Genomic DNA, 115,343 nt, shown 5'->3' on the forward strand with positions numbered 1-115,343 from the left:
CGGCCACGGTTCCTACAGGTCGCACCGCTCGTCGAGGCCGAAGAGGGGAGGCAACGTCGCGACGTGTGGCGCCCCATCCACATTGTGTGGCCAGTGTCACGGAGAGCGATGGGGCAGCAATACACAAGCCCTTGCGCGCATACTCCAGTATGCTTGCTATATGTCCTCAACGACTCGCATCACCGTCACGCTCCCCAGCGATCAGGTGGCGGAGCTCCGCAAGCTCACGGACAACGTCTCCAGCTATGTAGCGGAAGCCGTGGCCCGCCAGATCCGGCACCAGCTTCTGGGCGACGACCTTCGCCGGCACGAGGAAGAGCATGGAGACTTCAGCGACGAGGAGCTCGCCGAGGCCCACGCGAAGATCTTTGGCGCCGTCGGTTCCTCCAAGGGCGCGGACGCCGCGTGAGCGAGCGCATCGAAACCGTTGTCCTGGACTCGGAAGGACTCTCCGCCTGGATCACGCAGGATCGCAAGTTCCTCGCGATGTTGCAGGTCTTCCACGACATGGGAGCTGACCTCGTGATCGGGGCGAACACCATCGTGGAAGTCAGCCATTCCCGTACCAATATCCCCCGCCTGAACTGGGCCCTGTCCCGTATCAAGGTAGAACCGGTCACCGAGCGAGCAGCCAAAGCGGCAGCGGAGCTCCTCAAAGGCGCCGGGCTGCACGGACACAAGTACGCCATCGACGCAACGGTCGCCGAGGTAGCGCTCCGTCAGCCGAAACCCGTCGCCCTGCTGACGTCCGACAGCGACGACATGGCCAAGCTCTGCGGCAGCCAGGTCCGCATCATCCCTCTCTGACCCTCCAGCCCACCCGGAGCATGCACCTCGGCAGGTTCTGTTGCACTGCCGCCACCCGTGCCCCATCCGTGCCCAGCGGAGCGGACAACAGCGGTCATGTACGGCGCCCGGAGACCACTCCAACCTCGCACGTCTCGACCAAACATGCAGGTCAGTCCCCCTGATCCCTTTCGGGTACGCCTTGCTGGCGTGAAAACATGATCGCGGTGCCTGCCCGCCGACCCCGATGTCTCGTTGGGACGTTGAGCCCGTAGGTCAGTCTGGCGCCGGGACCGCAGAGGGGCCACGCACTGTTGCCTTCGAGCACGCCGGTCAGATTCTCGCTCCCCCAGCGGTCCCACGGGCAGGCGCCGTTCTGTTCGCGGACACGAGGACTGAGGGGAGCTGTCCATGGCCGAGGCCGAGGACCGTGAGGACGTCGAGGAGATCGAGCAGGCCGCCGAGCTGGTGGAACGCGTCGCCGCGATCGATATCGCCAAGGCGTCCGGGATGGTCTGCGTGCGGGTGCCGCACGAGGACAAGCCGGGCAAGCGCGTCCAGCGGGTCTTCAACACCGTCGCGACATCCGGCGCGATCCTGGAGCTGGCCGACCACCTGATCTGCCAGGGCGTCACCCGGGTGGTGATGGAAGCGACCTCGACATACTGGAAGCCGTACTTCTTCCTCCTCGAATCCCGAGGACTGGAGTGCTGGCTGGTCAACGCCCGGGACGTCAAGAACGTCCCCGGCCGGCCCAAGACCGACCGCCTGGACGCGGTCTGGCTGGCCAAGCTCACCGAACGCGGCATGCTCAGGCCCTCCTTCGTACCCCCGAAACCCATCCGTGAACTCCGCGATCTCACCCGGGCCCGGGCGGTGATGACGCACGAGCGCACCCGTCACAAGCAGCGAACCGAGAAGCTCCTCGAAGACGCCCAGATCAAGCTCTCCACCGTGATCGCCGACATCTTCGGCGTCTCCGGCCGGGCAATGCTCGAAGCACTCATCGCCGGGGAACGCAGCCCCAAGGCCCTCGCGGACCTGGCCCACGGCACCATCAAGGCCAGCCACGCCACCCTGGCCGAATCACTGACCGGCCGTTTCGAAGAACACCACGCCTTCATGTGCCGGATGCTGCTGGACACCGTCGACTACCTCACCGTGCAGATCGACAAGCTCACCGCCCGCATCACCCTGCGCCTGGCCGGACTGTCCACCACCGAGGACGACGAGGGCCCCGGACAGGGCACCCTCATACCGATCACCGACACCGAACGCCTCGACGAAATCCCCGGCATCGGACCGGGCACCGCGCAGGTGATCCTCGCCGAGACCGGCCTGGACATGAGCGTCTTCCCCACCGCCGGGCACCTGGTCTCCTGGGCGAAACTCTCCCCACGCACCATCCAGTCCGGCGGCAAGAACACCTCCGGACCCACCGGCAAGGGCAACCCCTGGCTCCGCGGGGCCCTCGGCGAAGCAGCGATCTCCGCCGCCCGCACCGACACCTTCCTCGGCGCCCGCTACCGCCGCATCGCCAAACGCCGCGGCCACATGAAAGCCCTGGTCGCCGTCGCCCGCTCCATCCTGGTCTCCGTCTGGCACCTCATGAGCGACCCCACCGCCCGCTACCGCGACCTCGGAGCCCACTTCCACACCCGCAACCTCGACCCCACCCGCAAGACCCGCGACCTCGTCCGCCAGCTCGCCGCCCTCGGCCACGACGTCACACTCACCCCGGCCGCCGCCTGACCGAACCCGCCGAAGCCCCCGCAAGCAGCCCCTCGACGTCACCGACCAGGGGCTACCTCGCCGTACCCGTCTCACCGTGGAGTTTTCCGGTCAGAGCCAATACGGCCGTTCAAGAACCGTTGATTCCCAAGCTCAGAGCGCGAGTTCGATTCTCGTCACCCGCTCTTCGGAAAAGGCCCAGGTCAACGACCGGGGTCTTTCTTGTTGTCTAGACCGGTCTTAAGCGTCGCGCACCACCTCCGCACCACCTTGACCGTCTTTCGGCTGCTCAGCGCCCTTCACCCGAGCGGCCCGGACCATGCGCTGCGGTGTAGAAACTGCACGCTCCGGGCGGCATCGCTCAACAATCTCGCGAGCAGTGCTCAGACTTCGCGTAGAGACGTCGGGCGAACGAGCCTAGGGCTGTTCCGTAACTGAAGGTCTCGTCGCCACTGATGTTCACCGCGACGACACTGCCGGCCTCGGCCGCGTCGAGGTCGACGATGTAGGGGCCCCCGCTCGACCCGACGCCCATGACGCAGGGGATCCGCAGCAGGGCACTACCGCGGTATTCGCGCGAATTTCCGCCTTCGCAGTGCAGGAGCCGGTTCGTGTACGGGTAGCCGAAGAAGTGGGTGCGAGTACCCGAATCAGCCGTGAACGAGATCCGCTGGACGCCGGTCACCTCGGAAATACTCCGTCCGTCGTCGCCGGAGTTCATCTCCAGCACGGCGACGTCCAGGCCCTCGTCCTGCCACTCCTCGGCCATCCGCACTCGGCGCACAGTGAAGCCGCCGTAGGGGCTCTTGCCGTCGTGGTAGCCAGGCACGAAGTAGAGCTGCTGGTCCCAGGTCGCCGACCGGGAGGGCTCTCCGGCATCCGACGTTCTGACACAGTGCGCGGCGGTTATCACCGTGTTCGTGCCGACCACAGTCGCCGTGCAGGCACCCAAGCCGCCCCCTGTGCCCTGGGCGTACAGGCGACCGACAGTACGGGCGATGACACCGCCCTCCGTCCATTCGGGCTGCACAGGGTCGCCAATGGCGTCCCCGCGGGCCACGTCCGCGATGCCCGTGCCGGTCCAGTACGTCTCTACCCGACTGCGATCCTGTTTCGTGATCGCTGCGTCATGAACAACGATCTCCGGCCCGGCCGTCGACACACCACCACCCCTGTGACTGCAGCCGACCGTTCCCAGCGTGATCAGCACGGCCGCGACCGCACTAGCCCACGCGCGTCTGTTCCCCATGCTCCTGCCCAGCAGGTTCATCGGTCTGTCCGCACCAGCCATAACAACCCCACAGGCCAAGCCCCTGATCCCCGTGACCTGGCGGCTGACGGATCTTGCACCACCAGCCCGTCCCCAGGCAAGGAATTCACAAGCTCACCCACCGTCGCCCCGCCACAAGAGGACGGTGTCTATGAACCCAGCACGACGAACAGCACGACTACGGGTGTCCCAGCTGTCCGACTGTCCGGTTAGCCTCGGGCTTTCACGTGGGTGGGTGTCCGAGGTGTGATCGGAAAAGCGAAGAGTGCTCCTGACCGGAAAACTCCACGGTGAGACGGGTACGGCGAGGTAGCCCCTGGTCGGTGAGGCCGGCGGTCGCTCGGCAACGATTGACGGACAAGACCGTACGCGGCTGACAGCGGTGTTACGGACCCCCGGGGTGCTGCGAGAGCCAATCCGGGTGGCACGCGCAGTGCATCCCGTTCGGCAGCGGTCGCGGCGATGACGTCGACCCCGCCGTCGTATGGGTGGAAAAGCCGTCCGAGACCCCTCGGCGCGGCTCCGCGCTCCCCAACGAACAGCAGCCCGGCCGGCGACACCGCGCCGCAGCGCTTTGTCAGGTGATGGTGACGACGCGCGCCCAGGGTGGCGGGGTGTCCGGGACGTAGTCGGGGTTCTCCTCTTCCGCAATGCGGACGGGACGGGGGAAGAGACCGACAACGGTGCGGCAGGGCGGCTGCGCGGCGGGCCACGGTGTCTGACCGTCAGTCAGAGCGACGATCACGTCCGGGCGGGGCCGGGAGCGGAGAGCCCGGGCGAAGCCGGAGCACAGATCCGTTCCCCCACCGCCGACCAGTTCGATGTTCTCGGCGCGGCAGAGCGGGACGGCGACCCCGGCCGCCGCGTCGCACGAGATCACCGAGACCAGGTCACGCCGCCCGCCCACCGCCCGCGAGATCGCCGCCACCTCCAGCAGCGCGCTGCCCAGCTCGGCGTCGCTCACCGACCCGGAGGTGTCGATCACGACGCAGACCCGGGGCGGCGTATGGCGCAGGCTCGGCAGCAGCACTCCGGGGACACTGGCCGAGCGCCGGGACGGACGCCGGTAGCTATGGTCCTCGCCCACCCCCGGGGCGCTTGCCGCGGAGCGGATCGCCGCCCCCAGCAACCGCCGCCACGGCTGCGGTGGATGGAACGCCTCGTCGGCTCACCGGCGCCATCCCTCCGGAGCGTCGCCCGGCCGGCCCCTGATCCCCTCGGCGACCCGGAAGCGGACCGCGTCCCGCTGCAGCTTGCTCAGCCCGTGTGCCCCGTCGGGCCCCAGCTCCCACGGTCGGCCCTGCCCGTCGGCACCACTGCCGCAGTCCAGCCAGGCCAGGTCCCCAGTGAGCCCTGACATCGACGCCGTCCGCAGGTACTCCTCCATCAACAGCCCGTCGGGCAGCCGCAGCAGAGAGGGCAGCACCGCCCCAGCAGGCAGGGGCAGACCGTCACCGTAGATGTCGTCGTTGATCTCGAAGTCGGCGGCGATGTTCCGCCGCAGCCGCGCGCCCGGCCCGTACTCCTCGTGCTCCCGCGCATACCGCTCGCCCCGCCCGTGGTGGTCCCGGAGCAGATGGGAGACCTCGTGCACCCAGACGCCCGCCAGTTCCTCCACCGGGGTGCGCGCCACGAAACCGGGGGAGACGTAGCAGCGCCAGTGTGCGTCCACCGCCATCGTCGGCACCGACCGGTCCTCCACCACGTGCAACGCGAAGAGTGCGCTTGCCAGGTAGGGACGGACCTTCACCGCGTGCAGCCGGGCGGCCAGCAGTTTCTCCCTGTCCAGCGCCAGTCCGGGCGGGCCGTACGGCGTGCCGGAGCCGGCCGGTGGCGTCGGCACGGCGGCCCGCACCGGGCGCGGCGGCGCGGGCCGGGCCATCGGGCGCGGCAGAGGGTGCTTCGCGCCCCCCGTCATCGGCGTACCCTCGTCGCACGCCGGGCCTCGGCCGCCGCTGCGACCCGCCCCACCGACCGGTCCGCCTGTCGGGCGAGACCGATCACCCCGGCCAGCCGCTCCACCGCCGCCGGCACCTCCCAGTCGTCGCGCCGCAGCGAGGCCAGCGCCGTCGCGGGGGCGACCAGCAGGTCCGGGGCGCCGGTCTCCAGCGCCCGGACCAGCACCGCCCAGCCCGCCTCCCATCGCGCCCGCTCGGGCCGCGCCCCGACGGCGGCCACCACCGCCTCCAGCGCAGCCTGACGCAGATCGCCCCGCACCGGCAGCTCGGCGGAGGCCGGATCGGCAAGCAGCGACTCCGGGTCCGGCAGGTCCATCCGGTCCAGATGGGCGAGGAGTTCGAGCCCCGGCCCGTCCCCCACGGTGCCCCGCACCAGCAGCGCCAGCACCTCCCGGGAGACGGAGGCCGCCGTGCCGAAGGCGAGCAGGGCCAACGCGGCCTCCCAACTCCGGGGCGAGGGCCAGGCACCGCCGCGCCGTACCTCCGTGCTCGGCAGCCGGTGGATCAGCGTCGGCCGGGCTTCCAGGAATCCGCAGACTGCGCGCCGGGCGAAAGCCACCGCCTCCGGCAACCGCTCCGGCACCAGCCGGGGCAGCTCCGCCCGGGGCCAGACCCCACCCAGCCCGCGCACCACCACCTCCCGGTCGTGCACCCAGTACAGATGCACGAACCGGTTGGCCAGCGGCGGGCTCAGCTCCCACCCGTCCGCCGCCGACGCACTCGGATTGGCCGCAGCCACGATCCGTACCTCCGGCGGCAGTTGCAGTGCACCGACCCTCCGCTCCAGGACGACCCGGAGCAGCGCGGCCTGGACGGCTGGTGTGGCGGTGGAGAGTTCGTCCAGGAAGAGCAGCCCCCGCCCGGCCCGCACCAGTTCCACGGCCCACTGCGGCGGCGCCATCGGCACCCCCTGCACCGCCGGGTCGTCGCCGACGATGGGCAGCCCTGAGAAGTCGGTCGGCTCGTGGACGCTGGCGATCACGGTCGTCAGCGGCAAGTTGAGGGACGCGGCGAGCTGCGTCAGGGCCGCGGTCTTGCCGATGCCCGGCTCACCCCAGAGCAGCACGGGCAGGTCGGCCGCGACGGCCAGGGTGAGGGCTTCGAGCTGCTCGTCGGGGCGCGGCTCGGTGGTGGTCGTGCGCAGGAGGGCCAGGAGGTCGTCGGCGACGGCGAGTTGGGTGCCGGTTCCGGATGCGCCGGCGGGGGCGGGCGCGGGCACACCGACAGGGGCAGGGGCGGGCACACCGACGGCCTGGACCGAGGCGGGCAGGAGGGTACTGGAGGTCATGGGCATCACCTTGGGTGGGATAAGGGAACGGGACGACCCGTCCCGGATGTCGTGGGCGTGCCGCGCGCAATGCGCAGTGCGAGCACGGGACTCGGGTAAAGCAGCCGGTCAGCTGGTACTCAGGTTCAAACCGGTACGGGGCCGGGCCCGGCTGCTCTGCTTGAGGCGCATCGCGGGAGGCGTACGGCGGTCGAGTCGGGGGCGGTGGCCCGCCTCCGCGTGCCTCAGGTCCGAGGCCTTTCCGCCCGCTACCGAACCGGCACCGGGGTGCACGGCGACCAACCCCGAGCGGAAGAGCCCGTGGTCGATGCGGCGGGCCGCAGCCGACTCCAGCTCCTCCCGCAGCGGCCCATCGCGCAGGACCGCACCGGGACCGAGCAGCCTCTCGACCACGGCCAGGGCCCCAGCGACGTCGCCATGGCCCAGCCGCTCCCGGACCGCAGGCAGTGCCTCCGGGTCACGGTGCACCTCGTCGATGGCACGCAGGCAGGGCAGCGCGGGCCCGCCGAGCGCCACCAGCAGCTCCTCCCGGCGCAGTTGTGCCGGGTCGTGATCGATCGCCGTAAGTGTCCCGTCCCGCAGCTCTATCCGGTGGACCTCACCCCGGCACTCCACCCGGTGTGGATCACCGGGCCGGGGGACGGGGCCGGTCGCCGGTCCCGAGCTGGACGACGCCTCTGAGCCGAACGCCGCCAGTGCTGTGGCGACGAGCGGATGCAGCCGATCGGTCGCGACCAGCCCGGCCCGCAGCAGCTCCAGATCCGGAAGGACCCGGGCCGCCACCTCCGGCAGCACCGGAAGCGCCGCAACCTCCTGCGGCGGCAGCACCTCCCGCAGCGGCCGGAACGTCGGGGCATGGCTGTCGTCGGGGGCGACGAGTTCGAGCACGGCGCGGCTCCGCGTACCGAGCCGCACGGTGAAGGCTCCGCGAGGGCAACCCTCGGCCTGCAACAGCAACTCCGCCTCGGCAGCCCAACTTGCCCACTCCCACGAGGAATCGTGGACGGCGGGCCGATCCGGCAAGTCCGGCACGTCTGGCCGAGCGGGTGCGTGGGGCCGGTCGGGCGGCACCAGGGATGGTGCCGCGCCCGCACCGCTCCGCACCGCCAGTTCGCCGCTCCGCTCGGAGTCCCAGAGATGCCGGTGCAGGTCGAGCCGGAAACGCGGGTTGGGATGCGGATGCGGATGCGGAAGGCGTCCTGGGCCGTTCCCGGACTCCTCCCACAGAGCCAGGGATATCCTCTGCCCGGCGTCCGCCCAGGCCGGCGGTGTCCGCACCACCAGCTGCAGCGGCGTGGCGCCGGAACTCCGGTAACGGGCCAGGGAGATGGTGAGGCCGGCGCGGAGCCGCCCGTCGGGGGCGATCCGGGGCATGTGCCAGCGGAGCAGATCCGGAGCCAGGCGGCGCAAATCTGCACGAAGGTGGGTGACAAGATCGGTGCCGTGGCGGTCACGCACGGCGCGCAGATCGATATCGATGTCGACCCGGGCGGCGGCGCATGCCCCGGCCCAGTCGCCAACCGCACGCCGTGCGGTCGCAGTCTCGATCATGGACGGTGGCACGGCGTACTCGCGCACGCGATGCCACATCAACAGGTGGGCCGGAATCGGATTCGCGAAGTGATGTGCCATCAGCACTCACCTTGCGCGAACGATTCCCCCGATCCGTACGAGGAGTAGTTCTTCATCCCCGGCATCATAAGCACCACGATGAGGATCTGTCAGTCCCGCTCGACCGCCCGTCGACCTTCCTCGACGCATGCCGCAACTCCCGGAGTCGCGTGGCGAGTACCGCCCTCGCCGCCCGTTACGGACAGCGCGGACCGGCATGGAGGGAAAGAGCAGCGGCCGAGCCCGAGCCCTGCACGGTGGCGGACCGGACGCGCACAACGCACATTTTCCCGGCCCCGCGGTGCGGGCCATTTGTCGTCCGCGGCAAACAACCCGACCGGGCCATGACGTGCAGTCGGAGCGGTAAACAGCGGTCACCAGCAGCACCTACAAGGCAACCCAAACTACTCTTGGATCGACTGTTTCAGCAGCTCAGAGGCCTTACGGCAGCCCAGTGCCGGTTGATTCCCAAGCTCAGAGCGCGAGTTCGATTCTCGTCACCCGCTCCATGGTTTGAAACTCAAAGCCCCAGGCCAACGGCCGGGGGCTTCTTTGTTGTCCGGGCCATATCCGGCACCCCGCACCGGACCCGCATCTGGATGGCGCACCCTTGGCCTCGGCTCGGGCAGCGAACGGCGACAGCCTCCAGCGGGCCACCTCGACCAGGGGGCGTCCTCGCAGTCACTCACGGAGGGTGCGGGCTGCCATACGCCCCCACCTCGAAGGCGAGAACCACAGCGTCAAGACGTCAACGCCTTCACGCCGCGGCTGCCAGCCTGTCAGCGCCCGCCGGCCCCGAAAGATCTTGGTAACGCTGCCCAGGAATGAGAACCTGTTCGCATCTGCATTTAGTGAACGCAGTTATGTACGGGGGGACTTCACGCTGTGGCCGTAACTGTGCCCGATTGGGCCGACACCCTGCTTGACGTCATCGGCGTCAATTGGCCGAACGTCGATGAAGACGCGTATCGAGACATGGCCGATGCCCTCCGGGAGTTCGCCGAGGACGTAGAAGACGACGGTCACCTTGCCAACCAGCACGTGCAACGTTTGCTGTCATCCGGCCACGGCGAAGCCCTCGATGCGCTCAGCGGCCACTGGGGCAAGGTCAAGAACAAGCATGTTCAGGACCTGGCCGGCGGCGCTCGCACGATCGCCGGTGCCCTGGACAACGCAGCCACGGCGATCGAGGCCATGAAGTACGCGGCACTTGTCCATCTGGGCGTGCTGGCCGGCAAGGCGGGCATCTCCATGGCCCTGATACCGGTGACCGGCGGGCTGTCCATGCTCATCGGCGGAGGAGCGATCGCGGTCGCCCAGCAGGCCATCCGCCGGGTCATCAAGGAGTGTTTGGAGGAGGTCGTCGGCTACATCGTCTCCGCTCTGACCGAACCGGCCGTCGCCGCGCTGGAGAGCATGGCCGCGGATCTGGCGGTACAGGTCGGCGCCAGCATGCTCGGTCTGCAGGACGGCGTCGACATGAACCAGGTCGGCCAGTCGGGCAAGGAGGGCTTCAACGAAGGAGTGGCGGGGGCCAAGGAGTCCTTCCAGCTCGCTTCGGCCAACGGCCCCGGGTCCGCCCCCGGCAAGGGCGTGCACATTGAGCACTCGGAGCACGACCGAGCCGGCACCAGCCTGAAACTGGTCAGTGTCGACGTCCACGGCAAAACCGCGGGCAGGCTGGCCAAGGCCGGCACGCACCATGGCCGAACCCGGGGCAAGGACGATATCGCCGGCGCCCTGGACCCCGTGATCGACAAGGCGATGAAAGCCCTCGGCAAAGCCAACAAGGCGATGGGCAACCACCTCGGCGAGGAGCTGCCGAAGGCGGTCAAGGAGATATCCGAGGCTCAGAAGAAGATTGATCTGGATATCAAGGACGGGCTCACCAAAGTGCGCAAGGGCGACGGAGAAACCGTCCCTCGCCCTGGAACACGTCGGGACTCCGCTCGCACCAAGGCGGACTCTCTGAAGGGCGCCAAGGACGAGCCGCGCCGTAACAGCATCTCACTGGACAAGAAGATCTGTGAGAACGACCCGGTGGACGTCGCCACCGGTGAGATGACCCTGCCGCAGACCGATGTGGCACTGCCCGGAGTCCTTCCTCTCGTCCTCCGCCGGACACATCTCTCCGGCTACCGCTACGGCCAGTGGTTCGGCCGCAGCTGGGCATCCACGCTGGACGAACGGATCGAGCTCGACCCACTCGGCGTCGGCGCGGTGTGGTCACGGGAGGACGGTTCGCTCCTCATCTATCCGCGACTGCCGCTGCCCGGGGACGACGATGGCGTCCTGCCCCTTGAGGGTGCCCGTCTTCCTCTGGTGTACGGCGGACAGGACAACGGGGAGACCACCTATCGCGTCACCGACCCGTACACGGGCCTGACACGCTCATTCCGTGGCGGTCCGTACAACACGTCGCCGGCCTACTGGCTCAGAGAGATCGAGGACCGCAACCTCAACCGGATCTCCTTCGCACGCGTCAGCGACGGCAGTCCGACAACGGTCGCTCACTCCGGCGGCTACCGGATCAATCTGGCCGTCGAAGACGCCCGGGTGCGAGAGATATCCCTGCGTACGCCGGACGGTCCGGTCACCGTCATGCGCTACGACTACGACCCTCTGGGCAACCTCGACGGCGTCGTCAACTCCTCGGGACTGCCGCTGCGTTTCACGTACGACGCGGACGCCCGGATCACGTCCTGGACCGACCGCAACGACTCCACGTTCCGCTATGTGTACGACGACGCCGGCCGGGTGGTCCGCACGATCGGTCCGGACGGCTACCTGTCCTCCACGTTCGCGTACGACACCCACCCGGAGACGGGCGACCGCGTCACCCGGTACACGAACTCCCTCGGCGCGACCAAGGTTCACCACTTCAACGACCGGCTCCAGGCGGTCGCGGAGACCGATCCGCTGGGCGGCGTCACCCGCCGCACCTTCGACCGCTACGACCGGCCCCTCTCCCGGACCGACCCGCTCGGCCGGACCACCACCTACACCTACGACGATCACGGAAACCTCACCCGGGTCGAGCACCCCGACGGCAGCTCCGCCGAGATCGAGTACAACGAGCTGAACCAGCTCGCCGCCGTCACGGGCCCGGACGGCACCACGTCGCGGCAGGAGTACGACGACCGAGGCAATCCGACGCTCTTCACCCGGCCGGACGGGTCCACAACCCGACTCACCCACGGCCCGAAGGGCCAGCTCACCGGTGTCGATGACTCACTGGGCGCGCTGGACCGGGTGCGCTGCGACGCAGCCGGCCTCCCCCTGGCCATCCGCGGCCCGCTCGGCACAGTCACCCGGTACACCCGCGACGCCTTCGGGCGCGCGGTGAGGATCACCGATCCGCAGGGCCACGTCACCGAGCTGGAATGGACCGTCGAGGGCAGGCTTGCCCGGCGTACGGGGCCGGACGGAGCGCAGCAGTCCTGGGCCTACGACGGCGAGGGCAACTGTCTCGTCCACACCGACGCGGCGGGCGGCGAGACCCGCTTCGAGTACACGCACTTTGATCTGGTCTCCGCACGCACCACACCCGACGGCGTGCGCCAGGAGTTCACGCACGACTCCGAACTACGCATTTCCCGTGTCACCAATCCCCAGGGCCTGACCTGGGACTACACCTACGATTCGGCGGGACGCCTCAGCTCGGAGACCGACTTCGACGGCCGCTCTCTCAGCTATGCGCACGACGCCTGCGGGCATCTCACCTCCCGCACGAACGCTCTGGGCCAGACGATCCGCTACACGCGCGACACGGCGGGCCGAGTCACCGCCAAGGACGCCGACGGCACGGTCACGCGCTTCACCTACGACGTCCACGGCCGTCTCGCCTCGGCGACGAACCCGGACACCGAGCTGTCGTACGTACGCGACAGCTCGGGCAGGGTCCTCCGCGAGATCTGCGACGGCCGCGAACTGAGTAACACCTATGACGAGGCCGGCCGCCGCACTCGCCGGGTCACCCCTTCCGGGGCTGTCAGCACCTGGTCCTTCCCCGTCGGACTGCGGGCCGAGCTGAACGCTTCGGGGCAGCAAGTGGTCTTCGCGTTCGACGAGACGGGTCGCGAGACGACCCGCCGGATCGGTGACGCGCTGACCGTAGAGCACGCCTACGACCCTGCGGGCCGCCTGACCGACCAGCGTGTCCGCGCGCCCGGCGACCGGATACTCCAGCACCGCTCGTACACGTACCGCGCCGACGGCCATCTCACCTCGGTCGATGAACTGACCAGCGGGCACAAGCGGCTGGAGCTGACCCGAGACGGCCGGGTCACGGGTGTCGCCGCGGAGAGTTGGTCGGAGCGGTACGCGTACGACGAGGCCGGGAACCAGACCATGGCAACCTGGCCGGGCGCGGACGACGTCACCGGCTCACGTGAATACGCCGGGACCCGCATCAGCCGGGCGGGCAGCATCCGTTACGAACACGACGCCCAGGGCCGCGTGGTCCTACGCCAGAAGGCCCGCCTCTCCCGCAAGCCCGACACCTGGCGCTACGGCTGGGACGCCGAGGACCGCCTGGTCTCGGTCACCACACCGGACGGCACGCGCTGGCGTTACCTCTACGACGCCCTGGGGCGCCGCACCGCCAAACAGCGCCTGTCTGCGGACGGCACGACGGTCGCCGAGGAGGTGACCTTCACCTGGGACAACGGCACCCTCTGCGAACAGACCACCTCCATAGCGGGCTCCCCGGACTCCGTCGCCCTCACCTGGGACCACGACGGCGTGAAGCCGGTCACCCAGGTGGAACGACGGCTCGTGGACCAGTCGGAGGTCGACCGCCGGTTCTTCGCGATCACCACCGACCTCATCGGTACGCCCCGTGAACTCGTCGACGAGCAGGGCCAGGTGGCGTGGCACACCCGCGCCACCCTGTGGGGCACCACCTCGTGGAACCGCGACGCCGGCGCCTACACCCCACTGCGTTTCCCTGGCCAGTACTTCGACCCGGAATCGGGTCTCCACTACAACCGCCACCGCCACTACGACCCGGAATCAGGCCGCTACCTCTCAACAGACCCTCTCGGCCTGATCCCGGCCCCGAACGCGGTCACGTACGTCGACAACCCGACGCGGTGGATCGATCCGCTGGGGCTGGCAGGCTGTCCCCACCGGGCTGGGGAGCACCGGCACAGTGTGGTGTTGGGGGTGGACATAGCACCGGACCGGGCATCGGAATCGCTGGCACGGTACCTTCGCAACGACCCCTCGGACTCCGAGTACGACCGGACCCGCGGCAGTGACCTGGGAGCACACACCTACAACGGACCGGACTACGCCGGTCGGGAACCCGGTGGCCCGGTATGGATGACGAACGTGATGGGGGCCGTGGGGGATCGCGGTACCACTCTGTCGATCACGCTCGACGGAATGCCCAACAGTGACGGCAAGATAGGGAACTGGAGCTCGCCTGAGGACATTGTGGATGCGTTCCAGACAGCGGCGCAGCATGGAGCTCAGTTCAACAGCAGGCATGAGGACAACTACCCGGGCCGAGGCGACGGCACCGCCTGGGAAATGAGCGAAGTCGCCTACGCAGTACGCAACTACGACGGGGCCACCGCTTGGGGAGACCCCGATGACGAACGTCCTGGTCGATCGTGGGAAGAGATCCACTGGTACACCCGCAATGAAGAGGGAGGCTACACGGAAGTCAGCGTGCCCAAACCAGACATTCCAGAGATAAAACCGGACCTGTCGAATCTACCGGAACACTTGAGGTAACGAAATTTCATGGCGAGCAATGAAGAAGCCCGGAGCGCGGCTGAGATCGTGGCTGCGGAGTGGTCCGCTGTGCTGTCTTACGGACCCGATCGCATCGATCTGGCCGTACCCCGAACTGCTTACGCCCACCCGCCCTTGCGACAGCTCTACCCCATGGTCGGCCACGGCGTTCTGTACCTGAGCCGGTGCACCCAGTGGCCGTGGACACGTGACGTCGGTACGGCCTATCCGCTGGTCAAGGGTGGTTACCGAGTGCGTCGAGAGTCCGACAAAACTCTCCTCGGCGAGGTCGACACCGTTGAAGAGGCATACGAGTTGATCGCCGCCAATCTTCCTGACGGCTGCGGGCCGGCAATCGACGGAACCCCGGACGATCTGTGATCGTGGCCCACTTTCGCAAACCTCGAATATGCGCGCATTCGCGACGTGACTCCAAAGCGTAAAGCCTTGGACCACCGGATGGCGAACATCGGTAAGGACACGCGAGCACATCGATGCCTGAGGGCCAGATGATTACCAAGCTCAGAGCACGAGTTGCATTCTCGTAACCCGCTCCGCGACGAAGGCTCAGGTCATTGACCCGGGCCTTGCCTGGTGTCCTGCCCGGCATTCGACGGGATGGCGTGATCGCGCCATGACGAGTGAACGGCTTCCCGCAGGCTGGACCCTTGCAACGATGCGCGATGTCTCTGGAGACCGAGAGGCAGTGTTGCTCGACGCAGATCGTGCGGCAGCATGGCGGGGCGATCCACCGGACGGCGAGAAGTTGCGACCGGAGATCGTGATCGGGTTCCACGGGCTCTGCTTGCTGAAGCCGATCGACAGCGAGGACTGGTGTATGGGCAGCCTCAACGATGACGGGACCGTCGACTGCTGGTCTGCCTACGCGAACTTCCACGAGGCGTTGAGGGGCCTGTAGCCCGGGACGCCGCACCAGACCATCTGGTTCCCACGTCCGCACACGTGTCGAAGAACCGTGGCGACCGGCTTCCACCTCGAAACCGCCGCCGTGCCCCATCCGTGCCCTTCGGAGCGGACAACAGCGGTCACGTACGGGTCCCAGGGACCACAGCCAACCACCCCGTCCCAGGAAAACACGCAGGCCAAAGCAACTTCGGCCTGCCAAGAACCGCTGATTCCCAAGCTCAGAGCGCGAGTTCGATTCTCGTCACCCGCTCTTCCACGAGGCCCCAGGTCAGCGATCTGGGGCCTCGTCGTTGCCCAGACTTCTCTAGGCGTCGCGGACCAGCGCACCACCTGGCCCCTTGTTCTCGTAGGCTCGGGCGAGTATCCCCACGGTGGCGGCCATGGCCTGGCGGAGTTCGGCCGGTGCAACGACCTCGACGTCCCCACCGAGCCTCAGCAGCTCGCCGCAGGCGTGCTCGGTGCCCTCGACCGGGATGACCGCCTCGACCCATCCGTCGTCGCCGATGGCCGTCGCGGTGGAGTCGACTGCCCGCACCACCTCCGGGGGGACGTTGTCGGGCAGGCGCCGGCGTCCCCGTGGAGACAGGCGAACGGTGGCTGTGCCGGTGTAGCGGCGCGCCTGGAAGTCATCGAGGTAGGAGACCCAGTACGCGCCCAGGTCGAAGTCCTGCGGCCGGTCGAACCGCTCGCCGCCCAGCACCGCGTCGAGGACTTGGGCGACGCGGTAGATCGCGGTCCCCTTGTCGGCGGCGGCCACGAGGTACCAGGTACCGGACTTGAGTACCAGGCCGTAGGGGTGGAGGTGGCGATTCACCTCCTGCGGGGCGCGCCAGCGGCGGTAGCGCACATCCACCGCTCGCCGGGTGAGAACCGCGTCGACGAACAAGGGGAGATGCGGTATCTGTTCGGGTTCCCGGTACCAGCCGGGGGCGTCCAGGTGGAACACGGCCGCGGCCCGTGCCGCCTCCTCGCGCAGTCCTGCCGGCAGCGCAGCGAGAAGCTTCAGCCGGGCCGCCGACATCTCGGCCGCGAATCCCAAGTCGGCGGCGGGCCCGGGCAGTCAGGCAAAGAACAGTGTCCGCGCCTCGCCCTCGCTCATCCCGGTGAGACGGGTGCGGTAGCCGTCGAGCAGCTGGTAGCCGCCCCCGCGGTGCGTGAGGCCATGACGTCGGACGGAAGCAATCTCAGCGACTGGGGCAAATACACAACCAGGACGCACCAGTCACCGTACGGGGACTTCCAGGTGCACTATTATTATAATCCCGAAACGGGGCGGGTTTTGAATTACGACTACAAGATAATCATGAACAGAAGGTAATTCACATGCGCGTCCGCGTGAACACCAGCAGCATCACGGACCCCAAAATTACGCAAGGGATCACCGCCCTCACCAATGGTCATGAGTACGCGGTGCTCGAAATTTCCGCTCCTTTCAAAATGGCCACCTCTTTCCGTGTCGAATTCATTGAGGGCGGGTTGAGGCAGTCCGCACTTTTCGACACACGAGTTTTCACCGTCATTTCCCACTCCCTACCACCGACCTGGCGATACTTTCAGCTCGAATCCGGCTCCTTCTCCCTGTGTCCAGAATCTTGGAACAAGTCCGTTTTTGGGAGGCCTACTACGACGGGGACCCGCAAGCAATCGCGGTGTACGAGCACGAGCGGGCGGCGATCCTGTCTCATTCATAGAAGTGCGATCGCGGGGCGGACGAGACCGGGACCCCGGGCATGTCGGCCGGTGATGACGGCAGGCCCGCACGCTCACCGGACGCACCGGGTAACCCGAACAGAGCGAATCTGCAAAGATTCGAAGAGAGCGTGCACGCGCCCATCAGTGCCGACGAGTCCAAGATTTACCGGTTCGACTACAGAGGGCAAGAGTAATCATTCGGATTCATCGACCCGATAAGCTAGGAAATGACCATACTGCATGCAGATGACGAAAGATTCCGGCCAGGCCGCCAACTCGGCGACAAGAAATTCCAAGGCATCATCGACAAGGGATTTCTGTGGTGACTGACAAGGGTGCCCCGCGCGGAGACCATGCTGTAGGCCCAGAGATCCTCTCCGGCGTCGGGGATTACAACGGGGCTTGGTTGTCCGACGGCCCCAAGCTCGTCGTTCCGGTGCCTGCCGGCTCTCACGTGGACGACGCTCTTGTCCGGCGCATCACCAAAGGCTGCCGAGCGGGGGGGAGCAGACGGTGTACTGGCGATGATGGTCGAACCAGACGCTTCGAGCCGTGCCTGGCGTCCGATTGCGCCGGGCATCGCGGCATCGGATCTGGTCGGGGTCGATCCTCCCGTACTCCTTACTTCCTCGCACCGGCAGGGTGCGATCTTGTTCTCCCGCCCCGGCTACGCGTTGGTGGCGGGCACCTCGCAGTTCCTCAGGGGAGCCGTCCCGGAGGGGGTGGACGGAGGGCGAGCCCGCTTCGCGCGGTACGCCCGTGCCGTAGCCAAGCGATGGCCGGAACTCCAGGGAATTTCGCGGTCTTTGCCTCCCCGCCACATCTCCTGGGCCCGGGCGCGGGACATTCCCGCCGGAACGAGTGCTGCTCGCCAGGTGCATCTGATGCGGGCCTTCACCACGGGGTCCATCGACGGAGCAGAGTTCGCTCGCGGCTGGCTGGAAGCCCGCCGCGCATCCCAGGACAACGGCGAGAGGCTCCGCGACCCACTCCTCACGGCCTTCCGTCAGGTCTTCTCACTGTTGGAGGACTATTCCATCGACCCGGATCTCAACGAGCCTGATGACCTGTCGGATCAAGAGCTGAAGGATGCGGTACGGGAGACCATGGAGCGCACCGAGGGATTTTGATCCGGTCCGGCACCTGGGGGTTCCGAGGTGCTGGCCGACTTGGCGAACGGAAGCATCAGCGCAGGGTTTGCGACCGCCGTCCTCTCAGGGGACGACCGCAACCGTTGGTTTGACCCTCACGCTCCTGACCGTCGCAGGCTTGGTGGCCCGTCTGGCCCCTGCGCGCGACGGGCCTGTTCCTCTGCGACACCGGGTGACGGCCCACCGTTGCCAAGCCGACGACATCACCGTGGGAGTCATCTCCGCCATCGCCCCACTCGCCCTGGCCGGAGCCGTCCACTTCTATCTCCTCGTCGCCCGACGCCCCACTACCCATGACCGCCACAACACCGACGACCGCCACGAACCCGCCGCGGAACACACGATCGGCGAGCTCGCGCCGCCACCCGCCACGGGCACCGACGACGACGTGACGGACGCAGCGGTCGCGGAGTTCTCCGCGGAGGACTGCTCCCGCTGGTCCTGAGCTCGCACCGGCGTCCTCCCACTGAGATGGCCATCGGTGCGCACCGTAGTGGACATCCGCAGCGCCCCCGCCGCTCGTGCCCCATCCGTGCCCAGCCGAACGGTCAACAGCGGTGAACAAGGGCACCGCGAGACCACGCCGGGTGCGCCCCCAGAGCGGCGTACCACCAGGTCAGCGCGCATCTGTCCCCCGTAAGCACCGTTGATTTCCAAGCTCAGAGCGCGAGTTCGATTCTCGTCACCCGCTCCATGACGAAGGCCCAGGTCAGTGACCTGGGCCTTGTTTGTTGTCTAGACCTCTTCGACCTCTCCGTGCCCTCCGCGTGCCCCAACTCGCCGGAATTCCCTGCTCGGAGGGGGCGCGACGCACCATTGCACCACCTGCCCGCCGGACCTTCTCAAATCACGAGACCCATTTCACGTGACCTGCGACACACGCCAGTCACGTCGCGCGAATTCGCTCCTCCAAAACCGCCGTCGAATGGGCCCCGCTGGGCGCGGCCCACAATCGACCGCTCGGCGAGTGAGTCCGCGAGAAGCGGCGCATCCTGTGGTGGTGGCGCTCGTTGCTCCGGGACATGAAGAAGATCATCATGCTCGCTGCCCTGCCGCTCGCGATCGTCGGCATGGCGGCCCCGGCGCACGCCGACAACGACAGCAACTTCGGCAGCGGCGTCAACGCCGCCAACAACTGGAACTTCACCGAGTCCGTGGCGTGCCTGCAGGAAGTCGCCGCCGTGCCTGTTATCGGTGATTGGGTCGGTGACCACACCAACAAACTGCGGGTGCCCCGCGCAGTCAGCGACGGCGGGGGGCCTGCACGAGACACCTGCCACGTCTGGGCGGAGACTTGCCGGAGGCGGTATCTGGGGACACCGACCCCTGCCCATGCCAGATGCATGCTCATGACTCCCCTGGTCGGAGGTCATCATGCTCATCGGCCACACCGCGGACACCGGCGCCCTTCGGGCCGGGGCGCCACCGTCGGCACCGCAGCTATTCGGCGCCGACACCGCGAACCCCTGTACCGGCCGACCGCAGCCAGGTCGCGGGAGGAGGCCCCGTTTGAGCAGGGGACTGTGCATGCCAACTGTTCTGACCGGGTGGGACATGCCGCCTCTGGCGTAATCGGCTCGTTGGGCCGGTTGGCGGTGTCAGGCTGTACGGGTTGATCACTGTCGTGCGAGGAGCCCTGTGCGTATGGGGCATGTGAACGTTCTTTCGAGCGGATCGCCGTTGACTGCCCGCTGAATCCGAGTATGTCGGGGTGTGCGTCGGGTCGGGGGCACCGTGAGCCGGAATATGTGGCTGGGGTGCTGAAGGCGTCGGCGCCTAGAGGGAGGGAGAAGCTGCTCCCCATCCGGGGTGGCACCGGCTTCGTACCGGCTCCACACAACCGACCGCCCACTGAATTCCCATGCCGCGACACGAAGGGACGCAAGCACCGATGTCCGAAGGCGGGCGAAAGCCGAGCAAGTTCGGGGTGGACCGGTCGGAGGGGTTTGGTGAGCGGTTGCTGGGTGTGCTGCTTGACCGGACTCACGAGATGCCGCCGCAGTTGATCGCCCCGCTCGTTGCGGAAGAGGTGGCCAGGGTCGGTGGCCGGGACCTCTCGATCCTCTTGCAGGACTACGAACAAATGCTGCTGGTGCCGCTGCCGGGTCGGCGGCTGACGGTCGGTGACCCCGAACCGGTCGAGGGCTCACCCGCCGGCAAGGCGTTCCTGAGCCGCAAAACGGTAGAGGTACCGCAGGACGGCACCGTGCGGATGTATCTGCCACTGCTGGACGGCAGTGACCAGGTCGGGGCGATGGCCGTCACCCTGGACAGCGTCGATGACGACGACCGACGGTTGCTGCGCAGACTCGCCGGTTTGGTCGCCGACATGATCGTCACCAAGGACGCCTACACCGACCTGTTCTTCCAGGCCCGACGCAGCGCCCCGATGAGCGTGGCCGCGGAGATCCAGTGGTCGTTGCTGCCCCCGCTGTCGATGACTGTTCCGCAGGTTGAGGTGGCCGGAATCCTGGAGCCCGCGTACGACGTGGCCGGCGACAGTTTCGACTACGCCCTCAACGGCGACATCCTTCATGTGGCCATGATCGACGCGATGGGCCACGGCCTGGACGCGGCGACCATGGCGACGGTAGCCATCGGCGCCTATCGCCACACGCGAAGGGCCAACACCGATCTGTCTCACGTGTACGCGTTCATGGACAAGGCCATCAATGAGCAGTTCGGCCCCGACCACTTTGTCACCGCACAGATGATGTGTCTGAACATCGCCACGGGCCGGCTGCAATGGGTCAACGCCGGCCACCCGGCACCGCTGCTGATCCGTGACCGCGCCGTGGTGGACAGGCTGGAGAGCCCAACCACCTTGCCGGTCGGCTTCGGCGGTGACCAGCCGGAAGTCAGCGAGCGGATGCTGCAACCCGGGGACCGGTTGCTGTGCTTCACCGACGGCCTGATCGAGGAGCACCAAGCCGGCGGGGAACAGTTCGGTGAGGCGCAACTCATCGAGTGGACTAACCGGATCCTCCGTGACCACACCGCGGTGCGGCCGGTGGTGCGCGCGCTCTCCCACGCTCTGAAACAGGAACGAGGCGACATCACCAGCGACGACGCGACCATCTTCCTCATCGAGTGGCGCGGCGGCAACGCCGATCATCTCGCCACCCTCGATTGAGCCGACAGCCATCGCCGCTACGGAGCCGACGGAGCCGAAGCCCCCGCGGCCCATCCGCCGTTCGCCAAGGCGCCCTCGGCCCGGAGGGCGAAGGCAGCCGTCAGGTCGCCGGACAGCACGGCCTGGGCACCTCTCCGGCCCGCAAGTGGGCCTGGCCCGCCACCCTCGACGCCTTCATCGTCGCCGGAGAACTGCTCATGCTCCGCGCGGGTCTGCGCCGCAGGCCGGACGGCTGGGCCATCGCTCTGACCGCCACCGGGTCGCTCGGCTCCATCGCCCTCAACGTCGCCGGGGTCACCGGCACGCGGAGCCCGGCCACGGCCCCACTGGCTCCTCTGCGACACGCATCCGCTGATCGGGGAGGTCTCCCTGCTCCCGTGTGGCCCCGGCTTATGGCACGCCGGGGACTCGTCGGCTTAGGTTCGAGGTGCGGCGGCTGATGGCGCCACGGCAGCCCAGCTCGGACGGAAGTGATCGCATGGAAAGCGGTCCTGACAACATCCCCATCTTCTGAAGTGCTGAGGGCCGGACGGCAGCGATCGTTCGCTGCCATCTTGGACACGTGGCCGCACGAGAGACCTTCGAGGATGTCGGCGGCTGCCCCTACTGCATGTACACACCGGGTGAGGGCGTGGCTGCACTACCGGCGAAGCATGCCGTGGAGCGCGGAAGGAGAAGCTTGCCGGGGACTGCGGACCGAGAGAATCCGGCGGGAGTGGGCAATCTGCACCGCCATGAGTCCTCACGCCTCGTGGGTCACCGCCGAGCAGCGCGGCGCCCACAGGGCTTGGCACCCACCCCGGGCTGGGACCTGATCATCCCCACCGGCCGCCGCAAGGGCCAGAGCCCCAGCCTCTACCGGGCGCTGTCCGAGCACGAGAAGACCCAGGCGTGCTCGGAGGCCGTCGGGGGGCGCACGCCGACTTCGCCGCCCTCGTTGATCCAGACCTGGCCGGGTATCTCGGGTGGCTTCGGTCGGCGGGCGAAGCGTTCGGGGTGGCGTTCGTATGCCTCGGCGAGTGCGACGGCCCGCTGGTCGCGGACCTCCTCTGCAGTGCCGAAGTGGACGGAGGCGGGGGTGTGCAGGCCGATCCCGGAGTGTCTGTGGTCGTGGTTGTAGTAGGTGGTGAAGGCGTCCATCCACTCCCGGGCATGGGTCAGCGAATCGAACCGTTCCGGGTAGTCGGCGGCGTACTTCGTGGTCCTGAACTGGCTTTCCGAGTAGGGATTGTCGTTGCTGACCCTGGGGCGCGAGTGACTCCTGGTGATGCCGAGGTCGATCAGCAGTTGGGAGACCTTCTTGCTGGTCATCGAGGTGCCGCGGTCCGCGTGCACCGTCTCGGGCACGATGCCGTTGCGCTCGATCGTCTCGCGGATCAACTCCTCCGCCCGCTCAGCCGTTTCGGCCCGCTCGACGGTGTGGCCGACGATGTAGCGGCTGAAGATGTCGATGACGACGTAGGCGTGGTACCAGATGCCCTTGTCCGGGCCGGGCAGCTTGGTGATGTCCCAGGTGAAGACCTGCGACGGGCCGGTCGCCACCAGCTCGGGAATCGTCCTGGCCGGGTGGGTGGCCTGGCGGCGGCGTTCGCCGTTCTGCCCGGCGGCGGACAGGATCCGGTACATCGTGCGCTCCGAGCACCAGTAGTTTCCCGCGTCCAGCTCACGCGCCCAGACCTGCGCGGGCGGCAGGTCGGCGTACTCCGGCCGGTTCAACAGTGCCAGGATCCCCGCCCGTTCGGCCGGTGAGAGGGCCGAGGCGGGCGCGGGTCTCGGGGACGGTGCGGGCTTCGGCCTGGGGTTGATGCGGCGGTAGTGGGTGGCGCATGAGCGCCCGGTCAGCCGGCAGGCCGCGGCGGTCCCCAACTGTCCCTGGACACCCGCGAACGCCTCATCGATCACGGGCGCGGTGGCATGCTTCAGTCCGCGCTCTCGGAGAGCAGTTCCAAGACCGCGTCGGCTTTTCCCATGACTTCCAGGGCCGCGTCCCGGCGGGCCAGATCCTTCTCCAGCCGTGCGACCTTCTTGCGCAGCCGCTCCAGCTCGGCCTGCTCAGCCGCCTTCTTCGGTCGCACCGCCGAGGTCCGCCGGTCGACCAGGGCATCCAGCGCGCCGGCCTCCCGGGCCTGGCGCCACTCGATGACGTGCGAGTGATACAGCCGTTCACGCCGCAGGATCGCACCCTTCTCCCCGGCCGGGGCGGCGTCGTACTCGGCAACGATCCGCAGCTTGTACTCCGCGGAAAACGTCCGCCGCTTCGGCTTCGGCGCCGGATCGTCACCGGCGGCGGGTATCGGGGTGGTGCTGGCCATGCTGAAGGGATCTCCTGTCTCGCTCATCCAGACTAACCCGACAAACCGGGTGTCTCAGCCGAGACTGTCAGGGAGGGCCTTCAGTGCCGGTATGGCCGGTTGCCGGCCGGTGATGCCGAGGTCAGCAACGTGATCATCACTGAGCTCAGCGACGCGCTCACGACCCTCGGCGCGGTCGTCTGTACCGTCGGCGCGCGGTCCGATGCGGCGGTCGTGGTCAGCGTTGGCAGGGGTGGTGTACCCAAGTGCCCTCACCGACACCCCCGCAGCGCTGGAGGACCTCTTCTCACGCCCCGACCGCCGAGGACGATAGGGCACGGGCCGCCCCCACGAACGCCTGGTCTCGTGTGGGTTCGGTGGACCGTCGGCCGGAGTACGGTGAACCCATCGGGATATTTCGAGCGCTCCCACCGCTTGCCGGTATCCCTCTCGGGGAAAGCGAGAGGAACGCAAGCTTTCACAGCAGCGATGCCTTGCCGGAGCAGGAAGACCGGCGGTGGGTCCGGCCGGTTCATCCCTCTGTCCATCGGCAACTCGCCGCGGACAGCACGATAAGGGCGGTGAGGACGCCAACCGTTCCATGACTGGCGGCGGTAGGTGTGGCCCTTCGCCTCACCCCGTGGGCACCTCACCCGCCTGGCAAAGAGGCTGGCATGAGACCTGTAGAACCGATGCCTTCGGCAGGGATGGCCGAGGTCCGTATCGTCGCCGCATCCCCCGAGGCCGCCCGCCGCGTCACAGAAGTCCTGCGGCACTGCTTCCCTGCCACCGAACAGCGCAGCTACCCCGCCGGCCACGATGGCGGGACCCGGCTCCACATCACTGTGGACACCACGCACACGCCCGAGCCCAATGCGACGGCCCCGCCGTGGCTGGTGACCAGCAAGTCAGCCGCGCGTGACCGCCCGCATCCGGACGAGGTCTGAGGGAGCCGGGCCTCAGATAAGCAGCTGCGACAGAGTCGGCTCCTCGCCGGGCATCCCGGCACCCCTCCGCCGCGATAAGCACGGCGCCTTTTCCCCCAGAGGTGGCAGTCATGGCATCGCTAGCCGACCGGAAGGCGTACCGCGAGAAGATCATGCGGGCTCTGTACGAGGCCACTGAAGGCAACCGCCTGCTGGGGATCACCGGGGCGAAGCTGCTCCAGGAACTCGCGATCCTCCAAGAGGATCTGGCGGCCGCCTGCACCTATCTGGTCGGCGAGGGCCTGATCACGGTCGACTGGGCCGCGGGCAATACGCCGCTCATGATCACGCTGACGCACCAAGGCATTCGACGTATGGAGTCTGAAGAGGAAGAGCACGGTTGACGCGGAGCCCGGGCGACGTCCGAGCTGCCCGGACTACGCGGTGCCAGGTACTCCAGGTGCCGTTGGCCGGGGGCTGGGCGCTGGGCGCTGGACGCAAAGGGATGCGTCTGGGGCCGGGCAGGCGAGGAAGTCGCCGTCCAGGTCTCGCTTGCGGGACTCGGATGAGACGGCATGAGGACCTGTCCAGGTACGGGAGCGCGTGCCCTTACCGGCGGAGTCCCGGAGGAACAACCCATCCGGCCGTCAGTGCTCGGGCTCCACAATGGGTATCGGTGAACCATGGCTGGCACCTTCACCACCCGCACGATCAACATCACAACCGGCTCCACGGAGACCCTGCACGACCTCACGAACGCATGCTCCGCGTTCCTCCGAGAGGTCGCTCACGGGCGAAACGGACTGCTGAACATCTTCACCCTCCACGCGACGTCCGGCCTGGCCATCATCGAGACCGGCGCGGGCAGTGACGATGACCTGTTGGCGGCCCTCCGCGACATTCTTCCCGCGGACGACCGCTGGCAAGACCGCCACGGCAGTCCTGGCCACGGCAGGGCCCACATGCTCCCGGCTCTGGTCCCACCACACGCCACATTGCCCGTAGTCGACGGTGAGCTGGAGCTGGGGACCTCGCAGTCCGTCGTACTGGTGAACACCGACCGGGACAGCCCCGAACGCCAAGTCCGGCTGTCTTTCCTCAGCTGACCCACACGACCCACGCGGCCCTGCGGCTGACAGTCCCCTGCTGGCAGCCGGTGCCGTACGAGACCGTCCAGTTTCCCGCACGGGAGGCTCCGTATCGGTCCGGCGGGTCTTACCGCGAGTAAGATGGAAATACCGAGAGCACTTCGTACACCAGTCTCCGTGCTCGTGTCGCTTTCGGCGATTCACGACACCGGGCGGGTTGCGATCGGCCCGGGGCAGGGTCCGCGCCATGACCACGACCATTCGGTATACGCATGCGGTCGAAGGCCGGACCTCTTCGCTGCCCCTCCGACTCATGCTGGCGCCGGCCGGTACCGCTCCGGCTCTGCTCGACGGTGCGTGGTGGCCCCGCTCCCGTGACCTCACGGCAGAACTTCCCGCACTGACGGCCGTCCTCGATCCGCTGTGGGGGCGGATCACCCATGTCACGGTAAACCCCACGTTCTGGCCGGTCATCCCACGGAAGGTGCCCGTCGACGGGCATGTGGTGGGTGTCGGCTGGTTCAAGGCCGAGCAAGATCCCCACAAGCTGCTGCTGCTCTCCTACAACACCGGCCGTTGGGACCTGCTGGTGATTCCACCGGAGACCGTCCCCGCCACAGCCGCCCGGCTCATGACGGAGGCCGCCTATCCGCTGGGCACCCTCACCGCGAGCGCCCTGATGGAGGAAGCGGAGCAACGCCGGATCGCGGAGGAGATGGAGCTGTCCCTGGTTTCGGTCTGGGATTCCGAAGGCGGCCATGGAGCAAGACTGCCGACATCACGTTCCCCCGCCCAAGCAATCGTTGCTCAGGTACCAGATGCGGTGGAAAGTATCTGAGTATCGTGGATACCTTCGAGAGCGCGGCGTCGATTCCCGTCCCGCGCCGGAAGAAAGCTCCGGGCCAACAGCCACCTTCGGTACTCATGCCCCATCCGTACGCTTCAGAGCGGTCAGCACCGGTCAATAGCGGTACTGAGGCGCCCCCGGATGGCGCCCTCTCAAGGGCATTCCTACAGTTCAGAGCGGTTTATGGGGGCTGAGCGCCAGTGATTCCCAAGCTCAGAGCGCGAGTTCGATTCTCGTCACCCGCTCCATGAGAAAGCCCCAGGCCAACGGCCAGGGGCTTCTTTTCCGTCTGGTCCGCATCAGGGGTTCGGCACCACCTTCGCACCACCAGCCCTCGCGTCACCTCATTCGGTGCCCGAGGTGTCCTGTCAGCAGGTCAGCGAAGACGGGTAGGCCGGCCTTCGCGAGACGGGCGACGGCATCAACGAGGGTGACTGGCGGGTTGCGCTTCTCTCCGACAAGTCTGACTACCGTCTCCGCGACCTCGTGCGGCAACTCCTTGTACAGCCCGCACAGGTACGAATCCGGGTCGATCACTCGCACTCCGCGCTCGGCCAAATCACCGGCAGGGAAGTCGGCAACGTTCCACGTGATCAGGGCGTCGGCACCGGCCACCACCGCTGCCGCCGAGTGATGCCGGTCGTCGGGGTCATCACCCGGCATTTCATCCACGAGGTGCCCGTATACCGCGGTCTCGATCTCGCAGTCGGGGAAGAAACGCCGGACGGCTTAGGCAACTGCGGCAGCCGACTTCGCCGAACGCTTTCCCTCCCGGACTATTCCGACCGGCTCACGGAGGAGACCAGCGTCAACGGCCGCGGAATGACGGACAGCTCGCGGGCAGCAGGTCTGCATAACGTGGATGCGCGCGTACGACACCCAAGCCGAGGCCGGCACGTTCAACTCGCCTGGAGGGGCGCGATGTTCGATGCCGAAGACGTGGGCGTGCTCCTCGGCCTGGACGCCGGCAAGAGTGCTCATCACGGCCATGGGCTCACCCCGGCCGGGAAGAAGGTCTTCGACAAGCAACTGCCCACAGCGAGCCGAAGCTGCGGGCCGTCTTCGACAAACTGACCGCGAAATTCGGCACCGTCCTGGTGACCGTGGACCAGCCCGCCTCCATCGGCGCTCTCCCGCTGGCCGTGGCACGGGACGCGGGCTGCAAGGTCGCCTACCTGCCCGGCCTGGCGATGCGCCGGATCACCTGTATCCGGGCGAGGCCAAGACCGACGCGCGTGACGCGGCGGTGATCGCGGACGCCGCCCGCACCCTGCCCCACGCCCTGCGCTCTCTGGAACTGACCGACGAGATCACCGCCGAACTGACCTTCCTGACAGGCTTCGACCAGGACCTCGCCGCCGAGGCCACCTGTACGTCCAACCGGATACGTGACACAGGCCACCTGAAGTGGATCTCGGACGCCCCGTGGCTTCCCCACTGCCTGCGGCATCGGCCACGCCCACCGCCACGACTCGGCCCCGGCGGAGGTGATCACGACTGGGCGGCCACCCTGGGGGTAAGCAGGTCGAGCGCTTCCTCCCATTGGAAGCGGTCCGCGCCACCGCCGGCCTTGGGGCGGTGGGGTTCGTAAGAACCGATCAGGATGCCCATCGCGCGCAGCTTCCCCAGGCTCTCGGCGTATGCGGGGTGGGCGGCCTGGGCAGAGTTCACGTACGGCAGGGCGGCGGTGGGGGTGCCGAATCCGTACGACTCGCACAGGATGCCCAGGGCCAGGGTGTCCGAGATACCGGCCGCCCACTTGTTGATCGTGTTGAACGAGGCCGGGGCGACGGCGATCGCATCCGGGGCCGGGAGTGGACGAGGGTCGCCAGGAGACCGCCAGGCCGAACGAATCGGGTACCCGGTCCGGGCTTCGACGGCTTCCGCGTCGATGAAGCCCAGACCCTGCGGCGTGGCAACGACGCCCACGTCCCAGCCGGTGCCCTGCGCCGCCGCGATCAGCCGTCCGACGTCACCGGCGATGCCCGATCCACACACGACGACGTACAGAAACGGCTTCTTGGTCCGCTGGTCGGACTGCTCACTCACGCGGGAACTCCCAGTTGACAGCTGAACAGGTGTAGTTCAGGCAGCGTACGACGACGGTCGCGGGCAGCCATGTCCGCGACCAGCTCCCGGATGGCCGGGCGCCGGATGTCCTGCGCCGCGCAGCTCTCGGCGATACGGAGCGCCTGGTATCCGTCGGCGAGCCGGCCCTGCTGGCTATAGGCGCGGGCCGTCTCGACCCACAGGGCCGCGCGCTGCTCGGGGACGGGAATGTGCCGTCGTGTGCGGGCGAGCCCTGCTCACCGCACGGGGAAGCCGAAGGAGTACCCCTGCTGCTTCAGCCAGGGCAGGATCTCGCGCAGAGCGGCCAAGGTCTGGGAGCGATCCCCTCCCGCGTCGTGGAAGAGGACGGTCGGCCCGTTGGAGATCTCTCTCTTGACGGTGGCGACCATGGTGTCCACACCGGGACGCTCGAAGTCTTTGGAGTCGACGTTCCAGCCCAGCGGCCGCATCCCCCGGGACGCGGCGAGCTGTCGGCTGTACGGGGTGAAAGCACCGCCCGGAGCCCGGTAATACTGCGGCCGGACGCCTCCGGACGCCTTGGTGATCATGCGTTCGGCATCCAGGATCTGCTGGGACTGGTACGCCTCGGACTTGGTGTCCATGGTGGTGTCGTGCGAGATCGTGTGGTCGCACAGCCGGTGCCCGTCTGCCACGACCTCCTTGACCAGGTTCGGGTACGCCTGGGCCTGCGTGCCCACCATGCAGAACGTAGCCTTCACACCGCTGTCCTTCAGCAGTTGCAACACCTGCGGCGTCCAGACCGGGTCCGGTCCGTCGTCGATGGTGATGTTGACGCCCCGGGCGCCGCGGTCCGAGGCATGCGCGATGTCCGCCGACACCTTGGTCACCTGGTTCTGGCGCTGGGCGTCCGGCGCTGAGACACGCGCTTGAGGACCCCCTCCGACGGGGCCGGCCTGTGCGGTCCACACCGAGGTGGCAGCGGCGACCGCTGTCACCCCGAGCGCCGTCGCGAGAAGCCGACCGTGCCATCCCCTTCCCTTATGCCTTGCCATGTCCGCCCGCCCCTTTGCTGTCTCCGCCGATGCCGTGCCCACATGAAGGCATACGAACGCCCTTAAAAGATCCCTCTGTTACCGATCGCTGACGAATTCGCAGGGGGCCGACGACAAACGCAGGAGCTCCGCGACAGATGAACACCAGCACCAAGGACATCCAGATCGCGCAGCCGGCACTTCGGCACCGACAGCGCCGTGTCGAGGACCGCATCAGCAATGCGCGCGCCACCGACCCACGCAACCTCCCCTCCCCTCCCCTGCGCGGCACGGCCCAGAACCAGACCTGGCTGGAGATCGCCCAGCTCGCACTCGACCTGCCGGCCTGGATGCCGTCGGGCCGGCGGCCTGCGCACACGCCCCAACAGACGAAGAAGAGCCCGTCAGTAAGCTGACGGGCTCTTCGCGAAAGATCGAGGCTAACCTGCCATCAGGTCAGATCGTCGGTGTGTCATCGACGATCTCCTTGTGCGGTTCGACAATGAACCTCCAGCCATCGCTGGGCTCCAGGAACCGCACTCGGGTCGGGTAGATGTCCAGGGCACGGCGGTCGCGGTTTTGGCTGTTCGTGTTCTTCCGCCCCCGGGCCGGCTCCTCGTACAGGTCGACCTTGACGTCCGGCACCGCGACGGATTCCTCGCTCCAGCGCTGAACGATCCCCGCGCCGAACGCGTCCCGCGCAGCGGAGTAGAGCGAATCCAGGGATTCCTTGTTCCCGTCGGGCACGAAGAGGGCGAGGTTCAGAAGGATGCCGGCACTCTGGAGAACCTCGATTTCTTCCCCTGCTTTGTCGGCAATCCAGATCCCACGCTCTTCGACATTGTCCGGGAGGACATGAATTTCCTCACCGAAGATCGTCCTCGCGATGAAGGACCCTCCCTCGAAATTCTTACCCGGCTTCGTAAGGAAAGCCGGAGCGTAGCAGTCGAGAGGAAGGCCATCCATCTCCGCCGAGACGAAGATGTCGTCCTGGAGGCCCAATTCTGAAACCTCTCCGGCCGTAAGACGTCGAGCCGTAACCTTCTCGGTATTCACGCCATTCCCCTTTTTTCGCGGCGTCCTGTAAATCCATTAGGACTATATCATGAAAGCGAACAGTCGGTCCCTTTACACACGCCTTCGCGCTCACGATAGTACAGGCAACCCTCCGAGTAATTCCTTCCGACGGAACAGCAGACAAACCCCCTTCGAACCGCCGACGAAACGCAGCCCCGTAGAGAAATACGGTGAGGCCCAAGAGGTGGCTCACCGCTTCGGCGGAGTCTTCGGAATCAAGTCGGCCGCCAAGTGAAATGCGAGCGGTCTTGGTCGAATGGCAACCCGGCGACCCGATCGCGCGAACCACGGCGGTCGCCTCTCCGACAGGGCACTTCACGCCTCGCCCCTACGGCCGCCTTCGCGTGGCCGCCGTCTCTTCACCCACGGCCCATGCGGATCGATTGGAGTAGTACCGGCGCTCCCAATCCAATCGATCCGCACCAGCACATTACGCGAGTTCGGTTCTCGTCACCCGCTCCACCATGGAGGCCCTGGTCAGACACCGGGGCCTATTTGTTGCCGGCCGGCCGACGGCCGCTCCGCAATGATTGACGGACGAGAGCGTACGCGGCTGACAGCCGTGTTACAGGCCCCCGGGGTGCTGCGAGAGCCCATCCGGGGGCGCGCGCTCTGCATCCCGTTCCGCAGGGATCGCGGTGATGACGTCGATCCCACCGTCGCATGGACGGAAAAGCCATCCGCGATTCCTCGGCGCGAGGATGACGCCTGCCGTATCGAAGTCCGCGACCTTGCGCAGCAAGGGATCGAAAGTCGTGGGCCGGTTCGCGGGAGTCCCCATATATGGGAGTCCCCATATAGAGGTGCGTGTACGTGCGGAAATCGGGCACCTCGGTCTCGTCCGCCAAAACGGTCCGCCAGTGGTCGCCTGGGCCGACCCGCTCCAATTTCGGTTTCCGCGCGGAGATGGATCGCCGCTCCACCGGACGGGCACATGGCTCTATTCGCGAGTGAGTCGTGAAGCAAGTGGAGAGGCATGACTCGTCTTGGGCGCGAGGGCGGTGTGCCGCAGGCGGCCGGCGCCTCGGTGCGGGAGTGCAGCAGACGCCGGGCGGGCTGCGGAAAAGGTCTGGACTGCCTGCTACGGGCCCTGCCGCCGCGCTCCGGACTCCGGGCCCGTAGGCGTTGGCCCGCAGGTGGCTACGCGCCGGGACGGCCATGTCACCGCAGCGGGCCCGACACCTCTCGGTGTCGGGCCCGCTGGGCGGTCGGCGCGTGGGCCGGGGTGCCTGGTCGGCACCCCGGCTCATGCGTCAGGCGTGGGAGCCGGCCTTGCGACGGCGTACGACGAACACCGCACCCGCGCCGATCGCCAGGGCCGCGCCGCTCGCGAGGGCGAGCTGCGACGTCGGGGAGGACGAGCCCGTGGCGGCGAGGCTGCCGCTCACGGGACTGGCCGACGCGCCGCTCTGCGGCTTGAGGTCCGAGGTGTTCGGCTTGGTCTTGCCGGGCTTGGCGTCGTCGACCTTGCCGGGCTTGGCGTCGTCAACCTTGCCGGGCTTGCTTCCCGCGGCGGCGATCAGGAACTCGTAGCCCTCAAAGTCCGCGCTGCCGCAGATGCGACCGTCGTCGTTGAAGTAGTCACCGCCGACGAAGGTGACGCCGTTGCCCGCGGGGGCCGAGGCGTCGATCGTGAGGCGCATCTTGACGTCGGCGTGGGCACCCGCCTTCAGCGGACTGATGGCGTCCATGTAGTTCCTGTTGTCGACGGTCTTCCACGTCGAGGACGAGGCGGACAACCACTGCAGGTGCACCAGGTCGTCGATGCCCTTGAGCCCGCTCCGGTCGGTCGCCTCGATGTGGGCGAACGGAAGCACCCTTTCCATCGTCTCGTCGGTGCCGTTGGTCACCCGGAGATTGAAGTTGACCTTCGTGCCGGCGGCGACTGTGGACGGCAGACCCGTGAGGACCATGGTGAGCTTGGCCTCGGCGAAGCAGCCCGAGCCGTCCCACTCCCTCGCCTCGGACAGTGCCTTGTTGGCGGCGGTCTTGGCAGCGAGTGCCGCCTTGGTGGCCTTCTGCGCCTGGCCCAGCGTCCGGGCTGCGGCGACCCGCTCGTCGTCACGCGCGTCCAGGGCCTCCACGACCTTGGCATCGGCGGCGGCCTTGGCCTCACCGGCGGCTACGGCGGCGGCTTCTGCCGTGGTGAGAGTCGTCGCCGCGGCGGCCTTCTCCTCCTCGGTGGCCGTCTCCGGGAGGGCGTCGACCGCTGCCTTGGCGTCGACGACCGCCTGATCGGCGTCGGTCTTCGCGGAGGCGGCGTCGGCCGCCGCGGCCTGGGCGGCCTTGGCCGCCACGGCCAGCGGAGCGGTGTCGGACATGGCCGCTTCCAGAGCCGCGCGGGCGGCGCTCTCGGCCGCTACGGCGTCGTCGTACGCCGCCTCCGCTGCTGCGACGGCCTTTTCCAGCTCCGTGATGGACGGCAGGTGCTGCGTCTGCGCTGCCGGCTTGTCGTCGGCGAACGCGGGGGTGACCGACAGCAGGAGGGCAGGCGTGGTCACTGCGGCGGCAACAGCTGTGGCAAGAATCCGGCGAATCTTCACAAGAGCCCTTCGGGGTCCGAAAAGAGAAGAAAGGGTCGCAGCGGAATGGGACACGCAGATGCGACTTGAGGTGATCGTATGGCCGGGGCAACGGCCGACCGTCACAATTTTTTCACCTGTTCCGGCCGACACCACAACACCGGGACAGACAGAAGAGACGAAAGGGTGCAGTTGCTTTCACTGCCTGTGCTTTCACTGTGAGGAACGCCACATGAACCTGGATGCGTCGCTCTACGCCTCCCCCGGCGCCGCCCCACCCGGCGAGCGCCCGCACCTCCGCGCACGCGACCCTGCTGCCGGAACGCATCCCATCCGGGCAGATGCCGCCTGTGACGTCGACCGTCCCGAAGACCTGGAGGCACTGGTCCACTGCGCTCACCACCTGGGCGGCCGGGAGAAGAGCCGGGGCGTTTCCGTCAAGGAACTCCACAGGGAAGCGATCGAGGCCGCGAAGCAACTCGCACGCCGCACCGCGCCCCATCCGTACGCCTCAGAGCGGTGACCAGCGGTGGATACGGGGCCTTCGCCCACCTCGGCAGTGAGCCACCGGGACCGCCGTTTCCGCAAGTCAGGGGCTACTTCGACACTCAGCGTGCCATGGATTCCCAAGCTCAGAACGCGGGTTCGAAGATTCACGGCGCAGCGGACTTCACCGCCGACTACGTCATACGGCGGCAATAGATATGTCCCGACTTGCCTAAGTTGCCGGATCTGGTCAAGGTTGCCTGAAAGGTGAGACACGTCACGACCACACTTGCATGCCTCACCTGCCCTACAGAGGGAGAGCGACCATGACTGGCAGTTCCCATGCGCATGGCTCAGGGGACACGCAGGTGCGGCACCCCGTCCAGGAGACGCTGGCGCACCCCGTGCAGATGGTGACGACGGCAGTGGAGAAGGTCCCTGGCGCCGAGAAGGTCAAGGTGGTCTTCGACGGTGTTCTGGACTCCGTCGGAATCGTCTCGCCCCATGCACGGCGTGTCGCGGCGTACACCGGTGCCGGGCTGCTCGGCGTGGCCGGTGTGGTCGAGTGGCCAGTGGTCGCGGCGGGCGCTGCCGTGGTGTGGCTCACGCAGCCGCGTCCCAAGGATGCCGCGGCGGTCCAGGCAGCAGGCGAGGCCCGCGCCGAAGGACTGCAGGCGAAGCACGCCGCCAAGTCGGCCAAGGCGTCGACCGCCGCCGGGAAGGCAAAGACCCGTCCGGGCAAGGCCACGTCGGGGACGGCGAAAACCCGCGCGCCCAAGTCGACGAGCACCTCGGGCACGGCAAAGGCCCGCTCGACCAAGCGCGCCACCACGAGCGCCACGAACACCTCGCGCACCAAGGCAGGTGGGCGGAAGAAGCCTTAGACGCCGGCCTTCCACCCGCTCCGACGACCGTTCCGTCCCCGGCCCGTGCGGTAAGCCCGCGAAGGTGAGACATGCTGCTCCGCTTGCTGACCGGGCTGCCCGCCGTGGCCCTCCAGAACGCCTTGGCTGCCCCCGTCGAGGCCACCCGCCGGATCGCCCCGCCGGCCACCGACACGGCGCGGATGGTAGCTGAGCTTGTGAGCGCCGGTGCGCGTGGCGTTGCAAGCGGCGCGGCGGCGGTGTCGGCGACCGCACTGCGGGTCGGCAGGGTCGCTCGCAACGCCGTGACCCCTCAGGTCGGTTACTGGCGTGCCGGGTCCCGCATGCACCTCGCACTGCGGCAACATCCGGACGCGCAGGAGTCCACCGTGGAGCGCCTCGAAGCCGCCTGCGAGAAGGTGGCCGTCGAGCTGGCCGAGCACCCCGATGTGCTGATCGCCTACTGGGACGGCGGCCTGGAGCGTCTGGTCATGGAGACCACCGAGGGCGCGGTCGACGAGCAGTTGGTGGACCGGGTGTCCGAACTTGCCGCCGAACACGGGCTGGTGCACGTCGCCGACCAGACGCTGGAACACACGCACCCGGGTGCAGCCGGCGGCGTGCGCGCCAATGCTGTCGCCGTGGCGTGCGACGCGGCGGGCATCGCCACCGCCCTCGCGGCAAGAACGGCCTTTCTGAAGCCCGTGCCGGAGGTCGTCGTGGCCGCGGTCGTCGTGATGCGCGAGGACTCCCGGGTACGGACGGTGCTGAGCCGCGCGCTGGGCTCGGACCTGGCCGATCTGGTGCTCGCCGCGGCCCATGCGGCTGTCTGCGGGATCGGGCAGTCGCCGAGTCCGCTCCTGCTCGACGCGGCATTGCGGACCGCCCAGTTGGTGGAGTCGGTTGCCCAGCTCGCGACGTTCGACGCCCTGCACGACACGCTGTGCGCCCCGGACAGGCCGACCGTGGCCGGAGACGATGTCGTACGTCCGCCGCTGCGTTCGTGCCCCGGTGAGCAGTACGCCGACGCCGCGATCAACGGGATGCTGGGCGGCGCCGTCACCACGCTCCTGTTCACCCGCAGCCTCGATGGGGCGGCCGAGACCGCACTGGCCGGTTCGCCCAAGGCTGCGCGCTACGGTCCGGCGGCCTTCACCGCGGCGCTCGGCAGTGCCCTGGCGCGCGAGGACGTGCTGGTCCGCAACCCGGAGCGGCTGCGGAGGCTGGAGCTCGTGGACACCGTGGTCCTGCATCCCGAAGCGCTGCGCAGCACCCGGCGCACCGTGCTCGAGGTCCATCCCAGCATGACCGGCTGGGATCACCGCCGGCTGTGGCGGGCGTCCACCGCAGCCCTGAGTGCGCCCGGGGACGGGGCGATGCCGTCCGGGGAGCCGAGGCTCCGCCTGCGACCGGTGCCCGACGAGATGGCGTCGAGCACGGGTCTTTCGGACACGGGACTGCCGGACACGGGACTGATGATCGCGTCGGCGCGCGGCACAGATGTCGGTACGGTCCTGGTCGGCCGGGAGGTCGACCCGATGGCCGAGGCCGTGTTGGACGCGGCACGCCGGGCGGGCCTGCACGTTGTCGTACTGGACGACCACTCACTCGGTGAGTTCGGGACCCTGGCCGACCAACTCGCCTCCGCCGAACTCCCGTTGGCCGACGTAGTGGCCGGCCTGCAGAGCGACGGGCGGACGGTCCTCACGGTGGCGCGCGTGCCGGTCGACCGAGCGGCGCCGCAAAGGGCGTTGACCGCTGCCGCCCGCGACGTACTCAACGGGCTGCTCCGCAGCGACATCGCCGTCGCCGTCGCCGACGAGCGCAGCGCTGTCGTCTGGGACGCGGACATTCTGCCCCTGCGCGGGCTGGAGGGTGCGTGGCGGTTGCTGTCCGCCGTGCCCGCGGCACGGACGGTCAGCCGACGGGCCAAGTTCCTCGCCGAGGCGGGCGCCACGCTCTCCGAGCTCCTGGTGCTCACCCGCGGGGCCCGGACGCAACGGGTCCCCTTCCCCCTCGAACTGCGGATCAGCCCGGTCAACATCGCCACCGCCGCGGCTCTGGTGTCGGGCTGGTGCACCGCACTGGGTACTGCCACCGGTACGCCCCCGCACCCCAGGCCGCGGGTGCCTTGGCACGCTCTGCATCCGGAGGAGGTCATGGCCCGGCTGGCGAGGGCGCCGCGGGCCGCGCCCACCGCATGGGCGACGGTGCGGGCCCGGGCCGACCACGTCGTGGGCGCCGCAGCCACCCACCCGGCCTTCGCGCCGGCGCGGCTCGGCGCACGTCTGGCAGGCGCCACGTGGGCCGAACTCGACGATCCGTTCACCCCCATCCTGCTGATCGGTGCCACCGCGTCCGCACTGCTGGGATCCGCCGTGGACGCGTTCCTCGTCGTCGGCGCCGTCGCGGGGAACGCCGTGGTCGGCGGAGTACAGCGGCTGCGCGCGGAGCAGGCGCTGTCCGAGCTCGTCACAGGGCAACGGCGAACAGCCCGGCTCCTGCCCGACGTGTCAGCAGATGAGGCGTCCCTTGTCGAGGCCGAACGACTGGCGCCCGGCGAAGTGATCGAGTTGCGCACCAACGACGTCGTGCCGGCCGACGCGCGCCTGCTGGAGGTCAGCGGCTTCGAGGTCGACGAGTCCTCGCTGACCGGCGAGTCACTGCCCACTCGCAAACAAGTGGCCGCCGTACCGGAGGCGTCCGTCGCCGACCGCAGTTCCATGGCCTTCGAGGGCACCACTGTGGTGGCCGGCCGTGCCCGCGCCGTGGTGGTGGGCACCGGCGACCAGACCGAAGCCGGCCGCGCGGCGTCCCTCGCCGCCCGGGTCCCCACCTCGGCAGGGGTCCAGGCACGACTGCACCAGCTGACCCGCCGGGTCCTGCCCCTCACCCTCGCCGGCGGCGCCACGGTGGCCGGGCTGTCCATGCTGCGCGGCCGCCCGGTGCGCACCGCGCTCCAGGGTGGGCTTGCAGTCGCGGTGGCCGCCGTCCCCGAGGGCATGCCCTTGGTGGCGACGGTGGCACAGATGGCCGCGGCACGGCGGCTCAGCAGGCTGGGTGTCCTGGTACGCACGCCGCGCAGCCTGGAGGCCCTGGGGCGCGTGGACACCATGTGCTTCGACAAGACCGGGACCCTCACAGAGAACCGGTTGCGGGTGGTCCGTCTGGTCACTGCCGACGGCGCCGAGCACCCGGCGTCCGGCCCCGAAGCGGAACAGATCCTTCGCGTCGCCGCCCGAGCCTGCCCCCGCGTCGCCGAGCAGCCGGGCGTCCACGCTCACGCCACCGACGAGGCCATCCTGGTGGCCGCCCCGCGCGAGACCGGGTGGACCAGCGTGCGGGCCCAGCCCTTCGAGGCGAGCCGGGGCTACGCGGCCACCATCGGACGGGACGCCGACGGCGACGACATGTTGGTCGTCAAGGGGGCGCCTGAAGTCATGCTGCCGTGCTGCCCCGATGCGGATCCGACAGCCGTCGAGACGGCACATGCTCTTGCCGCCCAGGGCCTGCGGCTGCTGGCCGTCGCCCAGCGCCGCCTCGCCGCGGACGAGGCGGCGGAGGCCCTGGACAAGCCTCTTGAACTGCTGGAACTCATCGGCTTCGTGGCACTTGCCGACAGCCCTCGCGCCAGTTCGGCCCCGCTCGTGGCCGGTCTCGGCGAGATCGGCGTACGACCCGTCATGCTCACCGGCGACCACCCTCAGACCGCCCGTTCCGTGGCGGTGGCTCTGGGCTGGCCATCGGATGTCACGGTCGTCACCGGCGACGAGCTGGCCGCACTCGACCGGGCGGGGCGGGCGGGCCTGCTCCGGGACTGCGGCGTCGTGGCCCGCGTCGCACCCGAGCAGAAGCTGCAGGTGGTCGAGGCGCTCCGGGAGGCGGGACGCGTCGTGGGCATGGTCGGGGACGGCGCCAACGACGCCGCCGCCATCCGCGCCGCCGATGTCGGGATCGGCATCGCGGCACGCGGATCGGCCGCCGCGCGCAACGCCGCAGACCTCGTGATCACCAACGACGAACTGTCGGTTCTCATCGATGCCATCGGCGAGGGCCGTGCCCTGTGGCGCAGCGTGGCCGACGGGATCAGCATTCTGCTCGGAGGGAACGCCGGCGAGGTCGGCTTCTCCGTACTCGGCACCTTGCTGTCCGGTACATCGCCACTGTCGACGCGTCAGCTGCTGCTGGTCAACCTGCTCACCGACATGTTCCCGGCGATGGCGGTCGCGGTCACTCCCCACGATCCGGAACCCACCGGTGAGCCCGGCGCAGCCGACGGCGCACCCGTGGGTCTCGCCGTCCTCGGCCCGCCACTGACCCGCCAGATCCGCCACCGTGGCGTGATCACCGGAATCGGCGCGGCCATCGCATGGCTGCTCGGCAGGCTCACTCCGGGCTCGGCGCGGCGCACCAGCACGATGGCCCTGTGCGGTGTGGTCGGCGCCCAGCTCACCCAGACCGTCGTCGGACGCCGCCACAGCCCATTGGTCCTGGGCACCGTCCTCGGCACCGCCGCCGTGCTCATCGCCCTCGTCCAGACGCCGGTCGTCAGCCACTTCTTCGGGTGCACGCCGCTGGGCCCTCTGGCGTGGGCCGGCGTGGCCGTCGCCGTCGGCGCCGCCGCCCTCGGGCCCCGCGTACTGCCGCAGGCCGAGCGGCTGCTGGCCGACCTCACCTCGCGAGTGCCTCCCGTGGTGCGGCTCGTCCACTGACGAGCTCCGGACCGCCGGTGCCGTAGTTGCCCGGGACAGCGCCACAACGGCTTCGGGCGGGGGTGCACATCGCCGACGACGCTGCGGGCCCCCGGGCTCAGTCGGGCCCTTGGCCCCCCAGTGTGCGCCGCTGGATCAGCCGTGAAATGTCCTTCGCGGTGACGATCCCCACCAGATGGTTCCCGTCCACGACGAGAATGCGCATGCCAGTACCCGGGCGGAGCTTGTCGAGAGCCTCATTCAGAAGATCACCCGGGGCGGCAACCGCGCACTGTGACAACGGGATCGCCACGTCGCGCACGCGCAGCGCCTCCTGGCGCGCTCCCGGTATCCGGGCAAGCCTGCGTATCTGAACGATCCCGCTGGGACGACCTTCGAAATCGAGCAGCGGCACGACGGAATGGCGGGATTTCACTGCCACCTCGTCGATGAAATGCCGGATGGTCAGCCAGTCGGCGCCGGTGGTCACCGGGCTGGACATGACATCGGCGACCTTGACGCCCCGCAGTTCTGTGTGGATCACGGCACGCTGCCGTTCCGCGCCGGCGACGACTGTGATGAAGAGACCGACGAAGACGAGCCACAGCCCGCCCGGCGCCCCGCGCAGGAAGGAGATCCAGCCGAAGGCCATCATCAGGCCGCCCACGACCTGACCGCTTCGGGAGGCCACCCGATCCGCACGTTCCCGGTCTCCGGTACGCCACCACAACAGCGCCTGCACCACCCTTCCGCCGTCGAGCGGCGCAGCGGGAAGGAGGTTGAATGCGCCCAGGAACAGGTTCGCCCAGCCGAGCCACACCAGAACGGCGGCGGGCACCGCCCAGCCGGACATCGCGTGCAGCCCGATTCCCGCTCCGAATGCGGCGCCTCCGATGACCAGGCTGGTGAGCGGCCCGCTGATCGCCACCGCGAAAGCCACCGCGGCCGTCGGCGGTCGCCCCATCCTGGTCATCCCGCCCAGCGCCCACAGCGTCACATCCTGTACCGCGATCTTCTTCCTGCGGGCAGTCGCGGCGTGGGCCGTCTCGTGGAGCAGGAGGCTGCCCATGAGCAGCAGGGCCCCCACGGCACTGGCGAAGGTGTACACCGCGTCCGGGCGCCCTGGAGTCCATGCGGGAAGGGTCTGGCGGCCGAGGCCGTACGCGAACACAACCACCAGCAGCGGCACGCTCCAGTGCATCCGCAGTGGTACCCCGACAACTTGTCCGACACGGACCGAGCCGTTCATCGTCGTCTCCCGTCGGCCCGGCACCCGGTTCACCGGGCAGGACCTAGCGACCTGACTCCATGAACCGACCAGCACGGCACCCACCCACAATTGTCGCTCTCTTGTTGTCACCAACACGCGTCATCGTCCGCAGCCGCGTCGGAACTGGACGTCGGTCGGACTGAACGGGTCTATCGGCAATTGCCGGGAGAGCCGCTCAGCATGCCGCTACCGTGACACGGCGGAACTGCCGGCAGTGTCGGGGCAGGCAGGCCCCGCTCGCACCGGCTGCATGCCGGGCTGCGCCCTCCCGGGAGCATGCGCTGCCCTCGTGGACTCCGCTCGTGCTGGATAGGCTGTGCGGAACGCGTCAGGAATCGCGCGCTGGTGTGCCGGGAAGTCTGGTCGGCGGTCTGGAGACAGGTGTCTCCCGACGTTTGCCGATGCCCCCGGAGGACTACCCCCATGCCGGATACCCCACGCGAGCGTTCCCCCTTCCTCGGCCTCTTGCCGTGGGACGAGCGCCCGGCGGTCAGCGAGGCGCTGCGGACCGAAACCGCCGGCGGTCCGGTCCTGCCGGCCGTGGCGGTCGTGGCCCTGATCCGGGCGAATTCTGCCGGGCGCGGTGCGTACGAGTCGGTGGGCGATGCTCATGTCGGGGTCAGCTCCCTGGCGCTCGACCTGTCGGTCGGGCACCGGGCCTCGGACGGCCTGTTGTACGCGAGCGTCTCGGCGGTGGGGGGCGGTTCACCGTCGGGGTGGGCGGTGCCGATGGCCACCGGCACGGCGTTCACGCCGGCCGTCCTCACCGTCCTCGGCACCAGTCTTCCCTGGGCGCCGCGCGTGTTTCTGCCGGCCTTTGCGATGGCCGACGCTCTCGGCCCGATCCTGATCAACGCCCTGTTCTTCATCGCCGACGGCATCCCGGACATCTGCCGGCGCGAACAGCGCGTGCCGGTCGTCGCCACCGGCGCGAACCACCGCGTGCGAACCGTTCTGCACAGCATGGACCTGGACCGGTTCCTCAGCCACCCCGACGACAAGCCACGACACGAGGAGCACCGGTGAGCACCCCCGAGGCAACCACTGACTGCTTCCATGGATACACGGACCTGCTGGCCACGGCAGCCGCGACCGGCCGCCGTCTCACTCGCCGCGAGCTCGATGCCCTGCGCACATTCGGCGAGCAGGCCGCGGGAAACGGGGCGGCGTTGCGCCAGGTCGTCTCGAACCATCTCGAAGCCGCTCGTTCGGCTTGGCCGGGCCCACCCGTACCGGTCGACAGCGCCCTCGCCGTCATGTCCCAGGCCATCGACGCACTGGCCGAGGGATACGACCAGGCCCAGCACTTCGCCATCCGGCAACAGGAAGCCGCCCGCCGCGAATTCATCGATGACCTCCTCTACGGACGCAGCAACCTCGGCCGTCTGGCCGAACGCGCGGAACGCTTCGGCCTGCGTCTGTCCCACGCCCATGCCGTCGCCGTGACCCAAGGTGCCGCCCCCTACGCCGAAGGCGACGAAGTGCCCCGGAGGGTGGAACGCGCGGTGACCGGCCGCTTCGGTGCACGACAGATCCTCCTCACCACGAAGGAAGGACGGCTGATCTGCATAGCCCCCGGCGACCAGCGCGACGTGCTCACCTACTTCGCCAAACAGGCCCATGCCGCAACCGACGGCGGACGCACCGCGATCGGCCGCACCCACCGCGGAGCCGGCGGCGTCGTCCACTCCTACGAGGAAGCCCTCAACACCCTCGACCTCGCTATCCGCCTCAGCATGGACGCCCCTGTCCTCCACACCGCCGACCTGCTGGTCTACCCCGTCCTGACCCGCGACCGCCAGGCGATGGCCGACCTCGTACGCACCGCCCTCGGCCCCCTCCTCCAAGCACGAGGCGGCCCCAAAACCTCCCTCGACACCCTCACCGCGTATTTCGAAAGCGGCTGCAACGCAACCGAAACAGCACGTCGGCTCTCCCTCAGCGTCCGCGCCCTCACCTACCGCCTCGAACGCATCCACCAGCTCACCGGAACCAACCCCACCGACCCCCACCACCGCTACACCCTCCAAACCGCCGTCATCGGCGCCCGCCTCCTCAACTGGCCCGACCAGCGCCTCTGACCCCGAGGTGTCCTCTCCGACGCCACCTCGGCCCTCTCTCCGGCAGAGGCCCCGATTCGTCTGCATCGGTGGGAAGCCACTCCTGGCACTCGACCTGCGGAGCGGTCAGCAGCGTTGAACAGGGGCGCCGGGAGACCACGCCGGGAGAACCTCTTTGGTTCCCAAGCCCGGAAGGCGAGTTCGGCTCTCGTCGCCCGCTCGTGCGCCGAAGCCCGGGGCCGGATGACCGGGCCGGATGACCGGGCCGGATGACCGGGCCGGATGACCGGGGCTGGTGGCCGACCCGGACGGGTTCGTCCGGGAGGCCGCGCCGGTGACGTCCGCGCCCTGATCCGTCGCACCGCCGAGGACGCGAATTCGCTGGCGTGCGCGAGCTACTTGGTGCCGCCGGGGGAGATATCACCGGTGTTGTTCTCATCCGGGCGACAGCCGATCCGTTCCGCGGAAGTCGGCGCCGCAGCGACGCATGTACTGCACCGCACGGAGCCGGAGAGCGGAGAGCGGAGAGCGGACGGTACGGAACGTGCTGCCTGGTGCTGGAGTGGTTCTTCACGTCGCGCGGCGTGTGTCGCGCCGGTCCCCTGGGTGATTCATCGCTCACGACGGCCCGGTCCGGTACCTCGACGACAGAACGCCCGGCCGGGAAACCCCGGCCGGGCGCCTGTCCGAATCCCGGACCCTCACCGTGTGTACGTGCTTACGCCGGCTTCTCCTCCAGGCGGGGGAACAGCACCGCGCCCTTCGTCACCGTCGAGCCCACCGGGAGCCGGCCCCAGGTGCCCGCGTCCTGTACGCGCTGGTCGGACAGCGCGCCCAGGGACGGCTCGGCGCCGAGGGAGTCCCAGAGCTTCTGCGAGGTCTCCGGCATCACGGCGTTCAGCAGGACCGCGACGCCGCGCAGCGACTCGGCGGCCGTGTACAGGATCGTCGCGAGGCGGGCCTGGCCCTCGGGGGACGTGTCCTTGGCGACCTTCCAGGGCTCCTGCTCCGTGATGTAGCCGTTGACCTGCTTCACGAAGTCGAAGACCGCCAGGATGCCGGCCTGGAAGTCCAGCTCCTCGCCGATCTTCTCGTCGGCCGTCGCGACGGCCTTCGCCAGCCCCTCCTGGACCGCCTTCTCGGCGTCACCCGCGGCCGTGGCCTCGGGGAGCGCCCCGCCGAAGTACTTGCCGACCATGGCGGCGACGCGCGAGGCGAGGTTGCCGTAGTCGTTGGCGAGCTCGGAGGTGTAGCGGGCGGAGAAGTCCTCCCAGGAGAACGAGCCGTCGCTGCCGAAGGCAATGGCCCGCAGGAAGTACCAGCGGTACGCGTCCACGCCGAAGTGCGAGGTCAGGTCCTGCGGCTTGATGCCGGTCAGGTTCGACTTCGACATCTTCTCGCCGCCGACCATCAGCCAGCCGTTGGCCGCGATCCGGCCCGGCAGCGGCAGGCCCTGCGCCATCAGCATCGCGGGCCAGATCACCGCGTGGAAGCGCAGGATGTCCTTGCCGACCAGATGCACGTCGGCCGGGAACGTTCCGTCGAACTTCTCCTGGTTGGCGCCGTAGCCGACCGCCGTGGCGTAGTTCAGCAGGGCGTCGACCCACACGTAGATGACGTGCTTCTCGTCCCACGGCACCGGGACGCCCCAGTCGAAGGTCGAGCGGGAGATGGAGAGGTCCTGCAGGCCCTGCTTGACGAAGTTCACGACCTCGTTGCGGGCGGACTCGGGCTGGATGAAGCCGGGGTTGTTGGCGTAGAACTCCATCAGCTTCGGGCCGTAGGCGCTCAGCTTGAAGAAGTAGTTCTCCTCCTTGAGGATCTCCACCGGCGTCTTGTGGATCGGGCACAGCTTGACGCCGTCCTCGTCCTCGATGAGGTCGCCGGGGAGCTTGTACTCCTCGCAGCCCACGCAGTACGGGCCCTCGTAGCCGCCCTTGTAGATCTCGCCCTTGTCGTACAGGTCCTGCACGAACTCCTGCACCCGGTCGGTGTGCCGCTTCTCCGTCGTACGGATGAAGTCGTCGTTCGCGATGTTCAGGTGCTCCCAGAGGGGCTTCCAGGCCTCCTCCACGAGCTTGTCGCACCACTCCTGAGGGGTGACGTTGTTCGCCTCGGCAGTGCGCATGATCTTCTGACCGTGCTCGTCCGTGCCGGTGAGGTACCACACCTTCTCGCCGCGCTGGCGGTGCCAGCGCGTGAGCACGTCGCCTGCGACGGTCGTGTAGGCGTGGCCCAGGTGAGGAGCGTCGTTGACGTAGTAAATGGGGGTCGAGACGTAGTACGCCGTCGCCCCCTGCTTCTCGGATCCAGTGGCCGCCATGGTCGAAATCCTAACGGCCTGCGGAAGATCCACTCACCCCGATTACGGTCGGCCGCCCTCGGGCCCGGGGCCGAAGGGGTCCTCGGCGTGGACGGAGAAGGCGATCATGTCCAGCAACTCCGCCGGGGGGTCCGCCGAGGGCGGCGGGGTCACCGAGCGGGCCACCGACGGCCGGTCCACGCCATGGTGGTCCGGCACCTGGCCCAGCAGTTCCGCCAGGTCCTTCGCCGGAGCCAGGTGACAAGCTGTGCGGAGACCTTTGCGAAACATGCTTTCCCGTAACAAAGACGCATCCTGGGAGAGAGTGGACGCGCATGCACGAGGCAGGGGACATCACGATGCGGGTACTGGTCGCCGAGGACGAGGAGATGCTGGCGGAGCTGGTCGCCACCGGGCTGCGGCGTGCCGGGTTCGCCGTCGACACGGTGTACAGCGGCGACGCCGCCGTCGCCTACCTGGGGCTGCACGACTACGACGTCGTCGTCCTCGACCGCGATCTGCCACGGGTGCACGGTGACGACGTGGCGCGCGGGCTGGTCGCTTCCGGCTCCCGGACCAGAATCCTGATGCTCACCGCCGCCGGTTCCATGGAGGACCGGGTCGCCGGACTCGATCTCGGCGCCGACGACTATCTGGGCAAGCCGTTCGAGTTCCCCGAGCTGGTGTCGCGGGTACGGGCGCTGCGGCGGCGCAGCGCCCGCCCCGTACCGCCGCAGCTGGAGCGGCACGGCATCCGGCTCGACACCGTGCGGCGCACCGCTTCCCGGGAGGGGCGGGAGCTCGACCTCTCGCCGAAGGAGTTCTCGGTGCTCCAGCTGCTGCTGGAGGCGGACGGCGGGACCGTCAGCGCGGAGGAGCTGCTGGAGCGGGCCTGGGACGCCAATGCCGATCCGTTCACCGGCGCCGTACGCGTCTGCATGAGCAAGCTGCGGGGCAAACTCGGCGAACCGGCCCTGATCCGTACCGTGCAGGGCGTGGGGTACGCCCTGTGAAGCGCCCGTCACGCCTCCCGGGCATCGTCCTGCGCGCCGCGCGTGTCCCGCACGTCCAGCACTCCACGATCCGGACGCGGATCGCGCTCGTGTACGGCGGGGTGTTCCTGGTGCTCGGGACGGCGCTGCTCGCCACCGTCAACCTCGCCTCCCGCGCCGGTACGGACTCCCAGGCGCGCGCCATCGCCCGCACCGCCGCGGTCGTCCAGCCCGGCTACGCGGTGAACGGCCCCCTCGTCACCCGGCGGACTCTCGGCCCGCCCACCGTCTACGACCTCACCGACCACGTCAGCGACGCGGCCGGTCATCAGCTGCTCATCTGGTCCGTGGCCGCGCTGCTCGTCATGACGGCCTGCGCGGTCGCGGTGGGGTGGTGGACCGCGGGGCGGGTCCTGCGGCCCGTCCACGCCATGACCGCGAAGGCGCGCCGGCTCTCCGAGCACACCCTGCACGAACGGATCGCGTCCACCGGCCCCGACGACGAGCTGAAGGAGCTCGGCGACACGCTCGACGCGCTGCTGGCCCGGCTGGAGAAGGCGTTCGACAGCCAGCGCCGGTTCATCGCCAACGCCTCGCACGAACTGCGCACCCCCCTCGCCACCCAGCGGGCCGCGATCCAGATCGGTCTGGACGACCCGTCCCAGGAGGATCTCGTACGGACCCGGCAGACGCTCCTGGACAACAACCGGCGCAGCGAGCGGCTCATCGAGGGGCTGTTGGTCCTGGCGCGCAGCGAACGCGGACTCGCGACGGGCGAGCGGGACGCGGTGGACCTCGCGCAGGTGGTGGCGGAGGAGGCGGCGCGGCACCCGGGTGTGAACGTCGACGCCGGACGGTGCGCGGTACGCGGGAACCGGCTGCTGCTCGCCCAGCTGGTGGCGAATCTGCTGGCCAACGGCGTCACGTACAACGTGCCCGACGGGACGGTGGACGTGTCCCTGGTGGCGGTCGGCGGCGAGGCGCTGCTGGAGGTGCGCAACACCGGGCCCCTGGTCGACGCGGCGGACATCCCCGGGCTGTTCGAGCCGTTCCGGCGGGGCGAGGGCAAGGACCGGATGGGACGGGGGTCGGGACTCGGACTCTCGATCGTGCGTTCTATTGCGGTGGCGCACGGCGGTACGGTCACGGCGGTGCCGGGCCCCGTGGGCGGGCTCGCCGTGACCGTACGCCTGCCGCTGGATCAGCCTTCGGGCGCCGCTTCGCGCGCCGCGACCCAGGCGGGGAGGGCGGCGAGGACCTCGCGGTAGAACGTGGCGTCCGCGACCTCGCGGGGGGCGGGGCCCGCGTGGAAGAACCCGGCGTTCGGGACGTCCAGCTTCCGCAGGAAGTCGAAGCCCTTCGCGTCCTCGTCGCCGAACGCGACGAACTGGAAGAACAGCGGTAGCCGCGCCGCGTCGGCCAGCGCCTGCTTGGCGGGCTGCTTGGCGTCCGGCGGGCCGTCCGTCTGGAAGATCACCAGCGCGGGGCCGGTCGCCTCCGACTTCTCGTAGTGCGCGACGACCTCTTCGACGGCGCGGTGGTAGTTCGTACGGCCGAGGCGGCCCAGGCCCGCGTTCAGTTCGTCGATCCGGCCCTCGTGGGCGGCGAGGTCGACCGTGCCGGTGCCGTCGATGTCGGTCGAGAAGAAGACGACGGGGACGGTGGCGCTCTCGTCCAGGTGCGCGGCGAGGGCCACGGTGCGGTCGCCCAGGTGCTGGGCGCTGCCGTCCTTGTAGAACGGCCGCATGGAGCCGGAGCGGTCGAAGACCAGGTAGACGGTGGCGCGCAGCCCGGTCAGCCCGTGCGCCTCCAGCGCGGCCCGGGCCGCCGTGTACGGCTCGACGAGCCCGGGCGCACTGGACTTGACCCGGGCGAGGGGGAGGGCGGGCCGGGCTGCGTCGGGGGCGGGGGCGGGGGCCGCTTCGGCTTCGGGGGCGGCGGCCGGGGTTGCTTCGGACGCCGGAGCGGGGGCCGACGTGGCCTCCGGCTCGGTCTCAGGGGCGGGGGCGGGTGCGGGTGCGGCCTCCGGCTCGGGTGCGGGTGCGGGTGCGGCAGCGGTGACCGGCTCAGGCTCCGGCTCGGTCTCGGGGGCGGGGGCGGGGGCGGGTGCGGTCTCCGGCTCGGCGGGGGCCTCCGCCGTGGCGGGTTCGGGCTCGGCGGCGGGATCCGCCGTCGGCTCGGCGGCGGGAGCGACGGGCTCGGCCTCGGTGGTGGCGGGCTCCGGCTCGGCGACAACCGCGACAGGCTCGGCCTCAGCGGTAGCGGGCTGGGTCCCGGTCTCGGTGGCGGCAGCGGCCTTGGGCTCGGCCGGGGCCTCCTCCGGGGCCTCGGCCTTGACGGGCTCGGCCTCCGGCTCGTCCTCGACGGCAACGTCGGCCTCGGCGACGGCCGTGGACTCCGGCTCCGCGACCGGCTCGATCTCGGTGGCCTCCGCAGCCACCGGCTCCAGCTCGGTCCCAGTGGTAGGTGCGGCCACCGGCTCGATCTCGGTGGCCTCCGCAGCCACCGGCTCCAGCTCGGTCCCAGTGGTAGGTGCGGCCACCGGCTCGATCTCGGTCTCGGTGACCTCCGCAGCCACCGGCTCCGGCTCGGTCCCAGTGGTAGGTGCGGCCACCGGCTCGATCTCGGTCTCGGTGACCTCCGCAGCCACCGGCTCCGGCTCGGTCCCAGTGGTGGGTGCGGCCACCGGATCCGTGGCCTCGGCCTCCGCCGGCTTCGGCTTCGGCTTCAGCTTCGGAGCCGAGCCCTGGGAGGGGACCGTGGACAGGGACGCCTTGTCGAAGGCCGCCGCCACCAGGTCCGATGCCAGACCGCTGTCGCCGGTGGCGGACCGGGGCGAGGCGGGGGCCGGCACCGAGGCCTTGGTGGCCGGGGCGGTTTCGCGCACCGCGGCGGATTCCTTGGCGGGCTCGTCCACCGTCGTCGTGACCGGCTCCGACTCCGCGGGCGCGGTGCGTTCGGTCTGGGGCGGGACCGTGGCCGTCGGCGCCGGCGCGTCCTGCTCCGCGCGGTCGCGGCCGAACACCTTGCGCAGCAAGCTCCGAATGCCCATGGGCGAGGCCTTTCGCGTGAGTTGGGTGCGATAAATGTCCGACCTGCGGGATTCATCCCTGGCCAGGGCGGATACGTAAGGTTAGCGGCCGGATCCGGCCGTTCGGCGGTGCGGCCCGCCCGTGGGACAACTGAGCCGCAACCGAGTTCCGACCGAGTCCTGTGCGCATGCCGTGCCGACCTGATGTACGTCGTTCAAATGTGCCCACCTGGTCCCGAGTTGCCTCGTCGGCGTGAGCGGACGGCGCATCTGACACACAGCCAGGCGCACCATTGCCCGTTTTATCCGTATGTGCCGTCAAGAAGGGCTGCCACGTGGGAAAACGCTCTCGCAGAACACGGATCGCGGCCTGTGCCGTGGTGGCAGCGGCGATGCTTTCCGGCCTCGTTCCGGCAGTCGGCGCAACCGCCGCCCAGGCGGCCGCCCCGCCCTCCGCAGCGCCGGCCGTGGCCGACCCCCTACCGGGCACCGAGTCCTCGCCCACCGGACCTGACCCGGGGCCCGCGCCGCACTAGAGTCGGCTGCATGGTTTCCGGTGAGGCGCCGCAGGCGGAGGGCAGCGTTCGAGTCGACGTCTGGATCTGGTCGGTCCGGCTGACGAAGACCCGTTCGCAGGCCGCTGCCGCCTGCCGCGCGGGTCATGTGAAGGTCGCCGGCGAGCGCGCCAAGCCCGCCCAGGCGTTGCACGTCGGCGACGAGGTACGGCTCCGGCACGCGGGCCGGGACCGGATCGTCGTCGTGTCGAAGCTGGTCAAGAAGAGGGTCGGCCCTCCGGCGGCGGCGGAGTGCTTCGTCGACAACAGCCCGCCCCCGCCCCCGCGCGAGGCGGCGATCCAGGTTCCGGTACGGGACCGGGGCGCGGGGCGTCCCACGAAGCGGGACCGGCGGGAGATGGAGCGTCTGCGGGGGGCCGGGCCCACCCCCTGACGAGGAACGCGCGGGCCGCGGCCACGGCCATGGCCATGGCTGCGACTACGGCACGGCTACGGCTGCGGTGACGCGATCGCCCGCGCCGCCGCCACCTCCTGGCGCAGCGGAGCCAGGACCCCTTCCTCGTCGCCCGGCAGTTCCGCGCGTACGCCGACCAGGGTCTCGCTCGCGCGTATCCCCTCGGCCAGTTCCCGCAGCTGCTGCTGGATCCCGGCCACTTCCGCGGCGGGCGGTTCCGGTGCTCCGTGGTCGACGCGGACCCGGGCCGCCGTCGTCGCGTCCACGATGCGTTCGACCGCGACGACCAGCGGCCACCAGGCAGCGGCCCGGCTGCCGACCGGCGGCGGTTCGGTCAGGGCGCGCTGGAACTCGGAACGTACGACGGACAGGTCGCGGTAGATGCGACGCCTGGCCCGAACCCGTTCCGCCCGGTCGCCGGGGCCGACCGGCTCGAACGCGTACGCCACGTAGTCGGCGATGTCGGTCACCGCGTCCGCGAGCCGGTGGCCGATCCGGACGTGCCAGCTCTCCGGCCACAGCAGGTAGCCCGCCACCAACACGATGGCGCAGCCGATCAGGCTGTCCAGGAAGCGCGGCCAGACCAGGTGGAAGCCCTGGTGGTTCAGCAGGTCGGACAGGAGCAGGATGACCGGGGTGATGGCCGCGGTCTGGAACGCGTACCCCTTCGCCGTGAACGCCGGGATCAGGGCGGCGAGCACCACCATCACCGGCACGTCCCACCAGCCGATCGGCACCGCGGCGAGGATCGGCGCAGCGATCACGAGACCGGCCGCGGTGCCCACCGAGCGCAGCACGGCCCGCGAGAACACCGAGCCGAAGTCCGGCTTCAGGACAAATGTGACGGTCAGCGCGACCCAGTAGGAGCGGGGCACCGGGATCAGGGAGGTCAGCGCCTGCGCCAGGCCGATGCAGAGGGCCAGGCGCAGCCCGTACCGCCACGAGGGCCCGGAGAGCAGCACGTCGCGCGCCGTCCGCCGGATCCGTACCCCGAGCGCGGCGGGGCGGCCGAGCCGGTCGTCGACGTTGTACGGGTCGGGGTCGGCCTTGTGCACGACGGCGGCCGCGTGCCGCAGCGCGGTGTCCACCGCCCGGGTGGCGGGTGAGTCCGGGGCGGGCAGGGTGAGTTCGGCGTCGCCGGTGCGGCTCTCCTCGACGGCGGCGGCGAGTTCGCGTACTGCCGCCGGGATCCCGTCCGGGAGCGAGCGCCGCCGGACGTGTACGGCGGGCGCCGCCTCGACGAGCGGGATGACGACGTTGAGCTGGGCGAGCAGCCGCACCATGGCGTTGCTGCGGCCGTGGTAGCGGGCTCGGCGGGCCAGGATCAGGTCGTAGGAGGTGTTGAGGGACTGGGTGACGGCGTGCCGCCGCTCCTCGTACGAGTCGGTGCCCGCGGCGGCGAGCAGGTCGGCGACCGCGAGGTAGGTGTCGGCGACCGCGACCCGTTCCGGCAGTTTGCGCCGCAGCGGCCACGCCAGCAGCGTCATGGTGAGGACGAACAGGCCGCCGACCGTCAGCAGCAGTGGCGCCACCCACCAGGGCTTCGGCATCAAGAGCCCCGCGCCGACCACCGCGTTGAGCAGGAGCAGCAGCCCGGACACGGAGGCGACGGCGCCGATCGTCGACATCATGCCGGAGACCAGAGCGACCAGGGTCAGCGCGGCGACGGCCGTCCAGCCGGTCCCGAACACCAGCGTGCCCAGCATGATGCCGAGCGCGCCGAAGAGCTGCGGTACGGCGATGTTGAGGATGCGCATCCGATACGCGTCGGCGGTATCGCCGATGACGCCGGAAAGCGCCCCCATGGAGATGAGCGCGCCGTACACCGGCCGACCCAGCGCGAAGCCGACGGCCAGCGGGCCGGCCAGGGCGAGGGAGGCGCGGACGACCGCGGCCCAGGGGATGGGCGTGGCCGGCCGGGGACGGAGTCCGCTCAGCAGCCAGGGGGGTGGTGCCGCACGCCTGCGTCCGGGTCCGGCCTCCGTGTCGGTCAATGCGTCCCCCTGTGTGGTGCGTTCAGCCCCGGTAGCCCTCGACCTCGTCGGCCGGCCGTACCGTCGCCGCGGACGGGTCCTCGCCGAACTCCCTGAGCGCGCGCCGCTGACGTAGCAGGTCCCAGCACTGGTCGAGCCTGACTTCCACCGTACGCAGCCGGGATCTCTCGTCCTCGCTGAGGCCCGATTCCCCGGTGGAGCGGTTGCGCAGGTCCCGTTCCTCGTCGATGAGCCCGCCGATGTTGTCGATGATGTCGTGCTCGATGTCGCGTTCCCGGTCGTCCATGGTGTCTCCTTCAGGTCTGTGTCTCCTTCAGGTCTGCGTCTCCTTCGGGTCTGCGTCTCCTTCGGGTCTGCGCGGCGCGTGGTCCGGGTTCAGAGCGCGATGACGGTCTTGCCGCGTGCGCCGCCCGTCCGGTTCCGGTCGAGGGCCTGCGGGGCCTTCTCCAACGGGAGTTCGATGTCGATCGGCACGCGCAGTACGCCTTCGGCGGCGCCCGCGGCCAGGACGTCGAGCAGGACCGGGCTGGGTTCGAGCCGGAAGTCGATGCCGGTCACGTCCGCGGGGAGCGCGGCGAGGGCGGCGACGCCCCGCGTGGTGAGGGCGATCCCGCCGGCGCGTACCGGCGCGGCACGGGCGGCGAAGGCGTCGGGGGTGGTGGAGACCAGGTCGACCAGTGCGTCGACGCCGTCCGGGCAGCTTTCCCGTACCGCCGCTTCGAGGGGGCGTTGCATCGTGTCGATCGTGACGGTGGCGCCCAGGGCCGCCATCCGCTGGTGCTCGTCGCCGTGCACGGCCGCGATCACGCGCACGTCGCGGGCCGAGGCGAGCTGGGTCAGACAGCTGCCGACACCGCCCGCCGCCCCGATGACCAACAGGCTCTCGTGGCCGCGGAGCACCACAGCCTCCAGGATCTGGGCGGCCGTCATCCCGGCGGACGGCAGGGCGGCCGCGGTACGGAGGGAGAGGCCGGCCGGCACGAAGGTGATGGCGGAGTCCTGCGGGACGGACACGAACTCGCAGTAGGTACCGGCGCGGGCCGCCGGTCCGCCGGCCCGGGCGAAGACCCGGTCGCCGGCCCGGCCGCAATCCTGGGCGTCGCCGATCCGGCCGAAGACCTGGTCGCCGACCCGGAAGCGGTTCGCGCCGCAGCCGATCATGTCCACCCGGCCCGCGAAGTCCACGCCGACGACCAGCGGGAACACGCTCGGGGCGGGTCCGGCGTCCGGTGAGCCCCGGGCGGCCTGCCAGTCGCACGGGTTGAGTGCGGCGTACTCGATCCTGACCCTGACCTCCCCGGCTCCCGGCTCGGGCTTGGGCAGCTCCACCAGTGCGGGTTCGGCCCCGAACGTGCTGACGGCTATCGCTCGCATACGGAAGACCTCTCAGTCGCCCCCGATCCGGCAGTCACGAGAACCACTCTTCCCCGGCCCGCCCGCCGCCGCACGTCGAACCGGGCCTGCTACGGAACCGTCCGCCGCCGCGCCGCCCACCGCCTCCCGAGCACCGCGCACACCGCCACCGCCAGCCCCGTCCCGAACACGATCCACGCCGTCGTGCGCAGGGAGCCCGTGAGCGCGTCGTACACCGCCGCCGCGGCGCCCGTCTCGCTGTCCGGCACCTCGGCGAGCACCCGGCCGCGGGCGACCGCGATCACCGCACGCAGCACGAGCGCCCCGAGCGCGAAACCGGCCCCGGCCACCGCCGCCGCCGAGAGCGCGGCGCGCCCGGAGCGCCCGCGCCCCGGCCCGCCGCGCGCCCACGCCACGAGCACGGTCAGGACGGCGAACACAACCGTGCCCACAGCGGGCCAGACACTGGCGGCGCGCAGCCACCGGAAGGTCTCGCGCAGCTGGTCGGCGCGGTCGGCGGAGATGAGCGTGATGTCGGTGTGCTGGACCGGAATCCGGTCGGCGAACGGCACCCCGTTCCCCTCCAGATTCCGTTTGACCTGTTGGGTGACGGGTGCCAGGTCGATGGTCACGGCCTGGCCGGTGTTGCCGTTCAGGGCAGCGGTGACGGCCTCGTGGGCGGTGCGGTTGGCGGTGTTCCACGCGGCCCGGAAGGCGTCCGTGGTGGTGAAGGACATGACCGCCTGGTGGAGGAAGTCCCGCACGGTGCTCTGGAGCGGACCGGCGTCGATCTGCTGCATCGTCGCATCGGTGATGAGGTCGCCGACGGTGCTCTGCACGTGCGGTTCGGCGGCGAGCGGGGCGACCGCGGCCACGTAACGGTCCGTGTTGTCGATCTCCAGATCCACCCAGGCGGAGAGCGCGCTCAGCGGGACGAGCACGGCGAGCACCACCACCACCACCACCGCCGCCGTGACCGCCGAGAGATACGTCCGCATCCCTACAGGGAATCCCGTACGGAGGCGGTGCGCTGCGGGTCGTACGCCATCCGAGTTGCCGGGCGGCACGGCGGGGTGTGCTCTGGAGGGACGAAGACGGCGACGGAAGGAGTTCTCCGCCATGGCCACTCATGCAGCGATGCCGACTCGCGGACGGCCCCGGAGACGGTCACGTACACGTCAGCACACGGCGTCCGCCTGGGCCGTCCCCGCCACGCTGGGTGCGGCGTACGGCCTCTACGCGTCGTTCATCCTCCGCAACAACGGCGCGAGCGGCGGCCGGCAGTTCTGGTACGGCCTGATCACCGCGGTGGTGCTCGCCGTCCTGTGCTTCGCGCTGGGCCGGATCCAGCACACCCTGCTGCCCCTGGTGCGGGGGGCGGCGTACGGCGCGCTGACGGCCGCGGCGATCGGCCTGCTGGTCGGGCTGACCGGTTCGAGCGTGCTGCGGTCCTCGGCGCTGGGACTGGCGGTCGGCCTCGGGATGTTCGTCACGACGTTCTACATCTTCTACACGCACGAGCGGACGTGAGCGCGCCTCCCGGCGCATCGGGACATGAGGACGGGCCCGCGCTCGGCGCGGGCCCGTCCTCATGTCCTTCTGCCGCGCTCAGTCGCGTACGACCGTCACCGGGCATGGTGCGTGCTGGGTGACGTGGAGGCTGACCGAGCCGAGCAGCGTCGCCTTGAAGCCGCTGTAGCCGCGCGCCCCGACGACCAGCAGGTTCGCGCCCTTGGCGCGTTCCAGCAGGGACTGGGCCGGGTTGCCGATGACCACGATCTTGCTGACCTCGGCCGCGCCCTCGGCGCCCAGGGCCTCCTCCAGCGATTCGGTGAGGGCCACGGTCGCGACGGCCTGCGGGTCGAAGTCCTCCGGCATGCCCGGCATCATGGACGCCCAGCTCGTCGCGGGGTACTCCCAGCTGTTCACGGCCTCCACGGTGTCGCCAGTCAGTTCCGCCTGGCGTACGGCCCAGTGCAGCGCCTTGATCGACGACTCGGAGCCGTCAACGCCCACCACGATCCTGCCCATCTCTGCCTCCAGCTCGGTTCGGCTCAGTGCGCAGATGCGTCGTGCGAGAAATCCCCGCACGGCGCAGCTTTCGTTCCAACTCTAATCAAACCGGACGGGGTTTGAGGCGGCGGGGCCACCTGCGCGGGCCCACTCGGCCGTGACCGCTCGGCCATGACCGCTCAGTCGAGCCGCAGGTCGGCGAGCTGCTGCTCGAACGGCACGACCTCGTCGTCGAGCCCGAGCGTCCTCGGCGCCCCGGAGACCGCCCGGCCACCCGCGATCATGGCGGCGAGCTCGCCGCCCGCGCGCCGGATGCGGGACGGCAGGCCGTCGGTGTACTCGTCGCCGGACGAGCCCCAGTCCTCCGACGCCGCGTACACGGAGGTCGGTACGACGGTGGCCCGCAGGTACGCGAAGAGCGGGCGCATCGCGTGTTCCAGGACGAGTGAGTGGCGGGCGGTGCCGCCCGTCGCCGCGATGACGACGGGCTTGCCGGTCAGCGCCGTGTTGTCGATCAGATCGAAGAACGACTTGAACAGTCCGCTGTACGAGGCGGTGAAGACGGGCGAGACGGCGATCAGTCCGTCCGCCTCCGCCACCTCCTTGATCGCCTGCTCCAGGGCGCTCGGCGGGAACCCGGCCACCAGGTGGTTGGCGATGTCGACGGCCAGGTCGCGCAGCTCGATCACCTGGATCTCGACCGTGCGGTCCTGTTCGGCCAGCAGGCGTTCGCGGGCGGCGCCGGCCAGCCGCTCGGCCAGCAGCCGGGTCGAGGAGGGGCTGGAGAGCCCGGCCGATACGGCGACGATCCGCAGGGGTTCGGTGGCGAACACGGTGGACGTGGTGGACACGGCGATCAGACCTCCTTCGTGGCCGTACGGGCGGCGGCGACGGCCGGGTGCACGGGGGCGGAGTCCGGGACTCCGGCCGGCCGCAGGTTGGCGAACTCCTTGCGCAGCACCGGGACGACCTCCCCGCCGAGGATGTCGAGCTGCTCCAGGACCGTCTTCAGCGGCAGTCCCGCGTGGTCCATCAGGAACAGCTGGCGCTGGTAGTCGCCGACGGCGTCCCGGAAGGACAGGGTCCGCTCGATGACTTCCTGCGGCGAGCCGACGGTCAGCGGGGTCTGCTGCGTGAAGTCCTCCATCGAGGGCCCGTGTCCGTAGACCGGCGCGTTGTCGAAGTACGGGCGGAACTCCCGTACCGCGTCCTGCGAGTTCTTCCGCATGAACACCTGGCCACCGAGGCCGACGATGGCCTGCTCGGCGGTGCCGTGCCCGTAGTGCGCGTACCGCTGCCGGTACAGGTTGACCATCTTCCTGGTGTGCTCGATGGGCCAGAAGATGTTGTTGTGGAAGAAGCCGTCGCCGTAGTACGCGGCCTGCTCGGCGATCTCCGGGGAGCGGATCGAGCCGTGCCAGACGAACGGCGGGACGCCTTCCAGGGGGCGGGGGGTCGCGGTGAACGAATGGAGCGGCGTACGGAACTTGCCCTCCCAGTCCACGACGTCCTCGCGCCACAGCCTGTGCAGCAGGGCGTAGTTCTCGATGGCGAGCGGGATGCCCTGGCGGATGTCCTTGCCGAACCAGGGGTAGACCGGGCCGGTGTTGCCGCGTCCCATCATCAGGTCGACGCGGCCGTCCGCGAGGTGCTGGAGCGTCGCGTAGTCCTCGGCGATCTTCACCGGGTCATTGGTGGTGATCAGCGTCGTGGACGTGGACAGGGTGATGTGGTCGGTGCGGGCGGCGATGTAGCCGAGCGTGGTCGTCGGGGAGGACGGGACGAACGGCGGGTTGTGGTGCTCGCCGGTCGCGAAGACGTCCAGACCGACCTCCTCCGCCTTCTGCGCGATGGCGATGGTGGCCTTGATCCGCTCGTGCTCGCTCGGTGTCCTGCCGGTCGTCGGGTCGGTGGTGACGTCTCCGACGGTGAAGATCCCGAACTCCATGGCGCCCGCCTCCGTTTTTGTTGAACGTTGAACTATGTGACATACCCTACAACGGAACGCCCCCCTGACCTATTCCGCCCCGGCGGGGCGGGCCGGGGCAGTGCGCACCCTGGACACGCTGCGGAGGCCGGGTGCGCCCCTGTCGGACGGAGGCGGGCCGTGAGCGAGGGCAGCGAGAGCGAGCACTGGAAGGAGCGCGGCGCGGCGTGCTGGGTTTCTTTTCGGTTCTGAATCAGCCGTCGGCGTCGGGGTTGGGGGTGGAACGGCGTGCGGTGTCGCTGATGCGGATCAGGATGCCGACGAGGGCCCAGTTGGCGATGACGGAGGAACCGCCGTACGCCAGGAACGGCATCGTCATACCGGTCAGCGGGATCAGGCCCATCACACCGCCGGCGACGACGAAGACCTGCAGCGCGAACGCGCCCGACAGGCCGATGGCGAGCAGCTTGCCGAACGGGTCGCGAGCCGCGAGGGCGGTGCGTACGCCGCGCTCCACGATCAGGCCGTAGACCAGCAGGATCGCCATGATGCCCGTCAGGCCCAGTTCCTCGCCGAAGGTGGCGAGGACGAAGTCGGAGTTGGCAGCGAACCGGATGAGGTCGGAGCGGCCCTGGCCGAGGCCGGTGCCGAGGGTGCCGCCGGAGCCGAACGCCCACAGCGCCTGCATCGACTGCTCGGAGTGACCGGCCACGCCCTGGCGGCTGAGCATGTATTCGCGCATGGGGTCGAGCCAGGCCTGGACACGTTGCTGGACGTGCGGCTCGAAGGAAGCGACGCCGACGGCGCCGACCGCGGACATCAGTAGACCGAAGACCATCCAGCTGGTCCGCTCGGTGGCGGCGTACAGCATGATGATGAACATTCCGAAGAACAGCAGCGACGTGCCGAGGTCGGTCTCGAAGACCAGGATCAGGATCGAGAGGAACCAGACGACCAGGATCGGACCGAGGTCACGGCCGCGCGGCAGGTACAGGCCCATGAAGCGGCGGCTGGCCAGGGCCAGCGCGTCGCGCTTGACCATCAGATAGCCGGAGAAGAAGACCGCGAGCACAATCTTCGCGAACTCACCGGGCTGAATGCTGAAGCTGCCGACGTGGATCCAGATCTTGGCGCCGTATATGTTGGCGCCCAGGCCCGGGACCAACGGAAGCAGCAGCAGGAACAGCGCGCCCACCATGGATATGTAGGTGTAGCGCTGCAGGACGCGGTGGTCCTTGAGCAACATCAGCACCACGATGAACAACGCGATGCCCATCGCCGTGTACATCAGCTGTCGTGGCGCGGCTGTTCCCGCCTGCTTGATCGACTGCAGCAGCTCGGACTGGTCCAGCCGCCAGATGACGACCAGGCCGAGTCCGTTCAGCAGCGTGGCCAGCGGCAGCAGCAGCGGGTCCGCGTACGGCGCGGACTTCCGTACGACGAGATGGGCGACGCCGGCCAGCAGGCCCAGGCCCAGGCCGTAGCTCAGCAGGCCGGACGGCACTTGGTTGTTGATGGCCAGGCCCACGTTGACGTAGGCCAACACCGGGATGACGACGGCGAACACCAGCAGCGCGAGCTCGGTGTTGCGCCGGCTGGGCGCGCCGATCGTCGACGTGCGGTGCGTCGACGTGTTCGTAGGACTGCTCATCGTGTGACAGGGCCTCTCACGGCTTGCCTACTGCTGACTGCTGACCGCACAGCGAGACGACCTTCTGCTCTTCCTTCGAGAGACCGGGGTTGGGAGTGGGTGCGGTAGCGGTCCTGGACGGGGACTGCGACATCGAAGCCGACGGAGTCGGCACTGCTGTGGCCTTGGATGCCGTTCTAGACGTGAAGAAAGCATGTGTGGTTCCTGTGGCCGTTGTACCGCTGGTGGCCAGCAGCTCCGGGACAGATCGGCCACGCCCGTCGATGCACCACCGCTCGGCCGGTGGGCCACCGGGCCTGGACGCCAACGAGGCCGCCGACGGCAAGTACGGCGCGTTCGTGACGAACGAGCGCGTCCTCGACACCGAGAAGTACAGCGTCGGCATCGTCGCCTGACACACATCGCCGCACCACCACGGCGGGGCCCCAGGATGTCTCGGAGTGGGAGGAGCCCGCGGTGCTCGTGCTGTCCGAGTTGCTGACCAACGCCGGGCAGCACGCCCAGGTCTCGCCGGGGCGGGAGATCGAGACCCGGTTCCGGCCGCTGGGCGACGGGGTGCGGATCGAGGTGCACGATGCCTCGCACCTGCCGCCGCAGGTGCGCGAGCCGGAGCCCGGTGCGTGCGGCGGGCGGGGGCTGGTGCTGGTGGGCGTGCTGGCGGACCGCTGGGGGTACGGGGCGCGGCGCGGGCCCGGAAAGGTCGTGTGGGCGGAGTTCGGCTCCGTTAAGCTCGGCCCATGACCTCCGTACCGTGCCGAAACTGGTGGCGCTCCTTCTAGGAGCGGCCACCTCCATCTGCACGGAACAGGGCCGTTCGAAACGGACGGCCCTTTTCTCTGCCCTCGTACGGGTGCGGATGCCGGTGGTCCCGGCGGGCCGTCCTCCACGCAACCAGCACTCGCGAGGAGAGAGCACATGACCACAGCCACGGCCGCAGCCGCCGAACCCGCCCAGCGCCGCAGTGCCGAGCTGGAGCGGCTGATTCAGCAGACCCCCGGCCGGTTCCGGGTGATGACCGGGGACCGGCCCACCGGGCCGTTGCACCTCGGGCACTACTTCGGCACCCTCCACAACCGCGTCCGGCTCCAGGAGCTCGGGGTGGACGTCTTCGTGATCATCGCCGACTACCAGGTGCTCACCGACCGGGACGTCGCCGACCGGCTCGGCGAACACATGGAGGGGATGCTGCTGGACTACCTGGCCGTCGGGATCGACCCGGCACGCTCGACGGTCTTCAACCACAGTGCCGTGCCCGCGCTCAACCAGCTGATGCTGCCGTTCCTGAGCCTGGTCTCCGTCGCCGAGCTGAACCGCAACCCCACCGTCAAGGACGAGATCGCGCACTCCCGGCAGTCCGCCGTCAGCGGGCTGATGTTCACGTACCCCGTGCACCAGGCGGCCGACATCCTGTTCTGCAAGGGGAACCTGGTGCCGGTCGGGCAGGATCAGCTGCCGCATCTGGAAGTGACGCGGACCGTTGCCCGGCGCTTCAACGAGCGGTACGGGGCGGTCTTCCCGGAGCCGGACGCGCTGCTCTCCGCCGCGCCGCTCCTGCTCGGCACCGACGGCACCAAGATGAGCAAGAGCCGGGGCAACTCCATCGCGCTGGGCGCCGACGCGGATGAGACGGCCCGGCTGATCAAGGGCGCGAAGACGGATGCCGAGCGGCACATCACGTACGACCCCGAGAACCGGCCCGGGGTGTCCTCGCTCGTGCTGCTGGCGGCGCTCTGTCTGGACCGGGACCCGCACGCCGTGGCCGAGGAGATCGGTGGGGGCGGTGCGGCCGTCCTCAAGCGGACCGTGGCCGAGGCCGTCAACAGCCGGATGGCGCCGATCCGGGCCCGGCGGGCCGAGTACGCGCGCGACATGGAGTACGTGCGGTCGGTGCTCCGGGACGGGAACGAGCGTGCCAACGAGATCGCGGCGGCGACGCTGGACGAGGTGCGGGGGGTGATGGGCGGGGTGTTGTAGGCCCGGCACCCAGATTTCGCCGACCCGCAGCGGCGCTGCCCGGCGGCTCAGCGGTGCGTCAACGAGCCGCGCCTGCGGAGCAGTTCGGCCAGGCCCCGGCGGGTCGCCGCGATCACCACGCGGTCCTCGGAGCGCAGTACGTACCCCGGGTGCAGGTCCCAGATCAGGCCCGACGGGCGGTCCGGGGACGCGGGGGCGGGCATGGTCAGGTCCGGGCGGCGGTCCTCGGGCGGGGTGGCGTCCAGGGCGAGGACGCGCCAGGAGCCCGCCCGGAACGCCTGCTCCACCGTGCGGCCCTCCAGCTGCCGATGCCCCGCGACCTCGACCGCCGCGAACAGCATCACCTTCCGCTCGACCGGGATCGCGCCCAGGATCTGCCGGCCCATCATGGCGACCGCGAAGGACGGGGCGGCCAGGTGGGAGACGGAACGGGAGCGGGTCAGGGCCTGCGGGTGGGCGGTGCGCAGGGTGCGGTAGACGGCGGTGGCGAACTCGTCGTCGAACAGGCGCAGGGTGACGCGCAGATCCGGCTTGACCGAGCGGGCGTACAGCGCGGCCTCCAGGTTGGTGGTGTCGACGCTGGTCAGGGCGAGGAGTGCGCGGGCGCGCTGGATCTTCGCCGCCTCCAGAACACCCTCCTGCGTGACGTCGCCGAGGACCACCGGCACGTGCAGCCGCCGGGCCACGGGGATGCCGCGCGCGTCCGGATCGTCCTCCACGCACACCACGGGAACGCCGAGCTCACGCAGCCGGACGAGGACCCGCGTACCGATCTTGCCGAGGCCCAGCAGAACCACATGGCCGGAGAGACCGCGCGGCGGGCGGCGCAGGGACGACGCCGTACGGAGCGAGCCGAAGGCCTCCAGCACGCCCGCCACGAGCAGCGGCAAAAGCATCAACCCGGCGACGCCCGAAAGGAGTTGGATCACCTGTCTGGCCGTGGGGTCGCCGATCGCCGGGTCGCCCATCGCGAACAGGTCCAGCAGCGTCAGATACGCGGCGTGCAACGGATCGTCGCCGGTGGTGAGCGTGGATGCGACGGCGAGCCCCAGCACGGCCAGCCCGACCCCCAGCGCCGACCAGCGCAGCCGCCGCGAGAAGAACTGGCTGAGCGGCGCTCCCCTGCCGCCCATCCGGGGTGACGGACCGGCCGGGCCCGCCTGGCTGACCGCTTCCAGGACGATCGTGCCGCGGCCCGTGGCAGCGGCCACCTGCCTTTTGTCGGGCAGGAGTTGGGGCCCTTCGTCGCCGCTGCTGTCGGAGCCCTCCGCGCCCGCCGGGTCGTGCGTGGTGGAGGAGAGCAGCGCGAGGGTGCACAGGCCGGGGTCGGCGGTCCGGCCGCCCTGGGGCGGGGTGCGTTCGGCGGCGCGCAGCAGCAGGCCCTCCGCCTGGATGACCTTGCTGGAGCCGGTGAGCGCGGTCGCGGCGAGGGCGGGCGCGGCGGTGTCGGCATCGGAGAGGACGGTGGTCGAGGTGTCCAGCGCGGCCCGGTCGAGACCGGGTGCGGCGACCGCGGCGGCCTGATCGAGCAGGGTCTCCAGATACTGGCCCAGCTTGCGGTTGTAGAGCCGGATGACCAGCCGGAGACGGGGGTTGAGACGGCGGGCGGCCAGCGCGGCGCGGATGTTGCGCTCGTCGTCGTCGTATACCAGGGCCAGCGCGGCGGCCTGTGCGACGCCCGCCTCCTCGAACGCCTCGTCGGAGGGCTCCGCCGCCTCCAGGATGCGCACCGCTTCCACTCCGGCGTTGGTGTCGCCGCTCCCCGGAGCGGCGGGCCAGCCGGTCCCGCCGTTGCGGTTCATCGCCTGCGACATCCGGCCGAACAGCGCCGCCGCCCGGCCCCGCCCGGTCAGTGGCAGTTCCGGCCGGTGCGCGTCGCGTCCGGGCGGCAGGACGAGGGTGACCCGTTCTCCGTACACGTAGCGCAGCTCGCCGGCGAGCCGCTGGGCCAACGCGTCGTCGCCGCAGACGACCATGTGTCCGCTGAACGGGGAGCGTTGGGGCTGATGGGACTGTTGGGGAAGTGGAGGCACGGGACCCAGCATGCCTTGCTCCTCTCCGTCGCTCCTGGCCGTTCAGTGATCTTCCTCGGTGGCTTCGCGCGGGGGCGCCGCGTGCCGGGCCTGCGGGTTGGTGAGCAGATGGCGCGGGTCCGCGACCCGGACGATCGCCGACTCCACCGCCGCGATCCGGTCCGCGAGCAGCCCCAGCGCCGCGACCGCACGCGTCATGGGGTCGCCGTCCGGGCCGCCCAGCGCCTGCGTACGGACGTAGGCGGCGGTGATCGCCGACCAGCGCGCGGACTGTTCGGGGGTGAGCCGGCCGCGCAGCGCGGCGAGCTTCAGCAGGTTCGACTCCGCGCCGGACGTCAGTGTCTGGGCCTCGCCCGCGTAGTGGTCGTCGACGACGGCGGACAGCTCCGCGTCGTTCATCACCGGCACGATCCGCTCGGCGATCTTGTTCATGTTGCGGTACGAACCCTGGAGCCGGAACGGCGGCTCGGTGCGCGTCGCGTCCGTCTGCGCCGCCGAGGCGATGTACGCGGCGTTCACGGCGAGCACCGTGTCCCGGGCCCTCAGCAGATGGCGCAGGACCGCGACGATCCGGTCCACCTCGGCGGGTGTGTACGGGTGCTCCAGCCGGTCCGCGCCGGGCGCCGGGGAAGTGCTGGAGGCCAGGCGCACGAACCGGACAAGGTCCTCGCGGGAGCGGCCGGCGAGCGGGGCCAGCACCGGGTTGGCGGTCAGCGCGTTCTCGACGAAGCTCAGCGCGAAGACGTCCTCGCGGCCGCTCAGTACCTCGCCGAGGTTCCAGACGTCGGCCCGGTTGGCGAGCATGTCGGGGATCCGGAACCGCTCGCCCGACTCCGTGTACGGATTGCCCGCCATGCACACCGCGAACCGCTTGCCCCGCAGGTCGTGGCTGAGCGGCTCGCCGTCCCGCACGCCCTCGATGCGGCGGGTGGCGTCGCAGAGCGGGATGAACTTCTGGAGCAGCTCCGGCGATGTGTGCTGGATGTCGTCGAGGTAGAGGAGCGTGTTGTTGCCGGACTCCAGCGCGAAGTTGATCTTCTCGATCTCCTGGCGGGCGGTCGCGGTGCGGGCCTGGGACGGGTCGAGCGAGGTCACGTCGTAACCGAGGTTCGGTCCGCTGATCTTGACGAGGACCAGGCCGAGCCGGTCGGCCACGTACTCCATCAGCGTCGTCTTGCCGTAGCCGGGCGGCGACACGAGCAGCAGCAGGCCCTGCGAGTCGGTGCGCCGGTCGGCGTCGGCGGTGCCGAGCTGCTTGGCGAGGCTGTCGCCGATCAGCGGCAGGTACACCTCGTCCAGCAGCCGGTTGCGGACGAACGCCGACATGACGCGCGGCCGGTGGTCGTCCAGCCGCAGCCGGGCCCGCTCGGCGTTCACCAGCGCGGTGCGCCGGCGCTGGTAGGCGCGGAAACCGGGGACGGCCACGGTACGGAACTCGGCGGTACGGGCGAGGAGTTCGTCGAGCCGGACGGTCAGCGCGCCCCGGTCGATGCGCGGATGGGTGCCGAGCAGGCCGTCCACCCGCGCGGTCAGCGGGGCCTCGCAGTCGTACCGGTCGAGCACCGGCTCCGGGCACAGCTCCACGGCGACCGCCTCCGCGAGGTCCCCCGCGTCGATCCCGGTGCCGCTCGCGGCGGCGTACGAGGCGAGCCAGCCCTCGACGAGCTGGCGGCGGGCCGGCAGGTCGTCGCCGAGTGCGGCGAGATCCTCGTCGTACGCCGAAGTCCCGGTCGTGCGGCGGAACTTGTCCAGGAAGGTGCGGGCGGCGGCGCTGGTGACGAAGCCGGCCGGGCCGCTCGTCAGTTCCTCGAAGAGGTACGCGGCGACGGCGGACGGCGCCTCGCCGCCGATGACGGCCGCCCACTCCTCCTGGAGGGCCTCGACGGCCGGGGCGAGGCCGAAGGTCTCCCGGGCGCGGGCCAGCGAGAGCGCCCGCCGGGTCCATGAGGTGCGCCGGGCCTCGTCCGTGCCGTACGCCCAGAAGAGCTGGGCCGCCGCCCGTACCGCGGGCGGGCAGCGCAGCAGCCCGGCCCCGGAGTGCAGCCGCAGCAGGGCGGCGAGGATCGCGGTGGCGTCCTCGTCGTGGACGCCGCGCTGATAGCCCTCGTCGTACGCGGCGGCGGCCGACTCCCTTACCAGAGCGGCGAGTTCTGCCGGGTCCAGGGCGGCAAGGCTGTCGGCGCCCCGCTCGTCGAGGAGCCGGGCAGCCAGGTGCTCGCCCCGGTAGACCCGCGGGGACTCCGAGGGGAGGGTCTGCTCCCAGTACGGGCGGGTCGCCTCGAACTCCGGGTCGGTGACCGGGGCGCGGTAGTCCGTGCCGGTGAGGGCGAACGCCAGCCGGTCCCCGTGCGGGACGAGCGTCAGGTCGAAGGGCTGGGTGTTCACCGCGAACCGGTGCCGGCCCAGCCGGATCACGGCACCGCCGTCCGCGTACAGCTCGCTGCGGTCGCGCAGCGCCCGCCCGGCCTCCTGGCGGGCGGCCAGCAGCTGTCCGTCGAGCTCCTCGGCGCGCACCGGATCGCCGAGCGAGCGCAGCTCCTCGGCGGTGCGGCGGATCTTGGCGACCATCGGGTCGGAGGCGAAGTAGGTGTGGACGGCGTCCAGGTCGGGCAGGGCGGCCAGCCGCCGGGAGACCGTCTCCAGGACCCGGGCCGCCGAATCCGCCAGCCGCTCCGCGCGCCGGGCACGGGCGTCCTGAAGGGTCTGCTTGCGGGCCGAGAACGCCTCGTACACCTCCGTACGGCGCTCGGCCAGCTCGGCGAGGAAGTCGTCGAACTCCGCGAACCGCGACTCCAGGTTCTCCAGCTGGAGGAGCAGCCTGGCCAGTTGCTCGTCACAGGCGTCCGGGGTGTCCGAGGCGGCGATCGCCCCCGTGACGGCCTGCCCCAGCAGGGCGAACTCGGCGGCGAACTCGGCGCGGCCCTCGTGGTCGAGGAGTTCGCGGCGGCGGGCCTCCAGCGTGGCGCGGGCCCGGTTGACCCCGCCGAGGACCTCGGCGATCCGCTCCAGGATCGACGTACGGACCGTGGTGTCGCCGATGTCGAGACCGGCGACGACGTCCGTGACGGTGCTCAGGCCCTCCGTCATCCCGCTCAGCCGCTCGCCGAGCGCCGCCGCGTCCGCGACGGTGGCGAGCGCGGACGCCTCGGCGGTGAGCCGGGCGATGTCCTCGTGGTAGCCGGTGAAGGCGTCGTCCCGACCGAGGAAGGCGACGGCGCGCTGTGCGGCCGATTCGAGGTCGGCGGCGGTCGCGGCGGAGAGTTCGGCGATCCGTTCGGTGTCCGCGTACCGCATCTCGGCGAGCGTCGCCAAGTGACCGTGGGCATGGCGCAGTTCGGTGAGCTGGGTCACCCAGGCGGCGGCCGAGCGCGGGGCCTCGCCGCGGATGCGGCGGACGAGCGCGGTGATCCGGTCGGCCGCCGCGTCGAGTGCCCCGGCGGCCTGCCGGGTCAGCTCCCGTACCGTCTCGAACTCGGTCAGCACCTGCTGGGCGGTGGCCTTCAGCTCCGCCAACGGGTCTGCCAGCGCGCCGAGTTCGGCGTCGGCGAGCCAGTGGTAGCGGTCGGTGGCGCGGGTGCAGTCCGTGACCAGCTGCGCGTACACGGCGGCGGTCGGGGTGGTCTCGGCGGCGCTGTGCGCCAGCGCCAGGCAGTCGGAGATCCCGCGCACCAGATCGGCGTTGCCGACCCGGGCCAGCGGACCCGTCCCGGCGGGGCGGGAGGCCGCGTAGGTGTCGGAGACGTACGGGGTCCGCCAGCGCTGCAGGGGGTGGACGCGGGCCGGTTCGTCGCCGGTGGCGGTGGTGCGCAGCAGGACGAGGGTGCCGTCGTCGAGCAGGGCGTGGCCACGGCCCTGGAGCGGGGTGGCGACCTCCTGCCGGATCAGGTTGTAGGGCAGCAGCAGCTCACGGCCGTCGTCGGGGGAGCGGAAGACGTACAGGACGTCCTCGCCGTTCGGGGAGCGGACGGCGCCCTCGAAGAGCGGGTCGGTGAGCGGCTCCGCGATGTCGAAGGTCTTCGCGGTGCCGGTGGTGAGGTAGTAGCCGCCGGGGAAGATGATCCCCTGGTCCTCCGGGAGCCGGTGACAGGCCGGGCCGATGCCGTCCAGGCGCAGTACGGTGCCGAGCAGCGTGTTGAAGACCAGGTACCGCCAGGACTCCTCGTTGTACGGGCGGATACGGAGCAGGACCAGCGGCCCGATCGTGGCGTGCTCGACCTCCGCGTCGGCGAGCGACTGGAGGGGTTCGGCGACCGGCTCCTCGTAGATCCCGTCGGGGGTGTCGGTGTCGTTGACCGTCTTGACGGTAAGGGTGCCGCCGAGCGTGTCGACGAAGAGCACGGCGGAATCCGGGCTCTCCCCGCCCACCGCGATGTGCGGGTGGCGGCCGAGGACGTGCGACTCGCGTCCGGCGGGGGTCCAGGAGAAGTCGTGCGACGGCGGGAAGACATGGTCGCGGTCGCCGCGCGCGTCGAGGAACGCGCCCGGCGAACCGTCCGCGGCCAGCGCCCAGCGCAGCACCCGGATGCCGTCGGCGCTCTCCCCGGTACGGAAGACGGCGAGCAGCCGGCCGTCCACCCGGCGCAGCCGCAGGAGCCGGGCGTCGCGGTAGTAGCGGTGCAGGGCGGTGAATTCGCGTACGAAGGCCTCGTCGTCGAGCAGGCCGCCTCCGTCCGCGGGTACTTCCTCCAACTCGGGCCCGTACAGGGCGAGTACGTCGCCCACCCTGGCCGGGTCCGCCGCCCCCGGGCCCCGTTCGAACCCGAACAGCAGCCGGCCGCCGACGGCCACCAGATCGCGGGGTACGGATGCCTGCTCGGTACGGATCTGCTCGGTGCCGGTCAGCCGGAGCTCGGTCGAGCCGAACTCCTCGGTGCGCCGCGCGTTCAGCGCCTCGGCGCGGCTCGCGAGTTCGGCTGCCCGGTCGTTCAGCCGGCGCCGCAGCACGTCGTACGTTCCCGCGTCCACGGGGCCGCCGGCGGCCGGTGCGGTTGTGGTGTCGGGTTCCATCCGTGCGACTCTCCCTACGAGGTGTGTGGTGCGGGCCACTTCAGCCCGTCCTGGGTTTGAGGACGGACGGTTCGCCGGAGCAGGCCCGGCTCACCGGACGGTCCGGCAAAAATCGAGCCCGTCCGGCGATCGAGGACAAAGCGGCCACCGGACGGGCTCGGGTTGGCCCTACGCGACCGGCGACCCGTTCCGCGAGGCGGGCACGTCGGAGGCGGCCACCCCGGCCACCCCTTCCGCACCCGCCACCGCGGACACCGGCACGTCCGCCAGTCCCAACTCCCGGGCCGCGGCCAGCAGCTGCTGCACCTGCCCCGGCGCGACCCCGGTCCCCGGCGCCCGCATCATCCGCATGAGCAGCGCCGACACCGTCAGGTTCTGCACGTCGCCCGTCGACACCGATCCCAGCACCCGCGTCAGATCGTCCGTGAACGACGACGTGCCGTTCAGCCACGGCCCCGCGAGCGCCTTCGCCGTGTCCGAGTTCTCGACGAACCCGTCGAAGCTCTTGCCCATCGAGATGGACGAGACGAGCCGGTCGAAGAAGACCGACTCCCCGCCGACGATGTCGATGTCGGCGTTCTCCAGCCCCGTGGCCAGCACCGTCGCCTGCGACTCGGCGACCTGCCGCTGCACGTCGAGCCCGGCCAGCCGGATCTCCTTCTCCGCGGCGAGCCGCAGCCGGTACTCCTCGTGCCCGCGCGAGGCGTCGTCCAGCGCCGCCATCGCGGCGGCCTTCTCGGTGAGCCCCGCCGCCTCGGCCTTGAGCTTCTCGCCGATCATGGCCGCGTCGGCCGTGGCCTGGGCCTGCGTACCCTCCGCCGCGGCGAGCGCCTTGAGCCTGGACCCCTCCGCCTCGGCCCTGAGCCGGGCGGACGCGGCCTCGGCCTCGGCGAGACCGGTCTTCTCGATGACGTCGGCCTCCGCGTCACGCACCTGGACCTCCGCGAGGCCGGGCGCCGCGGACTCCGCCTGGATGCCCTCGGCCAGCCGCAGCTTGGCCTGTGCGTCCAGGTCCGCGGTCTTCAGCCGGGCCTCGGCAAGCGTCAGCTGCTCGGCGGCCAGGTGGGTCGCCGCCGCCTCGGCGGCCTCCGCGGCCTTGATGTCCTTGACCAGCTTCTCCTGGGCCTCCGCCTCGGCGGCGATGATGACCGACCTGCGGGTGCGCTCCGACTCCTCCACGGCCCGCAGCGTCTTGATGGACTCCTCCTGCTCCGCGACCGTACGGTCCACGGCGATCCGCTCCCGGATCACGTCGGCGACCTCGCGGCGCTCGGCCTCGACCTCCTTCGTCGCGGCGATCCGGTCGAGTTCGGTCTGCCGCTCACGCCCGATGACCTCGATCAGCCGGTCCTTCTCGATGCGCTCGTTCTCCACGGCGATGACCCGCTCGCGGTTCTTCTGCGCGACGGCGATCTCCCGGGCCTGGTTCTCGCGCTGGATGCCGAGCTGCTCCTCGGTGCGGATGAACGCGGTCTGGGCGCCGAGCCGTTCCTCCTCCTGGACCCGGGCGGTCGCGGACTCCTCGCGGGCCCGCAGCGTCTCGACCTCGCGGCGCTGCTTGATCTCGGCCTCGGCCTGCCGGCGCTCCAGCTCCAGAATGGTCTCCCGGGCGTCGACGTTCTGCCGGGTGATCTCCTTCTGCTCGGTGCGCTGGTACTCGTTGGTGCGGACGTGCTCGATCGCGGTCAGCTCGGTGATCTTGCGAATGCCCTGCGCGTCGAGGATGTTGCCGCCGTCGAGCTGCGTCATGGGCGTCTGCTCAAGGAAGTCGATCGCCGCGTCGTCGAGGTGGTAGCCGTTCAGGTCCGTGCCGATGACCCGGATGATCCGGTCCCGGAACTCCTCGCGCTTGGTGTACAGATCGACGAAGTCCAGCTGCTTGCCGACGGTCTTGAGCGCCTCGGCGAACTTCGCGGCGAAGAACTCCTGGATCGCCACCTTGTCGCTGGCCCGCCCCGTACCGATGGACTGGGCGACCTTGATGACGTCCTCGACGGTCTTGTTGACGCGGACGAAGAAGGTGATGTGGATGTCGGCGCGGATGTTGTCCTGGCAGATCAGTCCTTCGCGCCCGGTGCGGCGGATCTCGATGGTCTTCACCGAGATGTCCATGTACTCGGCCTTGTGCAGCACCGGCAGGACGACGGCCCCGGTGAAGGTGACATCGACCTTCTTCGTCTTGGAGATGATCAGTGCCTTGCCCTGTTCCACCTTGCGGAAGAGCCGGCTGATGACGAGGAGCAGGGCGACGGCGATGAGCAGAACGACGGCTACGAGCACACCGAAGCCCAGGGTGATGGCATCCATGGCAGTCCTTGGCAGCTGATGGGAGGAAAGTGAAGAGGCGGGTGGGTCCGCCGGACGGTTTCGGCGCGGCGGTACCGGCGAGACGTTTCGGCAGGGCGGTACCGGCGCGGTGGCGGTGGCAGGAGGGCAGACGGGCAGGCGGGCAGGTCAGCCGGAGCGGGGTGGTCCCGGATCCAGCGCCCTGTCGTACGGCGAGACCCAGAAGAACTCGCCCTCGTCGTCGTACGCGTACAGGAGCCCGGCACTGCCCGAGGTGAGCGCGGTGAGTTCCGTACCGTCCGCGCCGTGCGCGCCCTTCGCGCCGTCCGTGCCGTCCGCGCCATGCACGGCATTCGCCGATCCGAGCAGTCTGACCTGGACGATCGCGGTGGAACCGTCGGCCGCCGCGACCTCGGCCTGGCCGAAGTCGGAACTGACGGAGCCGGTACGGATGGTGCAGATCCGGCCGAGGAAGTCCTGCCGCGACGGAGGTGGCTCCTCCGGGAAGCGCCGGCGCACCAGGCGCACCAGCACGCGCGTCACGGTCCAGGAGATCAGCAGTGCCCCGGCGAGCACGGCGCAGGCGAGTCCGGCACGGGTGAGGCCGGTGACAGCGCTGCGGTGCAGCAGGACCGTACCGGTCAGACTCGTGAACCAGCCGACGACGACCATCACGGACACCGTGACGGTGACCGGCACTCCGCCGACCCCGGCCATGCCGGTGCCGAGATCCCCGTCGAAGGAATGGTGGTCGGCCGCGCCGACCAGTACGAGGAGCCAGAAGAAGACGACCACGGCCAGCGCGGCGCCGAACAGGACGGCCGGAAAGGCGGTTCCCGCGTTCAGGAACTCCTGCATCGGTCCACCCCCTGTCTGTTCGTGCGGGCGATCTTCGTACGGGGTTCGTTCGTGCGGGGCGATCCGGTGGTGGGCGGCTCCGGCTGCTGTGGCACCGCGATGCGCGGTGCCACAGCAGCCAGATCTCCCCCGTATCCCCCGTATCCCCCGTGTTCCCCCGTGTGGTGCTGACCGGATCGTCTCAGTCGGGGCCGTCCGTCGCACTGCCGGAATCCGGCAATCTTTATAGGTCCTTGATGCCGGGCACCGGCACCAGCCCCTATGCGTTGAGTGGGTGTCGACGTCGTGCCAGGACTTGAGGAGTGCTCGTGCCGGAGCCGGAGATTCCCGACGAGTATGTGGAGGACTACGCCCGCATACTGGCCGATGTAGCCGCCACCGGCCGCCGGTTGACCCGGGAGGAGCTGGAGGCGCGCCGGTTGCTGGGCCGGGAGGCCGCCGAGGCCGGATTCCAGTTGCGCGCCCTGGTCGGCCTCCATCTCGCGGCGACCCGTACCGCCTGGCCGCGCACCGCCTCCGCCGATGCCGCGTCCACCGACTGCGTGCTGGCCGCGGTCGAGCAGGCCGTCGACGCCTTCGCCGAGGGCTTCGAGCGGGCCCAACGGCTCACCGTGCGGCGCGAGGAGGCGGCGCGGCGCGAGTTCATCGACGATCTGCTGTACGGGCGCAGCGATCTGGGCCGGCTCGCCGAGCGGGCCACCCGGTTCGGGCTGCGGCTCTCGCGCGCCCACGCGGTCGCGGTGGCGACGGGCCCGGAGGCGTACACGGAGACGGACTCCGTGCCGCGCGTCGTCGAGGCGGCGCTGCTCGCACGTTTCGGCGGCCGGAAGATCCTGATCACGACGAAGGACGGACGGCTGGTCTGCATCGCCCCCGCCAGCCAGCCCGATGTCCTGCGGTATTTCGCCAAGCAGTCGCACGCGGCGACGGACGGCGGCCGGGTCGCGGTCGGCCGCCCCCACCATGGCCCCGGGGGCGTGGTCCACTCCTACGACGAGGCGCTCGAAGCGCTCGACCTGGGGGACCGGATGGATCTGGACGAGCCGGTGCTGTACGCCGCCGACCTGCTCGTCTATCCGGTACTGACCCGGGACCGGCAGGCGATGGTCGATCTGGTGCGCAGTCAGCTGGGCCCGCTCCAACAGGCCCGCGGCGGTGCCGAGCCCCTCCTGCAAACGCTCACGGTCTACTTCGACACGGGCTGTGTGGCCGCGGAGACGGCGCGCCGGCTGTCGCTGAGCGTGCGGGCGCTGACCTACCGGCTGGAGCGGATCCAACAGCTGACCGGCGCCGATCCGTCCGACCCGATGCACCGCTACACACTGCAGACAGCAGTCATCGGCGCCCGGCTGCTGGACTGGCCGGCCAAGGAGGTGTGACAGCGGGCCTGTTCCAGGAGGCCAGGGCCCGGAAGAAGGTGGCCGGAGGTGCGCATCGGGGGGAGTAGCGCACCTCCGGCCTGCCGGGCGCGGACCGCTGGTCAGTCGGTCCGCGGTCTTCCGGCGGTACGGGGCAGGGCGGGAGGAGCCGGGGGCCGGCCGACCGGCCCGCCCTGCAGGGGAGAGACCTACAGGTCGAACTCGTGCGGCGGAAGGTCGAGCGCGAAGCACGCCTCCCGCACGACGGCCTGCTCCGACTTGTCGAAGTCGCCGTCGGCACCGCCGATCACGATACCGATCTGGATGACGGCACGGGCCTCGGCAGGCTTCTTCTTCGCCTTGCCGATCTCCTGGAGCACGCTGACCTTGCCGAAGGCGAAGTCGGCGGTGAGCTTGTTCACGTAGTCGTTGAAGCGGCGCTGCAGATCGTCCGCCGGGAAGTTCTGCAGGACCTCGTTGGAGGAGATCAGCGAGGCGACGCGCTGGCGCTCGGACGGGTCGATGGAACCGTCGGCGGCGGCGACCAGGGCGCACATGGCCATGCTCGCGTCGCGGAACGCCCCGCTCTTCAGGTCGTTCTTCTTTGCTTCCAGCTGCGACTGCATCGACGAAGCGGATTCCTTGATCCGATCCCACAGTGCCATGTCGTCTTCTCCATACGTTGCGTTGCGTTGTGTTGCCGGAATGAGAACCAACTCTACAGACGTGTAGAAGTTAGCAGGGCGGGTGCCCGCTGTGTCCCGGAAACAGCAGTAAGTAGGATGCTGCGACGCCGCGGCTGACGCGGTATCGCAGAAGGGCGGATCAGATGGACTCGGGCAGGCCCGGCCACCCACCGGACAACGAACCGCCCCACGAAGAAGTGCCCGACCCGGTACGCCCCTATGCGGTACGCACCGGCCGCGTGGGCCCGGACACCCGGCGGCTTCGCAGGCGCGGGCAGGGCGAACTGGAGGCCCAGGTCCTCGCCGTACTGCACTCGGCGAACGGCCCCGCGACCGCCGGCTGGGTGCAGGAACACCTCGACGGCGGCCTCGCGTACACCACCGTCATCACGATCCTCTCCCGCCTCTACGCGAAGAACGCCGTGACCCGGTCCCGCGAGGGCCGCTCCTACACCTGGACGTCCGCCTCCGACGAGGCCGGTCTGGCGGCCCTGCGGATGCGGCGCGTACTGGACGGCGAACGGGACCGGGACGCCGTGCTCGCCCACTTCATCTCGGCCCTCTCCCCCGGCGACGAGGAACGGCTGCGCGCGCTCCTGGCGCGGGCGGCGGCACCGGACGACCCCGGTGAGCCGGCCGGCCCGGACAGTCCGTGCAGTCCTCGCGATCCGTCCGATCCGGGTAACTCCCCCGACGCGGAAGGCCGATAGCGGTCCGATGGGTCTCTTCGTCTGTCTGCCGCTCGTGCTCCCGCTGACCGCGCTGCCGGTCGCGCGCCTCGCCGAACAGCATCTGCACCCGCGCAGCGCGACTCTGCTGCTCACCGTCGTCGGCACGCTGCTCGCCCTGTGCAGCACGCTGTGCCTGGCCCTGCTGATGGTGGTCGGCACGGCCCAGCTCCCGGGCAATCCGCTGCCGGACGGCTGGTCGGACCCCGAGGTGCGGAACGCGGTGCCGTACGAGGTGAAGGCGGGCATCGTCGCGATCGGGGTGCTGGCGGCGGTGCTCGGGGCGTGCGGGCGGACGGTGTACCGCCATGTGCGGCTGCGGATCCGGGCCGGGCGCGCCCTGTCCACCGCCCCTTCCGTCACCACCGGCGACGTCGCGGTGCTCCCGGACCCGGAGCCGTACGCCTACGCGCTGCCCGGAAATCCGGGCCGGGTCGTCATCTCGACCGCGATGACCGAGTGTCTGGACGCCCGTGAGCGCCGGGCCCTGATCGCCCACGAGCGGGCCCATCTGGCCGCCCGCCACCACCGCTACCTGCTGGCCGTCCAACTCGCGGCGCGCGCCAACCCGTTCCTTCTGCCGTTGCGTACGGCGGTGGCGTTCAGCACCGAACGGTGGGCGGACGAGGAGGCCGCGCGAGCGGTCGGCGACCGGCGGGTGGTGGCCGTCGCGGTCGGCAAGGCGGCACTCTTCTCGCACGGGGCGCCGGACGCCTCGGTCGGCTTCGCGGCCTTCGCCGCCGCCGACCCTGCTTCCGCCGCATCCGCTCCTGCCCCGGACTCCGCTTCCGCTTCGACGGCGGGCCCCGTACCGCGCCGGGTGGCGGCGCTGCTCGCCCCCGTTCCGCAGGCGCGGCTGTGGCCCCCGTCGTCCGCCCATGCCGCCCTGGCGCCGCTCGTCGCGGCGGCGGGCACGACGAGCTCGGCGCTGTCGTCGCTCAACGCGACGGTGTCGCTGGTACAGATCCTGCACGCGGCGACCCCGCTGTGAGCCGTACGAAGCAGCCGGGCGCCGCCGCGCCGCCGCCGTTTCGGCTCAGTCGGCCGAGGAGGCGAACTCCTCCTGCGCGGCGGGCACCGGAAGGCCCGCGGGAACGCTGTCGCCTTCCTTGACGCCGGCTTCCTTGACGCCGGCTCCCGTACCGCTGCTTCCCTTACCGCTGCCGCCGTGCCGGCCCCACCACGCCTGGATCCTGCCCGCGACCGGCTGGGTCCAGCGGGCGGTGAGCGGTCCGACGATGACGAGGATGAGGACGTACGCGGTGGCTATGGGCCCGATACGCGGCTCGGTCGCCACGGCCAGACCGGCGATGACGATGGAGAACTCACCGCGGGCCACGAGCGTTCCACCGGCCCGCCACCGCCCGCGCGAACCGATCCCGGCCCGCCGGGCCGCGTACCATCCGGTGCCGATCTTGGTGAGGACGGTGACGACGGCCAGCAGTGCCGCCGGGAGCAGCACCGGCGGAATCGCGGACGGATCGGTGGAGAGTCCGAAGAACACGAAGAAGACGGCGGCGAACAGATCCCGCAGCGGCGTCAGCAGTTTGCGCGCGCCCTCGGCGACCTCGCCCGAGAGCGCGATCCCGACCAGGAACGCCCCGACGGCCGCCGAGACCTGCAACTCCTGTGCCACACCGGCCACCAGCACCGTCAGCCCGAGCACCACCAGGAGCAGCATCTCCGGATTGTCGGAGGAAACGGCCCGGCTGATCAGCCGCCCGTGCCGCAGCGCCAGATAGAGCACGAACCCGACGGTGCCGAGCGCGACCAGCAGCGCGATGCTGCCCCCGGCGAATCCCACGCCCGCGAGCATCGCGGTGAGCAACGGCAGGTACACGGCCATCGAGAGGTCCTCGATGACCAGCACACCGAGGATGACGGGCGTCTCCCGGTTTCCCAGCCGCCCCAGGTCGGTGAGCACCTTCGCGATGACCCCGGACGACGAGATCCAGGTGACCCCGGCCAGTGCGACGGCTCCCACGGGCCCCCACCCGAGCAGCAGCGCGGCCACCGCCCCCGGGGTCGCGTTGAGCACGAAGTCCACGGCACCGGAGGGGTATTGAGTCTTGAGACTGGTCACCAGTTCCGATGCGCTGTACTCCAGGCCGAGTAGGAGCAGCAGCAGAATGACGCCGATCTCGGCGCCCACGGCGGTGAATTCCTCACTGGCGCCGAGCGGCAGGAGCCCGCCTTCCCCGAAGGCGAGCCCCGCCAGCAGATAGAGCGGAATCGGCGAAAGGCCTATCCGCCCGGCGAACCGCCCGATGATGCCCAGTCCCAGAATGACAGAGCCGAGCTCCACCAGCAGTGCGGTCGTGTCGTGCACGGTCAGCCCTCCGCAATAATCTCGGAGAGCGCGTCGACGCCCTCCCTCGTACCGACGACGACGAGCGTGTCCCCGATGGCCAGCCGGAAGTCCGGCCCGGGTGACGGATGCGCACTGTGTGTCCGCAGCACGGCCACGATCGAGGCCCCCGTCCGCGTCCGCGCCTTCGTGTCACCGAGCAGGCGCCCGCCGTACGGGGAGCGCGTCCCGAGCGGTATGTGCTCGGTGACGAGATCGATGCCCTCGGTCCGTACCGCGTCGATGGGCGCGGCGTCGATGAGGTGTGCGAGGCCGGTGGCCTCCTGCGGTGTCAGGGGTACCGACAGGCGGCACGAATCGGGATCGTCCTGGTCGTAGAAGCCGATGAACCGCCGCCCGTCGTGGTGGACGACGACGGAGATGTGCTGTCCCGACTCGGTCGTGTAGTCGTACTGCATACCGACTCCGGGCAGCGTGGTGCGGTGGGTTCCCATGGCTTCCTCCCGAGTGTTGCGACGGCATGGCGACGCACTTGGTGATCTCTTTAGTTGCGCATTACTTTATCCGGAGGGTTCCGCCGGTCCCGGCATACGGGCGCAAAGCGGGGCCCACGGCTACACTCGCCCGGGCCGGACGGCGGCCGGGGCCGCCGTCCGGGCGATCGCAGCAGCCGGCGGAAGGGCCGAGAATGTCGCGTAGCCGAGAGCTCAAGTTCCGGGCGGTCACGTCGTTCCAGCGGCATGTCGCCAACCCGCTCACCAGGCGGTTCCCTTTCCAGACCCTCCTGGAGACGACGGGCCGCGCGTCCGGCCTCCCGCGCCGCACCCCGGTCGGCGGCCGGCGCATGGGCCAGGCGTTCTGGCTGGTCTCGGAGTACGGCGAGAAGTCGCAGTACGTCCGCAACATCCGGGCCGACCCCCGGGTCCGGGTCCGGATCAAGGGCCAGTGGCACTCGGGCACCGCCCACCTGCTCCCCGAGGACGACGCGCGCGCCCGGCTCAAGGCGCTCCCGCGTGGCAACAGCGCGGCGGTGCGGACCCTGGGGACGGACCTGCTGACGGTACGGGTGGATCTGGCGGAGTGACGCCGGGGCGGCGACCCGCCACGAGCCGGGAAGTGCGTGTGTCCGGAACGTACGCGTACCCGGGACATGCTCGTATCCCGGACATCCTCGTATCCGGGACATCCTCGTAAGCGGGACGTTCGCGGGCCCCGGACACGCGCGGGCCCCGGACATGCGCGTGCCCGGCCGGTGCGGTGCCGGCCGGGCACGAACAGGGTGTCGGCCGGATCAGTCGGTGATCTCGATCTTCCCGTCGGGGGATGCGTCCGGAGACGCTGCGGGAGACGCGACCGCACCGTTCGAGGCCGATGTCACGGCTGCGGCACCGCCCTTGAGGTTCTTCAGCAGGGCTGCCAGGTCGACTCCCGTGGTGGAGCTGAGGAGTTCCATGCCCTGGGCGACGTTGTCCGTGACCGTACGCGCCACCTGGCTCGCGCCGTCCGTGGAGATGACGGTCATCTTGTCGATGGCGCTCAGCGGCTCGGCCGCCTTGGCGACGACCTGCGGCAGCACCTCGACCAGCATCTGGAGCACGGCCGCGTCGCCGTACTGCGCGAACGCGTCCGCCTTCTTCTGCATGGCCTCGGCCTCGGCCGCGCCCTTGGCCGCGATGGCCGCGGCCTCCGCCTCGCCCTCGATGCGCACGGCGTCGGCGAGGGCCGAACGGTGCAGCTTCTCGCCCTGACCGGTCAGCCGGGAGCGCTCGGCGTCCGCCTCGGCCTCCTTGACCTGGGCGATCCGGCGGGCCTCGGCCTCCTGCTCGGCCTGGTAGCGGGCGGCGTCGGCGGGCTTGCGGACCTTGGTGTCGAGTTCGCGGTCGGTCAGCGCGGCCTGGCGCTGGGCGACCTTCTCCTGCTCCTCCAGGACTTCCTGCTGGCGGGCCGCCTCGGCGAGCGGGCCCGCCGCGTTGGCCTTGGCCGCGGCGGCTTCCGTCTCGGCCTTGATCTCGGCCTGCTTGAGGTAGAAGGTCCGCTCGGCGATGGCGATCTCCTCGGCCGCCTTGAGCCGGGCCTGCTCCGAGGCGCGCTTGGCGATCGCCTCGGCGATGTCCGCCTCCTGCTTGGCGCGGGCGGCTTCGGGGCGGCCGAGGTCTTCGAGGTAGGAGCCCTCGGTGGTGATGTCCTGGATCTGGAAGGCGTCCAGGATCAGGCCCTGCCCGGAGAGGCTGGCCTCGGCCTCCTCCGCGACCTGGCCGGCGAACGCGGCACGGTCGCGGATGATGTCCTCGACCGACATCCGGCCGACGATGGCGCGCAGCGCGCCGGAGAGCACTTCCTGGGTGAAGCCGACGATGCCGTCCTGCTGCTGAAGGAAGCGCTGGGCGGCGGCCCGGATCGCTTCCTCGCTGCCGCCGACCTTGACGATCGCGACGCCTTCGAGGTTCGACTTCACTCCGCGCAGGGTGACGGCTCCGCGGACGGCCACCGGGATGTGCCGGCTGGACAGGTCGAGGGTGAACTTCTGCTGGACGAACGGGACGACGAAGACTCCGCCGCCGACGACGACCTTCTGGCCGCTGTTGTCGATGCTGGTGCGGCCGGTCACCGGGTCGGTCGACTTCTTGCCGCGGCGTCCGGTGATGATGAACGCCTCGCTGGGCCCGGCGACCTTGTAGCGGGTGATGACGACGAGGGCGAGCAGTATCAGGAGTACGACGACTCCGATGACTGCGGTCACGACTGGGCTCATAAGGGTGTCCCCCCTGCCTCCCTGTGGGGACGGCAGCTTGTTTTCGGACGGTGTATCGGCCGGCGGTGATCAGCGCTCGACGGGGCGGACCGTGACCGAGGTGGTCGACAGCGTGGCCTCCACCCAGATCTCGGTGCCGCGTTCGACCGGCTCCGGGCTCTTCGCCGACAGCTTCACGGTCTGGCCCGCCAGGCGCAGCAGGACCTCGCCGTAGCCGTCGGCCGGGATCGCGGTGACGACCGACCCGGACGTACCGACGAGATCGTCGCCGCGCGGGGTGGTGCTGGTCTGGTCCCGCATCAGCGCCCGGCTGAATTTCCAGGTCAGCCAGGCCGCGACGATCCCGGCGAGCACTCCGGCGGCGGTCGCGGCGACCGTACCGACGCCGGTGGTGCCGAGCACGATCGCGCCGCCGAAGCCGAGCATCGAGAGGAAGCCCGCGATGACGGGGAGGGAGAGAAGGCCGTCGAAGAGGCCGTCCAGTACGCCCCCGAAGAGACCTTCGAGGATGCCGTCGAAGATCAGGGACAGGGCCAGCAGAACGATTCCCGCAATGCCGAGACCGAGAAACAAGGTCACGCGATCACCCTCCCCGATCCACGAATTCCATCGAACTGGCTGGATGATCCCATATACACCAGGCAACGGACACTGCCGGGTTACGGCAATCTTTTACTCGCCTTTGATGCCGGATGACTGTTCGGACCCAGTTGTCCACAGCCTGTGGACAGTCCGGCCTCCCGGATTCTCGCCTCCCCGGCCGGACCACGACCGCCCGGAGCCGGTCCCGTTCGTGGTGCAGAGGCGGGGGAACGGGAGCACCCTGATAAGGAGGTGATCGTCATGACGCATACAGCAGTCGGGTGGCATGTGGAGTTGGAATTCGAGGAGGACAGTCAGCGCACCCGTGCGGCCGCGCTGGTGCGGCTCCCGGACGGGGCCGAGGTGCGCGCCCACGGATATGCGAGCCGTCACCCTTCCGACAAGCAGCAGGCGAGGGTCGGCGAGGAGATCGCGGGGGCCAGAGCACTCAATGAGCTGGCGATGAAGATGCTGACGAAGGCGCACGACGAGATCGACGAGGAGTCCGGCCGGACGTCGCACCCGCTCACCTGAGCCGGGATCGCGGAACCCCCGGGCATCCACCCGCCCGGGCCGCGTGTGGGCACCACCTGCGCCACCGGTTGATCCGGGCCGCCGGCGGAGGGACGACGCGTCAGCCCAGCTCCAGGCTCGTGATGCCGAAAAGGCCGGTGTGGTCGACGTCCGGTGACGGACCCGTGTACATCCGGGCGGTCTCGAACGACGGGCTGAGGCCCAGCTCTTCCGCGAGACGCACGGCCGCCGGGTTGACGTCGGGTACGTCGATCGCCACCGGATTGTCCGGATCGGTGGCCGCGAGCGCGCCGACCAGGGCGCCGGCCACCTCGGGCGACTGTGCGTACACCGGGCCGATTCGGGAGGACGTGCGGCAGGGCCGCAGCACGGCGAGGCCCCGCAGCTCCCCGTCACGGACTGCGGCCAGCGAGGTGCGGGCGGGCCCGGCGATCCACGGCGCGAGGAAGCTGTCGCGCTCCGCGGGGAAGAACCGGCGGTCGTACGCGGCCAGCCGGTCGAAGGGAATGCTGCGGGCGTCGACGAGAACGGTGCCGGGCGGAACGGGGAGACCGGCGGGCGGCCGGCCCTCGTAACGCATCGTCGTCCAGACCGGACGGAAGCCGGATCTACGGTAGTTGGCCTGCTGGGCCACCACCCCGTCCAGTCCGACGTTGCGCCCGTCCAGCCGTGCCATGCCTGCCTGCCAGAGCCGGCTGCCGTAACCCTGCCCGCGCAGCTCGGGGCGGGTGAGGTAAAAGCCGAGGAACCCATGGCCAAAGCCGTAGCGGATCACGGAGACGCTGGAGACCGGGTCGCCGTCGAGTCGGCCGATCAGGAAACCGCGCGGGTCGGTGGCGAAGAAGGCGTGACGGTCGGTCAGCCCGGGGTTCCAGCCCTCCGCGTGGGCCCATTCGGCCAGCATGGTGAGGTCGTCGGCGCTTGCGGTGGTGATCTCGAAATTCGGCACGGGGCACCTGTACCCGCGGGCGATCGGTTCGACGCCCGCCCCGGGACCGGTCGCCCGCGCCCGGATCACACGAGGAGGAACGCGCCCGCCGTCGCGGCCCCCAGCAACGCACCGGCGACCGTCTGCGCCACCGAGTGGTACCCGAGCGCGACCCGCGACCAGCACACCGCGACCGTCATCGCGTACGCGAGCAGCCACCACGGCGAGTGGACCGCGGCGGACAGCGCGACGACGGCCGAGGCGACCGCGGCGTCCACCGAGATCTTCCAGACCGTGTTGACGGCCAGGAGGATCACGGTCATCGCCCAGAGGGCGAGCATCGCCACGAGGATGCCGGTGGGGGCGTGGCCCAGGACCATCACCAGCGAACCGGCGCCGATGGAGCCGAGGATGACGAAGAAGATCGGCGCCCGCTTGGTGCGGTCGACGACATGGCGGTCGCCCCAGGTGCCGCGCCCGCGCTCCCATTCGATGTAGCCGGCGGGGACGAGTCCGGCACACAGGGCGCCGAGGAATCCCCAGAGGAGACCGGTCCAGTGACCGGCGGCTGCCAGACCGATGCCGAGCATGCCGACCAGCAGGACGTTGCGGGGCTGGAATATGTCGGTGACGGTGCGCGCGGTGCCGATGCGCGGCGATACGGGGGCGTCGGCGCTCTCGGCGGTGTCGGCCGTGCCGGTGGTGGTCATGCGGTCTCCTCCAGGGAGGGCGTGGGGGGCGTCCCGGTGGCGTCGGCGGTCACCGCGGCCCCGGCGTGTTCCAGTACGCGCTGAGCCCGGTCCTCCGTGACCGTCCGGTACGCGGCGGCCACCCGTACCAGCCAGGCCACCTCGCCGTCCTGGTCGGTGGCGTACTGGGTCCCGATCGTGGCGGCGGTCGTGGCGGGCGCTCCGGCGTTCCTGGCCCGCAGCGCCGCCTTGATCCAGTACGCGTCGGCGAGCGGTCCGGCCTTCTCGCGGTCGGGGGTGCCCGCCGCGGCGGCGGCCTCGGCGGCCGGGAGCAGCGTGTCGGGGACGTAGTGGCGCAGCTTCTCGACGGCGTCCGCGATGTCCGCGACCCAGCGGTCGACGCGCAGGTCCGCGGGGGTGTCGAAGCGGGTCAGTTCGCGGGCCAGCGAGGCCGGGGGAGCGAAGGGCTGGTCGGGGAAGGCCGTCATCAACTCGTGCCAGAGGCCGTGCAGTTTGGCCTGGGCCCGCCACAGCTTCGCCCGGCGCTGCCCCTTGCTGAGGGCGGGGATGGAGGCACCCACCGCGAAGAAGGCGAACAGCACCACCTGCGCGGCCTCGGTGACCTCGTCGAACCGGAGGGCGAAAGAATCGCTCGGGGTGTCGACGACGCTGACCCACAGGAACAGGGTCCGGCTGACGGTGTATCCGACCCCGATGAACATGGCGAAGGTCATCATTCCGAGGCCCACGCGCAGATGACGCGTCCCGGCACCGGCGGTGGCCAGCGCCCACTGGTACGCGCAGACGGCCGACGCGGCACCCAGGTAGAGATAGAACACGCTCATGTACAGCGTGGCGCCCCACTGTCCCGCGTGGTCGGCGACGAAGCGGTCCGAGGGCACGGACCGGTCGACGACGGTGAAGAACAGCACCGTCAGCAGGATCAGCGTGGCGATCGACGCCTTGGCCGCGACCTGCTGGATGGCGCGGGCGAACCGTACGTGCCGCGGGGCGGTCCCGGCGTCGGGGTACCGGCCGTAGATCGCGACGATGTAGCCGAGGATCGCCAGGATCGCGATCGTCGCCGTGTAATGCTTGATCAGGACGGCGAGGTCGGTGACGGCGCTGTCGTTGAGCGCGATACGCACGGCCCGGGTCTTGGTCCACAGGGCGGCGGCGAAGCCCGCGTAGCAGCCCCACAGGGCCCGGCGGCGCTTGTCTTCTTCGTCGCCCCACAGCGCGGCCGGCATGCGCCAGAGGGCGACGGCCGTCATCAGGGCCGCTATGAGATAGCCGGCGAGGTCGAGCGGGGTCACGGCGGAATCCTCGGGGTGGGAAGTGGGGGGAGCTGCGGTGTCAGGTGCGGCGGAACAGGCCGCGGCGGCTGGCGACGGGGCGGGAGAGGGAGTTGGCCAGCCGCCCCACCATGTCGTCGCTCGTGACGTCCCTGGCCATCCGGGGAATGAGCGACGCGCCGAACTCTGCCATGCGTTCGTCGTGGGTGTCGTACTGCGCGCGGGCCTGTACGGTGCCGTCCCCCGCCACGATCGCGTCGGCGATCGAGGCGACCACCGGCGGCGCGCCGGTGCTGCTGGGCCGCGGCGGGGGGTCGGTTCCCAGGACCCGGCTGATCAGCGAGGTGTCGAAGACCGGCAGCAGTCGCCGCAGCTGTTCCGGGTCGAGCGAGGTGCCGTGGTCGAACCATTCGTGGCACAGCTCGTGCAGGATGACGTGCTGGGTCTGGTACGCGGTCGGCCGGCGCCGGTAGAGCACGAAGCTGGTCCCGCCGGTCTTCAGCCGCAGACCGCAGGCGGCGTTGACGCGCGCCAGCCGGTCGGGCATCTCGTGCAGCACGATGGTGCGGCCACGGGCCGCCTCCATGTTCGCCACCAGTGCGTCGATGGAGAAGGGTGCGGGGATGGGCAGGTCGGCCAGCCCGGCCTCGCACTCCTTCCGTAGTTCGCGCAGGGACATGCGGACCTACTTCTCCGGCTCGCCGTGCGCGGCGTCGCCGCCGCCCGTGCCCTGCCGGTCCCTGGCGTCCTCCAGCAGGGAGAGCGCGAACTGCAGTAGCTCCGGCGGGAGTCCGTCCGCGTCGACGCCGCGCCCGGCCAGTCCGCTGATCTCCCCCGTACGCCGCTTGGCGAGGAACTGCAGACCGGCGACGACGTCGTCGACGACCTCCGACTCCTCCTTGAAGAACCGCCAGTCGACGCCGAAACCCAGGCCGAGCGCCTTGAGGATGTCCTCGGACGGCTGGGTGACCTTTCCGGCCAGGATGTTGGAGAAGTAGCTGTGCGAGAGGGAGCTGCCGCGCTCCTTGACGAGATCGGCGAAGACCCGCCCCGAGATCTTCTGACCGGGGAACGTCTTCTCCACCATGTACTCGACCTTCTGCTGCAACGTCCGGAGCTCCGGCGTGCGTTCCTCGTCGCTGCCCATCCGGCCCCCACGCATCCGTCCCCGTCCGACCGGTGCCGCACGGTCCTCGATTCCGTCAACGGGGTCGTACTGTAACGAACCCAGCCACGGCGTTATCGGCGCGGGAGGCGGAATCTTGGGGCGGACCAGGAGGCGGCGCGCGGGGCCGTACGGGAGTGGGCTTGCGTAAATACTCTACGTCACTGTTAACTCGAAAAAACATGGGCAGGGGGCCACGAGGGGAGTCCCCTGCCCACGAAGTAGGACTGAATAAAAGGGACATGCTCCACACATTGGTGTAGCCCTTCACGACGGGGGATGCGTGAAGGGCTACCCGCTCATTATGACCGCTGGTCAGGTCGGCATCAACTGACCGTTCAGTCAGTGGGACGACGGGGTTGAAGTAATCCGGAAGTTCCGGACGAGTGGAGCGCGTTCGGCGATCCGAACCGCCCCGGGCCGTCGGCCGTGCGCCGGCAGTTCGGGTCCATCCCCTCCCTCGTCCGCTACCGCCCGCCCGCGACCCGCAGCACCGCCCCCGTCACGTAGGACGCCTCGCGCGACAGCAGCCACGCGACGGCGGCCGCGATCTCCGGGGCCACTCCCGGGCGGCGGAGCGGGATGCCGGACGCGGCCGCGGTCGCACGGTCGGGGTCGCCCGCGGTGGCGTGCATGTCGGTGTCGATCATCCCGGGGGCGACCGCGTTGACCCGGATGCCGTCGGGCCCCAGTTCCTTGGAGAGCCCGATCGTCAGGGCATCCACCGCCGCCTTCGTGGCGGCGTAGTGGACGAAGTCCCCGGGGCTGCCGAGGGTGGCGGCGGCCGAGGAGACATTGACGATCGTGCCGGAGCCGTTGGCCGTCATGTCCTTCGCGGCCCGGCGGCAGCACAGCAGACAGCCGAGGAGATTCACGTCGAGGACCCGGCGCAGCGTCTCGGTGGACGTGTCGGCGAGCCGGCCGAGCGGACCCGTCACCCCCGCGTTGTTGACCAGTCCGGTGACGGGGCCGAGCTGTACGGCCGCGGTGTCGAAGAGCCGTTCCACATCGGCCTCCACGGCGGTGTCCACCCGCACCGTGACACAGCGCGCCCCCGCGGCCCGCACCGCCGCCGCGGTCCGCTCGGCGGCCTCGGCGTCGCGCACGAAGCCCAGGGCGAGGTCATGGCCGTCGGACGCCAGCCGGACACAGGTGGCGGCGCCGATGCCGCGACTGCCGCCGGTGACGACGGTGACGGGGCGCGATGGCGAGGGAGCGGTGTTGCCGACTGCCACGGGAGGAACCTCTCGCTCTCGGGTCGGGTGTGCACGTCGCATCGTACGGAGAACGCCTGCCGTTGGAGTGGCACCCGGCGGACCACGGGCGTGGTGTGCGACGGGGCGGTGCGTCCGTGCCTAGGGTCGGCGGCTGACGGACCGCTGCCGGCGTGGAACGGGTTGAATCGCCCGGGACCGGTGGCGGTTCCTCCCCAACGGCGTTCCCCTGCCACCGCCTCGCACCGCGGTGGCAGGGGACGCCGGCCGACTCCCCCGTCGGACAGACCCTGGGTCCGCCACCCGCACGGCCCGGGTCCGGGGGTTGCGCACGGCGTTCGCGGTGCGGCTGTTCGCCCGCGGTACCTGTCGGCCCCGGCCCGGACGGACCCCGGAAGCGGCGCCCCTGCCGCGCCCTCACCGCACTGACGGATGCCGGAGGAAGAGTGTGACGAGAGGCCGGGGCGGTGGATGCTAGGCTCGCGCGACCCTGCGCGAAGAACGACACAAAAGCGCCTCAACGGACATGGGAGAATGGCCGTGGAGAAGACCTCACCGAAGACCGTGGTGGTCGTGCCCACCTACAACGAGCGGACGAACCTGCCTGTCCTCGTGGACCTCCTGATGGATCTGGGCCTGCCCGGCCTGCACATTCTCGTGGTGGACGACAATTCGCCGGACGGTACGGGCAAGGTCGCGGACGAGCTCGCGGCCCGCACCGCCGGCGTGGTCGGCGTGCTGCACCGCAAGGAGAAGGACGGGCTGGGGCGCGCCTACGTGGCGGGGATGACGCGTGCGCTCGCCGAGGACGCGGACGTGGTGGTCCAGATGGACGCCGACCTCTCCCACCCGGCGTCCAGGCTCCCGGCCATGATCGAGACGCTGCTCGCCGAGGACGCCGCCGTGGTGATCGGCTCCCGCTACGTAGCGGGCGGTTCCCTCGCCACGGAGTGGCCCTGGCACCGCAAGGCGCTCTCCGCCTGGGCGAATTTCTATGTGAACGTGATCCTGCGGCTGGGAGTGAAGGACGCCACGGCGGGCTTCAAGGCATGGCGGGCGCCGACGCTGAAGGCGATCGATGTGCCCTCGGTCCGCAGCAACGGCTATTCCTTCCAGGTGGAGATGAATTACCGGACGGTCCAACGCCACTTGAGAATCGTCGAGGTCCCGATCCGCTTCGAGGAGCGGGTCGAGGGCGAGTCGAAGCTCGGCCTGGGCGTGCAGATCGAATCCGCCATCGCCCCGTGGAAGCTGCTCTTCGGCAGGAACAGCCTCTGAACGACCGAGAGTTGTCCCCGTTCCTCAGTCGGTGCCCGGCGTCACATGTCCGCGCTGCCGGGCCTGCGCCAGCAGGGAGATGACCTCCGCGTCGGAGGTCTGCCCGAAGTCCCGGTACCACTCGCCGACGGCGTAGAACAGGCGCGGCATGGACAGACACACCACGTCGTCCGCGCTCTCCCGCAGCCGGACGACCGCGTCCGGCGGCGCCACCGGTACGGCTGCCACGATGCGTGCCGGGTGCTGTGCCCGTACCACCCGGCAGGCGGCCTCGGCCGTGGCGCCGGTCGCGATGCCGTCGTCCACGACGATCACGGTCCGGCCCTCGACCGGCGTCCGCGGCCTGCCCGCGCGGTACGCCTGCGCGCGCCGTGCGAGTTCCGCCGCCTCGACTCGTTCGATCGCCGCGAGATCCTGCTTCCCGACCCGGATATGGCTGACGACGTCCTCGTTGAGGACGCGTACGCCACCCTCGCCGATGGCCCCGAAGGCCACCTCCTCGTGGTGCGGCACACCGAGTTTTCGGACCACGATCACATCGAGTTCGGCACCGAGTGTCTGCGCCACCTGGAAGGCCACCGGGACTCCGCCGCGGGGCAGGCCCAGCACCACGGGGCTCTCCCGCTCCAGCTCCCGGAGCGCCTCGGCCAGCTGCTGTCCCGCGTCCGTACGGTCGGCGAACAGCACGGCGGTTCACCCCCAACCAGGGGAGAGAGGGACGGCACGGGTACGTGCACGAGTAGGTGTGTCCCCTTTGCTTCCCTTCTTCGAAACAACCCCAAGTGCGGCGGGCGCGCAACTCGGGCAGGGTCGGTCACATGGAAGGAATCGGAGCAGTCCTGATCGACATCGACGGTGTCCTCACGGTGTCCTGGAAGGCGCTGCCCGGCACCGTGGCAGCCATGGAGCGGCTGCGCGAGACGGGGCTCCCGCTGGCCCTGGTCACGAACACCACCTCCCGCACCCGCGCCACGATCGCCGGGAAACTGGCCGCCGAGGGTTTCCCCGTCTCGGCCGACGACATCCTCACCGCCCCCGCCGTCACCGCCGCCCACCTGCGAGAACACCACCCCGGCGCCCGCTGCCTGCTGATCAACACGGGCGACATCCGGGACGACCTGACGGGCGTGACACTCGTCGACGAGGACGAATCCGGTCCGGCTCACGGCGCCGAGCCGGACGTCGTCGTCCTCGGCGGGGCCGGGGACGCCTTCACCTACGCGGCGCTCAACCGCGCCTTCCGCCATGTCCGACGCGGTGCCCGGCTCGTCGCCATGCACCGCGCCATGTACTGGCGCACGGCCACCGGCCTCGACCTCGACACCGGAGCCTTCCTCCTGGGGCTGGAGCGGGCCGCCCGCGTCGAGGCGGAGATCACCGGCAAACCCGCCGGGTCGTTCTTCGCCGCCGCCCTGGCCCACCTCGGCGCCACTGCGGCCCAGGCCCTGATGGTCGGCGACGACATCGAGACCGACGTCCTGGCGGCCCAGCACGCCGGGCTCACCGGCGTGCTCGTCAGAACCGGCAAGTACCTCCCCGAGACCCACCGGGCGGCCACCGGCACCCCGGACCACGTGATCGACTCCTTCGCCGATCTGCCGGCCCTGCTGGAGCGGCTGGGGGCGTGACGGCCGGGGCGGCGCCCTGACGCGGTACGCGTGGTCGCCGCGGGCGAGGCCCTGCTCGCGCCCACCGTCACCCGTCGTCGCCTCATCGGCGAATTCGCCCGCCTGCGCCGCACGGCCCCGGCCCCGGCCTCGCCGGCCGCCCCGCTCACGGCGCTCACCCCGCGTGAGACGGAGGTACTGCGCCTGATCGCCGAGGGCCTGTCCAATCCGGAGATCGCGGCCCGGCCGAACGTCAGCGAGGAGACGGTCAAGACCCATGTCAGCCGCGTCCTGAACAAACTCGGTCTGCGGGACCGCACCCAGGCGGTGGTCGCGGCGTACGAATCCGGTCCGGTGGTGCCGCGGACCGGGAGGTGAGCCGGGGCACGGACGCGTGGCCCCGGACCACGTCAGGACACCGGGGACGTACTGGGCATCTCGCCCTCGGTCGTGTTGACGTCGATCACGGAGAACGGCGCGCCCTGCGGATCCGTCAGCGCGGCGAAGCGGCCGAAAGGAATGGTCATCGGGCCGAACCGCAGGACCGCGCCGCGCTCGGTGGCCTTCGCGACGGCCACGTCGCAGTCCGGGACGGTGAAGTACACATTCATGTACGGCGGCACCTCGGGCGGGAATTCGTCGCCCATCTTCATCCGCCCCATGACGGTCTTGTCGCCGAGGTTGAACAACCTGAAGTCGACGTGCTCGTCCTCCATCTTCACCACGCTGTACGGGAAGACGGCGGGGAAGAACGCATCGGACTTCTCGGGCTCCCGGGTGAACACCTCGGCCCAGCAGTACGCACCGGGCACGCCCTGCGCCTCGAAGCCCTCATGGGCGCCCGCCTGCCACACGCCGAAGGTGACACCGCTGGGATCGCGGGCCAGCAGCATCGTGCCGAACTCGCCGACCTCCATGGGGTCCATCAGCGTCTCGCCGCCGTTCTCACGGATCTTCGCGGCGGTGGCGGCGGCGTCCGGCGAGGCGAGGTAGAGACACCAGGACGGCTGCCCCTCCTGGCCGGGCATCGGAGGCACCACGGCGGCAACCGCCTTGCCGTCGGCGTACGCCTGCGTGTAGTCGCCGAACTCCGTCGAGGACTCGCCGAACGTCCAGCCCAGCACATCACCGTAGAAGCTCTTCGCGCCGTCGAGATCGGGGAACATCGCATCGGCCCAGCACGGGGTGCCCTCCGGTTGTACAGCCATGACGTCGACTCCTTCGTCTTCTTCGTACTCGCGCGTACTCGCGCTCGGCGGGTGGTACGGCCTTTCACGCTAGCCAGCCCACCGATTCCCCGCGCGCCGGACGCGAGCCGCCACACCGACGGCGTAGCGGTACCGCCACACCGACGGCGTAACGGTACGGATACGAGCGGGTGGAGCCGGGGAAGGCCGCTCGTGGGCCACCGCGACCGGCCCGCCTCGGCGCCCGGTGCGAGGCCCGTGACGACGCCCTTTAAGATCCACTTCTGTTGGCGAGTGACAACGAGCGGCAACCGGCCTGCGGGGACCGTACTTCTGCGAGGAAACAAATCACACCATGTCCGAACAGGTCGCCGCTCACTTACGGCGTGAGATCGCCGTACGCAGCCGTCTGGTCGTGGACTCCTCGGCCTTCGACGGCATCGTGTTCTGCCTCATCGTGACCAACGCGGCGCTGCTGGGAGTCGAGACGTACAGCGGCGTCGTGCAGCAGTGGCACGACGTCCTCAAGGTCGCGGAGCACGCCTTCCTCGCCGCGTTCACCGGGGAGATCCTGCTCCGTGCCGCCGCTCACGCCGACCGGCCCCGGGACTTCTTCCGCGACCCCTGGAACGTGTTCGACGTACTCGTCGTCGCGCTGGCCTTCCTGCCGTTCGCCCGCGAGAACGCGACGGTGCTCAGGCTCCTGCGGCTGGCCCGGGTGCTGCGCGCCGCGAGGTTCCTGCCCCAGCTGCGCATCGTGATCGTCGCGGTGGGCAAGAGCCTCCCCGGCACGCTGAGCTTCCTGCTCGTCGGGGCGCTCCTGCTCTACGTGTACGCCATGGTCGGCTGGGTCTTCTTCGCCGGCGACAATCCCGAGCGCTTCGGCTCGCTCGGCCGTGCCGCGCTCACCCTCTTCCTCCTCATCACCCTCGACGGCCTCGGGGACGCGGTCCGCGCGGCCCTGGAGATCTCCCGCTGGACGATCCTCTACTTCGCGTCGTTCGTCCTGCTCGGTTCCTTCCTGCTCGTCAACCTCCTCATCGGCGTCGTCATCAACTCCCTCGAAGAGGCACGCGAGCTGGAGAAGGAACGCGAGCTGGAGGAGAGCGCCCGGGGCGCGACGCCCCCGGGACCCCGGCCGCCTCCCGCCGACACGGCCGAGGCGCTCCGGGCGCAGATCGACACCGCTCGCCGGGCCCTGGACTCCATCGAGGCGGACCTCGCGGAGACCCGGCACTCGTGCGGCTGCCGAGACGCGGGGGACGGAGAAGGGGAACTCGTGGCGGTCGGGGAGCCCGGCACGTAGGCCGGCCCTCGCCCTCGCGTCGCCGTCCGATGGCGCCAAATCCCGTTCGCGTGGCGGCACATGGAGAAGGTGCCGCACGGTGACAAAATCATCACGCTCTGTGCGTCACTCTGCACACAGAGCGGCCCCGGCGGTGCACCAACACCGTCCGAGGGCCTCCCCCGGCCGTGACCGAACGGGTTGTTCACCGGGCCGCTCCGAAGTCCTGCGTCCAGTAGTTGCCGGGCTGGGCGACGCCCACGCCGATCTCCTTGAACGAACAGTCAAGGATGTTGCGCCTGTGACCGGGGCTGTTCATCCAGCCCGCCACGACGTCCTCGGGGGTGGTGTAGCCGTGGGCGACGTTCTCGCCGTACGCCCTCCAGTCGTAACCGGAGCCCGTGATGCGGTCGCTCGCGGCCGATCCGTCGGAGCTCGTGTGGGACATGTTGCGGCGGGACGCCATGTCCGCGCTGTGGGCCCGGGCCGCCATCGTCAGCTTCGCGCTCTTGGTCAGCGGCGAGCACCCGGCCTCGACGCGTGCGCGGTTGACGAGCGTCAGTACGCGGGCGTCGGCACGGGACGCCGGAGCCGCGGGCTTCGGAACGCTCACGGGTGCGACGGGCTTCGGGACGCTCCCCTTTGTGGTGCGGGGCCACCCAGTCCCCACAGCCGGCTTGTCCTGGGGGGTGTAGGAGGCCATGGCCGCGGAGGGCACGCCCACGGCCCCCACGGCGACGACGGCGACGACGGCGACGGTGATCTTCCGGTAGGACGTCTTCCTGCGGTGCTTCCTCATGCGTGACCTCGCTCGATAGTCGCGGAGCGGCCCCGTACGGCCGGCATCCACGGCGCCTTGCGGTCGCCGTTCCTGGAACGGCTTCCGGAAGGGGCAACAAGCGGAAGTACTGGCCGGGTCCGTACAACCCGGACGGGTGGGCGGGAGTGCCTGGCGGGGCGCATGCCGACGAACGTAGCGCGCGCATACCCGAGTCGTGGCGGACAGACATCACCATGCCGTCCAGGTGGCGGCCATGCGTCAGCGCTCCGGGTGGCAAAAAGGCTCTGCGGCCGATGTCACCGGCCGGTCGCGCGACCCCGGCTCCGACGTCGTCGGTGCGGGGCGGACGGTCCGGCCTCGCACGCGTACCTCGTCCTCGCCCAGTACCACGCGGGCACAGACCACCACCCCGACACCCACCACGTCCTCGTCGGCCTCGTCGAGGGCTATCGCACCGGTACCGCGCCCGTCCCCCCGGCGTCACGGGTCCGGCGGGTCGCGGCCGCGACGGTGGCCATCAGTTCCGCGTCCAGGACGGACGGGTCGGCCAGCCGCGTCGCGGCGGCGTACGAGTTGAGCAGGGCCTTCGTGACGCGCAGGGCCGCCTCGGGCCGGCGCACGATGGGCTTGGCCCACGCGTCGACCGCCGCGTCGAGTTCGTCCTCGGGCACGACGCGCTGGAGGACCGACAGTTCGTACGCCTCCGCCGCCTTGAAGGGGCGCCCGGTCAGAATCAATTCGCGCACCCGGGCGGCGCCGACCTCGTGGAGCAGGCGCGGCAGCATTCCGCCCCAGGCGGTGGGCAGGCCGAGTGCCAGTTCCGGCAGCCGGAATCCGGCGGTGTCGGCGCCGACGCGCAGATCACAGGCGAGGGCCAGTGCCATGCCCGCGCCGATCGCCTTGCCCTGGACCCGGGCGATGGTGACCGCCTGGCTGGTGGTGAGCGCCTCGCAGACGCGGCGGCCCTTCTCGGCCGCGATGCGGATGCCCCGCCCGGTGGGGTCCTCGTCGAGCCAGTCGACGAACTCGCTGCGGTCGCCGCCCAGCGAGAAGTGCTCGCCGGCCCCGCTGAGCACCACCACCCGGACATCGGGGTCCGGCAGGGTCAGGATCGCCAGCAGATCGTCCAGCATCGCTTCGGTGACCGCGTTGCCGGTGTCGGGGCTGTTCAGCTCCACGCGCAGGATGCCGCCCTCCCGCGCGGTGCGTATGGGGCTCGGTGCCGCCCGGTACGGCGACAGGTACTCGGTGAGAGAGAACTTCATATCGCTACATTCATCGAGGTCACACGCCTGAAGACCAGACGGGACGCGTAGTTGGGCGCCGTCACGGCGCGCAGGGTGGGGAAACGTTTCAGGAGCTGGGCCAGGAGCGTACGTGCCTCCAGGCGGGCGAGAGCCGCGCCCAGGCAGTAGTGCACGCCGCCCCCGAAGGTGAGGTTGGTGCCGGTGCGCGTGACGTCGAAGGCGTCCGGGTCCTCGGTGTGCCGGGGGTCGTGGTTGGCGGCGCCGAACACGACGTGGACCATGGTGTCCTTCGCGATCGGCACGCCCGCCAGGACCGTGTCATCGGCGGCGATCCGCGTGTTGATCTGGATCGGCGGGTCGTAACGGAGAACTTCGTCGACGGCCGCGTCGATGTAACCGGGGTTCTCCCGGAGCCACTCCCACCGGCCGGGCTCGGCCAGCAGCAGCCCCACCATGGACGAGAGCAGCGTCGCGGTGGTCTCCAGCGAGGCGATGGTGACGAACATGGTCAGACGGTAGAGGATCTCGTCCGCCGTCTCGCGGTCGGGCGCCATCGCGTCCCAGGTGTGTATCCAGCCGGTCACGACATCGTTGCCGGGGTTCGCGCGGCGCTGCGACACCAACTCGGTGAAGTACGCGCGTAGATGCAGGGTCGCTTCTTCGGATATGGCGAGTTCGCTCTTGGTGGGCAGCAGTTCCTGGGCGTGCACCTGGTTGTGGGTGATCTCCAGGATGTGGGCGTAGTCCTCGGGCGGGATGCCCAGCCAGGTGCCGATGGTGCTGATCGGGAGCTGCTCGCTGACCGTACTGACGAAGTCGGCCTCGCCCCAGCGCAGCTTTTCGGCGAGCTCGTCGAGAAGGCGGGTGACGTGCTCCTCGATCTGCGGGGTCAGCCGCTGGATGGTGGAGCGGTCGAAGAGATTGCCGAGGCTGCGGCGCTGGCAGGTGTGCTCGGGCGCGTTGAGGCGCGCGAGCGTCTTGGTCATCTCCTGGGTGGCGATGGCGTCCCACTGCCGGGCGTCCTCCTGGCGTTCCTGCCAGGCGAAGTCCGGCGCCAGCCAGTTGCGACCGCGAAGCACCTCGCTGCACGCGTCGAAACCGGTGACGAAGTACGCGTCCCAAGGAGCGCGTACGACGTCCCCCATGGTTCTCAGTTCCCCCAGAAGGGCGTAGGGATCAGCCTGCCCCTCCGGTGATTTGAGACGTCGCAAGAGGGAGATGAGGGCACGACGGTCGACGGCAGGCCGGTCGGTGCCACATATAGCGCTCACGCAGAGTTCCTTGCCTTGGGCTCATGGTTACGGCCAGAACCTACCCCTCCGCATATATCTGCCAAGCGTCGATCTTTGTTGCCCGTATCACAGGCAAATGTGTCGCTGCCCCCTTGTCATATGCCGATAGGCCGTCAACTCCCCTTGTTTTCCAGGCGAGTTATGCGCACATGCCGTCCGAATTCCGGTAGCTGGACGGCGTCACACCCGGAACACGTCCAGGAAGGAGCTCCACCAGCCCTTCGTCTTCTTCTGCGGCTCGATCTGGTCGTACCGCGCGGCGGGAACCTCCTCAAGAGGGGCGGTACGTGACGAAACAGACGACTGGGATGCCGTGTTCGCGGCCTTCGCCGCCTGGCGGGCCGGACTCGGGCTGAACCGGACCGGCAACGACACCAGGGCCCGGTGGAACGGTCCCGGCCGCCACTCGACCCCGGAGGCCGGAACGGCGAGGGCGAGGTCCGGCACCGAGTTGAGGATCTTCTCGATCGCGGTGAGGGCGATGAGCTGCGCGGGAGACTTCGCCGGGCAGACGTGCGGACCCGCGCCCCAGGCCAGATGGGCGCCCTTGCTCAGGGTCTGGCGGGCGTCGGTGAGCGCGGGATCGCTGTTCGCTGCGGCGAAACTGATCAGGACGGGAGAGTCCGCCTTCAGCGTCACGCCGCCGAGGTCGATGTCCTGGACCGGGTAGTGCGTCGCGTAGTTGGCGATCGGCGGGTTGTTCCAGAGCACGTCGTCGAGGGCGTCCTCGACCAGCAGCCCGGTACCTCGCCGCTGCGAATTCCCGGTGTCATCGGACAGCAGGAGGAGCAGCGCGTTGGCTATGAGGTTGCGTTCCGGCTCGATGCCCGCGCCCATCAGCATGACGAGCTGGTCCTTGAGCTCCTCGTCCCGCAGGCCCGCCGGGTGCTGGATGAGCCAGGAGGTGATGTCCTCGCCGGGCTGGCGCCGCTTGAGCGCGACGAGTTCCATCAGGCACTCGGTCAGCTCGGTGTTGGCCCGCAGTACGTCCTCGCCGTCGAAGATCGCGGACATGCCGCGGGTCAGCCGGTCGCCGATCTCGCCGGGGCAGCCGAAGAGCTGGTTGAACAGCAGCAGCGGCAGCAGCTTGGCGTAGTCGCCCAGCAGGTCGGCGGAGCCGCGTTCGATGAACTGGTCGATGAGGTAGTCGGCGATGCGCTCGACGTCCCGGCTGAGCCGGGTGGTGTTGAGCCGGCCGAGGCTCTCGGTGACCGCCTTGCGCAGCCGCAGGTGTTCGGTGCCGTCCGTGAACAGGCAGTTGGGCCGGTAGGCCATCATGGGCACGACCGGACTGTCGAGCGGTACGCGTCCCTCCCGCAGTGCCGCCCACCGCCGCGAGTCCCGGGCGAAGTAGGAGGGGTTCTGCAGGACCCGGAGCGCGGCCTCGTGCTGCACGATGAGAGTGGCCTCCACGCCGGGGGCCAGCTCGATCGGAGCGGCGAGCCCGTGCGCCCGGAACTCGTCGTACACACGCTGCGGATCGGACGCGAACTCCGGTCCATAGAGGGACGTCTGACGCTCACCACGCATCGGGCACCCGGTGGGGGCGCTGTACGGGGTGGCTCCCGGCAACGAGTCCATGTGTGATTCCTCGGTGTGATCGCGGGCCTCGCAGGACCCGGACGGAGAACGGAGAACGGAGATCGGGCCGCCCGCCCCGTTCGTACCGCGGACGGAGAACGGGGGTCGGGCGACCCTTTACGTGGGTACCGGCGGCCGGAGAACGGGGGTCGGGCCACCCGTACCGGAAGACGGCGGGCGGAGCAGGGTCAGGCCACCCGGGCGAGCAGGTGCTGGACCAGGGTGATCAGGGCCTGCGCGGACGACTTCTCGTCCCGGGCGTCGCAGTACACGACCGGGGTGTCCGGCAGCAGGTCGAGCGCTTCGCGCAACTCGTCCTCGGCATGCTGGGAGTACGGGTCGAAGCTGTTGACCGCGACCGCGTACTCCAGCCCGTACGTCTCGACCAGGTCGATCACCGGGAAGGTGTCGGCGAGACGGGCCGGGTCGACGAGGAGCAGCGCGCCGAGCGAACCCCGTGCCATGTCCTCCCACAGCTCGACGAAGCGCTGCTGGCCCGGCGTACCGAACAGGTACAGCACCAGCTCGTCGCTCAGGGTCAGACGGCCGAAGTCCAGGGCGACCGTCGTGGTCACCTTGCCGGGCGCGCCACGCAGGTCGTCGATGTGCGCGCCGGCCTGCGTCATCCGCTCCTCGGTGCGCAGCGGAGTGATCTCGGAGAGGGTGCCGATGAGCGTCGTCTTGCCCACGGCGAAGTGTCCGACGACGAGGATCTTCGCCGCACGCTGTACCGCGTCCGACACATAGATGCTCTCAGCCGAACCGGACGTGGAGTCCATGCAACACCTCTTCGAGGATCTTCCTGTCAACGAGCTGAGCCGGCGGTGGCGCCTTGCGGCGTATCAGATGTCCTTGTTCCGTTAAATCGTTCAGCAGCAGCCGAGCCACTCCGACGGGCAGCTCCAGATGGCCCGCGACCTCGGCCACCGACAGATAGCCGCCGGAACACAGGTCCCAGATCGCCCGGACCTCGGGGCTCGGGTTCGGGGGCCGCTGCCGGTCGGGGGCGATCATGACCAGAGTGACGAGGGAGAGGCCCTCGGCGTCGGGCAGGCCGCGTCCGCCGGTGATGACGTAGGACCGGACGAACCCGCTGCTGACCGCCTGCTCCTCGCCCGGCGTCGTCATGCTTCGCTTCCGGCGTTCTGGCGCAGCGGCGTGGTCATCGCCTTCCCCAGCGCGGTGACCTGCTGCTGCATGCGGAAGGACATGGCCTCCATGTCCACGTCGGCCGCGGCGGCCGCCGCCAGGTAGGCGCCGGTACCCGCGGCGATCAGGAAGATCCAGCCGTGCTCGTACTCAAGGAGGGTCTGCCGCCAGCGGCCGGGGGTCTTGGTGCCGATGAAGGGGGCGACGGCCCGGCTCAGCGACTGCATGGAGCTCATCGCCGCTGCCACGGTCTCCGCGTCGTCCCGGCCGATCTGGCTGGAGTTGGCCAGTAGCAGGCCGTCGGCGGAGACGAGGATCGCGTGCCGGGCGCCGGGTACCTGGAGCACATCGTTGAGCACCCAGGAGAGATCGGGGTTCACTGGATCTCGGGTCCTTCCATCGTCGTCGTGTCACGTCCGGACCGGGTTCCGCGCTGGAACGCACCCAGGCGGGAGGCGGTCTCCTCGTTGCTGCGCGCCGGCCCGGGTTCGGCCGACGGCACCACGGACACCGGACTCTTGCGACGACGCTTGGGCAGGCCGCCGGCGGTGGTGAAGGACCCGGCGGGCTGCGGAGCGGGGGCCGGCTGTGCGGCCGGAGGGAACAGCGGAGTCGGAGCGGGCGCGGGCGCCTGGCGGTACGGAAGCGCCGCCACGTCCGCGTCGCGGCCACCGGCGGCCGCGGGGGCCGCGACGGCGGCCGAGGGCGCGGGCGCGTCGCCGGTGAGAAGCTCGTCGGGCAGGAGAACCACCGCGCGTACGCCTCCATAAGGGGATACGGAGTCCACCGAGACCTTGAACCCGTAGCGGGCGGCCAGCATGCCGGAGACGGCGAATCCGAACTGTGGGGGAATGCCCAGACTGGAGACGCTGATCGCGGCCCGGGGCGCGAGGAGAGCCGCGGCGCGGTCCTTCTCCTCCTGGCCCATGCCGAGGCCCGCGTCGTCGACGATGAGGCAGACGCCCTTCGGGACGGCCTGGATGTTGATCTCCACCGGAGTGCCGGGGGCGGAGTAGTTGGTGGCGTTGGCGAGCAACTCGGCGAGGACCACCGCGACGGGTTCCACGGCCTTGCTGACGACGGAGAAGTTGACCTGTCCGTTGACCCGGACCCGGTCGAACTGCCGGATGCGGCCCTGGGCGCTGCGGGCGACGTCGAAGACGGACGCGACGGTCTCCCGGCGTCCGAGCCAGCCGCCGCACAGCACCGCGATGCCCTGCGCCCGGCGGCCGAACTGGCTGTTGGCGTGGTCGATGGCCATCAGGTCGGCGAGCATGTTGGGGTCGTCGCCGTATTTTTTCTGGGCGTTCTGGACGACCACCTGCTGCTCGTCCGCGAGCCCCTGAAGAGTACGCACGGCCGCCTTGAGGACGGCCTTGGTCTCCTCTTCGGCGTCCTTGCGGACCTCGGCCATTTCAGCGGCCTGCCGGTGCAGCAGACCGGTGTGGGCGGCGTGGACCTCGTCCCGTTGCCGCTGCAGCGCGTCCCGCTCCTCCCGTAGTCGGGAGTGCTGTCTGCGAAGCCCGATATTGGTCTTGCGAGCCCGCAGGACGGCACCGACAGCTACCAGTGCTACGACAACCAGCGCCCAGAGGAGCAGGCCCTGTGCAAATGTCATGAGACTCACTTCAAGTGCCATGGCTGGGAAACGGCTTGACGCTTCCTCATGTGCTGTGCAAGCCGGGCTCATTGAGTCACGGCATGGGTCACGCGGGGAAGGCCCCTCCGAAAGTGGGGCCGAGGAATTCATCCCTTCCGGAATGCCCCCATACGCCATCAGCCCACTGGAAGTAAGATGATCTTAGCATCGGCCTGTCCGGGAAATGTCAAGACCAACACGCCAGTTGCACTCTTGACGCGGAATGTTCACATCCGCTCGGCCTGATGACCCGTCGAGAGCCCTCATACCGCGTGCGGTTCGCGAGACCGGCCGTGTTCGGGCGTGTGCAGGCACCGCCCGGCCGCACAAGTCCGGCCAGGCGGTGCACGTTTACGTCACAGGTGGCAGACGCCGGCGCGCGAGGGCGACGGGGCAATCAGCCGACGCACAGAACGAGCAGGCACAGCTGCTTCCGCGGTGCCGGCTCGGCCACCGACGTGTCCGGCGAGGGATTCGCAGCCGAGGTGTCCGCACCGGTCCGCTCGGTGGAAGCGGGCGCGGTCGCATCGGGGACTGCGGCCGGGACCGGAGCCGGGGCGGGGGCTGTGGCGACGGCGTTGTCGACGTGCGTCACCTTGGACGACTCGGGTGCGGTGTGCGACGTCGTGTTCGTGATCGCGGGGGTTTGGGCCACGGCGGCGGCCGCCGGCTGCCGGTTCGACTGCACGGTGGAGGACGTGGCGACGGTGACCTTCCGATGCCGGCCCGTTCCCATGGCCGGTTGAGAGCCGCGATGCCCGGAATCCCCGGCTTCCGGCTGCTCCGACACCGAATCGGTGGTCGCCGTCCGTGGCGCCGCGGTCACCGGGTCCGGCGGTGAGGCCGCCTGCGTGTGGCCGGCCGAAGGCCTGGTGGTCGGCATCGCGGCAACGGTCAGGCCGCCACCGACAAGAGCAATGGTGGTAGCGGCCAGGGCCCGACGCCGGTGCTTCTTCCAGCGCGCCAACTGCCGCCGCCGGGCCGCCCGGCCCTGACCGGTACCGATGGGGACGGCGCCTTCGAAGCCGCTGAGTGATTCAGCGCCCGCCGCAGTGACCGATTCGGCGCCCGATTCGGCGTCCGATTCGGCGTCCGATTCGGCGCTCACCGCAGTGACCGAGTCAGTGCCCGGCAGAGTGTCCGACGCGCCCGGCATCGTGTCTTCGAACGCGGCGCTACCCATCCGTGCCGCATCGGAGCGATGAATGCCGCGGCAGGACACCGAAGCGGGGACCTCCTCCGGACGCCAGGCCTCCCCCGCCGCCGCGATGGTGGCGACCGTGCCGTGGATGCGTCGGGCAGGTGGGGCGATGTCCGGAGCGTAGGCGCCGCACCCTGGACACACGAGTGCCCCATTGAGATTCCGGCGGCACGTGGAGCAGTAGTCCATCTGCGATCTTTCTGTGCTGACTGCGCCGCCGGGTCGACCGGCGACCTGTTTCACGTTCGCACGCGGGGTCGAGCGGCCAGTAACGCTAACGGCACCTGCCGAACGTGGTGCGCAGCCCTTGTGGTGCTCCTGCGAAGATTTACCGACGGTGGTACGCCGTTGGTACGCCGCCGGTGCGCCGTATTCCCGTGCATGTCGTCACGAATCCCGGGATGAGGACTCGGGCCTACGGGCGTACGTGCGCACGACTGCTCGATGTCAGTGAGCGCTGCCATGATGCCCGGCAACGTCGACAGCACGGGAGCAGAGCATGGTCGAGCAGGCGGTACGGCCCATAGTCGAGGCGATCGTCGCCGGCGCACCGAGCGGCTGGACGGAGGCAGTACTGCACGGCCGGGCAGGGCGGGGCGGATCCTCGGTGACCGGCCACTACATCCCGCAGGGGGACTCCTGGGGCGCCCGCGTACCCCACCCCTACGCGGAACTCATGGCGTTGGCGGAGACGCTGCGCGAGGACCGCGGCTGGGAACCCGTCAGCCTGGAGTTCCGGTGCCGGCCGTCCGGGGAGTACCGACTCGTCGCCTTCCATGACGCCCTCACCCGGGTTACGGGGCTGAACCGCGGCTTCCAAGTGGTCCTGGATCCCGACTACCGGTTGCCTCAGCCCGGCCTGCGCCAGGAGCCCGGTACCGCAGCACCGGCAGGCGACGCCGAACTGGCCGTCGCCCGGTTCCGCGCCTACCTCGAAAAGCGCGCCGCGATCCTGGGACACCCCGACGAACTGCCCCCGCCCGCCACCGCCGCCGCGATCGACGAAGCCGAACGCCGCATCGGCCGCCGCCTGCCCGCCGACCTGCGGGCGCTCTACCTGATCGCCGACGGCGACGGCATCGACTACGAGCACCGCTACCTGTTCCAGGGCAACGCCTGGCTGTCGCTGGAGAGCCTCGTCGCCGAGACCACCGACTGGGGTTCGGGCGAACGCCCCTGGTACGGCTGGGACTTGGAATGGGACGCGGTCGTCTTCGACACCACCCCCGCCGATACCGTACGCCGCTGCGGCAGCCACCCCGGCTGGCTGCGCTTCGCCACCAGCGAGGACGGCAACTACCTGGCCGTCGACACGGCCCCGGCCCGGTACGGCCGCCCCGGCCAGCTCATCCGCACCGGCCGCGACTACGACGACGGGCCCGCCTACGTCGCCGACTCGGTCACCTCACTCCTCGGCCACTACCTGGAGCTGCTGGACCAAGGCGCGTACGAGAAGCACGGCGACCACGTCTCCCTGCTCGAACCCGACCGTGAGCCGGCCCCCCAGCAGGTCATCGGCGACATTCCCGACGAGGTCCCGCCCACCCTCCAGGCCATCCACGTCAACGACGCCACCGGCCCGGTCGACCTCGCCCCGCTCACCGCCGCCCCCTGCCTGCGCCGACTGCACCTCAACCGTTCCACCACCAGCGACCTGCGACCGGTGCGCGAACTGCCGGTCGAGTCCCTGCGCATCACCCTCGACGGCGGTGACCCGACCCCGCTCGAAGGCCACCCCCACCTCGCCTCCCTCGACCTGAACACCACCGTTCCGGCCGACCTCGCTGCGCTGCGTACCGTCCCCCACCTGCGCGGCCTCGATCTTTCCGGAGCCGTCGTCGCCGACCTGTCCGTCCTGGCCGACCTGACGGGCCTGCGCTACCTCTCCCTCACCGGACGCCAGTGGACCACCCTGCTGGCAGAGGGCCAGAGGCCACCCGCCCTCACCGCCGCCCACCTGGCCGACCCGGACGCCACCCTCGACGAAGCCCTCGCCTGGGCAGCCCGCCTCGGGCTCACCACCGGGAACGCTCTCCGCGTCACCGGCACGCTTTTCTGATGCTGCTGACGCAGCGGGGGCCCCGGAGGGCCGGGCCCGCCTCGCGACGGGCGCGTCGTCCGACCAGCGCGCACAGGACGTGGGCACCTGGGGTCGCCTCCCGGTGGGCGACGGTGACGAAGGGCGCGGTGCTGTTCCCCCGCCCGGAGGAGAAGCCGGCGCAACGCACAGGAAAGGCCGGGACGACACGAGCGGTCCCGGCCTTTTCCACTGCTCCGCCGCCTTCGGGTCAGCGGACCCAGTTCTTCAGCGGCTCCGTGTCCAGTTCGATGCCCACGGGGTCGGGCAGTTCGACAGTCTTCCCGTACGGAACCGTCACCACCTGCTCGTACCGCACGCCGTCGGGCTGCGAGTGCACCTTGACCTCGCAGGTTGCACGGTCGATCAGCAGGTAGACGGGAATGCCGGTCTCGGCATACGCACGCGGCTTCTCGACGCGGTCCCGGCGGTTGGCGTCCTCGTCGTACGAGGTGACCTCGACGACCATCAGGACACCGTCGGGGCCGGCCCACTCGCCCTGGCCGACGAAGGCGCCACTGCGGGCGAGCGCACCGTCCGGGCGGGCGTTCCCCTTGCGGTACGTCTCGATTCGAAGGCCCTGTTCGGCGTAGAGCCAACGGTCCGGATCGGCCTGCATGCAAAGGCGCGTCAGCCATTCGATGATCCGCCCGTGATCCCCGTCCGGCGCAGCCTTGACCCCCGGTTTTCCGTTCACGAACTCCAGACGCAGTGCTTCTTCGGTGCGTATGGCGCGGCGGGCGAGGTCCTCGAAGACCTCCTGGGTCAGCACACTCTCCTCAACCACACTCGTCACTGCCTCCTGAAGGAAACCGGACTGCTTCCAACGTACGGGCCCGCCACCCGGCCCGTGCCCGGTTCACCGCTCCAGCCCCTCCGCGTCCCCTATGACGACGACCGGCTTCTTCTCCGGGTCGAGGATGCGGAGCAGTTCCCTCATCCGGTTCTCGGGGAGCGAGATGCAGCCCTGGGTCGGTCCGCCGTGGTCCACATGGATCCAGATGCCGCCACCACGTTCCTTGCCGAGCGGGCGCTCCGGGTCCAGCGGGGAGGCGCCGGGGACCCGGTTGTAGTCGACGGCGACGACATAGTCGAAGGAACCCTCCAAGGTCTCCCCCTCGAACCCTTCACCGCTCACCGCGAACTCCGGGCGCTGTTCGTACGGGAACGCGGTCTCCGGGGGTTCGAAGCGGCCGCCCGCCGCCGTCAGCCCGTAGACCCCCACCGGGGTGCGGAGGTCGCCCTCCCAGTGCTCGTCGGTCCAGCCGTTCAGGCCATTGTGGGCCGGCCAGCGGCCCGTGGCCGCGCGCCAGCCCGCGGCGGGATCGTCACGGGTATAGAGGACCGCGGTGGACAGGCTGGAGTCGTAGGAATCGCCCGTGACGACGAGCGCCTGCCGGGCGTCCGCCGGGATCCCGCCCCTGGTGCGCGACCCCAGCGCGGGGATCTCACGGGGTACGACGCGTGGCGCGTACGGACCGGGGGCGGCCCGCCTCCGGTCCCCGGCGGCTTGTGGACCCGCGACACCGGCGGAAGCCGAGGCCGCCGCCCGGACCTCGTGGGTGCCGCCGGCGGTCTCGGAGGTATTGCCGCAGGCGGTAAGCAGCAGAATCGTTCCGGCACAGATGGCGTACGAGGGACGCCGGGCGGCCGATGGACGGTTCGCGGACACGGGCACTCCTCAGCGGTCGTGGGTGAAGACGGCACGGGCGGGGCTCCCCGTCATGCTTCGTCCCGCCGAACCCAGTTAACGCCGCGTCGTCGATGCGCGAATCCGCACGTGGGCCATACGGCCGTACCGCCCACCGGACACGCACCTGAAAGAGGCCCGGAACCATGTCGGCCGTGTAGGTTCCGGCCCTTCCCACCCGTGGGGAAACGGAGGCCTGAGGACAGGTCAGAGATCCGTGCCGTCGTGCGTCTCGTCCGGGGCCACCCCCATCGTGATCGAGCCGACGCCACCCCGCGCCATGTGCCGCTTGCGGTACGAGAGCTCCATCAGCCCGCCCGTGACCCCGCTCCGGTCGTAGATGGTGTCCTCGGTGAGGGTGGTACGGGTGGTGGTGCTGGTCGAGTACGGTTCGATCTCCGCCGAGTCGAGGACCGCGGACTCTGCGAAGAAGAACTGCCCGGTGTGGCAGGTCTGCCCGCCCTCGTACCCGGCGTGCAGCACGGCGCGGGGCAGTCGTGTGTGAGGGTGCAGACCTCAACCGCGGCAACGTGCCTGCGCACATCCTGGCCGTCCACGGCGAGGGCGTACCAGCGACCATCGAAGGTCATTCGGAAGCGATTCTGTGTCGTCACCGGCGGATCCTATGCCCGGCTCAGCCCACGTCATTTTCACCCTCGCCGACACGCCCACGATCCCCGTTCCGCCGAGAGCGCTCTGTTTGCGAACTCAACTACATACCACCCACCGGATCTCCAGCAGCCCTTATCGGTCAACGTCAGCATCGATCTCGGACAGGACCGTTTCGCACAGTGAACGGTTCCTCATGCCAAGACATCTTTGACCGCGATCAGTCATCAAGCTCCTGGGGGAAACATGCGCATGCGCCCATTGCGCAGACGCATCGTCGTCTCGGCATTAGCCGCAACGCTACTGTCCGCCGGCACCACCGCATCAGCGGATTCTGCGGACCAACCTTCGACAACGCCGGATTCAGACCAACTCTCTCAGCTGGCCGAGCGCTACCTGCAGCAGCGGGCCGACGCGGTGACGACGAACCCGGCACGGTTGCGTTCGGCTGACGTCCTGTCCGCGGCCACGGGGCCGATGAGGGCCGAACTACAGAGCGACCTCGCCGCACTGGCTCGAAAGGGCAACGTCTACAAGAAGGCCGACGGAGGCTATACGCACGCCGAGGTCGACGTGACCGTGCTCGACACGACCACCAACGGGGACACCACGACCTCGCACATCACCGAGAACGGCCGCCTCCATCTGCCGTTCACCGCAGCCGAGGTGGCCGACGGGGCGCCGGAGTACGAGGAGTACTCAGTCCCCCACACACTGACGTTCACGCGGGACACGTCCGGCGCATGGCTGCTCGCAGCGGACAAGGCCGAGCTCGATGGCGGGCCCGTGCCGAGCACTCAGATCGCTGAACCTACCGACGCCCCAGCTCCGGACTCGGAGAACGAAGGCGACAAGGGCACGGCCTCCGCGACAACCGAACTGCCCAGCAGCTCGGTTGATCCGAAGGTCACCCCTGATGCCGAGGCTTCCGCAACCACTTCGTACAACTACAGCGCCATGGTGCGCTACGCAAACAAGTACTGGAAGACGCCGAGCAACGACTATCGCACCTACGGAAACGACTGCACGAACTTCGTCTCCCAGGTGATGCGGGCCGGCGGCTGGAAGGCAACCTCCGGCAGCTTCGCCAGCCGCAAGGACAACAAGAAGTGGTTCTATGCAAGCCACACTTGGACCACCAGCTACACGTGGGCGGGTGCCGAGAACTGGTACTGGTTCGCGGTGAAGCACTCCAAACGGACCAAGTCCCTCAACAATGTCTGGAAGCTCGCTTCCGCCGACGTGCTCCAGGCGAACTGGAAGCCGCGGAACGACAACATCATCGATCACACCATGGTCGTCACCAAGCTCTACAAAGGCACCCCATATCTCACCTATCACACGGGAAACACCCACAACAAGAGCCTCCGCAAGCTGCTCGCCGACCACCCGAACGCTGCCTGGTACGCACACCGGACCTGAAGACCCCTGCCTGGCATCCAGGCTGAACCACCTGTGAGGGACACATGAACAGGCGCTACTTCGCCAGCGTCACCCTCGCCGCGCTGCTCGCCCTGGCCGGGTGCGACAGCGGCGACTCCGAGCCGAAGGCGAGCGGTGACCGCGAGACGGTCGAGGCGTACATCACCGCGCTCAACGAACGTGACACGGGCGCCCTGCTGAAGCTGGACGGGGCAACCGACCCGGCCGCTGAGCGGGATGCCGAGAAGGTCATCAAGGAAAAGGGCGGCCGCGGCCTCAAGGTCGACGACATCCAGATCAACTACGATCTCGGCCCCGATGTCGGGTCCGCGAAAATCACCGCCAAGGACAGCAAGGGCGCCGACTACAACGAGAGTCTCACAATCACCCGCGATGGCGGGAAGTGGCACCTCACCATTCTGCCGGCGCCGAAGCAGGACCAGAGCGGAAAGACACCGGCCGAGACGGGTAAGCCGTCCGGCGGCGCCGGCCCGTCGAAGTCCGTGTCCGGCTGACCCCAGCACCCACGAGGGGGCGTGGACGCCCGCTCTCCAACTGATGGCCCACCTCAGCACGTTCAAGGTGGGCCATCACGCTACGCATCGACCATCCGCAGGCTCGGCGACCGGAGCGCGTAGCCTCTACCGTCCGGAGGGTCCGCGCCGGACAACCTGGATGAACGCAGCGAATGAGGCCGACGCGACGAGCAGCGCAGGACCCTGTGTGTCCTTGCTGTCGTAAATCACAAACCTGCGTACGCCGTGCCGGTGAGGTCGGCGACCGCGACGCAGTTGTTGCCGGCGCCGTCGGAGTACGACGACTTGCTGTGAACAAGCAGTCGGCTCCCTACGCCTCACTACTCAGAGTGCCCTGGGTATGTGCCCTGCTTTGATCCGGCTGAAGAGCTGGGTCAGTGCCACAGGCAGGGTCACCAGTTCCGTGCAGGGATCGTCACTCTCCCGTAGTCGGATCCGGCCAGCAGCCGCTGCCAGCTCGACACAGTTTGACGAGTCGCCACCACCGGAGAACGACGACTTCTGCCACGCGATGTCCTGTGCCATGCCGGGCCCCTCAACTGCTTCGCAATAGGCGGTGAATGAAGTCCTTCGACTCTACGTCGCACAGCGCCAACACCTCCAGCTTCCGCATCACCTCCCGGTATCGAACAACTTGGGCCTCCGCGTCCAGAAAGGCACCACCATGTGGGGTGTCCATGAGTACGGTGTCGAGAGCCTGGACAGGGCCGCCCGCGTACACAAGCGGATCTCCCATACCAGCGAAGCCGTCCACGTCGAAGGGGATGACCCTCACCGTGACGTGCGGCAGGTCGGAACGATCCAGGATATGCAACAACTGGCTGCGGGCGACATCGCGGTCAGCGACCCGGATTCGAAGGGCCGCCTCGTGGATCACCGCTTCATAGTGGCCGATCCGCCCATCGACAACAGCCTCCTGTCGTCGCAACCGGAACCGGACCCGCGTCTCCAGCTCGTCCGAGGACAGCCTCGGCACCGTCGCCGAGAAGATGGCCCGGATCTGCTGCTCAGTCTGCAAAAGGCCTGGAACGTGCACGCTCTCGAAGGTCTTCACATACGTCGCGTGGTGCTCAAGCTCCGCCAGGTCCAAGTAGCCGGACGGCACCTTCCCCCGGTACGCATCCCACCAGCCCCGCTCGCGCTCGGTCGCCATGTTCACCAATGCGTTGACGAGAGGGATATCGCTACATGTGTACTGGTTGGCCAAGTGCCGGACCCGTTCGGCACTGACCCCGACCCGGCCGGCCTCCATGCTGGAGATCTTGGCTGAGCGCTCCGGGCGGGCGGCGCTGCGCGAGGCAGGGCGCGGGCGCGCTCAGCGAACAGCCCCCGGCCGGGGGCTGTTTCACGTGGAACCAGGAGAAGGAACCGGGTGATTACTTCTCCGTCTTGCCTTTTGCCGTCGCCGCCGGCTTGCGGAGCTGGATGTTCAGCTCGCGCAGGCAGGACTCGTCCAGCTCCGTCGGGGCGCCCATCATCAGGTCCTGGGCGTTGCCGTTGAACGGGAAGGCGATCGTCTCGCGGATGTTGGGCTCGTCGGCCAGGAGCATAACGATGCGGTCGACGCCCGGGGCGATGCCGCCGTGCGGCGGGGCGCCGAGGCGGAAGGCGCGGAGCATGCCCGCGAACTCGTGCTCGACGGTCTCGCGGTCGTAGCCGGCGGCTGCCGGACGGGTCAAGCTCGTACGTCCCGCTGCTGCACTTCCTTGAGCACCGCCGCCACTGTGGCGAAGTCGTTGTCCACGTGGAGCACGGTGTGACCGTGATGGACCGCTGTCGCACACACCAATAGATCGATGGCTCCCGCGGCGCGGTGCTGCCCGTGCTGCGTGAGCTTGTACTGGGCCGTATCGACCCAGCGCCACGCATTCTTGGGAACCGGCGAGAGCTGGCAGAGATCATCCAGCTCTCCGGCCAACTCGTCGCGGTGAGCCGGGCTGGTGGCCGAGTACAGGAACTCGGTGCGCGTGGGCTCGCACATACGGAACACCCCGGCGGCGATGTGCCCCTCCCACGGGCGCAGCGCCCCTGGGGTACGAAAAAGGTGCCACAGTGCAGAGGTGTCAACAAGATATGTGATCACTCAAAGGCCGCCCGCCGCGCGCGCTTAGCAGCGTCGTACGCAGCTGCGGCCTTCTCGAACTCACCGCGCTCGCCCCGCTGGGCCAGCTTCTCGGCAGCCTCAAGCCTTCTGATGCGAGCCACATAATCCCGCAGAGCCGCGTTGACGGTCTCCTTCTTCGTCGTCACACCCATCAGACGCATCGCCTCGGCCAGCGCCTCGTCATCCAGGTCGATCTGGGTTACGGACATGCTCACCATCCCCACTCGGATACACCATGTACACAGACAAGGTACATCACCAACATTTGTACGGCTGCCGCCTACGCCCCCGCATGCAGGGTTGGTCCTGGGGTGGCTACCACTTCGCTGGAGACTGACGTACTCCGCACGAGTTCGGAGCCGCCCGTGGAACGAGGTGTCGTGGAGGCCGCGCACCGACCCCGCACCCGCCGGAAATCGCGGACAGCCCCCGGCCGACCCCGGCCGGGGGCTGTTTCACGTGGAACCAGGAGAAGGAACGGGTGACTACTTCTCCGTCTTTTCCTTTGCCGTCGCCGCAGGCTTGCGCAGCTGGATGTTCAGCTCGCGCAGGCGGGACTCGTCCAGCTCCGTCGGGGCGCCCATCATCAGGTCCTGGGCGTTGCCGTTGAGCGGGAAGGCGATCGTCTCGCGGATGTTGGGCTCGTCGGCCAGGAGCATCACGATGCGGTCGACGCCCGGGGCGATGCCGCCGTGCGGCGGGGCGCCGAGGCGGAAGGCGCGGAGCATGCCCGCGAACTCGTGCTCGACGGTCTCGCGGTCGTAGCCGGCGATCTCGAAGGCCTTGAGCATCACGTCGGGCTCGTGGTTGCGGATGGCGCCGGAGGACAGCTCGATGCCGTTGCAGACGATGTCGTACTGCCAGGCGAGGATGTCGAGGGGGTCCTTCTCCTCCAGGTCCTTCATGCCGCCCTGGGGCATCGAGAAGGGGTTGTGGGAGAAGTCGATCTTCCCCGTGTCCTCGTCCTTCTCGAACATCGGGAAGTCGACGACCCAGCAGAACCGGAAGACGCCCTCCTCGAAGTGGCCGGCGCGCTTGGCGGCCTCGACGCGGACGGCGGACATGATCTTCGAGACCTCGTCGAACTCGCCCGCGCCGAAGAAGACCGCGTGGCCGGGGGCGAGAGCCAGACGCTCGGTGAGGGTCTTGATGTCGGTCTCGGTGAGGAACTTGGCGATCGGGCCGGTGAGGCCGCCGTCCTCACCGACGCGGACCCAGGCCAGGCCCTTGGCGCCGTGCTGGACGGCGTAGTCACCGAGGCCGTCGAAGAACTTCCGGGACTGGCCGGCGGTGTCCGGGACCGGGAGGGCGCGGACGTGCTTGCCGGCGAACGCCTTGAATTCCGAGTCGGCGAAGATGTCGGAGATGTCGACCAGTTCCAGCTGGGCGCGCAGGTCCGGCTTGTCGTTGCCGTACTTCAGCATCGCCTCGCGGAACGGGATGCGCGGGAACGGCGAGGTGACGTGGCGGCCGTTGCCGAACTCCTCGAAGAGCTCGGTCATCAGCTTCTCGATCGGACGGAAGACGTCCTCCTGCTCGACGAACGACATCTCGACGTCGAGCTGGTAGAACTCACCGGGCGAACGGTCGGCGCGGGCGTCCTCGTCGCGGAAGCACGGCGCGATCTGGAAGTAGCGGTCGAAGCCGGAGATCATCAGCAGCTGCTTGAACTGCTGCGGGGCCTGGGGCAGGGCGTAGAACTTGCCCGGGTTCAGGCGGGACGGGACGACGAAGTCGCGGGCGCCCTCGGGGGACGTCGCGGTGAGGATCGGGGTCGCCATCTCGTTGAAGCCGAGCGCCACCATCTTGGCGCGGATCGAGGCGATGACGGCCGAGCGCAGCATGATGTTGCGGTGCATGCGCTCGCGGCGCAGGTCGAGGAAGCGGTACTCCAGGCGCCGCTCCTCGTTGACCCCGTCCTCGGCGTTGATCGTGAAGGGCAGCGGGGCGGCCTCGCCCAGCACCTCGACCTCGGTGACCTCGATCTCGATCTCGCCGGTCGGGAGCTCCGGGTTCACGTTGTCGGCGCCGCGCGCGGAGACCTTGCCGTCGATCCGTACGACGGTCTCCTTGGTGAGCTTCGCCAGGGCCTCGTTGCCGGGGGTGCCGGGACGGGCGACGAGCTGCACCAGACCGTAGTGGTCGCGCAGATCGATGAAGAGGATGCCGCCCAGGTCTCGGCGATTGTGCAGCCAGCCGCTCAGCCGGACGTCGGTGCCGACGTCAGAGGCGCGGAGCTCGCCGCAGGTGTGGGACCTGTACCGATGCATTCTCGTTCATCCAGTCTTCGCGGTTCGGGGTGGATTCAGCCTCCCCAGGCTACCGCCCGTACCCGTACCAAATCATTGACATTGACATTTCAAGATCATCCGGCACCGGACGGAGGGACGACGGGCCCCGCCCGGAGAGTGCCGGACCACCGCCGAACGGACCGGGAAGGGCCCGGCCGCCCCGTCACACGCCGGACGGGGCGGAAGGCTGAGCACCGGGCGGCCCGGGACGCTCTCCGCGCAGTTCGCCGAGGATGCCGAAGGCCGCCGCGCAGGCCGGCACCGCGAGCAGCATGCCCAGCAGGCCCGCCACACTGGCGCCCGCGGTGATCGCGATCATGATGGTGGCCGGGTGCATCTGGACCGTACGGCTCTGGATCATCGGCTGGAGCACATGGCCCTCCAGGACCTGTACGGCGAGCACGACCCCCAGCGCCCACAGTGCGATCACGAACCCCCGGTCGGCGAGCGCGACCAGGATCGCGACCGCGCCGGAGAGGAACGCCCCGAGGTAGGGGATGTAGGCGCCGACGAAGACCAGCGCACCGAGCCCCACCGCGCCCGGCACCCGCAGGATCAGCAGACCGGCCGTGATGCAGACGGCGTCGATCAGCGCGATGAACGTGGTGCCGCGCATGAAGCCCTGGACGGCTTCGAAGGCCCGCCGCCCCATGGCCTCGACCAGGTCCCCGGTACCGCGCGGGGCGACGGAGTGGGCGAGCCGCACGGCCTTGTCGGAGTCGCGCAGGAAGAAGAAGGTCAGCAGGAGGGCGAGGACGCTGGTCGCGATCAGCGAGCCGATCAGGCTGATCCCGGACAGGATTCCGCCCGCGGCGCTCGCGCCGAACTTCTCGACGAGCTTCTGGGCGTTGGCGACGAGGTCGTCCACATTGGTGTTCTTGCTGATCCCGAAGTGGTCGATGATCCACTGCCCGGCGTCCTTCAGCGACCGGATGATCTGGTCGCCGGTGTCGACGAGCGCGGTGACGACGATGTATCCGGCGCCGCCGACCACCGCGACGAGCAGGGCGCAGGTGAGCCCCGCGGCCAGCGAGCGGTGCATTCCGCGGGCGGTCAGCCAGCTGTGGACCGGGCCGAGCAGCGCCGTACCGAGCAGCGCGAGCAGAACGGGGGTGACCGCGGTCTTGAAGATGATGCACAGCCAGACCGCGACGGCGGCAACCCCGGTGACGAGGAGAACGACACCGCACCATGCGGCTGCGCGCCGCGCGCCGTCGGGCAGGAGGGGATTCGGGGTCTGCACCCTCCCACCCGATCACGGTGCAGGTGTGATGTCCACTCCGTCCGCGAGTGTCACATTCCGTGGACGGCGGGCACCGTACCGAGGCGACCGGCCTGGAAGTCCTCGAAGGCCTGCTTCAGTTCGGCCTGACTGTTCATCACGAACGGCCCGTAGTGCGCCATCGGCTCACGGATCGGACGGCCGCCGAGCAGGACGACCTCCAGGTCCGGGGTGTTGCCGTCCTGCTTCTCGTCCGCGCGGACGGTCAGCGAGGAACCGGCGCCGAAGACCGCGGTCTGCCCCATGTGGACGGGGCGGTGCTCCGCGCCGACGGTGCCACGCCCGGCGAGGACGTACGCGAGTCCGTTGAACTCCTCGCGCCAGGGCAGGGTCACCTCGGCGCCGGGGCGCACGGTGGCGTGGATCATCGTGATCGGGGTGTGGGTGATCCCCGGACCCTCGTGCCCGTCGAGCTCACCGGCGATGACGCGGAGCAGCGCGCCGCCGTCCGGGGAGGCGAGGAGCTGGACCTGGCCGCCGCGGATGTCCTGGTAGCGGGGGGCCATCATCTTGTCGGCCTTGGGCAGGTTCACCCAGAGCTGCAGCCCGTGGAAGAGGCCGCCCGACATCACGAGGGACTCCGGCGGCGCCTCGATGTGGAGGAGGCCGGATCCGGCCGTCATCCACTGGGTGTCACCGTTCTGGATGGTGCCGCCGCCGCCGTTGCTGTCCTGGTGGACGAAGGTTCCGTCGATCAGGTACGTCACGGTCTCGAAGCCGCGGTGCGGGTGCCACGGGGTGCCCTTCGGCTCTCCGGGCTGGTACTCCACCTCACCCATCTGATCCATCATGATGAACGGGTCGAGGTACTTGTAGTTGATCCCGGCGAACGCGCGGCGAACCGGGAAGCCTTCGCCCTCGAATCCGCTCGGCGCCGTGGTGACGGCGAGCACGGGACGGGCCGTGGCGTCGCCCGAGGCGGCGACCTTGGGCAGGGTCAGCGGGTTTTCGACGGTCACTGCGGGCATGGGAGCCACCTCCGGGATTGTCGTGAGCTCAATTTAGTTGAATGGTGAACATCCCGCAAGGCGGCATTCATTCCCGCACCCCGGCCACCACGACGAGAAGGGGCCCGTACCTGGCGGTACGGGCCCCTTCTCGAACGAAGACCCGAGGTCAGCCGTACATACGGCGCATCGCGAAGTCGACCATCTGCTCCACGGCCTTGGCGTCGAAGACCATGCGGTGCTCGCCCTCCATGTCGAGGACGAAGCCGTAGCCGGTCGGCAGCAGGTCGATCACCTCGGCCCCGGTGATCACGAAGTACTTGGACTCCTTGCCCGCGTACAGCCGCAGCTCCTTGAGCGTGGTGAACATCGGGATCACCGGCTGCTGGGTGTTGTGCAGCGCGAGGAATCCGGGGTTGTCGCCGCGCGGGCAGTAGACCTTCGACGTCGCGAAGATCTGCTGGAAGTCCTCGGCGGACAGCGAGCCGGTCGTGAAGGCCCGTACCGCGTCCCCCAGGGACGGCGGCGAGGGTTCGGGATACAGCGGCTGCTCGCCGTAGCCGCCACCCATCTGCTGCTGTGCGCCGGGGTTCTGGTCGTAGCCGTACATGCCGCAAAGAGTAATCGGACACATCAGGCCCTTGGGGGGTTGCGTCTTATTACTGGCGGGTAGCATCATCGTAGAGGTCAGCTGATATGCGCACCGCCAGCTCGTCGCCCACCCGGCCCACGCCCCTTCCCGGGGTGCTGCACGCCACTGCTATTGATTACGGAGCCTTCCCATGGGGCACTACAAGTCGAATCTCCGCGACATCGAGTTCAACCTCTTCGAGGTCCTCGGGCGCGACAAGACGTACGGCACCGGCCCGTTCGCCGAGATGGACGTCGAGACGGCGAAGAGCATCCTCGACGAGGTCGCCCGCCTCGCGGAGAACGAGCTGGCCGACTCCTTCGCCGACGCCGACCGCAACCCGCCGGTCTTCGACCCGGAGACCAACACCGCACCGGTCCCGGAGACCTTCAAGAAGTCGTACCAGGCGTTCATGGACTCCGAGTACTGGCGTCTGGGCCTGCCCGAGGAGATCGGCGGCACCACCTCCCCGCGCTCCCTGATCTGGGGCTACGCGGAGCTGCTGCTCGGCTCGAACCCGGCCGTCTGGATGTACTCCTCCGGCCCGGCGTTCGCCGGCATCCTCTTCGACGAGGGCAACGAGGCGCAGAAGAAGATCGCCGAGATCGCCGTCGAGAAGCAGTGGGGATCGACGATGGTGCTGACCGAGCCGGACGCCGGTTCGGACGTCGGCGCGGGCCGTACGAAGGCCGTCGAGCAGGAGGACGGCTCCTGGCACATCGAGGGTGTGAAGCGCTTCATCACCTCGGGCGAGCACGACATGTCCGAGAACATCATCCACTACGTACTGGCCCGCCCCGAGGGCGCCGGCCCCGGCACCAAGGGCCTCTCGCTCTTCATGGTCCCGAAGTTCCACTTCGACTGGACCACCGGCGAGCTGGGCGAGCGCAACGGCGTGTACGCGACGAACGTCGAGCACAAGATGGGCCTCAAGGCGTCCAACACCTGCGAGATGACGTTCGGCGACCAGCACCCCGCCAAGGGCTGGCTGATCGGCGACAGGCACGACGGCATCCGCCAGATGTTCCGCATCATCGAGTTCGCCCGCATGATGGTCGGCACGAAGGCCATCGCGACCCTCTCGACCGGCTACCTGAACGCGCTGGAGTACGCCAAGGAGCGCGTCCAGGGCACGGACCTGTCGCAGTTCATGGACAAGACCGCCCCCAAGGTCACCATCACGCACCACCCCGACGTGCGCCGCTCCCTCATGACGCAGAAGGCGTACGCGGAGGGCATGCGCTCCCTCGTGCTCTACACCGCCTCCGTCCAGGACGCGATCCAGGAGAAGGAGGCCGCCGGCGAGGACGCCAAGGCACTGCACGGCCTCAACGACCTGCTGCTCCCGATCGTGAAGGGCTACGGCTCCGAGAAGTCGTACGAGCAGCTGGCGCAGTCGCTCCAGACGTTCGGCGGCTCCGGGTACCTCCAGGAGTACCCGATCGAGCAGTACATCCGTGACGCCAAGATCGACACACTGTACGAGGGCACGACGGCGATCCAGGGCCAGGACTTCTTCTTCCGGAAGATCGTCCGCGACCAGGGCGCCTCGCTCAACGCGCTCTCCGAGGAGATCAAGAAGTTCCTCTCGGGCGCCCAGGGCAACGAGGAGCTGTCCGGTGCGCTGGACTCGCTCGCCAAGGCGGCCGTGGACCTGGAGGCGATCGCCGGCACGATGATCACCGACCTGACCGCGACCGGCGAGGACGTCAAGAACATCTACAAGGTGGGCCTCAACACCACCCGCCTGCTGATGGCCTCCGGCGATGTCGCCGTCGGCTACCTGCTGCTCAAGGGCGCGACCGTCGCGGCCGAGAAGCTGCCGACCGCCGCCGCGAAGGACGTCGCCTTCTACCGGGGCAAGATCGCCGCAGCGAAGTTCTTCGCCGCGAACGTCCTGCCGGGCGTCTCCACCGAGCGGGCGCTCGCCGAGTCCGTCGACAACTCGCTGATGGAGCTGGACGAGGCCGCGTTCTAGGCTCCGACCCGCCGGATACGACAACGCCGCCGCCCGAGACCGTTCGGGCGGCGGCGTTGTCATGTCCCTATGATCGGCATCCGAGTCCTGAGGGGGAGGCCCACACGTGAGTTCCACCGGAGCCGCACGGTCCACGCGGCGTACCTGGACCGGAGTCATGGCCGTGCGGGCCACGGCGGCCGCCTGCGCGACGCTGCTCCTCGCGGCCTGCGGCGGCGCGGACGCAGGCTCCGGTGGCGACACCAAGGCGGCCTGGCTCGCCGAGGACCAGGTCAAGGCGGTGCTGCCGGACCAGGCCGCGATGCCCGGCTGGCAGGTGACCGAGCGGCCGACCTCGGGCTCCATGGACACCAAGATGATGGAGAGCCAGTTCTGTCCCGGTGCGGGCACCCAGGGCTGCGAACGCTCCCGCTTCTTCGGCTCAACCG

The 115,343-nt window shown here is 69.7% G+C and carries 97 protein-coding genes and 10 pseudogenes (1 of these 107 running past the window's edge); 42 read left to right on the plus strand and 65 right to left on the minus strand.

Annotation, left to right across the window (positions count from 1 at the left end):
• The first annotated feature begins 160 nt into the window (after positions 1-160).
• The 3 genes from OG936_RS16115 to OG936_RS16125 all read left to right on the plus strand — a co-directional run bounded on the left by OG936_RS16115 (position 161) and on the right by OG936_RS16125 (position 2,538).
• The gene (locus tag OG936_RS16115) at positions 161-409 is read left to right on the plus strand and encodes a hypothetical protein (protein WP_402005391.1); all 249 of its coding nucleotides are present in this window, start codon (positions 161-163) and stop codon (positions 407-409) included.
• On the plus strand, positions 406-807 hold the full coding sequence (locus tag OG936_RS16120; RefSeq protein WP_402510230.1) for a PIN domain-containing protein: 402 nt from the start codon (positions 406-408) through the stop codon (positions 805-807). The genes OG936_RS16115 and OG936_RS16120 overlap by 4 nt, the downstream gene beginning before the upstream one ends.
• 390 nt (positions 808-1,197) lie before the next feature.
• On the plus strand, positions 1,198-2,538 hold the full coding sequence (locus tag OG936_RS16125; RefSeq protein WP_406491871.1) for an IS110 family transposase: 1,341 nt from the start codon (positions 1,198-1,200) through the stop codon (positions 2,536-2,538).
• A 340-nt stretch (positions 2,539-2,878) separates the two neighbouring features.
• Here OG936_RS16125 and OG936_RS16130 read toward each other — a convergent pair whose 3' ends face one another.
• The 4 genes and pseudogenes from OG936_RS16130 to OG936_RS16145 all read right to left on the minus strand — a co-directional run bounded on the left by OG936_RS16130 (position 2,879) and on the right by OG936_RS16145 (position 8,665).
• Entirely contained in the window at positions 2,879-3,766 is an 888-nt protein-coding gene (locus OG936_RS16130) for a trypsin-like serine peptidase (protein WP_406495479.1), read from the minus strand.
• A 598-nt stretch (positions 3,767-4,364) separates the two neighbouring features.
• A pseudogene (locus tag OG936_RS16135) lies at positions 4,365-5,669 on the minus strand (DUF2201 family putative metallopeptidase).
• A gap of 32 nt (positions 5,670-5,701) precedes the next feature.
• Positions 5,702-7,033: an AAA family ATPase gene (locus tag OG936_RS16140; protein ID WP_406495480.1), complete on the minus strand. Its 1,332-nt coding sequence runs from the start codon at positions 7,031-7,033 to the stop codon at positions 5,702-5,704.
• Between the two features lie 108 nt (positions 7,034-7,141).
• The gene (locus OG936_RS16145; protein ID WP_406495482.1) at positions 7,142-8,665 is read right to left on the minus strand and encodes a hypothetical protein; all 1,524 of its coding nucleotides are present in this window, start codon (positions 8,663-8,665) and stop codon (positions 7,142-7,144) included.
• A gap of 876 nt (positions 8,666-9,541) precedes the next feature.
• On the opposite strand from OG936_RS16145, the gene OG936_RS16150 reads away from it, so the two are divergent.
• The 3 genes from OG936_RS16150 to OG936_RS16160 all read left to right on the plus strand — a co-directional run bounded on the left by OG936_RS16150 (position 9,542) and on the right by OG936_RS16160 (position 15,305).
• Positions 9,542-14,386, plus strand: a complete 4,845-nt coding sequence (locus tag OG936_RS16150; protein WP_406495484.1) for an RHS repeat-associated core domain-containing protein — start codon at positions 9,542-9,544, stop codon at positions 14,384-14,386.
• A gap of 9 nt (positions 14,387-14,395) precedes the next feature.
• The gene (locus OG936_RS16155; protein WP_406495486.1) at positions 14,396-14,767 is read left to right on the plus strand and encodes a DUF6193 family natural product biosynthesis protein; all 372 of its coding nucleotides are present in this window, start codon (positions 14,396-14,398) and stop codon (positions 14,765-14,767) included.
• A gap of 295 nt (positions 14,768-15,062) precedes the next feature.
• On the plus strand, positions 15,063-15,305 hold the full coding sequence (locus tag OG936_RS16160; protein ID WP_406495487.1) for a hypothetical protein: 243 nt from the start codon (positions 15,063-15,065) through the stop codon (positions 15,303-15,305).
• Between the two features lie 312 nt (positions 15,306-15,617).
• Here OG936_RS16160 and OG936_RS16165 read toward each other — a convergent pair.
• Positions 15,618-16,463 (minus strand): annotated as a pseudogene (locus OG936_RS16165) (helix-turn-helix transcriptional regulator); the annotation flags it as partial.
• A gap of 1,192 nt (positions 16,464-17,655) precedes the next feature.
• On the opposite strand from OG936_RS16165, the gene OG936_RS16170 reads away from it, so the two are divergent.
• Positions 17,656-18,135, plus strand: a complete 480-nt coding sequence (locus OG936_RS16170; RefSeq protein ID WP_406495489.1) for a colicin immunity domain-containing protein — start codon at positions 17,656-17,658, stop codon at positions 18,133-18,135.
• A gap of 229 nt (positions 18,136-18,364) precedes the next feature.
• Entirely contained in the window at positions 18,365-18,601 is a 237-nt protein-coding gene (locus OG936_RS16175) for a hypothetical protein (protein ID WP_406495491.1), read from the plus strand.
• A 441-nt stretch (positions 18,602-19,042) separates the two neighbouring features.
• Here OG936_RS16175 and OG936_RS16180 read toward each other — a convergent pair whose 3' ends face one another.
• Entirely contained in the window at positions 19,043-19,303 is a 261-nt protein-coding gene (locus OG936_RS16180; RefSeq protein WP_406495493.1) for a hypothetical protein, read from the minus strand.
• Positions 19,304-20,047: 744 nt separating this feature from the next.
• On the opposite strand from OG936_RS16180, the gene OG936_RS16185 reads away from it, so the two are divergent.
• Positions 20,048-21,289, plus strand: a complete 1,242-nt coding sequence (locus OG936_RS16185) for a PP2C family protein-serine/threonine phosphatase (protein WP_406495494.1) — start codon at positions 20,048-20,050, stop codon at positions 21,287-21,289.
• 101 nt (positions 21,290-21,390) lie between these two features.
• Positions 21,391-21,618, plus strand: a pseudogene (locus OG936_RS16190) (DUF2637 domain-containing protein); the annotation flags it as partial.
• Positions 21,619-22,144: 526 nt separating this feature from the next.
• Here OG936_RS16190 and OG936_RS16195 read toward each other — a convergent pair.
• Both OG936_RS16195 and OG936_RS16200 read right to left on the minus strand, forming a co-directional pair.
• On the minus strand, positions 22,145-23,191 hold the full coding sequence (locus OG936_RS16195) for an IS3 family transposase (protein ID WP_406495495.1): 1,047 nt from the start codon (positions 23,189-23,191) through the stop codon (positions 22,145-22,147).
• A 17-nt stretch (positions 23,192-23,208) separates the two neighbouring features.
• Positions 23,209-23,601 (minus strand): hypothetical protein, encoded by a 393-nt coding sequence (locus tag OG936_RS16200; RefSeq protein WP_406495497.1) that lies wholly within the window; start codon positions 23,599-23,601, stop codon positions 23,209-23,211.
• A 653-nt stretch (positions 23,602-24,254) separates the two neighbouring features.
• On the opposite strand from OG936_RS16200, the gene OG936_RS16205 reads away from it, so the two are divergent.
• The 4 genes from OG936_RS16205 to OG936_RS16220 all read left to right on the plus strand — a co-directional run bounded on the left by OG936_RS16205 (position 24,255) and on the right by OG936_RS16220 (position 26,432).
• Positions 24,255-24,527, plus strand: coding sequence for a hypothetical protein (locus tag OG936_RS16205; protein WP_383978323.1), 273 nt, complete (start codon positions 24,255-24,257; stop codon positions 24,525-24,527).
• 110 nt (positions 24,528-24,637) lie between these two features.
• A complete protein-coding gene (locus OG936_RS16210; RefSeq protein ID WP_406495499.1) occupies positions 24,638-24,910 on the plus strand; it encodes a hypothetical protein in 273 nt (90 codons plus the stop codon).
• 279 nt (positions 24,911-25,189) lie between these two features.
• The gene (locus OG936_RS16215; protein WP_384952560.1) at positions 25,190-25,612 is read left to right on the plus strand and encodes a YjbQ family protein; all 423 of its coding nucleotides are present in this window, start codon (positions 25,190-25,192) and stop codon (positions 25,610-25,612) included.
• A 229-nt stretch (positions 25,613-25,841) separates the two neighbouring features.
• Positions 25,842-26,432 (plus strand): DUF5994 family protein, encoded by a 591-nt coding sequence (locus OG936_RS16220; protein ID WP_406495500.1) that lies wholly within the window; start codon positions 25,842-25,844, stop codon positions 26,430-26,432.
• 348 nt (positions 26,433-26,780) lie between these two features.
• On the opposite strand, the gene OG936_RS16225 is transcribed toward OG936_RS16220, so the two are convergent.
• Positions 26,781-27,113: a hypothetical protein gene (locus OG936_RS16225; RefSeq protein WP_406495501.1), complete on the minus strand. Its 333-nt coding sequence runs from the start codon at positions 27,111-27,113 to the stop codon at positions 26,781-26,783.
• Between the two features lie 249 nt (positions 27,114-27,362).
• Here OG936_RS16225 and OG936_RS16230 point away from each other — a divergent pair.
• A pseudogene (locus OG936_RS16230) lies at positions 27,363-27,831 on the plus strand (IS110 family transposase); the annotation flags it as partial.
• 101 nt (positions 27,832-27,932) lie between these two features.
• Here the strand turns inward: OG936_RS16230 and OG936_RS16235 are convergent.
• The 3 genes and pseudogenes from OG936_RS16235 to OG936_RS16245 all read right to left on the minus strand — a co-directional run bounded on the left by OG936_RS16235 (position 27,933) and on the right by OG936_RS16245 (position 29,524).
• Positions 27,933-28,490 carry a flavoprotein gene (locus tag OG936_RS16235; RefSeq protein WP_406495503.1) on the minus strand — a complete coding sequence of 186 codons (558 nt, stop codon included), beginning with the start codon at positions 28,488-28,490 and terminating at the stop codon, positions 27,933-27,935.
• Positions 28,487-28,729 (minus strand): annotated as a pseudogene (locus tag OG936_RS16240) (transcriptional regulator); the annotation flags it as partial. The gene OG936_RS16235 and the pseudogene OG936_RS16240, both read right to left, overlap by 4 nt.
• A gap of 18 nt (positions 28,730-28,747) precedes the next feature.
• Positions 28,748-29,524 carry a polysaccharide deacetylase family protein gene (locus OG936_RS16245; RefSeq protein ID WP_406495504.1) on the minus strand — a complete coding sequence of 259 codons (777 nt, stop codon included), beginning with the start codon at positions 29,522-29,524 and terminating at the stop codon, positions 28,748-28,750.
• A gap of 164 nt (positions 29,525-29,688) precedes the next feature.
• Here OG936_RS16245 and OG936_RS16250 point away from each other — a divergent pair.
• Positions 29,689-29,859 (plus strand): annotated as a pseudogene (locus tag OG936_RS16250) (IS1380 family transposase); the annotation flags it as partial.
• A gap of 100 nt (positions 29,860-29,959) precedes the next feature.
• On the opposite strand, the gene OG936_RS16255 reads toward OG936_RS16250, so the two are convergent.
• Together OG936_RS16255 and OG936_RS16260 are read right to left on the minus strand one after the other, a co-directional pair.
• On the minus strand, positions 29,960-30,559 hold the full coding sequence (locus tag OG936_RS16255) for a hypothetical protein (protein WP_406495505.1): 600 nt from the start codon (positions 30,557-30,559) through the stop codon (positions 29,960-29,962).
• A 1,274-nt stretch (positions 30,560-31,833) separates the two neighbouring features.
• Positions 31,834-33,123, minus strand: coding sequence for an LAETG motif-containing sortase-dependent surface protein (locus OG936_RS16260; RefSeq protein ID WP_406495506.1), 1,290 nt, complete (start codon positions 33,121-33,123; stop codon positions 31,834-31,836).
• Positions 33,124-33,334: 211 nt separating this feature from the next.
• Between OG936_RS16260 and OG936_RS16265 the strand changes: the two genes are divergently transcribed.
• The 3 genes from OG936_RS16265 (at position 33,335) to OG936_RS16275 (ending at position 39,163) form a co-directional block, all read left to right on the plus strand.
• Positions 33,335-33,625: a hypothetical protein gene (locus OG936_RS16265; protein WP_406495507.1), complete on the plus strand. Its 291-nt coding sequence runs from the start codon at positions 33,335-33,337 to the stop codon at positions 33,623-33,625.
• Between the two features lie 289 nt (positions 33,626-33,914).
• Positions 33,915-34,472, plus strand: a complete 558-nt coding sequence (locus OG936_RS16270) for a hypothetical protein (protein ID WP_406495509.1) — start codon at positions 33,915-33,917, stop codon at positions 34,470-34,472.
• 71 nt (positions 34,473-34,543) lie between these two features.
• The gene (locus tag OG936_RS16275; protein WP_406495510.1) at positions 34,544-39,163 is read left to right on the plus strand and encodes a cation-translocating P-type ATPase; all 4,620 of its coding nucleotides are present in this window, start codon (positions 34,544-34,546) and stop codon (positions 39,161-39,163) included.
• A gap of 97 nt (positions 39,164-39,260) precedes the next feature.
• On the opposite strand, the gene OG936_RS16280 is transcribed toward OG936_RS16275, so the two are convergent.
• Positions 39,261-40,391: a site-2 protease family protein gene (locus OG936_RS16280; protein WP_406495511.1), complete on the minus strand. Its 1,131-nt coding sequence runs from the start codon at positions 40,389-40,391 to the stop codon at positions 39,261-39,263.
• 444 nt (positions 40,392-40,835) lie between these two features.
• Here OG936_RS16280 and OG936_RS16285 point away from each other — a divergent pair, with 444 nt between their 5' ends.
• Together OG936_RS16285 and OG936_RS16290 are read left to right on the plus strand one after the other, a co-directional pair.
• Positions 40,836-41,438: a Na+/H+ antiporter NhaA gene (locus tag OG936_RS16285; RefSeq protein ID WP_406495513.1), complete on the plus strand. Its 603-nt coding sequence runs from the start codon at positions 40,836-40,838 to the stop codon at positions 41,436-41,438.
• On the plus strand, positions 41,435-42,493 hold the full coding sequence (locus OG936_RS16290; protein WP_383752297.1) for a PucR family transcriptional regulator: 1,059 nt from the start codon (positions 41,435-41,437) through the stop codon (positions 42,491-42,493). Before OG936_RS16285 ends, OG936_RS16290 begins: the two co-directional genes overlap by 4 nt.
• A gap of 697 nt (positions 42,494-43,190) precedes the next feature.
• Here OG936_RS16290 and metG read toward each other — a convergent pair.
• Together metG and OG936_RS16300 are read right to left on the minus strand one after the other, a co-directional pair.
• On the minus strand, positions 43,191-44,795 hold the full coding sequence (metG, locus tag OG936_RS16295; RefSeq protein WP_406495515.1) for a methionine--tRNA ligase: 1,605 nt from the start codon (positions 44,793-44,795) through the stop codon (positions 43,191-43,193).
• A 42-nt stretch (positions 44,796-44,837) separates the two neighbouring features.
• Entirely contained in the window at positions 44,838-45,065 is a 228-nt protein-coding gene (locus OG936_RS16300) for a hypothetical protein (protein WP_406495516.1), read from the minus strand.
• A gap of 68 nt (positions 45,066-45,133) precedes the next feature.
• On the opposite strand from OG936_RS16300, the gene OG936_RS16305 reads away from it, so the two are divergent.
• Together OG936_RS16305 and OG936_RS16310 are read left to right on the plus strand one after the other, a co-directional pair.
• A complete protein-coding gene (locus OG936_RS16305; RefSeq protein ID WP_383752489.1) occupies positions 45,134-45,787 on the plus strand; it encodes a response regulator transcription factor in 654 nt (217 codons plus the stop codon).
• On the plus strand, positions 45,784-47,034 hold the full coding sequence (locus OG936_RS16310) for a sensor histidine kinase (RefSeq protein WP_406495517.1): 1,251 nt from the start codon (positions 45,784-45,786) through the stop codon (positions 47,032-47,034). The genes OG936_RS16305 and OG936_RS16310 overlap by 4 nt, the downstream gene beginning before the upstream one ends.
• On the opposite strand, the gene OG936_RS16315 is transcribed toward OG936_RS16310, so the two are convergent.
• On the minus strand, positions 46,968-48,818 hold the full coding sequence (locus tag OG936_RS16315) for a VWA domain-containing protein (RefSeq protein ID WP_406495519.1): 1,851 nt from the start codon (positions 48,816-48,818) through the stop codon (positions 46,968-46,970). The two genes, OG936_RS16310 and OG936_RS16315, sit on opposite strands and share 67 nt — an antisense overlap.
• Positions 48,819-49,343: 525 nt before the next feature.
• Here OG936_RS16315 and OG936_RS16320 point away from each other — a divergent pair.
• A complete protein-coding gene (locus OG936_RS16320) occupies positions 49,344-49,745 on the plus strand; it encodes an RNA-binding S4 domain-containing protein (protein ID WP_406495520.1) in 402 nt (133 codons plus the stop codon).
• 56 nt (positions 49,746-49,801) lie between these two features.
• Here the strand turns inward: OG936_RS16320 and OG936_RS16325 are convergent, their stop codons facing one another.
• The 4 genes from OG936_RS16325 to OG936_RS16340 form a co-directional block, all read right to left on the minus strand.
• Positions 49,802-51,760, minus strand: a complete 1,959-nt coding sequence (locus OG936_RS16325; RefSeq protein WP_406495521.1) for an FUSC family protein — start codon at positions 51,758-51,760, stop codon at positions 49,802-49,804.
• Positions 51,761-51,782: 22 nt separating this feature from the next.
• Complete coding sequence (locus tag OG936_RS16330; RefSeq protein WP_406495522.1) at positions 51,783-52,046, minus strand: DUF2630 family protein; 264 nt, start codon at positions 52,044-52,046, stop codon at positions 51,783-51,785.
• Positions 52,047-52,135: 89 nt separating this feature from the next.
• On the minus strand, positions 52,136-53,134 hold the full coding sequence (locus OG936_RS16335; protein WP_406495523.1) for an NADP-dependent oxidoreductase: 999 nt from the start codon (positions 53,132-53,134) through the stop codon (positions 52,136-52,138).
• A gap of 89 nt (positions 53,135-53,223) precedes the next feature.
• Positions 53,224-54,111, minus strand: coding sequence for a hypothetical protein (locus tag OG936_RS16340; protein WP_406495525.1), 888 nt, complete (start codon positions 54,109-54,111; stop codon positions 53,224-53,226).
• A gap of 121 nt (positions 54,112-54,232) precedes the next feature.
• On the opposite strand from OG936_RS16340, the gene OG936_RS16345 reads away from it, so the two are divergent.
• A complete protein-coding gene (locus OG936_RS16345) occupies positions 54,233-54,643 on the plus strand; it encodes a hypothetical protein (RefSeq protein ID WP_406495526.1) in 411 nt (136 codons plus the stop codon).
• A gap of 78 nt (positions 54,644-54,721) precedes the next feature.
• On the opposite strand, the gene OG936_RS16350 is transcribed toward OG936_RS16345, so the two are convergent.
• From OG936_RS16350 to OG936_RS16365, 4 genes are all read right to left on the minus strand, one after another.
• Complete coding sequence (locus OG936_RS16350; RefSeq protein WP_266747192.1) at positions 54,722-55,144, minus strand: universal stress protein; 423 nt, start codon at positions 55,142-55,144, stop codon at positions 54,722-54,724.
• A 161-nt stretch (positions 55,145-55,305) separates the two neighbouring features.
• Positions 55,306-55,959, minus strand: a complete 654-nt coding sequence (locus tag OG936_RS16355) for an FMN reductase (RefSeq protein WP_383752488.1) — start codon at positions 55,957-55,959, stop codon at positions 55,306-55,308.
• Positions 55,960-55,982: 23 nt separating this feature from the next.
• A complete protein-coding gene (locus OG936_RS16360) occupies positions 55,983-57,074 on the minus strand; it encodes an LLM class flavin-dependent oxidoreductase (RefSeq protein WP_406495527.1) in 1,092 nt (363 codons plus the stop codon).
• Positions 57,075-57,306: 232 nt separating this feature from the next.
• Positions 57,307-58,704, minus strand: coding sequence for an FtsW/RodA/SpoVE family cell cycle protein (locus OG936_RS16365; RefSeq protein ID WP_406495529.1), 1,398 nt, complete (start codon positions 58,702-58,704; stop codon positions 57,307-57,309).
• A 206-nt stretch (positions 58,705-58,910) separates the two neighbouring features.
• Between OG936_RS16365 and OG936_RS16370 the strand changes: the two genes are divergently transcribed.
• From OG936_RS16370 to trpS, 3 genes are all read left to right on the plus strand, one after another.
• Positions 58,911-59,099, plus strand: a complete 189-nt coding sequence (locus OG936_RS16370) for a hypothetical protein (protein ID WP_406495531.1) — start codon at positions 58,911-58,913, stop codon at positions 59,097-59,099.
• Positions 59,100-59,160: 61 nt separating this feature from the next.
• Positions 59,161-59,445 carry an ATP-binding protein gene (locus OG936_RS16375; protein WP_406495533.1) on the plus strand — a complete coding sequence of 95 codons (285 nt, stop codon included), beginning with the start codon at positions 59,161-59,163 and terminating at the stop codon, positions 59,443-59,445.
• Between the two features lie 174 nt (positions 59,446-59,619).
• On the plus strand, positions 59,620-60,678 hold the full coding sequence (gene trpS, locus OG936_RS16380) for a tryptophan--tRNA ligase (protein ID WP_406495535.1): 1,059 nt from the start codon (positions 59,620-59,622) through the stop codon (positions 60,676-60,678).
• A 47-nt stretch (positions 60,679-60,725) separates the two neighbouring features.
• Here trpS and OG936_RS16385 read toward each other — a convergent pair whose 3' ends face one another.
• From OG936_RS16385 to OG936_RS16400, 4 genes are all read right to left on the minus strand, one after another.
• Positions 60,726-62,723: an NAD-binding protein gene (locus OG936_RS16385; RefSeq protein WP_406495537.1), complete on the minus strand. Its 1,998-nt coding sequence runs from the start codon at positions 62,721-62,723 to the stop codon at positions 60,726-60,728.
• Between the two features lie 30 nt (positions 62,724-62,753).
• Positions 62,754-67,718, minus strand: a complete 4,965-nt coding sequence (locus OG936_RS16390; protein ID WP_406495538.1) for a DNA repair ATPase — start codon at positions 67,716-67,718, stop codon at positions 62,754-62,756.
• 168 nt (positions 67,719-67,886) lie between these two features.
• On the minus strand, positions 67,887-70,025 hold the full coding sequence (locus OG936_RS16395) for a flotillin family protein (protein ID WP_406495540.1): 2,139 nt from the start codon (positions 70,023-70,025) through the stop codon (positions 67,887-67,889).
• A gap of 147 nt (positions 70,026-70,172) precedes the next feature.
• Positions 70,173-70,862: a hypothetical protein gene (locus OG936_RS16400; RefSeq protein WP_406495541.1), complete on the minus strand. Its 690-nt coding sequence runs from the start codon at positions 70,860-70,862 to the stop codon at positions 70,173-70,175.
• Between the two features lie 308 nt (positions 70,863-71,170).
• Between OG936_RS16400 and OG936_RS16405 the strand changes: the two genes are divergently transcribed.
• Positions 71,171-72,241, plus strand: coding sequence for a PucR family transcriptional regulator (locus OG936_RS16405; protein ID WP_406495543.1), 1,071 nt, complete (start codon positions 71,171-71,173; stop codon positions 72,239-72,241).
• Between the two features lie 188 nt (positions 72,242-72,429).
• Here OG936_RS16405 and OG936_RS16410 read toward each other — a convergent pair whose 3' ends face one another.
• Positions 72,430-72,885: a tellurite resistance TerB family protein gene (locus OG936_RS16410; protein WP_266747201.1), complete on the minus strand. Its 456-nt coding sequence runs from the start codon at positions 72,883-72,885 to the stop codon at positions 72,430-72,432.
• A 260-nt stretch (positions 72,886-73,145) separates the two neighbouring features.
• On the opposite strand from OG936_RS16410, the gene OG936_RS16415 reads away from it, so the two are divergent.
• Positions 73,146-73,616 (plus strand): BlaI/MecI/CopY family transcriptional regulator, encoded by a 471-nt coding sequence (locus OG936_RS16415; RefSeq protein WP_406500471.1) that lies wholly within the window; start codon positions 73,146-73,148, stop codon positions 73,614-73,616.
• A gap of 7 nt (positions 73,617-73,623) precedes the next feature.
• The gene (locus tag OG936_RS16420) at positions 73,624-74,625 is read left to right on the plus strand and encodes a M56 family metallopeptidase (RefSeq protein ID WP_406495545.1); all 1,002 of its coding nucleotides are present in this window, start codon (positions 73,624-73,626) and stop codon (positions 74,623-74,625) included.
• A 45-nt stretch (positions 74,626-74,670) separates the two neighbouring features.
• Here OG936_RS16420 and OG936_RS16425 read toward each other — a convergent pair whose 3' ends face one another.
• Together OG936_RS16425 and OG936_RS16430 are read right to left on the minus strand one after the other, a co-directional pair.
• Positions 74,671-75,963 (minus strand): cation:proton antiporter, encoded by a 1,293-nt coding sequence (locus OG936_RS16425; protein ID WP_383752241.1) that lies wholly within the window; start codon positions 75,961-75,963, stop codon positions 74,671-74,673.
• Between the two features lie 2 nt (positions 75,964-75,965).
• Complete coding sequence (locus tag OG936_RS16430; RefSeq protein WP_406495546.1) at positions 75,966-76,436, minus strand: cation:proton antiporter regulatory subunit; 471 nt, start codon at positions 76,434-76,436, stop codon at positions 75,966-75,968.
• Between the two features lie 194 nt (positions 76,437-76,630).
• On the opposite strand from OG936_RS16430, the gene OG936_RS16435 reads away from it, so the two are divergent.
• Positions 76,631-77,026 carry a nitroreductase/quinone reductase family protein gene (locus tag OG936_RS16435; RefSeq protein ID WP_406495548.1) on the plus strand — a complete coding sequence of 132 codons (396 nt, stop codon included), beginning with the start codon at positions 76,631-76,633 and terminating at the stop codon, positions 77,024-77,026.
• Positions 77,027-77,233: 207 nt separating this feature from the next.
• Here OG936_RS16435 and OG936_RS16440 read toward each other — a convergent pair whose 3' ends face one another.
• Together OG936_RS16440 and OG936_RS16445 are read right to left on the minus strand one after the other, a co-directional pair.
• Complete coding sequence (locus tag OG936_RS16440) at positions 77,234-78,694, minus strand: flotillin family protein (protein ID WP_406495549.1); 1,461 nt, start codon at positions 78,692-78,694, stop codon at positions 77,234-77,236.
• A 69-nt stretch (positions 78,695-78,763) separates the two neighbouring features.
• A complete protein-coding gene (locus tag OG936_RS16445; protein ID WP_406495551.1) occupies positions 78,764-79,273 on the minus strand; it encodes an NfeD family protein in 510 nt (169 codons plus the stop codon).
• A 264-nt stretch (positions 79,274-79,537) separates the two neighbouring features.
• Between OG936_RS16445 and OG936_RS16450 the strand changes: the two genes are divergently transcribed.
• Positions 79,538-79,810 (plus strand): DUF1876 domain-containing protein, encoded by a 273-nt coding sequence (locus OG936_RS16450; RefSeq protein ID WP_406495552.1) that lies wholly within the window; start codon positions 79,538-79,540, stop codon positions 79,808-79,810.
• 100 nt (positions 79,811-79,910) lie between these two features.
• On the opposite strand, the gene OG936_RS16455 is transcribed toward OG936_RS16450, so the two are convergent.
• From OG936_RS16455 to OG936_RS16480, 6 genes are all read right to left on the minus strand, one after another.
• The gene (locus OG936_RS16455) at positions 79,911-80,759 is read right to left on the minus strand and encodes a GNAT family N-acetyltransferase (RefSeq protein WP_406495554.1); all 849 of its coding nucleotides are present in this window, start codon (positions 80,757-80,759) and stop codon (positions 79,911-79,913) included.
• A gap of 65 nt (positions 80,760-80,824) precedes the next feature.
• Positions 80,825-81,448 (minus strand): hypothetical protein, encoded by a 624-nt coding sequence (locus OG936_RS16460; RefSeq protein WP_383752227.1) that lies wholly within the window; start codon positions 81,446-81,448, stop codon positions 80,825-80,827.
• Complete coding sequence (locus OG936_RS16465) at positions 81,445-82,743, minus strand: MAB_1171c family putative transporter (RefSeq protein ID WP_406495555.1); 1,299 nt, start codon at positions 82,741-82,743, stop codon at positions 81,445-81,447. Before OG936_RS16465 ends, OG936_RS16460 begins: the two co-directional genes overlap by 4 nt.
• A gap of 40 nt (positions 82,744-82,783) precedes the next feature.
• Complete coding sequence (locus tag OG936_RS16470; protein WP_406495557.1) at positions 82,784-83,401, minus strand: toxin; 618 nt, start codon at positions 83,399-83,401, stop codon at positions 82,784-82,786.
• Between the two features lie 6 nt (positions 83,402-83,407).
• Positions 83,408-83,869 (minus strand): hypothetical protein, encoded by a 462-nt coding sequence (locus OG936_RS16475; RefSeq protein ID WP_406495558.1) that lies wholly within the window; start codon positions 83,867-83,869, stop codon positions 83,408-83,410.
• Between the two features lie 485 nt (positions 83,870-84,354).
• A complete protein-coding gene (locus OG936_RS16480; RefSeq protein ID WP_406495559.1) occupies positions 84,355-85,122 on the minus strand; it encodes an SDR family oxidoreductase in 768 nt (255 codons plus the stop codon).
• 513 nt (positions 85,123-85,635) lie between these two features.
• Between OG936_RS16480 and OG936_RS16485 the strand changes: the two genes are divergently transcribed.
• The gene (locus OG936_RS16485; RefSeq protein WP_406495561.1) at positions 85,636-86,379 is read left to right on the plus strand and encodes a polyprenol monophosphomannose synthase; all 744 of its coding nucleotides are present in this window, start codon (positions 85,636-85,638) and stop codon (positions 86,377-86,379) included.
• Between the two features lie 60 nt (positions 86,380-86,439).
• Here the strand turns inward: OG936_RS16485 and OG936_RS16490 are convergent.
• A pseudogene (locus tag OG936_RS16490) lies at positions 86,440-87,066 on the minus strand (phosphoribosyltransferase); the annotation flags it as partial.
• 131 nt (positions 87,067-87,197) lie between these two features.
• On the opposite strand from OG936_RS16490, the gene OG936_RS16495 reads away from it, so the two are divergent.
• Positions 87,198-88,007, plus strand: coding sequence for an HAD-IIA family hydrolase (locus tag OG936_RS16495; protein WP_406495563.1), 810 nt, complete (start codon positions 87,198-87,200; stop codon positions 88,005-88,007).
• Between the two features lie 21 nt (positions 88,008-88,028).
• Positions 88,029-88,364, plus strand: a pseudogene (locus OG936_RS16500) (response regulator transcription factor); the annotation flags it as partial.
• Positions 88,365-88,396: 32 nt separating this feature from the next.
• Here the strand turns inward: OG936_RS16500 and OG936_RS16505 are convergent.
• Entirely contained in the window at positions 88,397-89,194 is a 798-nt protein-coding gene (locus tag OG936_RS16505; protein WP_406495565.1) for a VOC family protein, read from the minus strand.
• A 334-nt stretch (positions 89,195-89,528) separates the two neighbouring features.
• Here OG936_RS16505 and OG936_RS16510 point away from each other — a divergent pair, with 334 nt between their 5' ends.
• Positions 89,529-90,479: an ion transporter gene (locus OG936_RS16510; RefSeq protein ID WP_406495567.1), complete on the plus strand. Its 951-nt coding sequence runs from the start codon at positions 89,529-89,531 to the stop codon at positions 90,477-90,479.
• Positions 90,480-90,663: 184 nt separating this feature from the next.
• Here the strand turns inward: OG936_RS16510 and OG936_RS16515 are convergent, their stop codons facing one another.
• From OG936_RS16515 to OG936_RS16555, 9 genes are all read right to left on the minus strand, one after another.
• Positions 90,664-91,257 (minus strand): CAP domain-containing protein, encoded by a 594-nt coding sequence (locus tag OG936_RS16515; protein WP_406495569.1) that lies wholly within the window; start codon positions 91,255-91,257, stop codon positions 90,664-90,666.
• A 428-nt stretch (positions 91,258-91,685) separates the two neighbouring features.
• Positions 91,686-92,504: an enoyl-CoA hydratase/isomerase family protein gene (locus tag OG936_RS16520; RefSeq protein ID WP_406495571.1), complete on the minus strand. Its 819-nt coding sequence runs from the start codon at positions 92,502-92,504 to the stop codon at positions 91,686-91,688.
• Complete coding sequence (locus OG936_RS16525; RefSeq protein ID WP_406495573.1) at positions 92,501-93,631, minus strand: cytochrome P450; 1,131 nt, start codon at positions 93,629-93,631, stop codon at positions 92,501-92,503. The genes OG936_RS16520 and OG936_RS16525 overlap by 4 nt, the downstream gene beginning before the upstream one ends.
• A 327-nt stretch (positions 93,632-93,958) precedes the next feature.
• The gene (locus tag OG936_RS16530; RefSeq protein ID WP_406495575.1) at positions 93,959-95,359 is read right to left on the minus strand and encodes a cytochrome P450; all 1,401 of its coding nucleotides are present in this window, start codon (positions 95,357-95,359) and stop codon (positions 93,959-93,961) included.
• Between the two features lie 188 nt (positions 95,360-95,547).
• Entirely contained in the window at positions 95,548-96,138 is a 591-nt protein-coding gene (locus OG936_RS16535) for a GTP-binding protein (protein ID WP_406495576.1), read from the minus strand.
• Positions 96,113-96,487, minus strand: a complete 375-nt coding sequence (locus tag OG936_RS16540; protein WP_266747226.1) for a DUF742 domain-containing protein — start codon at positions 96,485-96,487, stop codon at positions 96,113-96,115. Before OG936_RS16540 ends, OG936_RS16535 begins: the two co-directional genes overlap by 26 nt.
• On the minus strand, positions 96,484-96,888 hold the full coding sequence (locus tag OG936_RS16545; protein WP_406495578.1) for a roadblock/LC7 domain-containing protein: 405 nt from the start codon (positions 96,886-96,888) through the stop codon (positions 96,484-96,486). The genes OG936_RS16540 and OG936_RS16545 overlap by 4 nt, the downstream gene beginning before the upstream one ends.
• Positions 96,885-98,126: an ATP-binding protein gene (locus OG936_RS16550; RefSeq protein ID WP_406495580.1), complete on the minus strand. Its 1,242-nt coding sequence runs from the start codon at positions 98,124-98,126 to the stop codon at positions 96,885-96,887. The genes OG936_RS16545 and OG936_RS16550 overlap by 4 nt, the downstream gene beginning before the upstream one ends.
• A 418-nt stretch (positions 98,127-98,544) precedes the next feature.
• Positions 98,545-99,255, minus strand: coding sequence for a hypothetical protein (locus tag OG936_RS16555; RefSeq protein ID WP_406495582.1), 711 nt, complete (start codon positions 99,253-99,255; stop codon positions 98,545-98,547).
• Positions 99,256-99,847: 592 nt separating this feature from the next.
• On the opposite strand from OG936_RS16555, the gene OG936_RS16560 reads away from it, so the two are divergent.
• Positions 99,848-101,407 carry an SMI1/KNR4 family protein gene (locus OG936_RS16560; protein ID WP_406495584.1) on the plus strand — a complete coding sequence of 520 codons (1,560 nt, stop codon included), beginning with the start codon at positions 99,848-99,850 and terminating at the stop codon, positions 101,405-101,407.
• 229 nt (positions 101,408-101,636) lie between these two features.
• On the opposite strand, the gene OG936_RS16565 is transcribed toward OG936_RS16560, so the two are convergent.
• The 3 genes and pseudogenes from OG936_RS16565 to OG936_RS16575 all read right to left on the minus strand — a co-directional run.
• Positions 101,637-102,221 (minus strand): Uma2 family endonuclease, encoded by a 585-nt coding sequence (locus OG936_RS16565; protein ID WP_406495585.1) that lies wholly within the window; start codon positions 102,219-102,221, stop codon positions 101,637-101,639.
• 63 nt (positions 102,222-102,284) lie between these two features.
• A complete protein-coding gene (locus OG936_RS16570) occupies positions 102,285-103,097 on the minus strand; it encodes a L,D-transpeptidase family protein (protein ID WP_406495587.1) in 813 nt (270 codons plus the stop codon).
• Between the two features lie 225 nt (positions 103,098-103,322).
• Positions 103,323-103,589 (minus strand): annotated as a pseudogene (locus OG936_RS16575) (dioxygenase); the annotation flags it as partial.
• A gap of 345 nt (positions 103,590-103,934) precedes the next feature.
• On the opposite strand from OG936_RS16575, the gene OG936_RS16580 reads away from it, so the two are divergent.
• The gene (locus OG936_RS16580) at positions 103,935-105,146 is read left to right on the plus strand and encodes an amidase domain-containing protein (protein ID WP_406495589.1); all 1,212 of its coding nucleotides are present in this window, start codon (positions 103,935-103,937) and stop codon (positions 105,144-105,146) included.
• 44 nt (positions 105,147-105,190) lie between these two features.
• Positions 105,191-105,661, plus strand: a complete 471-nt coding sequence (locus OG936_RS16585) for a hypothetical protein (protein ID WP_406495591.1) — start codon at positions 105,191-105,193, stop codon at positions 105,659-105,661.
• A gap of 227 nt (positions 105,662-105,888) precedes the next feature.
• On the opposite strand, the gene OG936_RS16590 is transcribed toward OG936_RS16585, so the two are convergent.
• The 10 genes and pseudogenes from OG936_RS16590 to OG936_RS16635 form a co-directional block, all read right to left on the minus strand.
• Positions 105,889-105,984: a DUF397 domain-containing protein gene (locus OG936_RS16590; RefSeq protein WP_406500472.1), complete on the minus strand. Its 96-nt coding sequence runs from the start codon at positions 105,982-105,984 to the stop codon at positions 105,889-105,891.
• Between the two features lie 22 nt (positions 105,985-106,006).
• On the minus strand, positions 106,007-106,207 hold the full coding sequence (locus OG936_RS16595; protein ID WP_406495593.1) for a DUF397 domain-containing protein: 201 nt from the start codon (positions 106,205-106,207) through the stop codon (positions 106,007-106,009).
• A 10-nt stretch (positions 106,208-106,217) separates the two neighbouring features.
• Positions 106,218-106,934, minus strand: a complete 717-nt coding sequence (locus tag OG936_RS16600; RefSeq protein WP_406495594.1) for a DUF5753 domain-containing protein — start codon at positions 106,932-106,934, stop codon at positions 106,218-106,220.
• Positions 106,935-107,058: 124 nt separating this feature from the next.
• A pseudogene (locus OG936_RS16605) lies at positions 107,059-107,343 on the minus strand (amino acid--tRNA ligase-related protein); the annotation flags it as partial.
• A gap of 14 nt (positions 107,344-107,357) precedes the next feature.
• Positions 107,358-107,765: a PIN domain nuclease gene (locus OG936_RS16610; RefSeq protein ID WP_406495596.1), complete on the minus strand. Its 408-nt coding sequence runs from the start codon at positions 107,763-107,765 to the stop codon at positions 107,358-107,360.
• Positions 107,762-107,995 (minus strand): type II toxin-antitoxin system VapB family antitoxin, encoded by a 234-nt coding sequence (locus OG936_RS16615; RefSeq protein ID WP_406495597.1) that lies wholly within the window; start codon positions 107,993-107,995, stop codon positions 107,762-107,764. Before OG936_RS16615 ends, OG936_RS16610 begins: the two co-directional genes overlap by 4 nt.
• 276 nt (positions 107,996-108,271) lie before the next feature.
• On the minus strand, positions 108,272-110,056 hold the full coding sequence (aspS, locus tag OG936_RS16620; RefSeq protein WP_406495599.1) for an aspartate--tRNA ligase: 1,785 nt from the start codon (positions 110,054-110,056) through the stop codon (positions 108,272-108,274).
• Positions 110,057-110,240: 184 nt separating this feature from the next.
• Positions 110,241-111,320 carry an AI-2E family transporter gene (locus tag OG936_RS16625; protein ID WP_383752160.1) on the minus strand — a complete coding sequence of 360 codons (1,080 nt, stop codon included), beginning with the start codon at positions 111,318-111,320 and terminating at the stop codon, positions 110,241-110,243.
• A 50-nt stretch (positions 111,321-111,370) separates the two neighbouring features.
• Positions 111,371-112,327 carry a pirin family protein gene (locus tag OG936_RS16630; RefSeq protein ID WP_383752158.1) on the minus strand — a complete coding sequence of 319 codons (957 nt, stop codon included), beginning with the start codon at positions 112,325-112,327 and terminating at the stop codon, positions 111,371-111,373.
• Positions 112,328-112,475: 148 nt separating this feature from the next.
• Complete coding sequence (locus OG936_RS16635; protein ID WP_072487501.1) at positions 112,476-112,916, minus strand: SseB family protein; 441 nt, start codon at positions 112,914-112,916, stop codon at positions 112,476-112,478.
• A gap of 172 nt (positions 112,917-113,088) precedes the next feature.
• Between OG936_RS16635 and OG936_RS16640 the strand changes: the two genes are divergently transcribed.
• Positions 113,089-114,915 carry an acyl-CoA dehydrogenase gene (locus OG936_RS16640; protein ID WP_406495600.1) on the plus strand — a complete coding sequence of 609 codons (1,827 nt, stop codon included), beginning with the start codon at positions 113,089-113,091 and terminating at the stop codon, positions 114,913-114,915.
• A 106-nt stretch (positions 114,916-115,021) separates the two neighbouring features.
• Positions 115,022-115,343, plus strand: partial view of a hypothetical protein gene (locus tag OG936_RS16645; RefSeq protein ID WP_406495602.1) — the beginning only. It continues 374 nt past the right edge of the window; the window shows 322 of its 696 coding nt (coding positions 1-322); it begins with the start codon at positions 115,022-115,024; its stop codon lies beyond the right edge, outside the window.

The organism is Streptomyces sp. NBC_00846 (genome assembly GCF_045207325.1).
In the GTDB taxonomy this organism is placed as follows: Bacteria; Actinomycetota; Actinomycetes; order Streptomycetales; family Streptomycetaceae; genus Streptomyces.

Coding starts and splice junctions, on each gene's coding strand:
- OG936_RS16115 (WP_402005391.1), top strand. CDS start 161: ATGTCCTCAACGACTCGCATCACCGTCACGCTCCCCAGCGATCAGGTG.
- OG936_RS16125 (WP_406491871.1), top strand. CDS start 1,198: ATGGCCGAGGCCGAGGACCGTGAGGACGTCGAGGAGATCGAGCAGGCC.
- OG936_RS16130 (WP_406495479.1), bottom strand. CDS start 3,766: ATGGGGAACAGACGCGCGTGGGCTAGTGCGGTCGCGGCCGTGCTGATC.
- OG936_RS16140 (WP_406495480.1), bottom strand. CDS start 7,033: ATGACCTCCAGTACCCTCCTGCCCGCCTCGGTCCAGGCCGTCGGTGTG.
- OG936_RS16145 (WP_406495482.1), bottom strand. CDS start 8,665: ATGGCACATCACTTCGCGAATCCGATTCCGGCCCACCTGTTGATGTGG.
- OG936_RS16155 (WP_406495486.1), top strand. CDS start 14,396: ATGGCGAGCAATGAAGAAGCCCGGAGCGCGGCTGAGATCGTGGCTGCG.
- OG936_RS16160 (WP_406495487.1), top strand. CDS start 15,063: ATGCGCGATGTCTCTGGAGACCGAGAGGCAGTGTTGCTCGACGCAGAT.
- OG936_RS16185 (WP_406495494.1), top strand. CDS start 20,048: ATGTCCGAAGGCGGGCGAAAGCCGAGCAAGTTCGGGGTGGACCGGTCG.
- OG936_RS16200 (WP_406495497.1), bottom strand. CDS start 23,601: ATGGCCAGCACCACCCCGATACCCGCCGCCGGTGACGATCCGGCGCCG.
- OG936_RS16205 (WP_383978323.1), top strand. CDS start 24,255: ATGAGACCTGTAGAACCGATGCCTTCGGCAGGGATGGCCGAGGTCCGT.
- OG936_RS16210 (WP_406495499.1), top strand. CDS start 24,638: ATGGCATCGCTAGCCGACCGGAAGGCGTACCGCGAGAAGATCATGCGG.
- OG936_RS16215 (WP_384952560.1), top strand. CDS start 25,190: ATGGCTGGCACCTTCACCACCCGCACGATCAACATCACAACCGGCTCC.
- OG936_RS16220 (WP_406495500.1), top strand. CDS start 25,842: ATGACCACGACCATTCGGTATACGCATGCGGTCGAAGGCCGGACCTCT.
- OG936_RS16245 (WP_406495504.1), bottom strand. CDS start 29,524: ATGGCAAGGCATAAGGGAAGGGGATGGCACGGTCGGCTTCTCGCGACG.
- OG936_RS16265 (WP_406495507.1), top strand. CDS start 33,335: ATGAACCTGGATGCGTCGCTCTACGCCTCCCCCGGCGCCGCCCCACCC.
- OG936_RS16270 (WP_406495509.1), top strand. CDS start 33,915: ATGACTGGCAGTTCCCATGCGCATGGCTCAGGGGACACGCAGGTGCGG.
- OG936_RS16275 (WP_406495510.1), top strand. CDS start 34,544: ATGCTGCTCCGCTTGCTGACCGGGCTGCCCGCCGTGGCCCTCCAGAAC.
- OG936_RS16280 (WP_406495511.1), bottom strand. CDS start 40,391: ATGAACGGCTCGGTCCGTGTCGGACAAGTTGTCGGGGTACCACTGCGG.
- OG936_RS16285 (WP_406495513.1), top strand. CDS start 40,836: ATGCCGGATACCCCACGCGAGCGTTCCCCCTTCCTCGGCCTCTTGCCG.
- metG (WP_406495515.1), bottom strand. CDS start 44,795: ATGGCGGCCACTGGATCCGAGAAGCAGGGGGCGACGGCGTACTACGTC.
- OG936_RS16300 (WP_406495516.1), bottom strand. CDS start 45,065: ATGTTTCGCAAAGGTCTCCGCACAGCTTGTCACCTGGCTCCGGCGAAG.
- OG936_RS16305 (WP_383752489.1), top strand. CDS start 45,134: ATGCGGGTACTGGTCGCCGAGGACGAGGAGATGCTGGCGGAGCTGGTC.
- OG936_RS16315 (WP_406495519.1), bottom strand. CDS start 48,818: ATGGGCATTCGGAGCTTGCTGCGCAAGGTGTTCGGCCGCGACCGCGCG.
- OG936_RS16320 (WP_406495520.1), top strand. CDS start 49,344: ATGGTTTCCGGTGAGGCGCCGCAGGCGGAGGGCAGCGTTCGAGTCGAC.
- OG936_RS16330 (WP_406495522.1), bottom strand. CDS start 52,046: ATGGACGACCGGGAACGCGACATCGAGCACGACATCATCGACAACATC.
- OG936_RS16335 (WP_406495523.1), bottom strand. CDS start 53,134: ATGCGAGCGATAGCCGTCAGCACGTTCGGGGCCGAACCCGCACTGGTG.
- OG936_RS16340 (WP_406495525.1), bottom strand. CDS start 54,111: ATGCGGACGTATCTCTCGGCGGTCACGGCGGCGGTGGTGGTGGTGGTG.
- OG936_RS16345 (WP_406495526.1), top strand. CDS start 54,233: ATGGCCACTCATGCAGCGATGCCGACTCGCGGACGGCCCCGGAGACGG.
- OG936_RS16350 (WP_266747192.1), bottom strand. CDS start 55,144: ATGGGCAGGATCGTGGTGGGCGTTGACGGCTCCGAGTCGTCGATCAAG.
- OG936_RS16360 (WP_406495527.1), bottom strand. CDS start 57,074: ATGGAGTTCGGGATCTTCACCGTCGGAGACGTCACCACCGACCCGACG.
- OG936_RS16365 (WP_406495529.1), bottom strand. CDS start 58,704: ATGAGCAGTCCTACGAACACGTCGACGCACCGCACGTCGACGATCGGC.
- trpS (WP_406495535.1), top strand. CDS start 59,620: ATGACCACAGCCACGGCCGCAGCCGCCGAACCCGCCCAGCGCCGCAGT.
- OG936_RS16385 (WP_406495537.1), bottom strand. CDS start 62,723: ATGCTGGGTCCCGTGCCTCCACTTCCCCAACAGTCCCATCAGCCCCAA.
- OG936_RS16390 (WP_406495538.1), bottom strand. CDS start 67,718: ATGGAACCCGACACCACAACCGCACCGGCCGCCGGCGGCCCCGTGGAC.
- OG936_RS16395 (WP_406495540.1), bottom strand. CDS start 70,025: ATGGATGCCATCACCCTGGGCTTCGGTGTGCTCGTAGCCGTCGTTCTG.
- OG936_RS16400 (WP_406495541.1), bottom strand. CDS start 70,862: ATGCAGGAGTTCCTGAACGCGGGAACCGCCTTTCCGGCCGTCCTGTTC.
- OG936_RS16410 (WP_266747201.1), bottom strand. CDS start 72,885: ATGGCACTGTGGGATCGGATCAAGGAATCCGCTTCGTCGATGCAGTCG.
- OG936_RS16420 (WP_406495545.1), top strand. CDS start 73,624: ATGGGTCTCTTCGTCTGTCTGCCGCTCGTGCTCCCGCTGACCGCGCTG.
- OG936_RS16430 (WP_406495546.1), bottom strand. CDS start 76,436: ATGGGAACCCACCGCACCACGCTGCCCGGAGTCGGTATGCAGTACGAC.
- OG936_RS16435 (WP_406495548.1), top strand. CDS start 76,631: ATGTCGCGTAGCCGAGAGCTCAAGTTCCGGGCGGTCACGTCGTTCCAG.
- OG936_RS16440 (WP_406495549.1), bottom strand. CDS start 78,694: ATGAGCCCAGTCGTGACCGCAGTCATCGGAGTCGTCGTACTCCTGATA.
- OG936_RS16450 (WP_406495552.1), top strand. CDS start 79,538: ATGACGCATACAGCAGTCGGGTGGCATGTGGAGTTGGAATTCGAGGAG.
- OG936_RS16460 (WP_383752227.1), bottom strand. CDS start 81,448: ATGACCACCACCGGCACGGCCGACACCGCCGAGAGCGCCGACGCCCCC.
- OG936_RS16470 (WP_406495557.1), bottom strand. CDS start 83,401: ATGTCCCTGCGCGAACTACGGAAGGAGTGCGAGGCCGGGCTGGCCGAC.
- OG936_RS16475 (WP_406495558.1), bottom strand. CDS start 83,869: ATGGGCAGCGACGAGGAACGCACGCCGGAGCTCCGGACGTTGCAGCAG.
- OG936_RS16485 (WP_406495561.1), top strand. CDS start 85,636: ATGGCCGTGGAGAAGACCTCACCGAAGACCGTGGTGGTCGTGCCCACC.
- OG936_RS16495 (WP_406495563.1), top strand. CDS start 87,198: ATGGAAGGAATCGGAGCAGTCCTGATCGACATCGACGGTGTCCTCACG.
- OG936_RS16505 (WP_406495565.1), bottom strand. CDS start 89,194: ATGGCTGTACAACCGGAGGGCACCCCGTGCTGGGCCGATGCGATGTTC.
- OG936_RS16510 (WP_406495567.1), top strand. CDS start 89,529: ATGTCCGAACAGGTCGCCGCTCACTTACGGCGTGAGATCGCCGTACGC.
- OG936_RS16515 (WP_406495569.1), bottom strand. CDS start 91,257: ATGAGGAAGCACCGCAGGAAGACGTCCTACCGGAAGATCACCGTCGCC.
- OG936_RS16520 (WP_406495571.1), bottom strand. CDS start 92,504: ATGAAGTTCTCTCTCACCGAGTACCTGTCGCCGTACCGGGCGGCACCG.
- OG936_RS16525 (WP_406495573.1), bottom strand. CDS start 93,631: ATGGGGGACGTCGTACGCGCTCCTTGGGACGCGTACTTCGTCACCGGT.
- OG936_RS16530 (WP_406495575.1), bottom strand. CDS start 95,359: ATGGACTCGTTGCCGGGAGCCACCCCGTACAGCGCCCCCACCGGGTGC.
- OG936_RS16535 (WP_406495576.1), bottom strand. CDS start 96,138: ATGGACTCCACGTCCGGTTCGGCTGAGAGCATCTATGTGTCGGACGCG.
- OG936_RS16540 (WP_266747226.1), bottom strand. CDS start 96,487: ATGACGACGCCGGGCGAGGAGCAGGCGGTCAGCAGCGGGTTCGTCCGG.
- OG936_RS16550 (WP_406495580.1), bottom strand. CDS start 98,126: ATGACATTTGCACAGGGCCTGCTCCTCTGGGCGCTGGTTGTCGTAGCA.
- OG936_RS16560 (WP_406495584.1), top strand. CDS start 99,848: ATGGTCGAGCAGGCGGTACGGCCCATAGTCGAGGCGATCGTCGCCGGC.
- OG936_RS16585 (WP_406495591.1), top strand. CDS start 105,191: ATGAACAGGCGCTACTTCGCCAGCGTCACCCTCGCCGCGCTGCTCGCC.
- OG936_RS16595 (WP_406495593.1), bottom strand. CDS start 106,207: ATGGCACAGGACATCGCGTGGCAGAAGTCGTCGTTCTCCGGTGGTGGC.
- OG936_RS16600 (WP_406495594.1), bottom strand. CDS start 106,934: ATGGAGGCCGGCCGGGTCGGGGTCAGTGCCGAACGGGTCCGGCACTTG.
- OG936_RS16615 (WP_406495597.1), bottom strand. CDS start 107,995: ATGTCCGTAACCCAGATCGACCTGGATGACGAGGCGCTGGCCGAGGCG.
- aspS (WP_406495599.1), bottom strand. CDS start 110,056: ATGCATCGGTACAGGTCCCACACCTGCGGCGAGCTCCGCGCCTCTGAC.
- OG936_RS16630 (WP_383752158.1), bottom strand. CDS start 112,327: ATGCCCGCAGTGACCGTCGAAAACCCGCTGACCCTGCCCAAGGTCGCC.
- OG936_RS16635 (WP_072487501.1), bottom strand. CDS start 112,916: ATGTACGGCTACGACCAGAACCCCGGCGCACAGCAGCAGATGGGTGGC.
- OG936_RS16640 (WP_406495600.1), top strand. CDS start 113,089: ATGGGGCACTACAAGTCGAATCTCCGCGACATCGAGTTCAACCTCTTC.